This window comes from Nocardia sp. alder85J, from assembly GCF_020176955.2.
Classification (GTDB): Bacteria; Actinomycetota; Actinomycetes; order Mycobacteriales; family Mycobacteriaceae; genus Nocardia.
This window is the reverse complement of sequence record NZ_JAIUCZ020000001.1, coordinates 629,582-742,902: the sequence shown is the minus strand read 5'-3', so window position 1 is coordinate 742,902 and position 113,321 is coordinate 629,582. Positions and strand designations below refer to the sequence as shown.

At 69.8% G+C, this 113,321-nt stretch carries 115 protein-coding genes and 1 pseudogene (2 of these 116 running past the window's edge); 46 read left to right on the top strand and 70 right to left on the bottom strand.

Annotated elements, in window-relative coordinates; all coding sequences use genetic code 11:
* A protein-coding gene (locus tag LBW94_RS03475; protein WP_225056235.1) for an Ada metal-binding domain-containing protein crosses the window boundary here: on the top strand, positions 1-231 show its 3' portion. It extends 36 nt beyond the left edge of the window; only the last 231 of its 267 coding nucleotides appear in the window; its start codon lies beyond the left edge, outside the window; the stop codon is at positions 229-231.
* Between the two features lie 109 nt (positions 232-340).
* Here LBW94_RS03475 and LBW94_RS03470 read toward each other — a convergent pair whose 3' ends face one another.
* Positions 341-1,066, bottom strand: coding sequence for an SDR family NAD(P)-dependent oxidoreductase (locus LBW94_RS03470; RefSeq protein WP_225056236.1), 726 nt, complete (start codon positions 1,064-1,066; stop codon positions 341-343).
* 102 nt (positions 1,067-1,168) lie between these two features.
* Between LBW94_RS03470 and LBW94_RS03465 the strand changes: the two genes are divergently transcribed.
* Positions 1,169-2,005, top strand: coding sequence for a LysR family transcriptional regulator (locus LBW94_RS03465; protein ID WP_225056238.1), 837 nt, complete (start codon positions 1,169-1,171; stop codon positions 2,003-2,005).
* A 76-nt stretch (positions 2,006-2,081) separates the two neighbouring features.
* Here the strand turns inward: LBW94_RS03465 and LBW94_RS03460 are convergent, their stop codons facing one another.
* From LBW94_RS03460 to LBW94_RS03450, 3 genes are all read right to left on the bottom strand, one after another.
* Positions 2,082-2,318: a hypothetical protein gene (locus LBW94_RS03460; RefSeq protein WP_225056240.1), complete on the bottom strand. Its 237-nt coding sequence runs from the start codon at positions 2,316-2,318 to the stop codon at positions 2,082-2,084.
* A gap of 236 nt (positions 2,319-2,554) precedes the next feature.
* The gene (gene arfB / locus LBW94_RS03455; protein ID WP_225056241.1) at positions 2,555-2,983 is read right to left on the bottom strand and encodes an alternative ribosome rescue aminoacyl-tRNA hydrolase ArfB; all 429 of its coding nucleotides are present in this window, start codon (positions 2,981-2,983) and stop codon (positions 2,555-2,557) included.
* A 169-nt stretch (positions 2,984-3,152) separates the two neighbouring features.
* Positions 3,153-3,359, bottom strand: a complete 207-nt coding sequence (locus LBW94_RS03450) for a hypothetical protein (RefSeq protein ID WP_225056243.1) — start codon at positions 3,357-3,359, stop codon at positions 3,153-3,155.
* Here LBW94_RS03450 and LBW94_RS44175 point away from each other — a divergent pair.
* Positions 3,332-3,577 (top strand): annotated as a pseudogene (locus LBW94_RS44175) (WYL domain-containing protein); the annotation flags it as partial. The gene LBW94_RS03450 and the pseudogene LBW94_RS44175 overlap by 28 nt on opposite strands.
* Before the next feature lie 44 nt (positions 3,578-3,621).
* Here LBW94_RS44175 and LBW94_RS03440 read toward each other — a convergent pair.
* The gene (locus LBW94_RS03440; protein WP_225056244.1) at positions 3,622-4,362 is read right to left on the bottom strand and encodes an SDR family oxidoreductase; all 741 of its coding nucleotides are present in this window, start codon (positions 4,360-4,362) and stop codon (positions 3,622-3,624) included.
* Between the two features lie 119 nt (positions 4,363-4,481).
* Between LBW94_RS03440 and LBW94_RS03435 the strand changes: the two genes are divergently transcribed.
* On the top strand, positions 4,482-4,991 hold the full coding sequence (locus tag LBW94_RS03435) for a TetR/AcrR family transcriptional regulator (protein WP_225056246.1): 510 nt from the start codon (positions 4,482-4,484) through the stop codon (positions 4,989-4,991).
* 90 nt (positions 4,992-5,081) lie between these two features.
* Here the strand turns inward: LBW94_RS03435 and LBW94_RS03430 are convergent, their stop codons facing one another.
* The 4 genes from LBW94_RS03430 to LBW94_RS03415 all read right to left on the bottom strand — a co-directional run bounded on the left by LBW94_RS03430 (position 5,082) and on the right by LBW94_RS03415 (position 13,705).
* Complete coding sequence (locus LBW94_RS03430) at positions 5,082-7,901, bottom strand: hypothetical protein (protein ID WP_225056248.1); 2,820 nt, start codon at positions 7,899-7,901, stop codon at positions 5,082-5,084.
* A gap of 726 nt (positions 7,902-8,627) precedes the next feature.
* Complete coding sequence (locus tag LBW94_RS03425; protein ID WP_225056250.1) at positions 8,628-12,275, bottom strand: CHAT domain-containing protein; 3,648 nt, start codon at positions 12,273-12,275, stop codon at positions 8,628-8,630.
* A gap of 143 nt (positions 12,276-12,418) precedes the next feature.
* Positions 12,419-13,330 (bottom strand): hypothetical protein, encoded by a 912-nt coding sequence (locus LBW94_RS03420; RefSeq protein ID WP_225056252.1) that lies wholly within the window; start codon positions 13,328-13,330, stop codon positions 12,419-12,421.
* Positions 13,331-13,336: 6 nt separating this feature from the next.
* Entirely contained in the window at positions 13,337-13,705 is a 369-nt protein-coding gene (locus LBW94_RS03415) for a hypothetical protein (RefSeq protein WP_225056254.1), read from the bottom strand.
* A gap of 51 nt (positions 13,706-13,756) precedes the next feature.
* Between LBW94_RS03415 and LBW94_RS03410 the strand changes: the two genes are divergently transcribed.
* Both LBW94_RS03410 and LBW94_RS03405 read left to right on the top strand, forming a co-directional pair.
* Positions 13,757-13,951, top strand: coding sequence for a hypothetical protein (locus LBW94_RS03410; RefSeq protein WP_225056256.1), 195 nt, complete (start codon positions 13,757-13,759; stop codon positions 13,949-13,951).
* 138 nt (positions 13,952-14,089) lie between these two features.
* Entirely contained in the window at positions 14,090-15,265 is a 1,176-nt protein-coding gene (locus LBW94_RS03405) for an FAD-dependent monooxygenase (RefSeq protein ID WP_225056257.1), read from the top strand.
* Positions 15,266-15,268: 3 nt separating this feature from the next.
* On the opposite strand, the gene LBW94_RS03400 is transcribed toward LBW94_RS03405, so the two are convergent.
* Positions 15,269-15,661 carry a VOC family protein gene (locus LBW94_RS03400; protein WP_225056259.1) on the bottom strand — a complete coding sequence of 131 codons (393 nt, stop codon included), beginning with the start codon at positions 15,659-15,661 and terminating at the stop codon, positions 15,269-15,271.
* A gap of 55 nt (positions 15,662-15,716) precedes the next feature.
* On the opposite strand from LBW94_RS03400, the gene LBW94_RS03395 reads away from it, so the two are divergent.
* Positions 15,717-16,751: a hypothetical protein gene (locus LBW94_RS03395; protein WP_225056261.1), complete on the top strand. Its 1,035-nt coding sequence runs from the start codon at positions 15,717-15,719 to the stop codon at positions 16,749-16,751.
* A gap of 134 nt (positions 16,752-16,885) precedes the next feature.
* Here the strand turns inward: LBW94_RS03395 and LBW94_RS03390 are convergent, their stop codons facing one another.
* Positions 16,886-17,809: an MBL fold metallo-hydrolase gene (locus LBW94_RS03390; protein ID WP_225056263.1), complete on the bottom strand. Its 924-nt coding sequence runs from the start codon at positions 17,807-17,809 to the stop codon at positions 16,886-16,888.
* 102 nt (positions 17,810-17,911) lie between these two features.
* Here LBW94_RS03390 and LBW94_RS03385 point away from each other — a divergent pair, with 102 nt between their 5' ends.
* Complete coding sequence (locus LBW94_RS03385) at positions 17,912-18,832, top strand: AraC family transcriptional regulator (RefSeq protein ID WP_225056265.1); 921 nt, start codon at positions 17,912-17,914, stop codon at positions 18,830-18,832.
* A gap of 1 nt (position 18,833) precedes the next feature.
* Here the strand turns inward: LBW94_RS03385 and LBW94_RS03380 are convergent, their stop codons facing one another.
* The gene (locus LBW94_RS03380) at positions 18,834-18,977 is read right to left on the bottom strand and encodes a hypothetical protein (protein WP_225056267.1); all 144 of its coding nucleotides are present in this window, start codon (positions 18,975-18,977) and stop codon (positions 18,834-18,836) included.
* 173 nt (positions 18,978-19,150) lie between these two features.
* On the opposite strand from LBW94_RS03380, the gene LBW94_RS03375 reads away from it, so the two are divergent.
* Positions 19,151-19,750, top strand: a complete 600-nt coding sequence (locus tag LBW94_RS03375; RefSeq protein ID WP_225056268.1) for a DUF4126 domain-containing protein — start codon at positions 19,151-19,153, stop codon at positions 19,748-19,750.
* 62 nt (positions 19,751-19,812) lie between these two features.
* Here the strand turns inward: LBW94_RS03375 and LBW94_RS03370 are convergent, their stop codons facing one another.
* From LBW94_RS03370 to LBW94_RS03350, 5 genes are all read right to left on the bottom strand, one after another.
* On the bottom strand, positions 19,813-21,060 hold the full coding sequence (locus LBW94_RS03370; RefSeq protein ID WP_225056270.1) for a YCF48-related protein: 1,248 nt from the start codon (positions 21,058-21,060) through the stop codon (positions 19,813-19,815).
* Between the two features lie 162 nt (positions 21,061-21,222).
* Positions 21,223-21,816, bottom strand: coding sequence for a GTP-binding protein (locus tag LBW94_RS03365; protein ID WP_225056271.1), 594 nt, complete (start codon positions 21,814-21,816; stop codon positions 21,223-21,225).
* Positions 21,797-22,177, bottom strand: coding sequence for a DUF742 domain-containing protein (locus LBW94_RS03360; RefSeq protein WP_225056273.1), 381 nt, complete (start codon positions 22,175-22,177; stop codon positions 21,797-21,799). Before LBW94_RS03360 ends, LBW94_RS03365 begins: the two co-directional genes overlap by 20 nt.
* Positions 22,174-22,614 carry a roadblock/LC7 domain-containing protein gene (locus LBW94_RS03355; RefSeq protein ID WP_225056275.1) on the bottom strand — a complete coding sequence of 147 codons (441 nt, stop codon included), beginning with the start codon at positions 22,612-22,614 and terminating at the stop codon, positions 22,174-22,176. Before LBW94_RS03355 ends, LBW94_RS03360 begins: the two co-directional genes overlap by 4 nt.
* Entirely contained in the window at positions 22,604-24,883 is a 2,280-nt protein-coding gene (locus LBW94_RS03350) for a nitrate- and nitrite sensing domain-containing protein (RefSeq protein WP_225056277.1), read from the bottom strand. Before LBW94_RS03350 ends, LBW94_RS03355 begins: the two co-directional genes overlap by 11 nt.
* A gap of 404 nt (positions 24,884-25,287) precedes the next feature.
* Between LBW94_RS03350 and LBW94_RS03345 the strand changes: the two genes are divergently transcribed.
* The 3 genes from LBW94_RS03345 to LBW94_RS03335 all read left to right on the top strand — a co-directional run bounded on the left by LBW94_RS03345 (position 25,288) and on the right by LBW94_RS03335 (position 27,354).
* Positions 25,288-26,172, top strand: coding sequence for an aminoglycoside phosphotransferase family protein (locus LBW94_RS03345; RefSeq protein WP_225056278.1), 885 nt, complete (start codon positions 25,288-25,290; stop codon positions 26,170-26,172).
* 52 nt (positions 26,173-26,224) lie between these two features.
* Positions 26,225-26,716, top strand: a complete 492-nt coding sequence (locus LBW94_RS03340) for a hypothetical protein (protein ID WP_225056280.1) — start codon at positions 26,225-26,227, stop codon at positions 26,714-26,716.
* A gap of 176 nt (positions 26,717-26,892) precedes the next feature.
* Complete coding sequence (locus LBW94_RS03335; RefSeq protein ID WP_225056282.1) at positions 26,893-27,354, top strand: hypothetical protein; 462 nt, start codon at positions 26,893-26,895, stop codon at positions 27,352-27,354.
* A gap of 9 nt (positions 27,355-27,363) precedes the next feature.
* Here the strand turns inward: LBW94_RS03335 and LBW94_RS03330 are convergent, their stop codons facing one another.
* From LBW94_RS03330 to LBW94_RS03270, 13 genes are all read right to left on the bottom strand, one after another.
* Entirely contained in the window at positions 27,364-28,185 is an 822-nt protein-coding gene (locus LBW94_RS03330) for an IclR family transcriptional regulator domain-containing protein (protein ID WP_225056283.1), read from the bottom strand.
* Positions 28,154-28,591, bottom strand: coding sequence for a 4-carboxymuconolactone decarboxylase (pcaC, locus tag LBW94_RS03325; protein ID WP_225056285.1), 438 nt, complete (start codon positions 28,589-28,591; stop codon positions 28,154-28,156). The genes LBW94_RS03330 and pcaC overlap by 32 nt, the downstream gene beginning before the upstream one ends.
* Positions 28,588-29,364 (bottom strand): 3-oxoadipate enol-lactonase, encoded by a 777-nt coding sequence (gene pcaD, locus LBW94_RS03320; RefSeq protein WP_225056287.1) that lies wholly within the window; start codon positions 29,362-29,364, stop codon positions 28,588-28,590. The genes pcaC and pcaD overlap by 4 nt, the downstream gene beginning before the upstream one ends.
* A complete protein-coding gene (pcaB, locus tag LBW94_RS03315) occupies positions 29,364-30,755 on the bottom strand; it encodes a 3-carboxy-cis,cis-muconate cycloisomerase (protein ID WP_225056288.1) in 1,392 nt (463 codons plus the stop codon). The genes pcaD and pcaB overlap by 1 nt, the downstream gene beginning before the upstream one ends.
* Entirely contained in the window at positions 30,748-31,305 is a 558-nt protein-coding gene (pcaG, locus tag LBW94_RS03310; protein WP_225056289.1) for a protocatechuate 3,4-dioxygenase subunit alpha, read from the bottom strand. The genes pcaB and pcaG overlap by 8 nt, the downstream gene beginning before the upstream one ends.
* On the bottom strand, positions 31,298-32,008 hold the full coding sequence (gene pcaH, locus LBW94_RS03305; RefSeq protein WP_225056649.1) for a protocatechuate 3,4-dioxygenase subunit beta: 711 nt from the start codon (positions 32,006-32,008) through the stop codon (positions 31,298-31,300). Before pcaH ends, pcaG begins: the two co-directional genes overlap by 8 nt.
* A gap of 26 nt (positions 32,009-32,034) precedes the next feature.
* Positions 32,035-33,213 (bottom strand): thiolase family protein, encoded by a 1,179-nt coding sequence (locus LBW94_RS03300; protein WP_225056290.1) that lies wholly within the window; start codon positions 33,211-33,213, stop codon positions 32,035-32,037.
* Positions 33,210-33,935 carry a CoA-transferase subunit beta gene (locus LBW94_RS03295; protein ID WP_255633989.1) on the bottom strand — a complete coding sequence of 242 codons (726 nt, stop codon included), beginning with the start codon at positions 33,933-33,935 and terminating at the stop codon, positions 33,210-33,212. The genes LBW94_RS03300 and LBW94_RS03295 overlap by 4 nt, the downstream gene beginning before the upstream one ends.
* A 47-nt stretch (positions 33,936-33,982) precedes the next feature.
* The gene (locus LBW94_RS03290; RefSeq protein ID WP_255633972.1) at positions 33,983-34,810 is read right to left on the bottom strand and encodes a CoA transferase subunit A; all 828 of its coding nucleotides are present in this window, start codon (positions 34,808-34,810) and stop codon (positions 33,983-33,985) included.
* Positions 34,811-35,503: 693 nt separating this feature from the next.
* On the bottom strand, positions 35,504-35,953 hold the full coding sequence (locus LBW94_RS03285) for a MarR family winged helix-turn-helix transcriptional regulator (RefSeq protein ID WP_225056293.1): 450 nt from the start codon (positions 35,951-35,953) through the stop codon (positions 35,504-35,506).
* A gap of 219 nt (positions 35,954-36,172) precedes the next feature.
* On the bottom strand, positions 36,173-37,210 hold the full coding sequence (gene dmpG / locus LBW94_RS03280; protein WP_225056294.1) for a 4-hydroxy-2-oxovalerate aldolase: 1,038 nt from the start codon (positions 37,208-37,210) through the stop codon (positions 36,173-36,175).
* On the bottom strand, positions 37,207-38,160 hold the full coding sequence (locus tag LBW94_RS03275) for an acetaldehyde dehydrogenase (acetylating) (RefSeq protein WP_225056296.1): 954 nt from the start codon (positions 38,158-38,160) through the stop codon (positions 37,207-37,209). Before LBW94_RS03275 ends, dmpG begins: the two co-directional genes overlap by 4 nt.
* Positions 38,157-38,990, bottom strand: a complete 834-nt coding sequence (locus LBW94_RS03270; RefSeq protein WP_225056298.1) for a 2-keto-4-pentenoate hydratase — start codon at positions 38,988-38,990, stop codon at positions 38,157-38,159. Before LBW94_RS03270 ends, LBW94_RS03275 begins: the two co-directional genes overlap by 4 nt.
* Positions 38,991-39,094: 104 nt before the next feature.
* Between LBW94_RS03270 and LBW94_RS03265 the strand changes: the two genes are divergently transcribed.
* Positions 39,095-39,856: an IclR family transcriptional regulator gene (locus LBW94_RS03265; protein WP_225056300.1), complete on the top strand. Its 762-nt coding sequence runs from the start codon at positions 39,095-39,097 to the stop codon at positions 39,854-39,856.
* A 1,033-nt stretch (positions 39,857-40,889) separates the two neighbouring features.
* On the top strand, positions 40,890-41,384 hold the full coding sequence (locus LBW94_RS03260; protein WP_225056302.1) for a hypothetical protein: 495 nt from the start codon (positions 40,890-40,892) through the stop codon (positions 41,382-41,384).
* 17 nt (positions 41,385-41,401) lie between these two features.
* Here LBW94_RS03260 and LBW94_RS03255 read toward each other — a convergent pair whose 3' ends face one another.
* The gene (locus LBW94_RS03255) at positions 41,402-41,698 is read right to left on the bottom strand and encodes an aldo/keto reductase (RefSeq protein ID WP_323137789.1); all 297 of its coding nucleotides are present in this window, start codon (positions 41,696-41,698) and stop codon (positions 41,402-41,404) included.
* Entirely contained in the window at positions 41,656-41,958 is a 303-nt protein-coding gene (locus LBW94_RS03250) for a hypothetical protein (protein WP_266269718.1), read from the bottom strand. The genes LBW94_RS03255 and LBW94_RS03250 overlap by 43 nt, the downstream gene beginning before the upstream one ends.
* Positions 41,959-42,147: 189 nt before the next feature.
* Here LBW94_RS03250 and LBW94_RS03245 point away from each other — a divergent pair, with 189 nt between their 5' ends.
* Positions 42,148-43,272 carry an NADH:flavin oxidoreductase gene (locus LBW94_RS03245; protein WP_225056305.1) on the top strand — a complete coding sequence of 375 codons (1,125 nt, stop codon included), beginning with the start codon at positions 42,148-42,150 and terminating at the stop codon, positions 43,270-43,272.
* Positions 43,273-43,511: 239 nt separating this feature from the next.
* Here the strand turns inward: LBW94_RS03245 and LBW94_RS03240 are convergent, their stop codons facing one another.
* The gene (locus LBW94_RS03240) at positions 43,512-44,336 is read right to left on the bottom strand and encodes an SDR family oxidoreductase (RefSeq protein ID WP_225056307.1); all 825 of its coding nucleotides are present in this window, start codon (positions 44,334-44,336) and stop codon (positions 43,512-43,514) included.
* Positions 44,337-44,444: 108 nt separating this feature from the next.
* Here LBW94_RS03240 and LBW94_RS03235 point away from each other — a divergent pair, with 108 nt between their 5' ends.
* A complete protein-coding gene (locus LBW94_RS03235; RefSeq protein ID WP_225056315.1) occupies positions 44,445-45,038 on the top strand; it encodes a TetR/AcrR family transcriptional regulator in 594 nt (197 codons plus the stop codon).
* Between the two features lies 1 nt (position 45,039).
* On the opposite strand, the gene LBW94_RS03230 is transcribed toward LBW94_RS03235, so the two are convergent.
* Complete coding sequence (locus LBW94_RS03230; RefSeq protein WP_225056317.1) at positions 45,040-46,491, bottom strand: aldehyde dehydrogenase; 1,452 nt, start codon at positions 46,489-46,491, stop codon at positions 45,040-45,042.
* Positions 46,492-46,693: 202 nt separating this feature from the next.
* Here LBW94_RS03230 and LBW94_RS03225 point away from each other — a divergent pair, with 202 nt between their 5' ends.
* From LBW94_RS03225 to LBW94_RS03175, 11 genes are all read left to right on the top strand, one after another.
* Entirely contained in the window at positions 46,694-47,974 is a 1,281-nt protein-coding gene (locus tag LBW94_RS03225; protein WP_225056319.1) for an aromatic ring-hydroxylating oxygenase subunit alpha, read from the top strand.
* On the top strand, positions 47,971-48,303 hold the full coding sequence (locus LBW94_RS03220; protein ID WP_225056321.1) for a hypothetical protein: 333 nt from the start codon (positions 47,971-47,973) through the stop codon (positions 48,301-48,303). Before LBW94_RS03225 ends, LBW94_RS03220 begins: the two co-directional genes overlap by 4 nt.
* Positions 48,300-49,547: a metal-dependent hydrolase family protein gene (locus tag LBW94_RS03215; RefSeq protein ID WP_225056323.1), complete on the top strand. Its 1,248-nt coding sequence runs from the start codon at positions 48,300-48,302 to the stop codon at positions 49,545-49,547. The genes LBW94_RS03220 and LBW94_RS03215 overlap by 4 nt, the downstream gene beginning before the upstream one ends.
* A gap of 141 nt (positions 49,548-49,688) precedes the next feature.
* Positions 49,689-50,141 carry a MarR family winged helix-turn-helix transcriptional regulator gene (locus tag LBW94_RS03210; RefSeq protein ID WP_225056325.1) on the top strand — a complete coding sequence of 151 codons (453 nt, stop codon included), beginning with the start codon at positions 49,689-49,691 and terminating at the stop codon, positions 50,139-50,141.
* Between the two features lie 125 nt (positions 50,142-50,266).
* Positions 50,267-51,301 (top strand): ferredoxin--NADP reductase, encoded by a 1,035-nt coding sequence (locus tag LBW94_RS03205; protein ID WP_225056327.1) that lies wholly within the window; start codon positions 50,267-50,269, stop codon positions 51,299-51,301.
* A gap of 41 nt (positions 51,302-51,342) precedes the next feature.
* Entirely contained in the window at positions 51,343-52,086 is a 744-nt protein-coding gene (locus tag LBW94_RS03200; protein ID WP_225056329.1) for an SDR family NAD(P)-dependent oxidoreductase, read from the top strand.
* 37 nt (positions 52,087-52,123) lie between these two features.
* Positions 52,124-53,392, top strand: a complete 1,269-nt coding sequence (locus tag LBW94_RS03195) for an aromatic ring-hydroxylating oxygenase subunit alpha (RefSeq protein WP_225056331.1) — start codon at positions 52,124-52,126, stop codon at positions 53,390-53,392.
* Complete coding sequence (locus tag LBW94_RS03190; RefSeq protein ID WP_225056333.1) at positions 53,389-53,721, top strand: hypothetical protein; 333 nt, start codon at positions 53,389-53,391, stop codon at positions 53,719-53,721. Before LBW94_RS03195 ends, LBW94_RS03190 begins: the two co-directional genes overlap by 4 nt.
* Positions 53,722-53,752: 31 nt before the next feature.
* A complete protein-coding gene (locus LBW94_RS03185) occupies positions 53,753-54,598 on the top strand; it encodes a TauD/TfdA dioxygenase family protein (protein WP_225056336.1) in 846 nt (281 codons plus the stop codon).
* Positions 54,599-54,734: 136 nt separating this feature from the next.
* Positions 54,735-55,319 carry a TetR/AcrR family transcriptional regulator gene (locus LBW94_RS03180; protein ID WP_225056338.1) on the top strand — a complete coding sequence of 195 codons (585 nt, stop codon included), beginning with the start codon at positions 54,735-54,737 and terminating at the stop codon, positions 55,317-55,319.
* A gap of 131 nt (positions 55,320-55,450) precedes the next feature.
* The gene (locus LBW94_RS03175) at positions 55,451-57,076 is read left to right on the top strand and encodes an AMP-binding protein (RefSeq protein WP_225056340.1); all 1,626 of its coding nucleotides are present in this window, start codon (positions 55,451-55,453) and stop codon (positions 57,074-57,076) included.
* A gap of 155 nt (positions 57,077-57,231) precedes the next feature.
* Here LBW94_RS03175 and LBW94_RS03170 read toward each other — a convergent pair whose 3' ends face one another.
* From LBW94_RS03170 to LBW94_RS03155, 4 genes are all read right to left on the bottom strand, one after another.
* Complete coding sequence (locus LBW94_RS03170; RefSeq protein WP_225056342.1) at positions 57,232-58,839, bottom strand: AMP-binding protein; 1,608 nt, start codon at positions 58,837-58,839, stop codon at positions 57,232-57,234.
* Between the two features lie 57 nt (positions 58,840-58,896).
* Positions 58,897-60,336 carry an aldehyde dehydrogenase gene (locus LBW94_RS03165; protein ID WP_225056344.1) on the bottom strand — a complete coding sequence of 480 codons (1,440 nt, stop codon included), beginning with the start codon at positions 60,334-60,336 and terminating at the stop codon, positions 58,897-58,899.
* 176 nt (positions 60,337-60,512) lie between these two features.
* The gene (locus LBW94_RS03160; RefSeq protein ID WP_225056346.1) at positions 60,513-61,676 is read right to left on the bottom strand and encodes a PucR family transcriptional regulator; all 1,164 of its coding nucleotides are present in this window, start codon (positions 61,674-61,676) and stop codon (positions 60,513-60,515) included.
* A complete protein-coding gene (locus tag LBW94_RS03155) occupies positions 61,673-63,337 on the bottom strand; it encodes an acyl-CoA synthetase (protein ID WP_225056347.1) in 1,665 nt (554 codons plus the stop codon). The genes LBW94_RS03160 and LBW94_RS03155 overlap by 4 nt, the downstream gene beginning before the upstream one ends.
* Positions 63,338-63,552: 215 nt before the next feature.
* Here LBW94_RS03155 and LBW94_RS03150 point away from each other — a divergent pair, with 215 nt between their 5' ends.
* Positions 63,553-64,422 (top strand): oxygenase MpaB family protein, encoded by an 870-nt coding sequence (locus LBW94_RS03150; protein ID WP_225056349.1) that lies wholly within the window; start codon positions 63,553-63,555, stop codon positions 64,420-64,422.
* A gap of 55 nt (positions 64,423-64,477) precedes the next feature.
* On the top strand, positions 64,478-67,951 hold the full coding sequence (locus LBW94_RS03145; RefSeq protein ID WP_225056351.1) for a tetratricopeptide repeat protein: 3,474 nt from the start codon (positions 64,478-64,480) through the stop codon (positions 67,949-67,951).
* On the opposite strand, the gene LBW94_RS03140 is transcribed toward LBW94_RS03145, so the two are convergent.
* From LBW94_RS03140 to LBW94_RS03100, 9 genes are all read right to left on the bottom strand, one after another.
* The gene (locus tag LBW94_RS03140; RefSeq protein ID WP_225056352.1) at positions 67,938-69,377 is read right to left on the bottom strand and encodes an ABC1 kinase family protein; all 1,440 of its coding nucleotides are present in this window, start codon (positions 69,375-69,377) and stop codon (positions 67,938-67,940) included. The genes LBW94_RS03145 and LBW94_RS03140 overlap by 14 nt on opposite strands.
* Before the next feature lie 26 nt (positions 69,378-69,403).
* Positions 69,404-69,919: an Imm42 family immunity protein gene (locus tag LBW94_RS03135; protein ID WP_225056354.1), complete on the bottom strand. Its 516-nt coding sequence runs from the start codon at positions 69,917-69,919 to the stop codon at positions 69,404-69,406.
* A gap of 588 nt (positions 69,920-70,507) precedes the next feature.
* Entirely contained in the window at positions 70,508-70,903 is a 396-nt protein-coding gene (locus LBW94_RS03130; RefSeq protein ID WP_225056688.1) for a hypothetical protein, read from the bottom strand.
* 194 nt (positions 70,904-71,097) lie between these two features.
* Positions 71,098-72,039, bottom strand: a complete 942-nt coding sequence (locus LBW94_RS03125) for an oxidoreductase (RefSeq protein WP_225056356.1) — start codon at positions 72,037-72,039, stop codon at positions 71,098-71,100.
* Positions 72,040-72,187: 148 nt separating this feature from the next.
* Complete coding sequence (locus tag LBW94_RS03120; RefSeq protein WP_225056358.1) at positions 72,188-72,631, bottom strand: pyridoxamine 5'-phosphate oxidase; 444 nt, start codon at positions 72,629-72,631, stop codon at positions 72,188-72,190.
* 9 nt (positions 72,632-72,640) lie between these two features.
* Positions 72,641-73,288, bottom strand: a complete 648-nt coding sequence (locus LBW94_RS03115; RefSeq protein ID WP_225056651.1) for a nitroreductase family protein — start codon at positions 73,286-73,288, stop codon at positions 72,641-72,643.
* A 132-nt stretch (positions 73,289-73,420) separates the two neighbouring features.
* Positions 73,421-74,578: a DUF5925 domain-containing protein gene (locus LBW94_RS03110; protein ID WP_225056360.1), complete on the bottom strand. Its 1,158-nt coding sequence runs from the start codon at positions 74,576-74,578 to the stop codon at positions 73,421-73,423.
* 98 nt (positions 74,579-74,676) lie between these two features.
* Positions 74,677-74,883, bottom strand: coding sequence for a hypothetical protein (locus LBW94_RS03105; RefSeq protein WP_225056362.1), 207 nt, complete (start codon positions 74,881-74,883; stop codon positions 74,677-74,679).
* Between the two features lie 23 nt (positions 74,884-74,906).
* Complete coding sequence (locus tag LBW94_RS03100; protein ID WP_225056364.1) at positions 74,907-75,431, bottom strand: TetR/AcrR family transcriptional regulator; 525 nt, start codon at positions 75,429-75,431, stop codon at positions 74,907-74,909.
* A 92-nt stretch (positions 75,432-75,523) separates the two neighbouring features.
* On the opposite strand from LBW94_RS03100, the gene LBW94_RS03095 reads away from it, so the two are divergent.
* Positions 75,524-76,561: an LLM class flavin-dependent oxidoreductase gene (locus LBW94_RS03095; protein ID WP_225056366.1), complete on the top strand. Its 1,038-nt coding sequence runs from the start codon at positions 75,524-75,526 to the stop codon at positions 76,559-76,561.
* On the opposite strand, the gene LBW94_RS03090 is transcribed toward LBW94_RS03095, so the two are convergent.
* Together LBW94_RS03090 and LBW94_RS03085 are read right to left on the bottom strand one after the other, a co-directional pair.
* Complete coding sequence (locus LBW94_RS03090) at positions 76,508-77,287, bottom strand: PP2C family protein-serine/threonine phosphatase (RefSeq protein ID WP_225056368.1); 780 nt, start codon at positions 77,285-77,287, stop codon at positions 76,508-76,510. The two genes, LBW94_RS03095 and LBW94_RS03090, sit on opposite strands and share 54 nt — an antisense overlap.
* 140 nt (positions 77,288-77,427) lie before the next feature.
* Positions 77,428-78,303: a fumarylacetoacetate hydrolase family protein gene (locus LBW94_RS03085; RefSeq protein WP_225056376.1), complete on the bottom strand. Its 876-nt coding sequence runs from the start codon at positions 78,301-78,303 to the stop codon at positions 77,428-77,430.
* On the opposite strand from LBW94_RS03085, the gene LBW94_RS03080 reads away from it, so the two are divergent.
* Positions 78,302-79,300 (top strand): alpha/beta hydrolase, encoded by a 999-nt coding sequence (locus LBW94_RS03080; RefSeq protein ID WP_323137788.1) that lies wholly within the window; start codon positions 78,302-78,304, stop codon positions 79,298-79,300. The two genes, LBW94_RS03085 and LBW94_RS03080, sit on opposite strands and share 2 nt — an antisense overlap.
* 633 nt (positions 79,301-79,933) lie before the next feature.
* Here the strand turns inward: LBW94_RS03080 and LBW94_RS03075 are convergent.
* Positions 79,934-80,608 carry an endonuclease V gene (locus LBW94_RS03075; RefSeq protein WP_225056378.1) on the bottom strand — a complete coding sequence of 225 codons (675 nt, stop codon included), beginning with the start codon at positions 80,606-80,608 and terminating at the stop codon, positions 79,934-79,936.
* 69 nt (positions 80,609-80,677) lie between these two features.
* Here LBW94_RS03075 and LBW94_RS03070 point away from each other — a divergent pair, with 69 nt between their 5' ends.
* On the top strand, positions 80,678-81,673 hold the full coding sequence (locus LBW94_RS03070; protein WP_225056381.1) for a Ku protein: 996 nt from the start codon (positions 80,678-80,680) through the stop codon (positions 81,671-81,673).
* 14 nt (positions 81,674-81,687) lie between these two features.
* Here the strand turns inward: LBW94_RS03070 and LBW94_RS03065 are convergent, their stop codons facing one another.
* Positions 81,688-82,305, bottom strand: coding sequence for a hypothetical protein (locus LBW94_RS03065; protein ID WP_225056383.1), 618 nt, complete (start codon positions 82,303-82,305; stop codon positions 81,688-81,690).
* 218 nt (positions 82,306-82,523) lie between these two features.
* On the opposite strand from LBW94_RS03065, the gene LBW94_RS03060 reads away from it, so the two are divergent.
* The 4 genes from LBW94_RS03060 to LBW94_RS03045 all read left to right on the top strand — a co-directional run bounded on the left by LBW94_RS03060 (position 82,524) and on the right by LBW94_RS03045 (position 86,037).
* Positions 82,524-83,363 carry an RDD family protein gene (locus LBW94_RS03060; RefSeq protein ID WP_225056385.1) on the top strand — a complete coding sequence of 280 codons (840 nt, stop codon included), beginning with the start codon at positions 82,524-82,526 and terminating at the stop codon, positions 83,361-83,363.
* A gap of 105 nt (positions 83,364-83,468) precedes the next feature.
* Positions 83,469-84,341, top strand: coding sequence for a MetQ/NlpA family ABC transporter substrate-binding protein (locus LBW94_RS03055; RefSeq protein ID WP_225056387.1), 873 nt, complete (start codon positions 83,469-83,471; stop codon positions 84,339-84,341).
* Positions 84,338-85,363 carry a methionine ABC transporter ATP-binding protein gene (locus LBW94_RS03050; RefSeq protein ID WP_225056388.1) on the top strand — a complete coding sequence of 342 codons (1,026 nt, stop codon included), beginning with the start codon at positions 84,338-84,340 and terminating at the stop codon, positions 85,361-85,363. Before LBW94_RS03055 ends, LBW94_RS03050 begins: the two co-directional genes overlap by 4 nt.
* A gap of 11 nt (positions 85,364-85,374) precedes the next feature.
* Positions 85,375-86,037, top strand: a complete 663-nt coding sequence (locus LBW94_RS03045; protein ID WP_225056655.1) for a methionine ABC transporter permease — start codon at positions 85,375-85,377, stop codon at positions 86,035-86,037.
* Positions 86,038-86,105: 68 nt separating this feature from the next.
* Here LBW94_RS03045 and LBW94_RS03040 read toward each other — a convergent pair whose 3' ends face one another.
* From LBW94_RS03040 to LBW94_RS03020, 5 genes are all read right to left on the bottom strand, one after another.
* A complete protein-coding gene (locus tag LBW94_RS03040; RefSeq protein ID WP_225056389.1) occupies positions 86,106-86,591 on the bottom strand; it encodes a DUF2231 domain-containing protein in 486 nt (161 codons plus the stop codon).
* 91 nt (positions 86,592-86,682) lie between these two features.
* On the bottom strand, positions 86,683-87,324 hold the full coding sequence (locus LBW94_RS03035; protein WP_225056390.1) for a GAD-like domain-containing protein: 642 nt from the start codon (positions 87,322-87,324) through the stop codon (positions 86,683-86,685).
* A 2-nt stretch (positions 87,325-87,326) separates the two neighbouring features.
* The gene (locus LBW94_RS03030) at positions 87,327-88,280 is read right to left on the bottom strand and encodes a polymorphic toxin type 15 domain-containing protein (protein ID WP_225056391.1); all 954 of its coding nucleotides are present in this window, start codon (positions 88,278-88,280) and stop codon (positions 87,327-87,329) included.
* Positions 88,281-88,523: 243 nt separating this feature from the next.
* The gene (locus LBW94_RS03025) at positions 88,524-89,189 is read right to left on the bottom strand and encodes a response regulator (RefSeq protein ID WP_225056392.1); all 666 of its coding nucleotides are present in this window, start codon (positions 89,187-89,189) and stop codon (positions 88,524-88,526) included.
* Entirely contained in the window at positions 89,186-90,343 is a 1,158-nt protein-coding gene (locus tag LBW94_RS03020; protein ID WP_266269683.1) for a sensor histidine kinase, read from the bottom strand. The genes LBW94_RS03025 and LBW94_RS03020 overlap by 4 nt, the downstream gene beginning before the upstream one ends.
* Positions 90,344-90,542: 199 nt before the next feature.
* On the opposite strand from LBW94_RS03020, the gene LBW94_RS03015 reads away from it, so the two are divergent.
* Positions 90,543-91,517, top strand: coding sequence for a sterol desaturase family protein (locus tag LBW94_RS03015; RefSeq protein WP_225056393.1), 975 nt, complete (start codon positions 90,543-90,545; stop codon positions 91,515-91,517).
* Positions 91,518-92,243: 726 nt separating this feature from the next.
* On the opposite strand, the gene LBW94_RS03010 is transcribed toward LBW94_RS03015, so the two are convergent.
* The 7 genes from LBW94_RS03010 to LBW94_RS02980 all read right to left on the bottom strand — a co-directional run bounded on the left by LBW94_RS03010 (position 92,244) and on the right by LBW94_RS02980 (position 98,602).
* Positions 92,244-92,639, bottom strand: a complete 396-nt coding sequence (locus tag LBW94_RS03010; protein WP_225056395.1) for a metal-sulfur cluster assembly factor — start codon at positions 92,637-92,639, stop codon at positions 92,244-92,246.
* Positions 92,636-93,118, bottom strand: a complete 483-nt coding sequence (gene sufU / locus LBW94_RS03005; RefSeq protein ID WP_225056397.1) for a Fe-S cluster assembly sulfur transfer protein SufU — start codon at positions 93,116-93,118, stop codon at positions 92,636-92,638. The genes LBW94_RS03010 and sufU overlap by 4 nt, the downstream gene beginning before the upstream one ends.
* Positions 93,119-93,120: 2 nt before the next feature.
* Positions 93,121-94,383, bottom strand: a complete 1,263-nt coding sequence (locus LBW94_RS03000) for a cysteine desulfurase (protein WP_225056399.1) — start codon at positions 94,381-94,383, stop codon at positions 93,121-93,123.
* 2 nt (positions 94,384-94,385) lie between these two features.
* Complete coding sequence (gene sufC, locus LBW94_RS02995) at positions 94,386-95,159, bottom strand: Fe-S cluster assembly ATPase SufC (protein ID WP_225056401.1); 774 nt, start codon at positions 95,157-95,159, stop codon at positions 94,386-94,388.
* Between the two features lie 31 nt (positions 95,160-95,190).
* Positions 95,191-96,330 (bottom strand): Fe-S cluster assembly protein SufD, encoded by a 1,140-nt coding sequence (gene sufD, locus LBW94_RS02990; protein ID WP_225056658.1) that lies wholly within the window; start codon positions 96,328-96,330, stop codon positions 95,191-95,193.
* Positions 96,331-96,413: 83 nt separating this feature from the next.
* Positions 96,414-97,874, bottom strand: coding sequence for a Fe-S cluster assembly protein SufB (sufB, locus tag LBW94_RS02985; protein WP_225056404.1), 1,461 nt, complete (start codon positions 97,872-97,874; stop codon positions 96,414-96,416).
* Complete coding sequence (locus LBW94_RS02980) at positions 97,871-98,602, bottom strand: metalloregulator ArsR/SmtB family transcription factor (protein WP_323137786.1); 732 nt, start codon at positions 98,600-98,602, stop codon at positions 97,871-97,873. The genes sufB and LBW94_RS02980 overlap by 4 nt, the downstream gene beginning before the upstream one ends.
* 168 nt (positions 98,603-98,770) lie before the next feature.
* Here LBW94_RS02980 and mptB point away from each other — a divergent pair, with 168 nt between their 5' ends.
* From mptB to LBW94_RS02965, 3 genes are read left to right on the top strand one after another with little or no spacing between them, the layout of a single operon-like run.
* Complete coding sequence (gene mptB / locus LBW94_RS02975) at positions 98,771-100,459, top strand: polyprenol phosphomannose-dependent alpha 1,6 mannosyltransferase MptB (protein WP_225056408.1); 1,689 nt, start codon at positions 98,771-98,773, stop codon at positions 100,457-100,459.
* Positions 100,456-101,388 (top strand): ABC transporter ATP-binding protein, encoded by a 933-nt coding sequence (locus tag LBW94_RS02970; RefSeq protein WP_225056410.1) that lies wholly within the window; start codon positions 100,456-100,458, stop codon positions 101,386-101,388. The genes mptB and LBW94_RS02970 overlap by 4 nt, the downstream gene beginning before the upstream one ends.
* Entirely contained in the window at positions 101,385-102,173 is a 789-nt protein-coding gene (locus LBW94_RS02965) for an ABC transporter permease (RefSeq protein WP_225056412.1), read from the top strand. Before LBW94_RS02970 ends, LBW94_RS02965 begins: the two co-directional genes overlap by 4 nt.
* Before the next feature lie 3 nt (positions 102,174-102,176).
* Here LBW94_RS02965 and LBW94_RS02960 read toward each other — a convergent pair whose 3' ends face one another.
* Entirely contained in the window at positions 102,177-103,445 is a 1,269-nt protein-coding gene (locus LBW94_RS02960; protein ID WP_266269678.1) for an MFS transporter, read from the bottom strand.
* 426 nt (positions 103,446-103,871) lie between these two features.
* Here LBW94_RS02960 and mug point away from each other — a divergent pair, with 426 nt between their 5' ends.
* Together mug and LBW94_RS02950 are read left to right on the top strand one after the other, a co-directional pair.
* The gene (gene mug / locus LBW94_RS02955; protein WP_225056414.1) at positions 103,872-104,429 is read left to right on the top strand and encodes a G/U mismatch-specific DNA glycosylase; all 558 of its coding nucleotides are present in this window, start codon (positions 103,872-103,874) and stop codon (positions 104,427-104,429) included.
* A 230-nt stretch (positions 104,430-104,659) separates the two neighbouring features.
* A complete protein-coding gene (locus tag LBW94_RS02950; protein ID WP_225056660.1) occupies positions 104,660-105,634 on the top strand; it encodes a COX15/CtaA family protein in 975 nt (324 codons plus the stop codon).
* Between the two features lie 300 nt (positions 105,635-105,934).
* On the opposite strand, the gene LBW94_RS44360 is transcribed toward LBW94_RS02950, so the two are convergent.
* The 3 genes from LBW94_RS44360 to LBW94_RS02940 form a co-directional block, all read right to left on the bottom strand.
* Positions 105,935-106,420 (bottom strand): biotin transporter BioY, encoded by a 486-nt coding sequence (locus LBW94_RS44360; protein ID WP_416276852.1) that lies wholly within the window; start codon positions 106,418-106,420, stop codon positions 105,935-105,937.
* A 110-nt stretch (positions 106,421-106,530) separates the two neighbouring features.
* Positions 106,531-106,641, bottom strand: coding sequence for a hypothetical protein (locus LBW94_RS44355; protein ID WP_416276845.1), 111 nt, complete (start codon positions 106,639-106,641; stop codon positions 106,531-106,533).
* Positions 106,642-107,163: 522 nt separating this feature from the next.
* On the bottom strand, positions 107,164-107,838 hold the full coding sequence (locus LBW94_RS02940; protein WP_225056416.1) for an energy-coupling factor ABC transporter ATP-binding protein: 675 nt from the start codon (positions 107,836-107,838) through the stop codon (positions 107,164-107,166).
* A 340-nt stretch (positions 107,839-108,178) separates the two neighbouring features.
* Between LBW94_RS02940 and LBW94_RS02935 the strand changes: the two genes are divergently transcribed.
* Both LBW94_RS02935 and LBW94_RS02930 read left to right on the top strand, forming a co-directional pair.
* Positions 108,179-109,051 carry a putative hydro-lyase gene (locus tag LBW94_RS02935; RefSeq protein ID WP_225056417.1) on the top strand — a complete coding sequence of 291 codons (873 nt, stop codon included), beginning with the start codon at positions 108,179-108,181 and terminating at the stop codon, positions 109,049-109,051.
* A gap of 46 nt (positions 109,052-109,097) precedes the next feature.
* Positions 109,098-109,316: an FmdB family zinc ribbon protein gene (locus LBW94_RS02930; protein ID WP_225056419.1), complete on the top strand. Its 219-nt coding sequence runs from the start codon at positions 109,098-109,100 to the stop codon at positions 109,314-109,316.
* Between the two features lie 184 nt (positions 109,317-109,500).
* On the opposite strand, the gene LBW94_RS02925 is transcribed toward LBW94_RS02930, so the two are convergent.
* Entirely contained in the window at positions 109,501-110,376 is an 876-nt protein-coding gene (locus LBW94_RS02925) for a class I SAM-dependent methyltransferase (RefSeq protein WP_225056421.1), read from the bottom strand.
* Between the two features lie 38 nt (positions 110,377-110,414).
* Positions 110,415-110,765 (bottom strand): hypothetical protein, encoded by a 351-nt coding sequence (locus LBW94_RS02920; RefSeq protein ID WP_225056423.1) that lies wholly within the window; start codon positions 110,763-110,765, stop codon positions 110,415-110,417.
* Positions 110,766-110,851: 86 nt separating this feature from the next.
* Between LBW94_RS02920 and LBW94_RS02915 the strand changes: the two genes are divergently transcribed.
* A complete protein-coding gene (locus LBW94_RS02915; RefSeq protein WP_225056424.1) occupies positions 110,852-111,817 on the top strand; it encodes a quinone oxidoreductase family protein in 966 nt (321 codons plus the stop codon).
* Positions 111,818-111,822: 5 nt separating this feature from the next.
* Here LBW94_RS02915 and LBW94_RS02910 read toward each other — a convergent pair whose 3' ends face one another.
* Positions 111,823-112,458, bottom strand: a complete 636-nt coding sequence (locus tag LBW94_RS02910; protein WP_225056425.1) for a TetR/AcrR family transcriptional regulator — start codon at positions 112,456-112,458, stop codon at positions 111,823-111,825.
* 85 nt (positions 112,459-112,543) lie between these two features.
* On the opposite strand from LBW94_RS02910, the gene LBW94_RS02905 reads away from it, so the two are divergent.
* A protein-coding gene (locus LBW94_RS02905) for an FAD-dependent monooxygenase (protein ID WP_225056426.1) crosses the window boundary here: on the top strand, positions 112,544-113,321 show its 5' portion. It continues 695 nt past the right edge of the window; 778 of the gene's 1,473 nt are visible here — the first part of the coding sequence; the start codon lies at positions 112,544-112,546; the stop codon falls past the right edge of the window.

Below are 113,321 nucleotides of genomic sequence, written 5' to 3'. Positions count from 1 at the left end.
GACGGACGCCCGTACCGATCCGAGACGCCGGGACGATGGGGTGGGCACCGTCGCAACAAGATCTACGGTCGCCTGGACTGCCCCTCGGCCCTGCGCGCGACGACCGCCGGCGGCTACATCCGGCACCGCGTGTTCTTCGCCGACGAAACCACGGCGATCGCCGCCGGATACCGGCCCTGCGCGGTCTGCTGCCACGACCGGTACCTGATCTGGAAGAAGGGCATCCGGTGACCGCTCCCCCTTTCCGACAGCATGCCCGGAAAGCCAACGGCCCGAGACTGTCTCGCTCCGGAACATCGACACGGCAGGGATGTCGGACCCGCCTGCCGGTGTCGGAACGTCACCAGGGCACCGTTCCGTCGTCGTCGAAGAATCCGCCGGTCGGTCCGTCGTCGGGCAGCGTCGCGAGGTGGATCGCGATCGCCGCCCCCTGTTGTGGGGTGCGGACGCCTCGGAAGCCGTTGAGATCGGTGGCGGTGAAACCGGGGCAGCCGGAGTTGATCAGGATGCCGGTGCCGCGCAGTTCCTCGGCGTAGTGGAGGGTGACGGCGTTGAGAAAGGTCTTCGAGGCCGAATACACCGCCGGCACCGGACCCATGTCGACGCCGGGGGTGGTTCGCAGGGTGAGCGAGCCGACGCTGCTGGACATGTTGACGATTCGCGGTGAGGCCGAGCCGCGCAGCAGGGGCAGCATCGCGCCGGTGACCCGGATGACGCCGATCACGTTGGTCTCCACGACAACTCGCACGATCGCGGGATCGACCGTGCTGGGGGTCTGCGGTATACCACCGGTGATCGCGGCATTGTTGACCAGGACGTCGAGCCCGCCGGCCCGGTCGGCGATCAGTTCGGCCGCGGCGGCCACACTCGCGTCGTCGTCCACGTCGAGCGGCACCCCGAACGCATCGATTCCGGCCGCACACAGCTTCTCCACCGCGGTCTCGCGCCGCTGCCGGTCCCGCGCACCCACTCCGACCCGCCAGCCGAGGGCGCCCAGGCCCGCCGCGATCTCGTAGCCGATCCCTTTGTTCGCGCCGGTCACCAGCGCGATCGTCCGATCATTCATGCCGTCGATCATGCGGCGGACCCCGCTGGAGCTGCCAAGACCGATCGGGTGAGTACCGATACCGCACGGGTATCGGTCGTGGTGAGGGGATACGATGACACGGTGGAGACTCGGGAGTTGCGGTACTTCGTCGCGGTCGCCGAGGAGCTGCACTTCGGTCGTGCGGCACAACGGCTTTCGATGGCGCAACCACCGCTGTCGCGGGCCGTCCAGCAGTTGGAAAGACGACTCGGAGCCGTGCTGCTGCACCGCACCTCTCGCACAATCGCTTTGACCGAAGCCGGGTCGGTGCTGCTGCGGGAGGCCAGGATCGCCCTCGAAGCGGTCGAAGCCGCCGAGCGCCGCACCCGCCGCGCCGCCGCCGACCGTCCCGGCCTGGTGCTGGCCACCAAGGCCGGAGCGTCCAGCGAACTGTTGTCGAAGCTGCTGGACGCCTACGCCGCCGACCCCCGCGCGGTCGCGGTCGAGGTCATGCTGTGCGGGCCCGGTCAGCCGGAAGGCTTGCTGCGCAACGGAAGTGCCGACGTCGCTCTGCTCCAGCGGCCCTACGACACCACGGCCGGATTCGACACCGAGGACCTGCACACCGAACAGCAGGTCGTGGTCCTGCCCGCCGGCCATCCCCTAGGCGACCGGCCCCACGTGTCGATGGCCGAGGTCCATGCTCTGACAGACCTACCGCTGCCGCGCTGGCCCCGCCGGGACGGAAGCTATCCCGACGGCCCCGGCCCACAGGTTCGCGACCATACCCAGTTGACCCAGCTGATCAGGCTCGGCCGAGCCTGCGCGATCATGCCCGAGTCGCTGCGAGCCCAGCTCCGCGATCACACCATCGTCCCGGTGCCGGACGCGCCGGCCGTCACGACCGTCATCGCGTGGCCACCGGACAGCCGATCAAAACCCATCGCCGACCTCGTCCGCACGGCGACAAGCCTCTAGCCGGCAGAGCGGTTCTTCGGTCGGTGTCCACGCGCGAGTGGGTTACCACCGGCCCCGCAGTTGTCGTGTCGACCCGTCAGTCGACCGGCCCTCGGGCGGTCAGGACGATCCTGAGCACGTGCTCGACCGCCGATTCGAACAACGCTCCACGTAGCTCATTTCGTGCAGTCAGGTTGCGGGTGGCGAGGTCGAGCACCTGATCGGGAGTCAGCCGGCGCACTACCAGGGCGGCAATGTCTTCCAGATCGAGGTCGCGGTTCGAGTCATCCAGTCTGATCAGGGCGAACGAGACGACGATCTCCTCGTCGGTCATACTTCGCCTCCACCGTTCGCTCGCTCGGCCACCCCAGGGTAGCCAGGCACGATAGTACGGTGTCGGGCCTCGCCGGGCCCGGATGGCGGTCCCCTCGTCCGGCCCCGGACACCCGTCTCGAGTAGCCGATCAGCGGACCTTCCAGCGCCGAGACGACGCAGACGGATCTCGGGAGCACCGGCCCGATCGGCGACGACCGTGCCGCCGATGCCGCGACTTGTGGCGCTGTCCGTCGGCTAGTCGTCCGGAGCGGCGCGGCGGTTGCGTTTGGTGACGCCGCGCCGCTTCTTCGCGGCGATGCGACGTTCCTTCGCTCCGCGCGAGGGCTTGGTGGCGCGGCGAACAGGTGGCGGGGCAGCGGCGGCGTCACGCAGTAAGGAGGCCAGGCGCTCGCGGGCGGCCGCGCGGTTCTGCAACTGTGCGCGTTGCTCCGACGCGGCGATCGTGAGCACCCCGTCGACCAGGCGGGTGGCCAGGCGGTCGAGCATCCGGGTACGCAGCGATTCCGGCACCGACGGCGAATTGACCAGGTCGAAGGACAGCTCTACTCGGCTGTCGGTGGTGTTGACGTGCTGCCCTCCCGGACCGGACGACCGTGAGAACCGCTCGCGCAACTCGGAGGCGGGTATCACCAGCACTCCGGTCACGATCAGGTCCTCTGCCACGATCCGACGCCGCTCTTTCCCATCCGCGAGCCGACCAGGCCATGCCGGTCCGGTGACGACTACATGGTGACCTTGCCGTTCACGATAGCGACGACCTCGTCGCCGTGTAACAAGCAGGCCTTGCGCACAGTCCGCTGAGCGAGCGACGGACCCTCCCCCGTCCGATCCGTCACACCGCCTGAGTGAGCGCGCAGTCCTGTCCGCCCAGCAGGCGGCTGATCTCCTCGTCCGGGTACGGGGTGCTCCGGCTCTCCTGCTGGAACGCGCGCATGAACGTCGCCATCGCCGCGGTGACCGGCGCGTGCCGGGTGAGGATCGCGGCGGCCTGCTCCGGAATGCCTTCCGGCAGTGCGCCTCCGGCGATGGCACGCGCCATCGTGGCACGAACCTCCACCGGCCGGTTGCGATCGACTAAACCCACCGGAACCGGGCAGCTCAGCTCGCGGACCGTGCACCCGTGCGGGGCTCGTCGACCACGCCGGCCGGTGGTACGTGACAGGGCAGGACAGCAACAGCGGCGAACCGCGCCAGTTCCGGGTGGATCGCCTCACCGCGGTGGCCATACTGCCCGGGACATTCACTGCGCCGAGCGGATTCGAACCGGCTGCCGCACATGCCCGATCTCACACCAGGACCGCTCAGCCCTGGCGGGTCGGCCGGATGGTCAGGTCTCCGATTTCGACGTCGTCGGGCTGGTCGATCGCGAAGGCGATAGCCCGAGCCACTGCCGTGGGCTCGATTCCGAGATCCGCCATGTTCTGCTGGAGTTGTGCGCGCACGGACGGGTCGTCGATGGCGTGGCCGACCAGTTCGGTGCGGACATAGCCGGGCGATATCGAGGTCGTCCGCAGCACCCCGTCGGTGCTCTCCTGCCGCAGGCCCTCCATCAGGGTGCGTACCGCGTTCTTCGTTCCCGCGTACACGGCTTGGGTGGGGACGATCTTCAGGCCGGAGGTCGAGACGACGGTGACGAGGTGACCGCTGCCCTGACGGCGGAACACCGGCAGCGCCGCGGCGATCCCGTTCAGGATCCCCTTGATGTTCACGTCGACCATCGCGGACCAGCCCGCGACATCCAGATCGGCAACGGGACCGATCCTGCTGATCCCGGCATTGCCCACCCAGACGTCCAAGCGGCCGAAACGGTCGACGGCGACAGCGGCGAGCGATCGGAGGTCTGCGGGATCGGTGACGTCCACGCGTGCGGCCGCCGCGCGCCCGCCGGCGGCCTCGATCTCGATGACGAGCCGGTCCAGCCGGTCGGTGCGGCGAGCGCCGAGCACGACGGTCGCGCCGAGCGCGGCGAGGTGACGGGCTGTCGCTTCACCGATTCCGCTGCTGGCGCCGGTGATGGCGACAACCTTGCCCGCAATGGTCATGAGCAACCTCCGTCTAGAGTGGACACATGTCCGTTTACCCCGGCCACCTTAGCGGACACATGTCCGCTTCTGTCGAGAGTCGCGCATCACGTCGTGCGGACGCACAACGCAATCGCGAGTTGATCCTGCAAACGGCCCGCGAGCTCGTGCACGAGCCGGGCGAGTTGAAACTCCACGCCGTCGCGAAGGCCTGCGGCATCGGGCAGGGCACGCTGTACCGGCACTTCCCCACCCGCGAGGACCTGCTCGCCGAGGTGTACCGCCATGAGGTGGAGGCGCTCGTCGCCGCGGCTCCGACCCTGCTGACGACACACCAGCCGCTGGACGCGCTCGCGGCGTGGTTCGATCGGGTCGCCGCCTACGCGCGGGTCAAACGCGATGTGTTCGCCGCCGTCGAGGCAGCGACCTGGCGTGACCTCGCCGCCCACAGCCTCGGCCCGATCGGCGAGGCGATAGAACTGCTGCTGACCGCCGGACGCGCCGACGGCAGCATTCGCGCCGACGCCGAAGCCGGCGACATCATCGTGCTCATCAGCTGGCTGTCCCGACTGGACGACGCCGAACTGGACACGCGCGGACCACGATTGCTGTCGATCCTCGTCGACGGTCTTCGCGCACAGCGCCATTGACGCGGGGCCCGGTGCCGCCGACGGTGACGGCCACCTCGTCGCCGGGCAGGTCCGGCGCGTCGGCGAACAGTTCCGGCAAGCGTACGGGTGCTACCTCAGGTCGTCCCAGCCCCAAGGTGCGGCTGGGCTGCCGTCGGGTTCTCGGCCGAATCGGAAACGAGTCTTGTAGTCGGCGCTTGTCTTGTCGAATCGTCCGATCGCGGGGAGTCGTTGATCGAGGACGGCAAGGTGGCCATGGGCTTTCGCGTCGCGCAGCGCGGTCTGGAGCTTTCCGATGTTCAAAAAGCTGTCGAATACCAGGAATTCGAGCGGGTCGCGGTCGAGCAGCGTGAAGATTTGTTCCGTGGCACCCACCTGCTTGAATGCGTCCAATACTTCGCCGAGCCCGCAGGATCTGCCGAAACCGACCTGAGCGGCGGGATTGCGGGCCAGCAATATATCGATCTGGTCGGCCGCCCCAGCTTTCCACAATGCTTGCAGTAGATCGGCCACCCCGCAGGCGCTGTCCAGCGCGACGTGTTCAGCGGGGCTGCGGGCGAGCAGTGCGGCGGTTTCGGCGTCCCGATGCGCCGAGAGCAGCACGTGCAGCACGAACGCCACCCCCTCGGGATCTGTGAGAGTCGAGGCACGCGCGCCGACCCGGGTGAGCAGTGCCGAGGCTTGCGCATCGGCCCCGAGATCCTCCAGGATCCGTAGCAGCCGGACCGGACCGTAGGGAGCGAGTCCGAGGTTGCAGTGAACGGCCGGATTGCGGGCAAGCAGCGCAGCGACCTCGGCGTCGGCGCCCACACCGACCAGAGCTTCCAGCAGTTCCGCCACGTACCTGGCATCTGTGTCGAGGGCAACCAGTTCCGCAGGCCGGCGGGCAAGCAATTCGGCTGATGCGCTCGGCGCACCCAGTTCCGACAGCCGCTCCAGCAAGAACTGGACGTTATGGGCCGAGTCCAGGGGATCGTTCCCGACCACTCGGCGGGCCAACAACTCGAGGTGATCATCGGCGCCCATATCTCGCAGCTCCATCGCGAGAAACAGGAACATCCCGGTGGCCGGATCCGGATTCATATCCCGAACTCTGGCCAGCAGAATATCTGTCTGATCGTTCCATCCCATTCGGCGTAGCAGTCTGAGAAAGCTGGAAATCCCGAACAGGTCGTCCAAACCGACGTGTGCAGCCGGATCGCGGGCCCGCAGCGCGGCAAGCGCCTCGCCCATGTCATAGTTCTCCAGACAGGACATGAACGTGGCGACGAAACGTGGCTCGCTCAGGGAAACATACGCTTCGGATCGGTGCGCCAGCAGAGCCTTTGCCATTCTGAACGAACCGGCGCGTTCGAAGATCTGCACCAGTGCCACCGTGGCGACCACGTCGTCGAGTCGGCAATGTTCGACGGCCCAGCTGCTGCACAGGCTGTCGTGGGGGTCCACGGCACGCACGCCCTCGACCATGTCGACCGCTGCGGTCGAGTGTCCCTGGAGAACAGCGTGTTTGAACAGCTGGGCGGCATCTCTGAACAAACCGCACCCTCTGGCGCTGTTACCGAGCACCGCCAGATCGTCCGGGTGGGCGTATTGCGCGACGGCTTCCCAGAAGCCGACCGGCGGGACTCGCCCCAGCCGCTGTTTGCCGCCGTATTGGTCGAGATATGGGGCCAGTTGGTAGACCGGTCCGCCCACGGTTGCGTCTTCGCCCACCGAAGCCGAACGTACGTTTCGCCGACCTGCGCGCAGATGTGTCGAGCGGGGCCTGATCCGGGTGATCGGCCCGCGCGCGCCCTTGCAGGGGCGACCAGCATCCTCGAGCGCCCGATCGAACCAGTCGTCCTCACACTGATCCCAATCACCGTCGGTCATATATGCGGGTGCGGCTGCCTCCAGAAGTGCGCGGGGTAACGCGTTGCGATGACCTGCGCGGCGCGCATCCATCGCCGCCTCGATGACCGCCCGAGAAGCCGCGGTGGCCGCAAAGTGATAGCGGTCGAGCAGTTCCGGCCCTCCGGCCAGGTATTGGGTGATCTGACCGTCGTGGGCATACTCGTTCGCCGCAGCCAGCCTCGGATCCATCGGGGCGAGGCGACCGAGCGCAGTCAAATCCCTGTCGGTGAATCTCTCCGGCACCTCGATGACGTTGCCTTCCAACAGCAGTCGTGTCCGAGATCGCGATCGCTCACACAACTCGTTGTAGTGGCCGGGCCATACCGTGCCCAGCACCAGCACCGGCGCCCGAGAAGGGTCGAGCAGCAACTTCCGTAGCTCGGCAGCGACCGTTTCATCGCTGTCTGCCAGATATTCTCGAGCATCGTTCAACCACACCACCGTTCGCGGAGAAACGCGCTCCAGTGCCGCCACTGCCTGTCGTCGTGTGGGGGTGAGCGGGTGCCACACCCGCCAGCCTCCTGCCGAACGTAGCGGATCCAATGCCTCCCACAAGGCGCGGGTCTTGCCCACAGACGAGCCGCCCACCAGCATCACCAGGGCACTCGTACCGGACACTGCGCGCTGCACCGCAATCGACAACTGCACGTCGTGCCTGCGCCGGACATACCTCGGCAGCGGTGGAAGTTCGCCCGCGGACTCGATGGTGACCGGCCGATGCACCTCCAGTTCGAAAGGATCGGTAATCTCGGCCAGCATCGTGCCCAGCCGTGCATCGGAATCGTCGCGGCGTGCGCGTTCGCATGCCTGACGCCATGAGCTGAGCGAGGCCCCGGTGATGCCGCAGGCCCCGAGGACCAACCGCAGCGATGACCAGCGGGGAAAACTCTTGCCGTTGACCATGTCGTGCACGGTCGCAGGCGCCAGTTGAGCGTCGGTTGCCAGGGCGAGGTAGCTACGGTCGTCGCCGTCGAACAGATCCTTCAGCGCCGCATGCAGTTCGGCGCGAGTATCGATGCTGCTCGGATCGACCATCACTGCCCGCCTGCTTCGTGCTGCCATTCGGATTCTCGACAAAAACGACCCCCCAACCAGCATGCCTGTCCGCCTTGCCGAATCCGAATGATTCCGAATACGTTCTGCTCGACGGTGGACCTATGACTACAGATTCCCTCCTGACCTGGATCAGCGTCGTCGTTCTCGTCATTCGGGCTGCCGCTGGGGTACCCGCGGCGCTCACCGAACTGCTACGCGCATGCGAACGGATGCTTGCGGCGCTCCATGCATTGCGCGCCTCGCGCGAGCCGTCGAAGACCCTGTCGGCCGATCGATCCCGGCAGCGACGAGACACGCATCGGTAGCAGGACGAGCAGTGATCCGGTCCACACCGCCGACAGGATCGCATCATGACCCGATTCTCCAGCTGCCGCCCGGACCTGGAAGTCCGGGAACTGTCGCCGACCGTGGAGTTCCTGCGATCTATCCTGGGATTCGAGGTCGACATGGAGGAGCCCGAGATGGGTTTGGCGCTGCTGCATCGGATTCGGTGGAACTGGCCGTGGTGCGTACCCAGAATCCGGCCGTCGACGAGACAACCGCTGTGTACATCGGGTTCGGCGACGTCGGGGCGTTGCATGAACATTGTTCGGCGCTCGGCGCCACGATCGCTGTCGCGTAGACCGATCATCGCTGGGCTACGGGATTTCGTGGTCGAGATTCCGGGCGGACATCGTCTCGCGTTCGGTCGGCGGCTGGGCTGAGCGGTCACGGGCCGCTGTGGATGAGTCCGGCCCACAGGTCGGGGCGTGCCGGGTGCTGGGAGCGCAGGGTTCGGACGACGCGATGCAGGGCCGGTGCGGCCCGGTCCGCGGTCGGCGATGCCGGTAGGTGCTGGTAGAACGCGGTGGCCGCGGCCGCGGCCGCGAGGTCGGACAGCGGCCAGAGGCTGCCGACGACATGCCGGAATCCGGCCAATTGGAATGCGGAGGCAGGATGCAGAGATTCGTCGGAATGCAGGACGCTGCCGTGGGCGGTGGAGCAGGCCGAGAGGTAGGCCAGTTCGGCGTGCGCCAGTGGGAGTCGGCTGATCTGCGGTAACGACAGAGTCCCGTCGTGCAGGCGCAGTCCGCTTCGGGAGGGGGCGGCCAGATCCACGCCGGCGTGGCAGGCGAAGTGGGCCCAGGTGGCCTCCGGAAGGGCGGCCAGGACGCCGTCGATGGTCGCGATGTCGTCGGCGAGCAGCCGGGTTTCCGGGTGCTCGGCGTGCAGGTGGGTTGCTTCGGCGACGGTGCCGGGCAGGTCCGGCTGACCGGGGGTGTGGTGGAGAGCCACGGTGAGTTGGCGGCGCTCGGTAGCCGCGGGACGGGTGCGCGCGTGCGCCAGGGCGCGCAGGGTCGGGGTGTAGGAGCTGATCATCGCGTCGAGGGCACCGGGCCGGCCGGGGTGACCGGCGGCGTGCAGTGGAAACAGGCCGAGGGTGCCGGTCGGCATCCACCACACCCGTGGCAGCGACCCGCCGGTGCCGTGCAGGGCCGGCACGGCGTCCAGGATCGGGTGCACGATCGTGTCCCACAGCCACGCGAGGAGTTCGGGTAGTTCACGCTGCCACCGCAGGACACCGGCCAGGCTGTTGTCGGAGCCGGCGCGCAGTAGCGTAATGGCTTGCGAGACCACGTCGGTGTGCGTCAGATCCGGTAGCCGGACAGCGACGGGATCGGCGGCTCCGCCGAGGACGATCGCGTCACTGCGGTGCCGTGCCGCATTGACCACCACGACGGCGCCGCCGGTGAGGGCGGGCCGCAGATCGGTCAGGCGGGGTGGGCGGAGGAACCGTTCGAAGCGGGGATGTCTGCGGATCTCGGTGAGCAAACGGTCGTGCTCGCTCCACCAGCGTCGGCGGTCGTCAACGAGTTCTGTTGCCGCGCTGGGTGACTCGGCCGCGACACGGTTGCCGGCGAGCGGAACGAGCAGCGACTCGCGCACTGTTCGCAGCCGTCCGGCCAGGTCGGGAAGTACGCGTTCGAGTTCGACGAGGTCGGTCCGGGCGTCGAGTTGGGCTGTGAACAGCACACTGCGGCCCCACTCCGCGTTCTCCACCGCACCCACGGGGTCGTCGACCGCGCAATGCGCGGCGAACGTCTCCTCCACCAGGCCGCGGTCTTCGCCGAGCCGCAATTCCTGGTCTTCCCAATCGGATTCGCGTGGGACAACCGACGGCCACAGCGCCACCGCCGCATCCAGCAACTCCACCGCGAGTGAGGGCTCGTTCAGTGCGTTCGCCAGCATGCCCAGGATCCGCCCCGCTCGCGCACGGAACACCACCGGAGACGACACCGCCGACGCCAGGCCGTCCGCCAGGGTGCGGAGGGTGTGCCGATCGACACGCTGTCCCGTGGCCTCGAGGCGCTCGTAATACGCGATCGCGAGGTTCGACAGGAACATGGCATGGTTGAGATGGTTGGGCCGCGCCGCGGCAACTGCCTGCTCCAGCATGTCCACGGCCGCATCCGAATCCGCCGCCGACCCACCCCGCGCGAAGCGCTCGCGGTAGGCATTGCCGAGGTTGGACAGGTACTCCGGCCGATGGGGATGTTCCGGGGAGGCGGCGGCCACCGCCTGCTCCAACGTGCCGATGGCCTCGTCCAGATCGGCTGCCACCCGGGACCGCTCGTACCACGACTGATATGCCGCACCGAGATTCGACAGGTAGGTGGCGCGGCTCGGGTGGCCGGCGAGTGCGGCGACCAGGGCCTGCCGGTCTACTTCGATCGCCCGCTCCAGATCGGCCACCACCCGAAATCGCTCGAACCGCCGCAGGTAGGCGGCCCCGAGGTTCGACAGCAGCCCCGGCGGGCCGGAGCCGTCGGCGAGCGCCGCGGTCGAAGCTTGTTCACCGGCCTCGATCGCGCTGTCCAGATCCGCCGCCACCCCCGTCCGCTCGAATCGCATCCGATAGTAGTTGCCGAGATTCGACAGGTACCCGGCTCGGTCGGGGTGGTCCGGGGGAAACGCGGCTGCCGATCTCTTCGACAGGCTGATCGCCTCGCCGAGGTCCGCGACCGAGCCCGATCGCTCGTACCGTTTCAGGTGCGCGTCGGCCAGATTCGACAGGAACCGCATCCGCTCGGAGTGGCCGGACGGCATGGCCGTCACCGCGCGGCCGCCGATCTCGATCGCCTGATCCAGATCGACCGGCGCTCCCGTTTGTTCGAACCGTCTCCGATGGGCGTTCCCGAGGTTCGACAGATAGGCCGGGTAACCGGAGTGGCCGGGCGGCGTCGCCGCCACCGCCTGCGTCAGCACGTCGACGGCCCGATCCAGATCGACCGCCAGCCGGTCCCGGTCGAAGCGCGCACCGTATCCACCGCCGAGGTCCGACAGATACGAGGCTCGATCGGGGTCGCCGGGGGATGCAGTCGCTACCGCCTCCTTCAATGCTTCGATGGACCGGTCCAGATCGATCGCCGCAGCGTCGCGGTGGAAGCGCTCGCGGTACTCGGCACCGAGAATCGACAGCAGCCGCGGCCGGCCGGGATCGCGGAAGGGCGTGGCCCCCACCATCTGCTCGTCGGTCGCGATCATCCCGTTCAGATCCGTTGTCTCCCCGCTGCGTCGAAACCGCGCACGGTAGGCGCCGGCCAGGTTCGACAGGGCCGGCGCTCGGTCGGGATTACGGAGAGGGATCGCGGCCACCACCTGCCGGCCCAGTTCGATCGCCCGGTCCGCATCGGCCATCGCCCCGCCCGCATCGAACCGACGCAGGTAGGTGGCACCGAGATTCAGCAGATAGCCCATCCTGTTCGGGTGATTCGCGGGTGTGATGGCGACCGACTGCTCCAGGATCTCGATCGCCCGGTCCGCATCGGCGGGCGCCCCGGTCCGCTCGAACAGTCGCATGTGAGCGATGCCGAGGTTGGACAGGTACGCGGCGCGGTGCGGATGATCGCCGGGCAGCGCGGCCGAAGCGGCGCCGAACAGGATGACACCGGCCTGGAGCAGCGCCACGTGATCGGACCCGGCCCCGGCGCGCTGCAACATCCTCGCCGCGACGGTGACCTGATCGCCGGGCTGCGCGGAGGCGCCCAGAACCGCACGCAACGATTCGGGGATCATCCCGGGATCGTCCGCCGACGCTTCCAGGTAGATGACCGCTCGGGCCAGCTCCGACAGCCCGGCATCACCGGATGTCACGCTGAAGCGACAGGCGTACAGCCACCCCAATACTCGACGCGCCCGCAGCACTCGTCGCATGTCCTCGGGTGTGGGCCGATCGGGGACGAGCGGGCGCGCCGACTCCGCCAGGGCCGCGGCCTCGGCCAGCGCCGAGTCGTGCAGCACGAGTTCGGCACGTCCGTAGCGCTCGAAATCGAGCACGCGCTGCGCGACCTGATTCAACAACTGCTCGAACGACATTCCCGAACCCCCGTGCCGGCCAGCGAACGCCGACCTCCCCGCCCGCGTCCGCCACCAATCTTGCACAGCGGCAGCGTCTCCGGCGACAACATCCGGAAAACATTGCCGGAAACCTGATTCGAGGCCCGAATCCCGGGGCCGGTTCACCGTCCTTTGCGGAGGAGGGCGGTGAGTTGCCGGCCCTCGTCGAGGGTGAGCGGGCCGGCCCGGCCGGTCTCGGCGACGCCGAGAGCCGTGGCGAGACTGCGGCCGTGCAGGTCCACAGCGGCCTCGGACATGCTGGTCAGGTCGGCGACCGCGGCGCGGGCTCGAATCCACCCGGTGATACCGATCCCCACGCCGACGAACAGCGCAGGCCACCACACGGCCCCGAGCAGCAGGCAGGGCCAAGCCCAGGTGCCGGTGGCGGTCGCGGTGGCGAAAGCTGCGTTCGCCGCGGTGATCTCGGTACGCGTGGTGTCCGGCAGCACCAACCACAGCCGGGGCCAGGCGAATTCCAGATCGAGTCCGTAACGGTTCAGCGCGACGGCCTCCAGAGCGTGGACGCGGTCCCCCATCCAGGTGGGCCGTCCCGGCTCGGCGAGCGCGAACCGATTCACTCGCGCTGCGGCGGCATCGATCAGGTGTTGCTGCTCCGGAGTGCGATTCGCCGACGGGTGGGCGTGTTCCAGGGTTCGCCGCTGCCCCACCAGGGCGAGCCAGCGGCGGCGCCGGCTGTCGGCCCGCCGACGCCGCAGCGGCCCCAGCGGCCGGGGCCACAGACCCAGCCACACCGTCCGTGTCACGACGGCCGAGGCTTGCACCAGCAGTCCCGCTCCGGCCGCGGCCAGCAGCACCACCACCGCCGCCACGGCCTGACTTCCACTGGGCTGCCGCCCCATCCACCCCGTGGCATCGGTGAGGACCACCCGCAGACGGGCGTAGTCCAGGGCATGCGAGTGCCCCAGCCGGACCCCCACCGCGGTGATCGCCACGTACAGAACGCCCGGGATCACCAGCAGGGTGACCCAGCGTTCGGCGAGCTTCTTGGCCAGTTCCTGGAAGAAGGTGCTCAACGCCGACTACCGCCGTCGCATGTGAGCGCCGGTGAGCACACAGTTCGGCACCGGTCCGGCCGGCAACGGTGTCGTCACCAGATCACAAGCGCCGTCCGGGCAACCGAAGGACTCCTCGTCGGCATGCCCCGGCCCGAGTCCCGGCGGTCCACTCGCGATCATCCGCCGGGTCTCGTCCGGGCTCGCGTCCAGCAGTTCGGCGACCAACGCCAGCACCGGCCGGCGGGCCCGGGCCTCGCCCTCGATCCTGGCCAGCAGCTGCCGCCGGGGTTCGGGCCACAGCGCACACTCCGCCCGGAGCGCCTCGAGCCCCTCACACAGCACCGTCAGCACGGCGCGCTCGGCGTCCTCCACCCGATTCCCCCTGTCTCCCACGGCATTCCCGCCATCGCGGCGCCATTCCGTAACGCACGTCACACTCCCGCGATGATTCCACCGACGAGTGTGCACGGGAACAACAGCATGCACCACGCAGGGGGCCTCGACGTGACGTTCGACGAGTTGGTGACCCGGATGCGGGAACGCCTGGCGAGCTATCAGCGCTCGCACCATGCCGGCACCGTACTCGGTGACCCTGCGACGGCCGGTACCCGGACCACCCGTACCTGTCGGCCTCACTGATCCACAGCAGTCCTCAGCACACCTACTCCGGCCACGAGTCGCCACTGACCGGGCGGTTTCGGTTGCCGAGGTGGTCGTTCACTTTCCCCGGGGTTACCGTGAAAGGGGTTGCGGTCGGGGCACACTGGAGGCGATCGGGTGGACGGGAATCGAGTCGGGATCATCGGTGGGAGCATCGCCGGTTGCGCGGCGGCGATCGTGCTGCGGCAGGCGGGTTGTGACGTCACGGTATTCGAGCGCAGCTCAGGGGTGTTGCGCGATCGCGGCCACGGGGTGAGCCTGTCCGGCGAGACCCGCGCCGAACTGGTGGACGCGGATCTGATCGACGCCGACCTGCCCGCGCGGCCACTGTCGGAGCGGTCGTGGTTCGTCCGCGACGGTGACGCTCCGCTCGGCCGATTGGTGTGGCAGCAACCATTTTCCGGGATCGTGCACAACTGGGGCATGCTCTGGGCGAATCTGCGGGATCGGGTTCCCGGCACCGACTATCGCGACGGTGTCCCGGTGAACCGGATCGAGTCCGCCGACGACGGGGTCACCGTGTACCTCGACGGAGGCGAGGCCGAGCGTTTCGATCTCGTGATCGGCGCCGACGGTTACCGGTCGCTGGTCCGGGCCGCGGTGGATCCGGCCGCGGAACCCACCTCCTCCGGGTACGTGTTGTGGCGCGGTGGATATCCGATCACCGAACTCCCCCAGCCGATTCCCGAGGTGCTGTACGAGCAGAGCGTGACGATCGCCTTCCCGGGCGGGCACGCCATGGTGATGATCATCCCGGGCGACGGCGGGCCGCGGGTCTACTGGGCCGTCTATCACCAACCGGCCGAGCCGTTGCCACCCGAGGCCGACCATCTCGCTCCGGCGGACTTCCCCGGCCTGGATACGACACTGTCGCAGCACTTTCCGCCGTACTGGGCGGAGATGGTCGACCGGACCCGGCGCGACACCACGGTCATCCATCCGGTACTCGACATCCGGACCTCCCGCTACACCGCACCCCGCCTCGCGTTGCTGGGCGACGCGGCGACCATGACGCGGCCGCACACCGGCAGCGGGGCCGTCAAGGCCGTGCAGGATGCCCTGGCGCTGGGCCGGCTGCGCCGCGAACACGGTGACTGGGCAACGGTTCTGGCCGAATACGACGCGGTGCGCCGTCCGGCGGGCACCGCGCTCGTGGACCTCGGCCGCCGCATCGGTGAGGCGCAGGTGATCAGCACGCCGCCCTGGGATTCCATGACCCCGGACGATTTCACCGCATGGATACAGTCCGTACTCTCCGGCCGGCGCCTCTACCTCTACGACAACCTCCGCTGACGCTCACACGGGTCCGAGCAGATCCCACCGGTTTCCGGAGATGTCGAGGAACACGGCCACCCGGCCGTACGGCTCGGTGCGGGGTTCGCGGACGAAACGTACTCCGGCGCCGGTCATCCGGCGATAGCTGTCTTCGAAATCGGTGACCCGCAGGAAGAATCCGACCCGCCCGGCGATCTGATCGCCGATCGCGCGGCGCTGCCGATCCCCGTCCGCTCGCGCGAGCAGGATTCCGGTGGTCGCCGCCGGCGGCCGGACCACCACCCACCGTTTGGGCCGCCCGTCGTCGGTGCGCGACGGCGAGTCCTCCACCAGGTCGAAACCGAGTGTGCCGACGAAGAACTCGAGGGCGGAGTCGTAGTCCTCGACGATGATCGTGACCAGTTCCAGATGCACGCCGTCAGCGTGACATACCGAGAAAGTGAATGTCGATTCTTGTATGATGAGCGTCATGCGTTCGCGCGATGTGCATTTCGTGGGGAGTTTCCCGGCGGCGAGCACGGCGGACGCGATGGGGGCGATGGCCGACTGCGCCGGTCCGCTGTTGCGGACGCTGCCGACCGGTGAGGTGCGGCGTTACGAGTACTACATTCGGCCGATTCTGGAAGACCTGGTCGCTCAGGGTGCGCTCGAGGTCGCCAAGGCCGGAGAGTGGCGGACGCTCCGCGATCTGCCGAGATACCGGGTGCCGCAGGGGAAGACGCTCAGCGGTGAGGTGATGGACCTCGGTTACGGCCGGGAGGCCGCGGAGGCGATGCCGGTGTTCGCGGCGGTGCGTGACGCCCGGGATCTGCCGGAGCTCCGGTTGCAGGTCGGGATGCCGACCGATCTGAGTCTGGCGTTCATCGCGCTGGGTGTGCGCGGAGTGCGGTCCCAGCGGGCGGCTTTCGCCGCGGCCACCGGCCGTGAGATCGCCGCGATCGCGCAGTCGGCCGGGACGGAGGTCGTCGTTCAGCTGGAGGCCACCGCGGAATTGGTGTCGATGGCGCTGGCCCAGCCGTTCCAGCGTTCGCTGGATCGCCGGTTGGGCCTGGGCCGGGGGATCGCGGGGCTCGCGGCGGCGGCGCCGGAGGGCACTCGGTTCGGGGTGCACCTTTGTGTGGGGAGCCTGCACAACAAGGGGGTACCGCTGCGCAGTGCGCGTCCGTTGGTCGACCTCGCCAATTCCGTTGCGCGACAATGGCCGGCGGGGCGGACCCTGGAATATGTGCATGCCCCGTTCGCCGCGGGCGGCAGACCGCCGGCCACCGGGGAACGGTTCTACGCGCCGCTCGCGGATCTGGCCCTGCCCGCGGGAACCAGGTTCCACGCGGGCTTCGTGCACGACTCCCCCACCGAGGCGCAGCAGCGGAAGACGTTGCAGTCCATCGAGAACGCGCTCGGCCGCCGGGTCGACGGGGTCGCCTGCGCGTGCGGGCTCGGGCGCCGGTCCCGGCCGGTCGCGGATGCGCTCATGGCGCGAGCGGTGGCCTTGGCCGGCTGCTGACGCACGGCCGCCGCCGCTGCCCGGGTCTTGCCTTGACGCCGATGGCAACCATCGCGATGCTCGACCCCTCGATGCCGATCTGCGGCCACCAGCAGTCGGGCTGGGGCGGCGGCGGCGGGCTCGCCGCGCGGCGATCAGGGAGTGCGGCGGGGCTCACTCAACGGGGAGGGCCAGTCACCGAGTGTGAATTGTGTTCCGGCTCGGCGGATCTCGACCGCTCCCGCGCCGGCGAAATGGGCGGGAACCACCAATTCCCCGGTGTCGGCGGCTCGTTCGAGGATGCGGTGGCGGGTGGTGGCGGCTTGCTCCGGGTCCTGGCACAGGCAGCTGCTGCACGCGGGGTGCAACAGCTGGAGCGGGCTGTGGACCAGGTCGCCGACGAACACCGCGCGATCGGCGCCGGAGGCGAGGTGCACGACCGCGGAGCCCGGCGTGTGGCCGGGGGCGGATTCCAGGGTGAGGTTGTCGTCGACGCGGTAACTGTCGTCCCAGAGGATCGCGCGGCCGGCGCGGTGGACGGGGGCGATGCTGTCCTCGTAGAGGAGTTCGTCGTCGGGGCGGCGGCCGCGCGCGTAGCCGTTGGCGGGGCCGAACCACGCGTCGTCCACGGCGGGAATCAGGTAGTGCGCGTTGGGGAATGCCGGTACCCATTCGCCGTCGGCGTCGACGGTGTTCCAGCCGACGTGGTCGCCGTGCACGTGGGTGTTGACGACCAGATCGACGTCGCCGGGCCGTACGCCCGCCCGGGCCAGGCGGTCGAGGAAGTCCCCGGTGCGGCGGTGGAACAGCGGGCGGCTGGGCCGGTCCCGGCCGTTGCCGACACCGGTGTCGATCAGGATCGTGCGGCCGGCGCTGCGCAACACCCAGGTCTGCACCGTGGCGACCACCAGTCCGGTGCCCGGTTCCTGATGCTCGGGGACCAGCCAGTCCACGTTGCCGGACCAGATCTGCTCGGTGCTGCCGGGCAGCAGATCGGGTCCGGGCAGCAGGGGCCCCTGCCATTCGAGGACGCGGAAGATCTCGACATCCCCCAGCACGATGCTCTGTGAACTCTCCATGCCGACGAGCCTATGGAGACCACTTCGAGTCGATCAATGCATATTCTGCTCATCTGGATACTCGATCTGCTCATACATGAGAGTTCTCGGTATCCTGGGCCGATGGATGTGCTCAGTGACGCGATCGCCGCGATGCGTCTCGGGCAACCGACCACGAGCCGGCTGTGCACGGCGGACCGCGACTGGTGCACGCGGCTGAGCCCGTACGAGGGTGCCGGTTTCCACATCGTGCTGCGCGGCAGTTGCTGGGTGCTGCCCGACGAGGGCGAGCCGGTGCTACTGGGTACCGGTGACGCGGTCCTGCTGCCGCACGGGACCGGGCACCTGCTCTCCGACGGCCCCGCCGACACCCGGGCCGGGTCGCGGGCGATTCCGTTCGAGCAGTGGTATGCCCGCCGGGAGCCCGAAACCTCCTCGGGTACCGCACGATTCGAGGTGCTGTGCGGAAAGTACCGGCTGGACGAGCGCGGGCGGCATCCGATGATCGCGGAACTGCCGAACCTCATCCACCTCCCGGCCCGCGTCGGCGATCACGTCGAACTCCGTGCCGCCGTGGACCTGCTGGGCCGGGAGGTGGACCGGCGCGGCCCGGGCTCGTGCATCGCGGTGCCGAGCCTGCTGGACCTGTTGCTGGTCTACATGATTCGCGCCTGGATGGCCGAGAGCAGCACCGGTGTCTGGCCCGCGGTGCTCGGCGATCCGGTCACCGCCGCCGCCCTGCGGGCCCTGCACACCGATCCGGCCGCGCCGTGGAGCAACGAGTCGCTCGCCGCCGAGACCGGTGTCTCCCGCGCCACCCTGACCCGCCGGTTCACCGCCCTGGTGGGCAGGCCCCCGATGGGATACCTCACCTGGTGGCGCCTGACCCGGGCCGCCGCCCTGCTCCGCGACACCACCGACCCGCTGTCGGCCATCGCCGGTCGGGTCGGCTACGCCAACCCCTACGCGTTCTCGAACGCCTTCAAGAAAGAGTTCGGCGCCCCACCCGGTCGCTACCGCGAAAACCACCCAGGGGCGGCCTGATTCACACAACCGGCCGCGAGACCCGGGCCTCGCGCGGATGCCGGAAGACGCCGATACCGGCGGCCTCGTTGCGTTGCCGCCATTCGGCGCGCGGCAGCCGGGTGACGTCGACGTCCGCGGCCGCGGCGATTCCCGGGTGCGTCACGGTGTTCTACGATGACAGGCGAGCCGTCGCGATACGAGCATGGAACGACTACGTTCTATTCGCCAGAACAGCTGCGTCGAAATAAAGAACGCAAACGTACTTTTCGTCGCCGCTCGCACATCGCTCTCGTTCACAACCCCGTCGATGTCGGTGCGTACCGGCACACTTGGGGTATGGACATCTCTGCGGCCGTCGCCGCGGTTCTCGGCGCCTTCGTCCTGTCCGGCGCGGCCGGTCTCAATGCCTGGCTTCCCCTGCTGGTCGTCGCCGTCGGCGACCGGGCCGGGTGGATCGACCTGGGCCACTCCTACGGCTGGCTGTCGTCGACACCGGTCATCGCCGGCATAGCCATCCTCTGCGTGCTCGACTTCGTCGGCGACAAGATCCCGGCGCTGGATTCGGTGCTGCACGGCGTCGGCACCCTGGTGGCGCCGACCTCCGGGGCGATCCTGTTCGCCGCCGACACCAGCGTGTCCTCGCATCTGCCACCCGCGGTCGCCGCCGTCCTCGGCGCCGTCACCGCCGGCAGTGTGCACATCGGCCGCACGGTGGCGCGCCCGTTCGTCACGGGAACCACAGCGGGCGTGGGCAATCCGGTCGTCTCCACCGCCGAGGACGGCACAGCGCTCGTCCTCACCGTGCTGGCGCTGGTGGTGCCGGTAGTGGCCTTCATCGCGATCCTGCTCCTGCTGACGATGCTGGGCCTGATCGCGGTCCGGGCGGTCCGCTGGTTGCGCGATCGGCGTCGCCGCACCCAGCTGAAACCCGGTTAGGCGCGGCCGATCCCGGCGCGGGATGCCGGTCGGCGAATCCGGCCGCGTTCCGCCGCGGTGGTTCAGTCGGCGAATCCGGCCTCGGCCCAGGTGCGGCCGCCGTCGGCGGTGAGCAGCAGCCGGTTCGCGCCCAGCTCGTCCTGGAGGAGCACGTAACCGGCGGTCGGCGAGACGAATTCACCGCCGCCGATGCTGGTGCGGGGTGAGCCGGCGTAGACCGGCTGCCAGCTCCGGCTCGCATCGGCACTGAGCAGCAACCGGGCCCCGGCGGAGGTGTCGGACACGGCCGCCACGAGGTGGCCGGGGCCGGCGGACATCAGGTACACGTCGGCCACCTGTGGCCATAGTGTCGACGTTCCGGTGAAACTGTCGCCACCGTCGGTGGAGACGAAAACCTGTTCGCCGGTGCGGCTTTCCGCGGGACCGGGACGTCCGCACACCAGGTAGATCGGGCCGGCGGACGTCGCGTCGAGCGTGCCGACGCCGTTGCCGCCACAGTGGGGCGCGGTCCAGTCCTGCCAGTGACCGCCGACCGTTCGCATCGTCGCGATCGTGCCGCGGCCCTGGACGATCACCCAGGCGTGGCCGCCGCGTGCGGTCACGGACGGCAGCACCGGGCCACCCGCGGGAGCATGGCGGCCGAGATCGGCCACCGTCCAGTCGTCGGCGCCGATCGGGCTGGAGCTCACCCGGATCTCCGCGTCACCGTCGACGGTGGCGGTCCGGACCGTGGAGCCGTCCACCGCCACCGACCACCTCTCGCCCGGTATGTCGACCCGGCGCCAGGTCGTGCCGCCGTCGTGGGTGGACCACAGGTGCCGGGCGCCGGTGGCCCAGCCGTTGTCCCGGTCCGCGAAGGTGAACTGCCAGTAGGCGCCGGCGTTGTCGGGCAACGGCTTCGGCTGCCAGGTGATGCCCCCGTCGCGCGTCGACCACAGCCCGCCGCCGTAGACCCATCCGGCGCTCGGATCGGCGAAGGTGACCCCGGCCCACGTGCTGGGAACGCCGCCCGGTGCGGTCATGTCGGCATCCGGCGTCGGCATCGTCCGCCAGCTCCGGCCACCGTCGGCGGAATGTTCCAGCTGCGGGCACGAGGTTCCGGCCGCACACGGCCCGCGGGTGCCCAGCACCCACATCTGCTCGGGCGCGGGGGCGCTCACGGCGATCGGCGCGAACCAGGGCGCTCCCCCACCGGACGTCGAACTCGGTTCGGCCACAACTTGATTCGCGACGGCCGCCGGTGACCGGTGGCCGGCGAGACCGACCACGGTGACCGTCACCACGACGACGAGCGCGACGACCGCCGCCACACCGATCCTCCGGTCAGGACTGTGCCGCAGTCGATTCCACAGCCGACTGCGCACCGGGTCCTCCCCCTTCGCACCGGCAGCACGCGATCCCCTCGTGTCGCTCCGGATGCCACACTGTAGCAATCGCCGCCGGTGACGGAGAGCGGTATGCGGGAACGCCGCTCAGTTGCGGGCGGGCGGGTGCCCGGCCGAGGTTCGCTGGACGTGTTCGAGCAGGAGCACCAGCACGCTCTTCGCCGATTCCCGGTTGCGGGCGTCGCAGAGCTGGACCGGGATGGAGTCGGGAAGGTCGAGCGCGCCGCGGATCTCGTCCTCGGCGTAGATGTCGGCGCCGTCGAAGCAGTTCGCGGCGACGACGAACGGGATCCGGCGGGATTCGAAATAGTCCACCGCGGCGAAGGATTCCGTGATCCGGCGGGTGTCGGCGATGACCACCGCACCGAGCGCACCGACCGACAGTTCCTTCCAGACGAACCAGAACCGGTCCTGCCCGGGGGTGCCGAACAGATACACCACCACTTCCGGACTGATCGTGATGCGGCCGAAATCCAGTGCGACAGTGGTGGTTTTCTTACCGTCCAGACCGGTCACGTCGTCGACGGCAGTGCCGAGCTCCGACAGCCGCTCCTCGGTGCGCAGCGGGGCGATCTCGCTGACCGCACCGACCATCGTGGTCTTGCCGACCCCGAATCCGCCCGCGACCAACAGCTTGACGGCCTGCACCGAGTTCAGTCGATCAGAGTCTGCGTATGCCATCGAGTACCGCCTGCAATAGTTCCGGATCGGGGCCGCTCGCCGCCGGTGTCGGGGATCGGTAGATGACATGCCCGGAGTCGACCAGATCGCCGATCAGGACCTTGACCGCGGCCAGCAACAGGTTCAGGTGGGCGGCGAGTTCGGCGATCGATATCGGCCTGCCCTGGCAGAGCCGCACGATCTCCGCGTATTCCCGGTCCAGTGTCGCGGCCTCGGTCTCCGCCCGGACGGCGACGACGAGCGTGAGCATGTCGAGCGCGTTGACGTATTTCCCGGCACGACCCCGGGTCACGGCGAACGGGCGGACGAGTGGACCGGGGTCGTCGTCCGCCTCCCAGGGGTCACCCTGGTGATAGTTCACGATGCCGGTGACACCCGCGGAAACGCGGACGCACCCCGCGGCAGCGCGGTCAGCTGCTCACCGACCTGCCCGACGATGACGTTGATCTCGTACGCGATCAGGCCCAGATCGGCGTCGATCGCGGCGAGCAGGGCCAGGCAGGCGCCCTGTCCGGCCTCGGTCACCACCAGGTAGCCACCGGCGAGTTCGATCACCGTCTGCTGGACGTCGCCCTTGCTGAACCGGTCGCCGACACCGCGCGCGAGACTGTGCAACGCGGAGGCGATGGCGGCGAGATGCTCGGCATCCTCCCGGCCCAGCCGCTTCGACCGTGCCAGCGCCAGGCCGTCGGCCGAGAGGACCATCGCATGTTCGGACCCCGGCACTCGGCCGACCAGGCTGTCCAGCAGCCAGTCCAAAGCATTGCGGGCAGCCTGGCCCGTCACGTCATTGCTCACGTTCTGACCGTTCGTCGTCATGTTCGGTGGGTGGGGTGTTCGTCCGTGCCCGGTGGGTTCCGCGCTGGAAGGCGGCCATGGAGTGCCGGATCTGCTCGGGTGCACGGCGCTCGGGCGGGAGCAGATCCGGTGTGGTGTCGGGCTGATGCTCCTCGAGACGCAACTGCGGCGCGAGGTGACTCTGCCGCTCCCGCTTCGGCAGTGGGGTCCGGGAGCGACCGGTCGGCGCCAGCCGGGGCAGTCCGGGCGAACTGCCGTTACCCGAGGGTGCGACCGGGACGGAGCCCGGCCACGGCGGCAACTGCGACAGGTCGGACGCCGGCTGCGACGGCACCACATCCAGCACCGGCCGCGGCAGGTGCTCCGGCGGGGCCGGCGGCTTCACCTCGTCCGGCTCCGGACCGGCCTCGGGCGCAACGAGATCCAGGATCTCGCCGGGGACCAGCACCACCGCGTTCACGCCGCCGTAGGCGGATTGCTGGAGACCGACCGTGATGTCGTGGCGCCGGGCCAGCCGGCTGACCACGAACAGACCCAGGTGCCGGTGGCCCGCCAGCGTCATCTCCTGGAACTCCGGCGGATTGCGCAGCAACTCGTTGAGCCGCTCGCGTTCCTCGAAGCGGATACCGAGACCCTGATCCACGATCTCGATCACCAGGCCGCGGCTGACCAGGCTGCCGTGCACGGTCACCGGCGCCTCCGGCGGCGAGAACAGCGTCGCGTTGTCGATCAGCTCGGCCAGCAGGTGGATGAGGTCGGCCACGGCATTGCTGTGCACCCAGGCATCCGGCATGCGGATCGCGCTCACCCGCGCGAAATCCTGTGTCTCCGAGGCGGCGCTGCGCACGATCTGCTCGACCGCCACCGGCTCGCGCCACCGGCGGCCGGGCTGCGCACCACCGAGGATCAGCAGATTCTCGGCGTTGCGGCGGGCTCGAGTGGCGAGATGATCGAGCTGGAACAGCAATTCGAGATGTTCTGGATCGTGCTGCTTGGCCTGGGCGACGTCGAGGACGTCCATCTGCCGGCGCACGAGTACCTGACTGCGCCGGGCGATGTCGACGAAGACCTTGTTGAAGCCGTTGCGGGTTCGCGCCTCGGCGGTGGCGGCGGCCATGGCCGTGCGCTGCGCGCTGCTGAATGCCGCTGCCACCTGCGCGATTTCGTCACGGCCGCGGTCCGATGTCACCGCGGCCTCGGCCTCGGCGACATCGACCTGCTCACCGTCGTGCAACCGCTGGATGATCGCGGGCAGGGTCTCATCGGCCAGGTGCAACGTCCTGGACCGCAGCGAGCGCAACCGCCGGACCAGCCCGTTCGCCATCAGGAACGCGATCGTGAACGCGAGCAGGGTGATGAGCGCGACGCCGACCCCGGCGAGGATCGACCGGACCAGCAGCCGGTGGGCCGCATCGGCGACCAGCGAATTCGCATACTCCGCATGTGTCTTGAACAGCGTCAGCAGCTGATCCTGCACGGACACCACGACCACGCGGGCCTCGTCGTCGGACAGCGGCACCGCACCACGGCTCACCAGCTGATCCTCGGCGTCGAGGTCGCTGTGCCACTGCGGACTGTCGATCAGCTTCTGGTACACCGCCTGGTCGGCGGGGGTGAATTTCGAGGTCAGCGCGTCGAGATCGTTGCGAAAACCACCGACCAGCAGGGCGATCGCGCGTTTGTCGTCGTTGTTCAGCGGACCCGAGACCGTCGCCGCGGCGGCGATACCCACTGCGCGCGAGTGCAGATCGACCATCCGGGCGAACGCCCCGGTCGTCATCTCCTCGGCCGCGCTCGCCGGGCTCGGAGTGAAGGGCGCGATCCCCTCGAAGCCCATCGCCATGATGCCGACGAGCTGGGAGTAGTAGTTGTCCACATCGGCGAGGGTGGCGTGGTGCAGGTCGATGGCCTGCCGGATGACCGGCAGCTGGGCTCCGACCGCGCGGATGGCCGGTGACGACTTCGCCAGGCCCTTCGGATTGAGCGGCTGCATCTGGAGAGAGAGATCGATGATCGCCGCGAGCGCCTTGTCCAGCCGAGCACGATCCGCGGGCAGTTCGGCCGTGATCTGGGGATCTCCGGCCACCACCATGAGACTGATCGCGCGCTCGTCCTCCGTCGCCACCGCGAAGGTGGCCAACGGCTCGATCTGGCGACTCACCAGATCCGACCAGCGGGCCGCGGAACGCGCCTGACTGCTCAGGTTCACCACGAGGATCGAGCCCGTGACCAGCAGGGCGAGGCAGGGTATCAGGACGATTGCCAGCACTCGTGTGCGAATGCTCTGCGCTGTCCGAGATCTGGCCCACCCTTTCGAGGCGCGAGGTTGTGAGCTGCTCTCACTCGGCACTGTCGGCGAGTGTTCGGTCAATCCACTTTCCTTGGCCTCGATACCGGGCGACCGAAACACGGCCGCTCTCCAAACATTCCGCGATAGGTGTTACCAACGAACAACATCAACTGCCGAATAGGTCCTGCATTGGCGGGTTGTCACATTAACGACACGCTGCCGAGCTGTCAATGGGCTGTAGATATACCGGCACCAGCGCGGTTGCCGATTGCCCGCCGGATGCCGGACCGGAGGGGGCCGTGCGGGATCGAACGATGTCCCGACAGACCATAATCGGTAAGCGTGTACGTACTTTCCGGCCGCCACACGGGTGGCCGCGCCTGATGCAGACCGAATTGCTCACCTGGCTCACCGATGTCGCACCCGAGCACGAATGGCAGTGGGCCACCATCCACAAGGGCTGCTTCCACCATGTGGTGGTGACCGACTCCGCCGTCGCGCGGATCTCCTGCCACGGCCCGCAGCCACACCGCCTGGCCCGCGAACTCGCCACCCTGACCGCGGTGACCGCGTTACGACTACCCGTCGAACATCCGCGGCCGCTGTCCGGCGTGATCGACACCGCGAAACACTCGGCGATGCTGGTCACCCGGGTGCCCGGCGACGAGCGGCCGCAACCCGAATGGTCCACCGTCGCGGACGAATTGGGTGGGCTGCTGCGCGATCTGCACGCGATCCGCCCGGCGGCGTCCGAGACTCCCCTGCCACCCCCGCGCAGTTGGTGCGGCGGCGAGGACTGGCCCGGTATCGTCACCGATTCGGTGCTGCCCCACCTCCCGGCCGACAGCGCCGCCGCGGCCGACACGGTGATGCGGGACATCCTCGCGGTGGAGCGGGATGCGCCGATCGGCTTCGTGCACGGCGATTTCGGGCCGCACAACATCCTGTGGCGGAGCCGGGAGGTCCGCTCGCTGATCGACTTCGACCACAGTTGCCTCGGCGATCCGGCCATCGATGTCGCCGCGCTGATCAGCTTCTACGGCGCCGGCGCGGTATCCGCCGTCGCCCGGGAGGAGGGCCTGATCGAGCGCGCGCTGCGGCACCGCGCGGGCTTCACGCTCCAATTGGCCGCCGCCGCGGTGCTCGTCGGCGACCAGCGCCTGTTCCGGCACGCCGTCGGCAATTTCACCACCCGGTACCGGTCCGGCACCCTGTACGACCCGGACGGCGCCGTACCCGCGGTCGCGAACGGTGGTCGCCCGGTATGACGGGCCACGAAGTCAATGCTTTGCTCACACTTCGCGGTTTATCCTCGCCGGCATGGACCCTGATGCGGCCGGGAGACATTCACCCGGACGGCTCGCACCCGTAGCCGATCGGCGGGCCTGGCAGCCGGCCGGGCTCGTCGTGCAACTGCTCGCGGTGGTGATCGCCGCGATTCCGGTCGTCACGGAACTGTGGCACCTGAAGAATCGGGACGGGATCGCACACCTCACCACCGCGGTACTGCCGCTGGCCTGGCACGAGACCTCGCACACCACGTCGGCACTCGTGCTGCTGGGGGCCGGTGCGGTGCTGTTCGTGGCGGGCAGCGTCGTGCTCGCCCGCCCGCACGTCCGGAACCGGTGGCTGCTGGTGGTCGCGGTGCCCGTGGCAGCGGTGGCCGGGCCGCTGATCCTGGGCAGCCTGGTCGCGATCGTGGCGATCCTGCTCTACCTGTTCATCGACTCGCTCGACCCGTTCCCCGACAAGGATCGCAAGCGCAGGCGACGGCGGCAGCCACCGGATCTGTCCGCCTCCCAGCAGAACTGAGCCCGAGCGGAAATCGGCCGCGCCGGTCACCCGATGATGGGATGTCCGGTGTAGGACGGTGGCCGGCGGGGTAGCCTCCAGTCGGTCCCGGTCGACGGGACCTGACGAAACCGAAAGTGACAGAGGCTATTTCAGATTTTGCCGTCCGAGGTGGACGGTGCGGATCAGGAGGGTTCATGCGGGCACGAACCATGCTCGGGGCGGCGGTCGCGGCGGCGGGCCTGTCGGTGGCCGGTGGCGCGGTGGCCGGGGCGGCGCCGATGCGGGCGGCCGATCTTCAGGTCGATGTGGCGCCGTATCTGGTGGGCGACACCGTCTATTTCAGCGCCGGCGGCGCGAACTGCTCGATACACCCCGACGGCAGTGCGGGGTGCGACATCCCGGCGGGAATCGCCAAGTGGTACAACATTCTTCCCGTGACCGATCTGGTCATCGACATCCCGTTCCTGCCCGCGCACCCGGAGTGGGTCCAGCACGGGCAGCCGGGGAGTCTGTCGTTGCCCTCGGACGCCAACGGATACGACAGCACCATCTCCTATGCCGGAGCCAGTTGCTACGGCGGCGGGCGCGGCGCCATCGGGTGCACGTCGAAGGGGCACTCGTTCAGTTTCGGCTGGTCGGGCACGCAGACCAGCTGAGCCGCACGCTCAGCCGAGCCGGGTGACCCGCCGGGCCGCGGCCATGTCCGCTTCGATGCCCCGGGCGGCGATCCGCAGGTGCGGGAGCAGATCGCCGTGGATCTCCTCGAGGCCGCGGCGGGAGGCGTGGGTGGAGATGTTGATCGCGGCGACCACCGCGCCCGCGCTGTCGTGCACCGGGGCCGCCACCGAGCGCAGGCCGGCCTCCAACTCCTGATCGACCAGCGAATAGCCCTGGGCACGAACCTTTTCCAGTTCGCCGCGCAGCTGCGCCGGTTCGGTGACGGTGTTGGAGGTCAGGCCGATGAGGCGGGTATCCGCCAGGTAGTCGTCGAGTTGCCGCGGGGTCAGGCCCGCCAGCAGCACATGACCCATCGAGGTGGCGTAGGCCGGGAAGCGGGTGCCGATGTTGATGCTGACGGTCATGATCCGCGACACCGCCACCCGGGCCACATACACCACGTCGGGGCCGTCGAGCACCGAGACCGAACTCGATTCGCGGACCGCGGCCGACAGTCGTTCCAGATGTGGCTGGGCCACTTCCGGCAGGGTCATGCTCGACAGGTACGAATAGCCCAGTTCCAGCACCTTCGCGGTGAGCGAGAACCGTTTGCCGTCGGTGCGGACATAGCCGAGATCGGTGAGCGTCAACAGGAATCGGCGCGCGGCGGCGCGGGTGAGACCGGTCAGGCGGGCCACATCCGACAGGGTCAGGTCGGGGTGGTCGGCGTCGAACGCGCGGATGACGGCAAGGCCACGCTCGAGCGACTGCACGTAGTGCGCGCCGCGGCCGCCGTCGTCAATCGTGCTGTCCGGCTCGGTGCTGCTCATCCTCGTCCTCCTCGGCCGGACGTATGCGTGCGGCCTCGTCGCCCAGTTCGGCCAGCACCTGCTGGCCGATCGCGAACGCGGCGTTGGCCGCCGGCACGCCCGCGTAGGCCCCCGTGTGCAGCAGCACCTCGGCGATCTCCGCGGCGGTCAGTCCGTTGTGCACCGCCGCGCGCACGTGCATCCCGATCTCCTCGTGCCGCCCGAGAGCGGTGAGCACCGCCAGGGTAACGCAACTGCGGGTGCGGCGATCCAGGCCGTCCCGGGTCCAGATCGAACCCCACACCGATTCGGTGATGTACTCCTGGAACGGCCGGGTGAATTCGGTGGTACGGGCCACCGCCCGATCGACGTGCGCGCTGCCGAGCACCTCGCGCCGCACCCGCATGCCCTCGTCCGCGCTGCTCACGAATTCTCCTTCAGGTGGCCGATGATCAGGTCGCTGATGGCGTCCACCGCCTCGGCGGTGGCCAGATGCGCTCCCGGCGAGACGATGTCGAACCGCGCGCGCGGGATGTCCGCGGCGATCCGGCGGCCGTGCTCCGGCGGGGTGGCCGGATCCTCGGCGGCGGAGATCACCAGGGTGGGTGCGGTGATGCCGGGCAGGCCGCGCGCGATGTCCATGGCCGCGATCGCGGCGCAGCAGGCGGCATATCCCTCGGCGGGGGTCGCGGCCACCATCTGCTCGAACGCGGCGATGCGCTCCGGGTGGGCGGCCCGCCACGGCGCGGTGAACCAGCGCAGCACCACCGCCTCGGTGATCGCGGCCATGCCCTCGGCGCGCACGGTCGCCGCGCGGGCGGTCCAGCTCTCCGGCGGACCCAGCCGGGCGGAGGTGCAGCACAGGGTCAGGGTCCGGATCCGCTGCGGCGCATGCTCACCCAGCCACATGCCGACCATGCCGCCCAGTGACAGCCCGACCACGTGCGCGCTGTCCAGGCCCAGCTCGTCGAGCAGGGCGACCGCGTCGGCGCCGAGGTCGGCCAGCGTGTACGGCCCGGGCGGGACCGGCGAATTCCCGTGCCCCCGATGGTCGTAGCGCACCACCCGGTAGCCGGCGGCGGCCAGGGCCGCGACCTGCGGCTCCCACATCCGCAGATCGCTGCCCAGCGAACCCGACAACAGCACGGGCACACCGTCTTCCGGACCGTCCACCACATGGTTCACGGCAATACCGGTCATCACCCCACGTCCTCTCCCGCATCGCGGACCTCGTGCCACCGCAGCACCGTGCGGGTGACGAACTCCCGGGCCGAGCCGAGATAGCCGGCCGGGTCCAGCAGTTCGTCGATCCGGCTGCGGCTCAGATACTTTCCGATCGTGGCGTCCGCGGCCAGCAACTCTGCCAGTTCGCCGGCCCCGCTCAGCGCGGCGCGGCAGCACGCGGTGACCGCTGCTCCGGCCTGCTGCCGCCCGAGCGCGCCACCGGAGGCCGCCAGCAACTCGACGGACACGTTCTCCGCCAGCAGCAGGCCACCGGTGCGATCGAGGTTGGCGCGCATGCGAACCGGGTCGGCCCGCAGGCGATCCAGCGCGATGCGCAGCCAGTGAACGGCAGAACCGGTGGTGCGCAACAACTCCCGATACGGCCGCCACTCCGCGTGCCAGGATCCGGCGGCCCGCTGATGATCGTGGGCCGCGGCGGCGAGCAGATCCGCGACCAGGCCGGGCGCCTGCGCGGCCGCGGCCGCGGCGAGCACCGCCGCCACCGGATTGCGCTTGTGTGGCATGGTCGACGAGCCGCCGCTGCCCGGCGGCCCCTCCTCGGCGATCTCCGCCACCTCGGTCTGCGCCAGCAGGGTGAGGTCGCGGGCGATCTTCGCGACGGCGCCGCAGGTCTGCCCCAGCGCGGCGGCGACCTCGGTGATCCGGCTGCGCTCGGTGTGCCAGGGCAGCAGCGGCACGGCCAGGCCGAGCCCGCCCGCCAGCCGCTCCAGGACGTCGATTCCGTTGTCGCCCAGGGCCGCCAGCGTGCCGACCGCACCACCGAACTGCACGGCGAGGCGCTGCGCACGCACCGCGGCCAGCCGCTCCCGCGCGGCGAGCACACCGCCGAGCCAGCCGGCGGCGGCGAACCCGAAGGTGATCGGCGTGGCCTGTTGCAACAGGCTGCGCCCGGCCAGCACGGTATCGGTATGTGTTTCGGCCAGTTCGGCCAGTCGCGCGGCCACCGCCCGCAACTCGGCGTCGAGGGCGGCCAGCGCGCGGGCGGTCACCAGCATCGCGGCGGTGTCGACGACGTCCTGACTGGTGGCGCCGAGGTGCACGTAACCGGCGGCGTCCCCGGCCACGCGCGCGGTGAGCGCGCCGACCAGCGGTCCGGCGGGATTGCCGATCCCCACCGCCGCCGCGCCCAGTGCGGCCGGATCGTAATACGCTGCGCGGCATTCGCTTTCGATGGCCGTAGCGGCCCCGGCGGGGATCAGCCCGGTGTCGGCCTCGGCGCGGGCGAGTGCGCCCTCGAAGTCGAGCATGGCCTGCACCCAGGCCCGGTCGCCGACCATGGCGGCGACCGGCCCGGCGGCGAGGATGCCGTCGAACAGGCCCGGATCTCCCGCCGCGGGATCAGACATCGAAGAAGACCGTCTCGCCCTCGCCCTGGAGGTACACGTCGAACCGGTAGCCGCCCGGCTCGGCCGTCGCGACCAGTGTCGAACGCCGTTGCGCGGGAACCGCACTCAGCACCGGGTCGACCGCGTTGGCGGCGACGTTCTCAGGGAAGTACAGGCGGGTCACCACCCGGTGCAGCATACCCCGGGCGAACACCGAGACGTCCAGATGCGGCGCCTGCGCGCCCTGCGGGCCGGGCACCGGTCCCGGATGCACGGTGTGGATGGCGTATTCACCGAGCCGGGTGTCACTGCGGCCGAAACCCCGGAAGCCGTACACCCGGCCGCGCGGGTCGTCGGGATGGTCGAAACGCCCGTCCGGGCCGGCCTGCCAGGTTTCGATCATGGCATCCGGAATACGTTGTCCCGCACCGTCGAACACCTCACCACGGATCCAGAACGCACCGGGGGTGCCTGCGGGCACCACATGCCTGCCGTAGTCGGACCAGTCCAGGCCGATGTGCAGGTAGGGGCCGACGGTCTGCGACGGCGTCGTCGCCAACTGCTCAGTCATGGTGCGGCTCCTCGAACGGGGTGGCGGCACGGCCGCGCAGCACGATGTCGAATTCGAAGGCCAGGGCCCAGTTCGGTTTCGTGCGGTCCAGGCTGAACCGCGAGATCAGCCGGGGCCGGGCGGCCTCGGGGATCGAATTGAAGATCGGGTCCTGGGAGAACAGCGGATCGTCGGGGAAGTACATCTGGGTCACCAGCCGCTGCGGGAACGCGCGGCCGAAGACCGAGAAGTGGATGTGCGCCGGACGCCAGGCGTTGTGGTGGTTGCCCCACGGATAGGCGCCGGGCTTGATCGAGACGAATTCGTAGCGGCCCTGTTTGTCGGTGAGGGTGCGCCCGACACCGTCGAAGTTCGGGTCCAGCGGCGCGTCCCAGCGATCGCCGATGTGCCGGTAGCGGCCGGCGGCGTTGGCCTGCCAGATCTCGATCAGCGAGTCCGGGATCGGGCGGCCGTCGCTGTCGAGCAGCCGGCCGAACACGATGATCTTCTGCCCGATCGGGTCGCCGCGGTGCTGGAAGGTCAGGTCGTGGTCGTCCGGCCGGACCAGATCGCCGCCCAGCACCGGCCCGGTGATCTCGGTGAGGCCGGCCGGCAGCAGCCGCAGCGGTTGCTTCGGATGCCGCAGCGCCGTCGACTTGTAGCCCGGAAAGTCCAGCGGCGGATGGGTTTCCGGCGAATCCGGTCGGTATCCGGGGACGATCAGCTCGTCCGCCGCGATCAGGTTGTCGCTCACTGTGCCTCCAATACCACGGCAAGTCCCTGCCCGACGCCGATGCACAGCGCCGCCAGTCCCCACCGGCTGCCGCGCCGCCGCATCTCCCGGGCGAGCTGGTTGATCACGCGCGCGCCGGACGCACCGAGCGGATGCCCGAGGGCGATGGCGCCACCGTTGACGTTCACGATCTCCGGACCGAGGTCCTTCCAGTCGGCCAGGCAGGCCAGCGACTGGGCGGCGAACGCCTCGTTCAATTCCACGACACCCACATCGCCCCAGGCGATTCCGGCGCGTCGAAGGGCGAGTTCGGCGGCCCGCACCGGGCCGATGCCGAACACGTCGGGGTCGACCCCGGCCGCGCCGCGTCCGGCGATGCGGGCCAGCGGCGCCCGGCCGAGCCGGTCGGCGAGCGCCTCGTCACCGAGCAGCAGCGCCGAGGCGCCGTCGTTGAGCGGTGAGGCGTTGCCCGCGGTGACGGTGCCGTCCGGGCGGAACGACGGCCGCAGGGTCGCCAGTGTCTCGACCGTGGTCTCCGGTCGCAGCGATTCGTCGCGAACCAGGTCGGTGCCGGGCACCGGGATCACGTGGTCGTCGTAGAAGCCGTCGGCCCACGCCCGCGCGGTCAGCCGGTGGCTGCGGGCGGCGAAGGCGTCCTGTTCGGCGCGGCCGATTCCGTAACGGCCCGCGAGGATTTCGGTGCTCTCCCCCAGCGGGACGGTCCAGGCCGCGGGCATCGCCGGATTCACCAGCCGCCAGCCCAGGGTGGTCGAGTGCAGGGTCTCGTTGCCGGCCGGAAAACCCTTGGCGGGCTTCGGCATCACCCACGGGGCCCGGCTCATCGACTCCACGCCGCCGACGACGACGGTTGCGGCGTCCCCGGTTTCGATCAGCCGGGAGCCGGACATGGCGGCGTCCATACTCGATCCGCACAGCCGGTTGACGGTGGTGCCGGGCACCGAGGTCGGCCAGCCGGCCAGCAGCGCCGCCATCCGGGCCACGTTGCGGTTGTCCTCGCCGGCCTGGTTGGCGGCGCCGAACACCACCTCGTCGACCGTGCCCGGGTCGAGGTCGTTGCGCTCGGCGAGAGTCCGCAGCACGTGCGCGCCGAGATCGTCCGGCCGGATGCCGGACAGGCCGCCGGAGTAGCGGCCGAAGGGAGTGCGCAGCCCGTCGTAAAGATGAGCGGCCGTCATGATCTGGCCTTCAATGCGCGCAGGGTGGTCAGTTCGGCGGCGGTCGGGGCATCGCTGTCGGCCAGGTCGGCGGCGACCTTCAGCTCCCAGCCGGTGGCCGCGCGGACCTGGTCCACGGTGACGCCGGGGTGCACGGCGTGCAGGATGAGTTCACCGCGCTCGTCCGGCCGCATCACGCCGAGATCGGTGATGACCAGGGTCGGGCCCGCGCCGCGCAGACCCAGCCGGGCGCGCTCGCCGTTGCCGCGGCCGTGGCCCAGCGAGGTCACGAAGTCGACCCGGTCGACGAACGTCCGGTGCGACTGCCGGACCACGACGAACACCTCGCCGCAGGAGGCCGCGATCTCCGGCGCGCCGCCGGCGCCCGGCAGCCGCACCTTCGGATGCGCGTAATCGCCGCCGATGACGGTGGTGTTGATGTTGCCGAACATGTCGATCTGCGCGGCGCCGAGGAAGCCGACGTCGATGCGGCCGGGTTGCAACCAGTAGTTGAACACCTCCGGCACGCTGATCACGGCGTCGGCGGTCTCGGCCAGCACGCCGTCGCCGATGGAGGCGGGCAGCCGGTCCGGTTTCGAGCCGAGGGTGCCGGATTCGTAGATCAGCACCAGGTCCGGGGCGTGCGTGGTGCGGGCCAGATTGGCCGCGGTGGAAGGCAATCCGATGCCGACGAAGCAGCGCTGCCCGTCGCGCAGCGCGCGGGCGGCGGCGACGGTCATCATCTCGTCGGAGGTGTACTGCTGGTCGGTCACGGCGTTCTCCACGGTGGTCACGGCTGGACTCCGATCCGCTCGGCTGTGGTCTGCCCGGACGGAGCGTGGACGTGCTCGTCGAGCCAGCGGGTGAACTCCTCGCGGTCGCGGCCGATCGGATCCCAGGCGGAGTAGTAGGCGTTGTCGCGCTCGGAATAGCCCTGCGCGTAGGAGGGGTGCGCGCCACCGGATACCGCGGCCACGGCTGTGACCGCCCAGGACGGCAGCACGATGCCGCCGGGCACCGGTGTCAGTTCGTCCACGATCTCCTCGACGGTGACCAGGCTGCGCCGGGCGGCCAGCACGGCCTCCTTCTGCACCCCGAGCAGGCCCCAGAGCTGCACATTGCCCTTCCGGTCGGCACGCTGGGCGTGGATGATCGAGACGTCCGGATTCAGCGCCGGGACCGCCATGAGCTCCTCGCCGGTGAACGGGCAGGTGATCGGCTTGACGGTGTCGGTGACCGTGGGCAGATCGGTGCCGACGTACCCGCGCAGTACCGCGAACGGCAGCCCGGAGGCGCCGGCGACGTAGCGGTTGGCCATGCCGGCGTGGCTGTGCTCCTCGATCTCCAGCGGCGCCGGCCAGGCGTGCTGGACCGCGTCCCGGAACCGGTGCAGCGAGCCGACACCCGGGTTGCCGCCCCAGGAGAAGATCAGCTTGCGGGCGCATCCGGCGCCGATCATCTGGTCGTAGACGATGTCGGGGGTCATCCGCACCAGCGTCAGGTCCCGTCGGCGCTGCCGGATGATCTCCTGCCCGGCGGCCACCGGGATCAGATGGGTGAAACCCTCCAGCGCGACGGTGTCGCCGTCGTGCACCAGTTCGGCCACCGCCTTCGCCAAGGACGTAATCCTGGCCACGTCGTTCCCTCGTTCCTCACTCGAAATCCCTGCCCGCCGGATGCGGTGGCTGTCGAATCCGACTGCTTCCCAGTCGGATTCGGTGCCTCGAACCGGCGGCCGGGCCGGCGGTCGCGGACGACGCCCGCGGTCCGGAGCACGCGCCACGATCGCGGCCCGGATGTCCCGGACGGTCACGATCGGCGATGCGCGCAATATTGTGCGCTATGCGTACAAATGGTTGCTATACGAACATAGTAGGCCCGTGCGAGCGGTGACTCAAGTCGCTGCCGGCGATATCCCGCCTCACCACCCGCGGCGATGCCGTCCGATCGCGCCGCGGACCTGGATGTGCCATCTGCGGTCGCAGCCGTTGACAGTGACGGCCGTCACCTTCTAGCGTAATTGGCATATAATGCACAAGCGTGCGCAATCCGCACCGGACAGCACGCAGGCGTCATCGGCATCGAGGCCGAGCACGAGCAGGTTCGAGCGACCATCCACCGCGGCCCGGCCCGCACCGACGGCAGTAGGCCCGTGGGTGGCCGCGCTCCACGCCCGGCCGGCCACTCTCGTCCCACCGGTCCCGCCCGTGCTCCGGCCGCGCAGCGTCGCACGGCCGGTTCCGCCGCGAAAACCGTGGGGCGGCAAGGATCCCGCACTCGCCCCTCGGCGGGTGCGGGCCCTCGGCACGAATCAGGCCCGGGGGTCGTCCGAGATGGCGCGGCGGCCGGCCACCAGATAGTCCCGGAACCGGTCGCGATCCGCGGCGTCGAACCCGGCGAGCATGCGCTCCTCCAGTTCCTCGACCATGGGGTTGTACTGCGCCAGGAAGGCATGGCCCGCGGCGGTGAGGCTGATCAGCAACCGGCGCCGATTGGCCGGATCGGCGGACCGCTGGATGAGCCCGCGCCGCTCCAGCGCGCTCACCAGATCGGAGGTGGACTGGGCGCGCACGAACGAGGCCCGCGCCAGATCCGCGGCCGACATCGTCCGCTGGCGCTTCAGCACGGTCAGCGCGGTGTACTGCAACGCGGTCACTCCCGAGGGCCGCAGCACCGCGTCGAGTTGCGCGCGGGTGGCCAGCTCGAGCCGCTTGACGAGATACAGCAGCAACGCCGCGGAGGGCTCGGGAGACACGGTCACCGTGTCATTCAATCAAATCCGATTCGAACACCGGCTTTTCCCGACATCGCACCGGACCCCTCGACGTGAGTCAGCGCACAACGAACCCCGGACCGGCAGCCCGTCCCGGGGCATTGTGCACCACGGTCGATTCCGATCCCGGCGCGCCGCCGTTCCGGCGGGTACCGAAAGCGCCGGTCCCGGAACTGCTGCGGGACCGGCGCTTTCGCGGACGAGAGCTCAGCCCGCGGCGGGGACCGCGTTCGCCTCGCGCTCGGCGACCATGGTGAGGGCGATGTCGACGATCATGTCCTCCTGGCCGCCGACCAGGCCGCGGCGACCGGCCTCCATCAGCAGGCTGCGGACCTCGAGGCCGTACCGCTGTCCCGCCGCCTCGGCGTGCCGCAGGAAGCTCGAGTACACCCCGGCGTAGCCGAGGGTCAGCGTCTCCCGGTCGACGCGGACCGGGCGGTCCTGCAACGGGCGGACCAGATCGTCGGCGGCGTCCTGGAGGGCGAACACGTCGCAACCGTGCATCCACTCCAGCAGATCCGCGACGGCCACGAACGCCTCGATCGGGCAGTTGCCCGCACCGGCGCCGTGCCCGGCCAGCGACGCGTCCACGCGGTACACGCCGTTCTCCACCGCGACCACCGAATTCGCCACCGACAGCGACAGATTCTCGTGCGCGTGGATGCCGATCTCGGTGCCCGCGTCGAGCACGTCACGGTAGGCGCGCACCCGGTCGCGGATGCCGTCCATGGTGAGCCGGCCGCCCGAGTCGGTCACGTAGACACAGTGCGCGCCATAGGATTCCATCAGTTTCGCCTGCGCGGCCAGTTCGGCGGCCGGGGCCATGTGGCTCATCATGAGGAAGCCCGCGACGTCCATGCCCATCTCGCGGGCGGTGGCGATGTGCTGAGCGGACACGTCGGCCTCGGTGCAGTGCGTCGCCACCCGCACCGAGCGCACCCCCAGCGCGTACGCGCGCTTCAGGTCCTCGACCGTGCCGACACCGGGCAGCAGCAGCGTGGTCAGGCGCGCGTTGGTGACGTTCGCGGCGGCGGCCTCGATCCAGGCCCAGTCGCTGTGCGAACCGGGGCCGTAGTTCACCGAACCACCGGCCAGGCCGTCGCCGTGGGCCACCTCGATGGCATCCACTCCGGCGGCGTCGAGGGCGGCCACGATGCGGCCCACGTTCTCCGGCGTGATCCGGTGCCGGACGGCGTGCATGCCGTCGCGCAGCGTCACGTCCTGCACGAACACCGTGGTGGTCATCGGAGGGTCTCCTTCTCGTGCGCGATCCGTTCCGCGACGCGCAGTGCGGCCGAGGTCATGATGTCGAGGTTGCCCGCGTAGGCGGGCAGGTAGTGGGCGGCGCCCTCGACCTCGAGGAAGACCGACACCCGGTGCGTGGGCACGGTCGTGGCCCCCTCGGCCAGCAGGGTGTGCACCGGCTGGTCGGCCGGGATCGGGTCGATCTGGACGTCCTGCTTGAGCCGGTAGCCGGGCACGTAGGCGGCGACGTCGGCGACCATCTTGGTGATCGAGTCGCGAATCCGGTCGTGGGTGTCCGGGTCCGGCGCGTCGACCAGGCAGAACACGGTGTCGCGCATGATCAGTGGCGGCTCGGCCGGGTTCAGGATGATCACCGCCTTGCCGCGCTCGGCGCCGCCGACCGCCTCGATCGCGTGCGAGGTGGTCTCGGTGAACTCGTCGATATTGGCCCGGGTGCCCGGACCGGCCGACTTCGAGGCGATCGACGCCACGATCTCCGCGTACGCCACCGGCGCCACCCGCGAGGTCGCGGCCACGATCGGGATGGTGGCCTGGCCACCGCAGGTGACCATGTTGACATTCACCGCGGCCAGATGGTCGGCGATGTTGACCGCCGGGACCACGAACGGGCCGATGGCGGCGGGGGTCAGATCGATCAGCCGCTTGCCCAGCGGGGCGAGCCGCTCGTGGTTGCGCACATGGGCTTTCGCGGAGGTGGCGTCGAAGACGATCTCGATCTCGTCGAAGCCGGGCAACGCGAGCAGGCCCTCGACACCCTCGTGGGTGGTGGGCACCTTCAGCCGGGCCGCGCGGGCCAGGCCGTCGGAGTCGGGGTCGATGCCGACCATCGCACCCATCTCCAGCACCTGGGAGTGCCGCAGCACCTTGATCATCAGATCGGTGCCGATATTGCCCGAGCCGATGATCGCGACCTTGGTCCGGGGGCTCATCGGGTCTCCTCCTCGAGGGACGTGGTGAAGGACGCCGCCACCGAGCCGAGCGCGCCGATCTCGGCGACGACGGTCGCGCCCGGGAACAGCGGGCGCATCGGGCCCAGTGCGCCGGACAGGATGACCTGTCCCGCCCGCAGTGGCTCACCGAATTCGTGGGCGCGCCGGGCCAGCCAGGACAGCGCGTTCAGCGGGTCGCCCAGGCAGGCGGCGCCGTTGCCGGTGGAGACGGTCTCGCCGTCGATGCGCATGCTCATGGTGACCTCGACCGGCTCGAATTCGGCCAGGGTCAGCCGCTGGTCGCCGAGGACGAACAGGCCGCTGGAGGCGTTGTCGGCGACGGTGTCGGCGAAGGAGATGTCCCAGCCGGCGATGCGGCTGTCCACGATCTCCAGCGCCGCCACCGCGTAGTCCACCGCCGCGCGGCACTGCGCCACATCCAGCGGGCCGTCGGCCAGATCGGCGGCCAGCACGAACGCGACCTCCGCCTCCGCGCGCGGTTGCAGCAGCCGGTGCATCGGGATCTCGTCGCCGTCGCCGTAGGCCATATCGGCGAACAGCACGCCGAAGTCGGGCTGGTCCACCCCGAGTTGCTGCTGCACCGCCTGCGAGGTGGCGCCGATCTTGCGGCCCACGACGGTCACGCCGTCGCCCACCCGGGCCGCGTTGAACGCTTCCTGCACCCGATACGCCGTGGCGACATCCTCGGGGCCGATCAGATCGCGTACGGGGGCGCAGGGCACGCGGCTCGCGGCGGCGGTGGCCAGCCGACGAGCGGCGGCCTCGACGACCGAGCCCTGCACCGCGGCGGTGCCGGAACTGACAGACACAGTGACCTCCTTGTTCAGTGTGTGCTGACCCAGTGGACGCCCGGCGACCGCCGCCCGGCCAGTAGAATGGTCCACTCAACGAACCGAGGGCGGAAAAGAGCGTGGTGACGGACCGCAAGCTGGACGAGAAATCGGTGCTGGGCCGGGCGATGCTGATCCTGGAGTCGTTCGGTGTCGAGGACCGGGCCGTCGGCCTGTCCGAGCTGTCCCGCCGGACCGGACTGCCGAAGGCCACCGTGCACCGGATCAGCCAGGACCTGACCACCGCGCGCCTGCTGGCGGCGGGCCCCGACGGCTACCGCCTCGGCCGCGGCCTGTTCGAACTGGGCATGCGCGCCGCCGCGGAACGCACCCTCCTGGAGGTCGCGGTCCCGTTCCTCCAAGACCTCTACACCCGCACCGGCGAGACCGTGCACCTCGGCGTGCGCGACGGCGACGAGGTGGTCTACATCAGCAAACTCGGCGGCCACCGCCAGGCCCGCTCGCCGTCCCGGGTCGGCGGCCGAATGCCGTTGTACTGCACCGCGATCGGCAAAGCCCTACTCGCCCATTCGGATCCGGCCGGTATCGAACGCATCCTCGCCGGCCCCCTGCCCCGCCGCACCCCCCGCACGATCGTCGCCCCCGGCCTGCTGCGCACCCAACTCGAGCACATCCTCGACCAGGGCATCGCCTACGAATACGAGGAATCCGCCACCGGCATTGTCTGCCTGGCCGCCCCCATCCTCGACGGCGACCGTCCGGTCGCCGCGATCTCGGTGACGGGACCGGCGGGGCGTTTCCGGCCCGAATCCCACGCCAACCCGGTGCGGGCCGCGGCCGCGGGGGTCGCGTCGATTCTGGGGCGGCGGGCCAATCCGGGGTGAGCGAAGGGAAATTCGCGCAGCCCGCGACTGCGCCGACTCGCTTCGCGTGATCCCCTTCCGTCTCGATCGGTTCAGCGTTGTCCAGGATCGACCACACGACACCCGGCAGTCGACTGTAATTCCCCACTCGGGCAGTGCAATCGAGGACGCTGCGAACGTGTGCGGAATGCCGTGGTGGAGGAGCAAGAGTTCGACCGGGCCTTCGACCGCATCGGCGAGAACCTCGGCGGAACCGTCGAACGCGTGAGCCGGACCGTCGCCGAACAATTCCGGCGCTTCGGCGCACTCACACGCCGATCCGCCGAGGATCTCTCGGAGTCCGATGCGACCGCGGACGCGGACCTCCGCCGGGCCGGGTCGGCCGCGCGCCGTGAGACCACCACCGCGCCTTCGGAATTCGGCGCCGACGCGCGACGGTTCCGGGAGCTGCCCGACCCGACCGCCGAGGACGGCTTTCTCGATCTGCCGATCGAGGAACAGATTCGCCGGCTGGAACAGGCACACGGTATCCACACCGAGGCCGAGCGGATGCTCGAAGTCAGCCTGTACATGGAGGACAAATTCCGCGATATCGCGCTCATCGGCCGCCAGGTGCGGCCGGAAACGGTGTTCGACGGACCCGAAGGGTGGGCGAGCTGGCTGGATGCCCGGCTGTACGCACGACGGAACCTCGACCAGGACATGTCGGTGGACCTCATGCGAGAAGTCCACGTACGGCTGAGAATCCGGCACGATCCGGAGAACGCCGGGACGATGATCGGTCCGCTGCGCCTGGGTTCCGGTCAATTGAGCCGCCCGCTGACGGCGAACGAACTGGCCGCCATCGAGGAGAACCCGCTGTTGACCCATGTCCCGGGACCGCTGCGCTCCGAACCCTACGGAATCGTGGTGCACCCCAGTGCCGAAGGACAGCCCGGAGCCCGCGAACTCCGCCAGGTGACCGAGCCGCTGACGGGAAGAAGAACTGGCCGCCGTCCGGGCCGATCCCCTCCAGGCATACCTGGAGCCCGGACTGCAACTGCCGAGCAAGGACGTGATCGTCTACCCGACCTTCGGCAGTGTGGAGGGCACGCGGGAATTTCACGAGTCCCTCAGCGAGGGATACAACGACGCGAGAAGACAACCCGGATTCGACCCGTACCGGGGTGCGGCCGAATTGCAGAAGCGATTCATCAGCGCCCACGCCTGGCGAGGCGATTTCCACGGCAGGCACTCTCGAATCCTGATGAATTTCGCCCTGGAACAGGCGGGCGAATCTCCCAGCGCCGTCACCGAATTCGACAACGATCTGCTGGCGTCGTCAGCGCAGTGGACCGACGAGGTCCGGGCCGGCAGCCAACGATACGGGCGCTGGCAGCGGACGCTCGCGCGCTCCGGCGCGGACACCGACCCACTGGACCTGTTCGAGCTGAGGCCGATGGCGGCCCGATACGAGGAAATGGGCGGCCGACCGGCCCCGTTCGCACCCGGCTACCACGATTCGGAGGAGTACGCGCAACTGCATGCCCGGCTTCGGGCGCAGCCATGACCTTCGGCGCTGAGCGCTCAGGCGGCGCTGCGCGCGGCCACCGGGCGGCGGCGCAGGGCGGGGTCCGTCAGCGCGGGTGGTCGGTAGGTCTGGTCCAGGGTGCCGATGTCGGTGCCGGGTGGGACGATCTCGTCGATGCGATCGAGGATCTCGTCGGTCAGGGTGACGTCCAGGCCCGCGAGCACATCGTCGAGGTGCTCCATGGTGCGTGTGCCGAGCAGCGCGCTCGTCACCCCCGGGTGGGCGATGGTGAAGGCCATCGTGAGGTGGGTCAGCGGCAGCCCGGCGGCCGCGGCGACCGGGATGACCCCCACATGCCGTCGACCACCCCCGCCGCGCCCGTGGCGCGGCGCCGATCGTCGTCGGCCTCGAAGGACACCAGCTCCTCGGCCAGCCCGTGCACCCGCACCGGATCGCCGCGCAGCCACGCATCGGCGTCCCGACCGGACCACCAGCGCGGCAGCAGCCCCAGTACACACACGGCCACCACGATCCCCGCGACGACCGCGAACACCCGCCGCCGCCTCGCCACCGGCGCCTCCGCCCGGCCGAACTCCCCACGGCCCGAACGCATTTGCATACCTCACCGTACACCGCGCACCGAGGCGGCGACCCCACTCGGCGACCCGGCCGAGTACAACCGCGGAATGCGGTGGCGACCACACTTGGCAACCCACCCGGCCCACCCGGGAATGCGGTGGCGACCGGTGGTGTTGGGACGGTGGTTCGCCGTCGTATCGCCCTCCGGGAAGGAATGTGCTCCATGCCACAGCCGTCACACGAATCGACCGGTTCCGTGCCGGCCCTCGACGACCTGTTCGACGAGTTCCGGATGGGGTCGCTGCGGTTGCGGAACCGGTTCGCGATGGCGCCGATGACCCGGGCACAGTCGCCGGGCGGGGTTCCGAACGCCGAGAACGTCGAGCACTACCGGGCGCGGGCGGCCGGTGGCGTGGGCCTGATCATCACCGAGGGCACCTACGTGCGCGGTCCGGCCGCCGGGCCCGTCGCCGAGGTGCCGCGGTTCTACGGCGCGGACAGCGCCGCCGGGTGGCGCGCGGTGGCCGAGGCGGTGCATGCCGAGGGGGCCGCCATCGTGCCGCAGTTGTGGCACACCGGCGTGGCACGGGGCGGCGCCCCCGCCTTCGAGCCCGAGTCACCGACGGTCAGCCCCTCCGGCGTCGACCATGCGGGCCAGGTGGTGGGCCGGCCGTTGACCACCGCCGACCTGGATGCCGTGATCGCCTCCTTCGTGGAATCGGCGACCCTGGCCCGGCAGCTGGGTTTCGACGGCGTGGAACTGCACGGCGCGCACGGCTATCTGCTCGACCAGTTCTTCTGGGCCGCAACCAATCACCGCACCGACGAGTACAACGGCACGCTCGGCCGCCGGGCCTTCTTCCCGGCCCGGGTGGTGGCGGCCGTCCGGGCGGCCGTCGGCCCCGATTTCCCGATCATCTACCGTTTCTCGCAGTGGAAGGGCGCCGACTACACCGCCCGCATCGCCGAAACCCCCGGCGAACTCGAACAATTGCTGATCCCCCTCGCCGAGGCCGGTGTGGACATCTTCCACGCCTCGCTGCGCCGGCACTGGCTGCCCGAATTCACCGGCCACGCCGACGATCTCAGCCTGGCCGGCTGGACCAAGAAGATCACCGGCCGGCCCGTGATCACGGTGGGATCCGTCGGTGTGGACAGCGTCTTCCGCGGTGACCGCATCGACGAGGCCCAGGCCGACCGCTTCCGTATCCTGCGAGATCAGTTCGGCCGCGGCGAATTCGACATCGTCGCACTCGGCCGCGCCCTGCTGGCCGACCCGCAGTGGGTGAACAAGATGCACGCCGGTCAGCTGTCGGCCATCACCCCGTTCCGGGTCGACTCCCGGTAACCTGTCGCGGGTACCGGGGAGGGGATACTCGTGGGCGGTCGCTCGGTACCCGGAGGGGCGGCGTCACCGCCGAGGAGGGCCGTCCGGTCGTGACCGGCGAGCGATGCGTCGACGCGCAGTCGTCCACACTTCTTGCCGTTCAGCCGGATTCGCCATCGGCCCCGCGGTACACGCGGGGCCGATCGGGTTCCGGCCCTACCGAGATCGGCCGATGCCGGGTCGGACGCAGCCCCCGCCGGTTACGACGCCGGGACCAGTGAGCGGATGGTGGCCACCACGCCGCCGTCGACGAGCAGGTCGGTGCCGGTGATGAAGGCGGACTGGGAGTCGAGCAGGAATACGGCGGCGGCGGCGATGTCGTCGGGGGTGCCGAGGCGCTTGGTGGGGGACATGTCCACGAGTGCGCGCATGTGGGTGCCCGATTCGCCCTCGAGTTCCTGCTGGCCCATCGGGGTGGAGATGACGCCGGGGCTGATCGAGTTGATGCGGCCGCCCCGGGCGCCCCAGGCGCCGGCGGCGGCTTGGACGCGAAGGACGTTGGCGCGCTTGGCCAGTGAATACGCGTGGCCCGGATTGTCCACGCCGTCCAGGGCGGCCAGGGCCAGCAGTTCGGCGGCGGGGACCGTCGCGAGTTGCTTCTCCTGGTCGGCGGTCAGCAGGCCGGGGGCCATGTGGCCCGCCATGCTGGCGATGACGACGCCGGCGCCGCCGGGGGCGATCACCGGTGCGAACTCCTCCAGGACCACCGCGACGCCGAGCAGGTCCACGTGCAGGATGCGGTCGGCGGGGGCCTGGGTCGGGGACAGGCCGGCGGTGTGTGCGACGTGGGTGAGGCGGCCGAGTGCGGCGGCGGCCGCGGCCAGGGCGCGCACCGACACGGCGTCGGACACGTCGACCACCTCGGTGGTCACGTCGTGGCCCTCGCCGCGCAGTACGGTGGCCGCGGCGTCCAGGGTGTCGGCGTTGAAATCCGCCAGCACCAGTCGGCGCCCGCTGCCGATCCGGCGGGCGATCGCCAGGCCCATGCCGCCGACACCGATGACGACGGCAACGTCCTTGTCCATCGGAACTCCTGTCCTCGATCCGGAACATCCTCGAATAACGAGAATTTTTGTATCGTAATTGCGACCGTACACCGGTGGCGGGTGATCGGTGATTTAGGCTTCCGATCCGTGTCAGAGATCCGGCGCGGACGGCCGCGCAGCGCGCAGGCCCAGCGAGCCGTCCTCGAGGCCGTGCGCGAGTTGCTGGCCGCCGGGCAGTACGAGCAGATGACGATGGAGGCGATCGCGGCCCGCGCGGGGGTGGGCAGGCAGACGGTGTACCGGTGGTGGCGGTCGCGGGCCGAGGTGGTCGCCGAGGCCGCGCTCGGCGGTTATCTGGATCTGGTTCCCGAGGCCCGGCCACTGTCCGATTCCGGGGATCTGGCCGCCGACCTGAGCGACTGGGTCGGCACCCTGTTCCAGCAGCTGTCCGACCCCGCCAATCAGGCGATGATCCGGGGGCTGGCGGCCGCGGCGGCGGACAGCGACACCGACGCCGAGCGACTGTACGGGCAGCTCACCGGGCCCGTGCGGCAGCATCTGACGCGGCGGCTCACCGCCGGAGTCGCCGCGGGCGAGGTGCGCGCCGATGCCGACGTCGGGGCCGTGGCCGATGCGGTGATCGGCAGCCTGCTGTACCGGGTGCTGACGCGCACGACCACCACCCGGGCCGACGCCGGGACGTTGATCGACGTGCTGTTGCGCGGGGCGCGCGCCCGCTAGCTCACGCCGGTGCGGCTACCGAGATCGACTTGGGCTCGGTGAAACCGGCGAGGCCCTCGCGGCCGAGTTCGCGCCCGTAGCCACTGGCCTTGACACCGCCGAAGGGGGCCATCGGATCCATGGTGTAGCCCTCGTTCACCCCGACCGTGCCGGTGCGCAGGCGCGCGGCGAGCGCGGCGCCACGCTCGGCGTCCTCGGTCCAGATCGCCGCCGCCAGACCGTAATCGGAGTCGTTGGCGAGGGCGACGGCTTCGTCTTCCGTGCGGTAGGTCAGCACCGTCAGGACCGGGCCGAAGATCTCCTCCCGGGCGATCCGCATGGTGTTGGTGGCCTCGGCGAACAGCGTGGGCCGCACGTACCAGCCGCGGTCGACGCCGTCCGGCAGCCCGGGACCGCCGACGACCGCGCGGGCCCCCTGCTGCTGCCCGAGCGCGAGGTAGTCGGCGACCCGCTGCTGCTGCCGTCGCGAAACCAGCGGGCCGAGTTGGGTTTCCGGGTCGTTCGGATCGCCGACCCGCAGTGCGCGCATCCGTTCGGCCAGCGCTTCGACGAATTCGCCTGCGCGCGTGACGGGTAGCACCAGGCGGGTGAGTGCGTTGCAGAGCTGGCCGCTGTTGGACAGGCTCGCCGAGACGATGCCCGCGGCGAAGGTCGCGGGGTCGGCGTCGTCCAGCACCACGGCCGCGGATTTACCGCCGAGTTCCAGGGCGACCCGGGTCAGGTTGGCGGCGCAGGCGGTGGCCACGGCCCGGCCCGCGGCGGTGGAGCCGGTGAACGACACCTTGTCCACGCCGGGATGGCCGACCAGGTGCGCGCCGGTGTCGGCGCCGCCGGGCAGTACCGCGACCACGCCGGGCGGCAGTTCCGCCCGCGCGACCAACTCGGCGAGGAGCAGGGCGTCCAGCGGGGTTTCCGGGGCCGGTTTCAGGACCACCGCACAGCCGGCCAGCAGGGCGGGAATCAGTTTGGTGACGATGAGGAACTGCGGCATGTTCCAGGGCACGACCGCGGCGACCACGCCGACCGGCTCGCTGCGCACCCGGATGTCGCGGCCGTAGCGGCCGGGCCGGTCCTCCTGCCACGGATGGGCCGCGGCCAGATCGCAGAACGCGCCGATCATGCTGTGCGGCAACGCGACATGGGCCCGGCGCGCGAAAGTGACCGGCGCGCCCAGCTCCGCGGTGATGGAATCGGCCATCTCGGCGCGGGATTCGTCGTAGCGCGCGGCCAGCCGCCGCACCGCCGCGATCCGGTCGGCGGGATCCAGGCGCGGCCACGGCCCGTCCTCGAAGGCCGTGCGCGCGGCCCGCACCGCGGCGTCGACGTCGGCCGGGGCGGCGGCCGCGACGTGGGCGACGGTGGTTTCGGTGTGCGGGGACACGACATCGAGGGTGGCGGCGGAACTCGGCCGCGCCCACTCTCCCCCGATGAACAGCGCGTCGGATCGGTACATGCGACCTCCTCGGTGAACTCGGCCCGGCCAGAATATCAAGTACTTGCGATTATTGGGTGGGCCGGATACCGTCAGCTCGACCGGACCGTGAGCCTCCCCAAAGGGCAAGGGCGCGTGTGCTTTCGACTGCCCGCACCCGGCTCGATCCCGGCCGGCCGCGACGCCGGTGGCGCCGTGCGATCCGTATTCGATGGGAGTGGACATGGCCCGTTTCCCCAAACCGCCCGAAGGCAGCTGGACCCAGCACTATCCGGATCTGGGCACCGGCCCGGTCTCCTACGAGGATTCGATCTCGCCCGAGTTCCACGCGCTGGAGCGACCGGCTGTGTTCGAACGGGCATGGCTGAATGTGGGCCGGGTGGAACAACTTCCGCGCAAGGGCAGCTATTTCACCAAGGAGCTGGCGGTGGTCGGCACCTCGATCATCGTGGTGCGGGACACCGACGCCACGGTGCGCGCCTTCCACAACATCTGCCGCCACCGCGGCAACAAGCTGGTGTGGGACGACGATCCGCGGGCCGAGACCCACGGTTTCTGCCGGCAGTTCCGGTGCAAGTACCACGCGTGGCGCTACGACCTGGACGGGACGCTCGCGCACGTCCAGCAGGAGGGCGAGTTCTTCGATCTGGACAAGAGCCGCTACGGCCTGGTGCCGGTGCACTGCGAGGTGTGGGAGGGGTTCGTCTTCGTGAACTTCGCCGCCGTGCCCGAGCAGACGCTGCGAGAGTTCCTGGGCCCCATGGTGCTCGGGCTGGAGGGCTATCCGTTCGGGACGATGACCTCGCGGTGGACCTACCGCTCGGAGGTGAAGGCGAACTGGAAGCTGTACCTGGATGCCTTCCAGGAGTTCTATCACGCCCCCGTACTGCACGCGAACCAGTCGCCGGCGAAGTATTCGAAGGCCGCCGCGCAGGCCGGTTTCGAGGCGCCGCACTACCGCATCGACGGCCCGCACCGGCTGGTCAGTACCTCCGGCGTGCGGGCCTGGGAGATGGATGCGCAGATGCGCAAGCCGATCGAGGACATCTGCCGCAGTGGGCTTTTCGGCCCGTGGGAGAAGCCCGATCTGGGCCCGATGCCCGCCGGGCTGAATCCGGCCGGCTGTGATCCGTGGGGGCTGGACAGTTTCCAGCTGTTCCCGAATTTCGTGATCCTGATCTGGGGCCAGGGCTGGTATCTCACCTACCACTACTGGCCGACGGCGTTCAACAGCCACATCTTCGAGGGCACCCTGTATTTCCCGCAGCCGCGCAGTCCGCGCGAGCGGGTCGGCCAGGAGCTGGCCGCGGCGTCGTTCAAGGAGTTCGGGTTGCAGGACGCCAATACGCTGGAAGCCACCCAGAGCATGCTGGAATCCCGGGCCGTGCACAGCTTCCCGCTCAACGATCAGGAGGTGCTGCTGCGCCACCTGCACAAGGAGGTGGCCGCCTGGATCGGCGACCACCGGCAGCGCACCGCCGTACCGGCGGGAGGACAGCGATGACCACTGCCCTGCTGCCACCGGAATTCGCCGACCTGGAACGGTTCTCGGACTGGTGCCTGCCGACCGAGGCGCAGCGGTACGCCAAGCGACTGGCCGCCACCATGCCCCAGATGCAGGCGTTCTACGACGCCGTCACCGTGCGCGCGGAGGCGGCGCTGACCTACTGCGACCGCTTCTCGCTCGACGAGCTGCCCGACGAGGTACTGAACCTGATGCATCTGCTGTATTCCATGATCACGGTGTCGTTCCCGGTCGAATGCTGGAATCAGCCGCGCATTCCCGATTCCGGCGCCTCGACGCTGGACTGCCTGGCGGAGCCGATCCCGTGACCACGACGACCGTCCTGCGCGCCGCGCGGTGGCTGGACACCGACACCGGGCAGATCCACACGCCCGCCGTGCTGGTGATCGACGGCGACCGCATCACCGCCGTGAATCCCGTTGCACCACCGCCGGATACGGCGCTGGATATCGATCTCGGCGATGTCACACTGCTGCCGGGCCTGATGGACATGGAGCTGAACCTGCTCATCGGCGGGCCGGGCGGACCGGAGGGCCTGCCGCTGCCGATGCACGGGGTCCAGGACGATCCGGTCTACCGCACGCTGCGCGGCGCGGTGAACGCCCGGACCACCCTGGACGCCGGTTTCACCACCGTGCGCAACCTCGGCCTGATGGTCAAGACCGGCGGCTATCTGCTGGACGTGGCCTTGCAGCGAGCGATCGACCAGGGCTGGCATCCGGGACCGCGGATCGTGCCCGCGGGCCATGCGGTGACCCCGTACGGCGGGCATCTGGATCCGACGGTGTTCCAGCGGCTGGCGCCGGGGATCATGCCGCTCGGTGTCGCGGAGGGCATCGCCAACGGGGTGCCGGACGTGCGGGCCTGCGTGCGGTATCAGGTTCGCCACGGCGCCAAGGTGATCAAGGTGTCGGCCTCCGGCGGGGTGATGTCGCACAGCACTTCTCCGGGCTCGCAGCAGTACTCCGACGAGGAGTTCGTGGCGATCGCCGACGAGGCGCACCGGGCCGGGCTGCGGGTGGCCGCGCATGCGGTGGGCGACACCGCGATCCGCGCCTGCATCCGGGCCGGGATCGACTGCATCGAGCACGGCTTCCTGGCCTCCGACGAGACGTTGCAGATGATGGTGGACCACGGCACCTTCCTGGTCTCGACCACCTATCTCACCGAGGCGCTGGCCGTGGACCGGGTGGCCCCGGAACTGCGCCGCAAGGCGGCGGAGGTGTTCCCGCGCGCGCAGGAAATGCTGCCGAAGGCGATCGCGGCCGGAGTGCGGATCGCCTGCGGCACCGACGCCCCGGCGATCCCGCACGGCCGCAACGCGGACGAGCTGAGCGCGCTGGTGCGGCGCGGGATGACCCCGGCGCAGGCGGTGCGGGCCGCGACGGTGACCAGCGCCGAGCTGATCGCCGCCGAGGACGAACTCGGCCGGCTCGCGCCGGGATATCTCGCCGACATCATCGCCGTCCCCGGCGATCCGTCCCGCGACATCACCGTATTGCAGAACGTGCCGTTCGTGATGAAGGGCGGGCAGCTCCACAAACGACCCTGATTCGCGTGCACGTCGCCACCGGGAGTGTGATCACGCTCGCGGTGGTGACGTGCGCGTTGCTCCCGCCGCGTGCGCTAGCGTCGAAGCAGGAGTCCGGGAACGATCCGGCAACTCGGATCGGCCACCGGACAGGAGATGCGCATGGAGCTCACCGACAACATCCTGTGGCTGTTGAAGCAGGCGTTCCACTTCACGCTGCGCACGGTGAACGAGGGCATCAGCGAACACGGCGTCACCACGGCGCAGATCGGCCTGATGCGGCAGCTGGCGAACGAGCCGGGCCTGTCCGGCGCCGAGTTGTCCCGGCGGTTGCTGATCACCCCGCAGGGCGTGCAGATGGCCCTGACCGCCCTGGAGCGCCGCGGGCTGGTCGAGCGCAAGCCCGATCCGCAGCACGGCCGGATCATCCAGGCGTATCTGACCGACGAGGGCCGCAAGGTGACCTCGGCGGTGGTCACCGACGCGATCGCCGCGCACGAGAAGGTGTTCGGCGTGCTCACCGCCGAGGAGCAGCGCACGCTGCACGATCTGCTCAGCCGGGTGGTCGAACAGGGCACCGGGCACGACCTGTTCGTCGATCAGCCCGATTCCTGACGGGTACCCGGCGAAACCCGCACGCGCACATCCAATCCCGCAATCGACAGCAAATAGTGTCAAGTGCTTGATATAGATATCAAGTAGTTGATACTCTCCTGTCGAAGCGCACGAGCAGGAGCCACATGAGCGAATCGGCAACAGGCGCGGGGGATCCGGAATTCACGCCGCTGCGGGTGGGCCGGGTGGTGCCGGAGACCCACGACACCATCTCCCTGGTGCTGGACATCCCTGCGGCACAACGAGATCGGTTCCGATACCGGGCCGGCCAGTACCTCACCGTCCGGGTGCGGGTGGCCGGGCGGGAGCATCAGCGCTGCTATTCGATGTCCTCGTCGCCGGTATTGCACGAGGGGCTGCGGATCACCGTCAAACGCGAGCGCGACGGGCTGGTCTCCAATTGGCTGCACGACACGGTCGCCGTCGGCGACGCGGTGGAGGCGGCCGCCCCCCGCGGCCGGTTCGTGCTGGCCGAATCCGACCGGCCGCTGGTCGCCTTCGCCGGGGGCAGCGGCATCACGCCGGTGTTCTCGCTGCTGCGCACCGCGCTGGCCCGGACCGAGCGGCCGGTGCGGCTGTTCTACGCCAATCGCGACAGTCGCTCGGTGATCTTCGCCGAGCCGCTGGATCGGCTGGCGCAGCGGCACGGCGACCGGCTGCTGCTGCACCACCACCTCGACGCGGACGCGGGGCTGGTGGCGCCGTCACAGCTCGCGGCGTTCACCGTCGGGGCCGACGACGCCGACTACTACGTGTGCGGCCCCGCGCCGTTCATGGATGCGGTCGAGAACACCTTGATCGCCCTGGGAACCGCGCCGGAGCGAATCCGGTTGGAGCGCTTCCGCACCGAGCTGCCCGGCGATCCGGGGCCGACCGGCGACCCGGTCACCGAACAGGTCGTCGTCCAGGTCGGCCGCCGCCGGGCGACGGTCGGCTACCGGTCCGGTTCGACGCTGTTGCAGGTGGCGCGGGCGGCCGGGCTGAGACCACCGTCCTCGTGCGAAACCGGTTCCTGCGGAACGTGTATCGCACGCGTGACGGAGGGGCGGGTGCGCCTGCTGAACAACGACGTGCTCACCGACGAGGAACTCGCCGAGGGCCTCACCCTCACCTGTCAATCGCTGCCGATCGGGCCGACGGTTCGGGTGATCTGGGAATAGCCACGAACAGCCGTCACAGCCGACGGCGGAAAGCAGGACAGATGAGTCGTGTAGCAGTGATCACCGGCGGCGGATCGGGGATCGGAGCCGAGATAGCCCGCGAATTCGGCCGCGGCGGGCACCGGGTCGCGGTGCTCGACATCGACGCCGGCAGCGCGCGCCGGGTCGCCGAGGAGATCCAGGCCGCCGGGGGCCGGGCGCTCGCGATCGGCGTGGACGTCACCGACCGGCCGGCGCTCGAGGAGGCGTTCGCCAAGGTCCGCAGCGAATTCGGGCCGGTCGGCATCCTGGTTCCCAGCGCCGGGATCGTCGCGTTCGAGCCGTTCACCGAGATCTCGGCCGACTCCTGGAACCGGGTGGTCGACGTCAACCTCAACGGCACCTTCCACTGTTGCCAGCTGGCGATTCCGGACATGGTGGCGGCGGGCTGGGGGCGCATCGTCACCATCTCCTCCTCCAGCGCGCAGCGCGGGTCGCCGCGGATGACCCACTACGCGGCGGCCAAGGGCGCGGTCATCGCGCTGACGAAATCCCTTGCGCGCGAATACGCGACGGCGGGCATCACGGTGAACAACATCCCGCCGTCGGGGATCGAGACCGAGATGCAGCACCAGTCACAGCAACTCGGCGATCTGCCCTCGAACGAGGTGATGGCCGCGGCGATTCCGCTCGGCTACCTCGGGACCCCGGCCGACATCGCCACCGCGACCGCGTTCCTGGCCTCGGATCAGGCGCGGTACGTCACCGGTCAGGTGCTCGGCGTCAACGGCGGCTCGGTGCTCTGACCGGCCGCGCGAAATCCCCAGCACAGGAGGACGATTCATGGCACGCTGGACCAAACCCGCCGAAGGCAGCTGGACCGAGCACTATCCCGAACTCGGCACCGGCCCGATCTCACTGCGCGATTCGGTGTCGCCGGAATTCTACGAACTCGAACGCGAGGCGATCTTCCGCCGGACCTGGCTGAACGTGGCCCGGGTCGAGGAGTTGCCGCGCACCGGAAGCTATCTCACCCGCGAACTGGAGGTGGTCGGCACCTCGATCATCGTGGTGCGCGACGGTGCGGGGCAGATCCGCGCCTTCCACAATCTCTGTCGGCACCGCGGGAACAAGCTGGTGTGGAACGACTTTCCGGATCGGGAGACGCGCGGGGTCTGCCGGCAGTTCACCTGCAAGTATCACGGCTGGCGCTACGGGCTCGACGGCGCGCTGACCTTCGTGCAGCAGGAGGGCGAGTTCTTCGACATCGACAAGGACGGCCACGGCCTCGCTCCGGTGCACTGCGACGTGTGGAACGGCTTCGTGTTCGTGAACTTCGCCGCCGAGCCGCCGCAGGGCCTGCGGGAATTCCTGGGGCCGATGATCACCGGGCTCGACGGCTATCCCTTCGACCGCCTCACCGAGCGTTACGAATTCGTCGCGCACAACAACAGCAACTGGAAGATCTTCGCCGATGCCTTCCAGGAGTACTACCACGTGCCCGGCCTGCACCCGCAGCAGGTGCCGCCCGCGGTGCGCAATCCGGACGCCGGATTCGAGTGCGCGCATTTTCAATTGGACGGCCCGCACCGGGTGGTGTCCACCGCGGGGGCCCGGCGCTGGGATCTGCCACCGGAATACATGTATCCGATCGAGCGGCTCACCCGCAGCGGGCTGATCGGGCCCTGGGAGACACCGGATCTCGGCGAACTGCCGGCCGGGGTGAATCCCGGCGGCATCCAGCCGTGGGGTATCAGCAATTTCCAGATCTTCCCGAATCTGGAGATCCTGGTCTACGGCGGCTGGTACCTGCTGTATCGGTACTGGCCGACCTCGCACAATACCCACCGGTTCGAGGCCTACGCCGGTTTCCATCCGGCGCGCACGGTCCGGGAGCGGATCGAGCACGAGATCGCGGCGGTGGTGCTCAAGGATTTCGCGCTCCAGGACGCGGGCATGCTCGGCGGTACCCAGGTGGCGCTCGAGACCGGGGTGGTCGACGATTTCCCGCTCAGCGACCAGGAGATCCTGGTACGGCATCTGCACAAGGTGGTCGGCGACCGGGTCGCCGAATTCCAGCGGGTGCCGAGCCCGGCGGGGGTGGCGTCGTGACCGATCGCCTGCCCGGCGCCTTCGCCGAACTCGAACCGTACGCCGACCGCTGGTGCCTGCCCACCGAGGCGCAGCGGTACCGGCGCCGGCTGGACAGCTCCATGGCCGAACTGCTCGCCTTCTACGACGCCTTCTTCCCCCGCGCCGAGGAGGCCATCGAGTACTGCGACAAGTTCTCGCTCGACGAATTGCCCGAGGACGCGCTGAATCTGCTGTACCTCCTCTATTCGCTGATCACCGTCGCGATGGCGGTCGAGATCTTCCGGCAGCCGAAGGTGGTCGACGCGGCGAACGCGGTGCTCGACCGGGTCGGCGAACCGATTCCGTGACAACCGATTCCGTGACGGGAAGGACAGAGATATGACCACATTGACCGTCGAGAAACTCACCGGCAGCGTCGGGGCCGAGGTGACCGGGGTCGACGCCGGCCGCCTGACTCACGACGCCGGGCTGATCGACGCGATCCTGGCGGCGCTGGAGGACAACGGGGTGCTCGTCTTCCGCGGGCTGTACCTCGAACCGGCGGCCCAGGTGGCGTTCTGCGCGCGGCTCGGCGCGATCGATCACTCCAACGACGGGCGGCATCCGGTGTCGGGTATCTATCCGGTGACCTTGGACGCCTCGAAGAATTCCGGAGCCACCTATCTGCGCGCCACCTTCGACTGGCACATCGACGGCTGCACCCCGGTCGACGACGAATACCCTTTGAAGGCAACGATTCTCACCGCCAAGCAGGTGGCCGACAGCGGCGGGGAGACCGAGTTCGCCAATTCGTACGCGGCCTACGACGCACTGAGCGACGAGGAGAAGGACCGCTTCGGCCGGCTGCGGGTGGTGCATTCGCTGGAAGCCTCGCAGCGCCGCATCGAACCGGATCCCTCCCTCGCACAGCTGGCCCGCTGGCGCGCGCGGCGGACCTCGGAACACCCGCTGGTCTGGACCCATCGCAGCGGCCGCCGCTCGCTGGTGCTCGGCGCCTCCGCCGACCACGTGGTGGGGATGGATCTCGACGCCGGGCGCGCATTGCTGGAGCAGTTGCTCGACCGGGCGACCGTGCCCGAACGCGTGTACAGCCACGACTGGTCGATCGGCGACACCGTCGTCTGGGACAACAGCGGGGTGCTGCACCGCGCGGCGCCCTATCCGCTCGACTCGCCGCGAGAGATGTTGCGCACCACCGTGCTCGGCGAGGAACCCATCCGCTGACCGGGCGGCCGGCGGTCACCCTCTCGTAACCAACCACTTATTTGATAATGGGACGTAGCTAACACCACGACCACGACCGCCGGGGCAGTACGCGGACCTATGATGTTCGGAACATCATGTCAGTGGAAGGAGTCCCGTGCCCAGGCCGTCCCGGCGCGACGAAGTATATGCGACAGCCGCTCGAATCATCCGCGAGCAAGGCTACAGCGCGGCGACGATGGACGCCATCGCGGACCAGGTCGGGCTGAACAAGGGCACGCTCTACCACTACTACCCCTCCAAGAGCGCGATTCTGCACGAGTTGCTGTCGGTGCAGATCGACGCGACGCTGAAACTCGTCGGCCGGGTGCCGAAGGAGGGCACGGCGACCGATCGGCTGCGCGAGCTGATCGCGTTACAGGTCGACCATGTCGCCACCCGGCACGACGAGCTGGTGGTGTTCTTCCAGGAATTGCCCTGGATCGATCAGCATCTGCCCGAGGAGCAGGCCGCGGACATCCGCCGGGGCGTGGACAAGTACGAGCGGTTCACCAAGCAGCTGCTGCGCGCGGGCGTGCGCACCGGGGAGTTCCGTGAGATCGATGTCGACGCGGTGCTGTACTCGGTGATCGGCATCCTGGCCTATATGCCGAACTGGTTCCATCCCGCCACGGCCAAGGCGCAGGCCACCATGGTCGGCGAGCTGACCGACTTCATCATGAGCGGCATCATCGCGAAGTAACCCGGCCCGAAATCGCGTCCTCAACCAGTTAGTTGGTTATCAACCCCCGAGATTCGTCGATTCCACCCACAACCGACCACATGGTTGGCAAAATGGGGGCATCCACAGGTCTACCGACGAGGGTGTGCCGCATGTTCGAACCGAGCCACTGGAATTTCGCCGACTTCTGGGAGATGATCGCCGGCGCCCTACCCGCCGCGCCCGCCCAGCGGCAGCGCGAAAAGCTGTTCACCTGGGCCGAATTCGACCGCCGGGCCGACGGTATCGGCACCACCCTGCTCGACGAGCGGGCCTCCCGCGACGACCGGGTCGCACTGTGCCTGCGCAACGCGCCGGAATACCTCGAGGTCATGTTCGCCGCCGCCAAGATCGGCATCCCCGCGGTGAACACCAACTACCGGTACCGCCGCGACGAACTGCTGTACCTGTGGCGCGACGCCGACATCACCGCGGTGGTCTTCCACGGCTGTTTCACCGAGCAGGTCGCCGAGGTCCGCCCCGATCTGACCGGCATCCGCACCTGGTTGCACGTGGACGACGGCACCGCGCCGTGCCCGGACTGGGCGATCCCGTACGAGCAGGCCGCCGCGGCAGGCGGCGGTGAGCACACCCGCTCGCGCTGGGGCCGCAGCGGCGACGACCTGTTCCTGCTGTACACCGGCGGCACCACCGGCCTGCCCAAGGGCGTGATGTGGACCCAGTCCGACATCTTCCTCCAGCTCAATTCGGTCGGGCCGCCGTCGTATCCGATCGAGGACGGTATCCCGGGCATCCGGCCGCTGATCACCGAGCCGGGCCGCACCCACATCTCCGCGAGCCCGATGATGCACGGCACCGGCCTGTTCGGCGGGTACATGACGCTCAACGCCGGCGGCTGTGTGATCTCGCTGGGCGGCAACGGATTCGATCCGGTGGAACTGCTGGACACCATCCACGGGCTGCGGGTGCGCAGCCTCGCGATGGTCGGCGACGCGTTCGGCCGCCCGATCCTCGAGACCATGGCCCGCGAGCCCGGCCGCTGGGACATCTCCTGCCTGGACAACATCCTCTCCTCCGGGGCGTTCCTCAGCGATGCGGTGAAAGCCGGTCTGCTGGAACAGTGTCCGTCGCTGGTGATCGTGGACGGCTTCTCCTCCTCCGAGGGCTTCGGCATGGGCTGGTCCATCTCGACCAAGGAGAACGTCGCGACCACCGCGCGTTTCGAGTTCGGCCCGCACGCCGCGGTGCTGGACGACGAATTGCGGCCCGTCGCACCGGGTTCCGGCGTCATCGGCCGGCTCGCGGTCGGCAGCCGCGTCCCGCTCGGCTATTACAAGGACGTGGCGAAATCCGCCACCACCTTCGTGACCGTCGACGGCGTCCGGATGGCGATGCCCGGCGACCGCGCGCTGGTCGACGCCGACGGCCGTATCCGGCTGCTGGGCCGGGATTCGTTGTGTATCAACAGCGCCGGGGAGAAGATCTACACCGAGGAGGTGGAGGCGGTGCTGCTCGGTCACCCCGACGTCGCCGACGCCCTCGTGGTCGGTGTCCCCGATCCGCACTGGGGACAGGCGGTCTGCGCCGTCGTCGCCCCGGTCGAGGGCACTCACCCCGCCGTGCCCGACCTCATCGCCCACGTCAAGGCCCGGCTGGCCGGATACAAGGCACCCAAGTCGATCGCCCTGGTCGAGACCGTCCCCCGCTCCCCCAACGGCAAGGCCGACTACCCCCGCGCGCGGGAACTGGCCGAGGCGGCCCACCACCCGGCGAACTGAATTCGGCGGACCGGGCCGGATCCACCGGCCCGGTCGGCACGCCGAGATCGTGGCCCTGAGCGAGTTCGGCCACCCGCCGGGCGAACAGTGCCAGGCGGTCGGTCGAATTCTACTGCGGGACAGGCGGATCGGGAGTGGCGGTCGCGTCCGGCCGGTCAGCTCACCCGGTCGCGGGCCGGGCCGCGGCGTTCGTCGCGGGGCACCACCAGGCCCAGGGCTTCCAGGTCCGCGACGTCCGGGCCCACGCCCTCGTCGCGCAGGACGTGTTTCATGACCCGGCCGAGTGCGTTCACCGGGAGTTCGGTGCGCAGTTGCAGGTAGCGCGGAATCGCGAAGTACGGCACCCGGTCGCGCAGGAATTCGAAAAGGTCGGCGGGAGTGAAGGTTCGGTCCGGTTCGAGGACGACGCACGCCTTGATGTCGTCGTCGCCGAGGGGGGCCGGGACCGCGCAGACGGCGATGTCGGCGACGGCGGGGTGGGTGCGGATGACCTGTTCCAGTTGCAGTGAGGACACGTTCTCGCCGCGGCGGCGGAGCACGTCCTTCTTGCGGTCCACGAAGTGCAGGTAGCCGTCGGCGTCCAGGAGACCGAAATCGCCGGTGTGGTGCCACAGGTCGCGCCAGGTGGCGACCGTTTCGGCCGGCTTGTTCCAGTAACCGTGGAAGGTGGCATCGGGGACCCGGGGGCGGACCACGATCTCGCCGGAGCGGCCGGTGGGCACCTCGTCGTCGTGCTCGTCGACGATGCGGACGTCGATCAGCGGGGCGGTGAGTCCGGAGGAGGTGCGCACGCGGCGGCCGTCGACGGCGCTCGCCGAGATCGGCACGCATTCGGTCTGGCCGTAGCCCTCCGACATCACCGGGGTGGCGAAGCGGGCCTCGAACTCCTCCTGCCGGTCGGCGGGGAGCGGGACCCAGGAGGCCAGGCGGAACCGGGAGGTGGCGTCGTCGGGATGCGGGGGCTGCTCCAGGATGGCCTGGGCCATCACGCCGACGCCGACCAGCATGGTGGCGCCGGCCGCGCGGGCATCGGCCATGAAGGTGGCGGCGTGGAATTCCGGTGCGACGACGATATCGGCATCGTTGACCAGGGCCGACATGAAAGCCACCATCTGGCCGCTGGAATGGAACAGCGGGAACGCGGTGTACACCCGGTCGCCGGGGCGGACCCAGCCGCGTTCGCCGTAGGAGCGGCCCACCGTGACGTAGTAGCCGGTGCTGAGCATGCAGCCTTTCGGCAGCGCGGTGGTTCCCGAGGTGTAGAGGATGGCCAGCAGATCGGACGGATTTGCTTGTCGCGGCGTCCATTCCGCGTCGGTGGCGAGCAGGTCGGCGTAGCGGACGCGGTCCGGCGCCGGCTCACCGGGCGGTGGATCCAGCAGCACCACCTGCTCGATCTCGGTCTCGCCGAGCAGCGGGGCCGCCGAGGCGTAGCCGAGGTCGTCGGCGATCAGCAGCCGGGCCCCGCAGTCCGCGAGCTGGTAGCGCAGGAATTCCCCGCGCAGCCAGTAGTTCAGCGGGACCTGCACCGCACCGCATTTCGCGGTCGCGATGAGCAGTTCGATCATCTCAGCGCGGTTCGGCACGATCAGCGCGATCCGGTCGCCGGGCCGCACCCCGAGGGCGGTGAGACCGGCCGCGAGCCGGTCGGTTCGCGCGTCCAGTTCGGCGAATGTCACCGGGCCCCTGCCACAGTCGGCGACCGGGGCGTCCGGCGTCCGCCGCACCCGATCCCGGAACACCTCGTCGACGGTCGAGAACATGACGCAATTCCGATCTCGCTGCGGGGCCTCGTCGCCCCGGATCCCGAATGACAGTACTCAGCCCAGGTACACGGACTGGGTGTGCCGGTAGGAGGTCAGCGCCTCCGGGCCCAGTTCGCGGCCGAGGCCGCTGTCCTTCACGCCACCGAACGGGCTGTGGTGGTCGATCTGGTAGAAGTTCACGCCGACGGTGCCGGTGCGGACCCGGGTGGCGACCGCGCGGGCGCGCTCGGCGTCGGCGCTCCACACGCTGCCGCCCAGTCCGTAGGCGGAGTCGTTGGCGATGCGGACCGCGTCGTCGTCACCGTCGTAGGGGATCACGGCCAGCACCGGGCCGAAGATCTCCTCGCGGGCGATGACGGCGTCGTTGTCGACGTCGGCGAAGACGGTCGGCGCGACGAACCAGCCCTTGTCCAGGCCCGCCGGGCGGGTGCCGCCGGCCACCAGCCGGGCCTCGTCGCGGCCCTTGGCGATGTACGCCTCCACCCGATCACGCTGCCGCTCGCTGACCAGCGGGCCGAGGATGACGCCCGGATCGAACGGGTCACCGACGGGGAGCATGCCGACCAGTCCAGCGAAGGCGTCGACCACCTCGGCGTACCGGCTGCGCGGGGCGAGGATCCGGGTGCCGAGCATGCAGGTCTGCCCGCTGTTGACCAGGGTGCAGGTGAACATCTTGCCGACCTCGGTGGCCAGATCGACGTCGTCGAGGATGATGGTGGCCGATTTGCCACCCAGCTCCAGGGTCACCGGGCGCAGCAACCGGCCGCACGTCTCGGCGATGCCGCGGCCGGCGCGAGTCGAGCCGGTGAAGGCCACCTTGTCCACACCCGGATGTTCGACCAGCGCCGCACCGGTGTCCGGGCCGCCGCTGACGATGTTGAGCACACCCGGCGGAATCCCGGCCGCCGTGGCGGCGTCGGCGACCACGAAGGCGTCCAGCGTCGTCTCCGGGGCCGGTTTGACCACGACGGTGTTACCGGCCGCGAGCGCCGGGGCCAGTTTGTAGAAGGTCAGGGTCTGCGGGAAGTTCCACGGCACGATCGCGGCGATCACCCCGATCGGCACCTGCCGGACCACCGTGGTGCCGCCGGTCGCCGACGGGCGTTCGGTCTCGGTGGGGGTCTCCCGCAGCAGCGTCGCGTAGTAGCGCAACAACGTTCCGGGGATCACCGCCTCCGATACCGAGGAGATCGTGATCGGCATACCGTTCTGGCCGGTGACCAGGCGGGCGATCTCGGGGCCGCGCTCGTCGAGCACCTCGGCGAACCGCTCCAGTGCCGCCGCGCGCCGCGCCGGCTCCCAGTTCGCCCAGCCCGACGGATCGTCGAAGGCCCGCCGGGCGGCCGCGACCGCCGCGTCGACATCCTCCGCGGAGCCGACCGGGGCGGTCGCGATCGTCTCCTCGGTCGAGGCCGAGACGATGTCGTACCGCGCCGAACCGCGCGCGCGGACCCACTCGCCGTCGATGAAGACCGTGTCGCTGTGCCGATCCATGTCCATCCCTGTGTCGAATCCTGCCCGGCCGAGGCGCCGCCGGACTGTGTCCCGGCCTCCACCGTAGTCAACCAGTTCGTTGGTTTTCAACGAAATGTGTCGTTCCGACCGAAACTATAGCCGACCAAACAGTTGGGATTGGGAGAATTCGCGAGGCGCGGGCGGCGTGGTCGCGATCAGGGCTGCCGGGCCGGATTCGGGGGCGTGGTCAGGAAGCGGTGCACGAGCAGGCCCGAGGCCAGCAGCCACAGGCCCGAGACGTCGGCCGGATCCACGCCGGTGACGGACTGGATGCGCTTGAGGCGGTAGTCGATCGTGTTGGGGTGGATGTGCAGCTGGTCCGCGGTGCGACGGCGGTTGAGATTGTGATGCAGGTAGCCGGCCAGCGTTTCCAGCAGTTCCGGGTGCGCGGCCAGCGGGGTGATCAGGCCGGCCAGGTGGTCGCGGGCCGGACCGGGCCGGGTGAGCTGGTATTCCAGCGCCAGATCGGTCAGCCGGTACAGGCGGGCGGGGCGGTCCAGCCGCAGCGCGATGTCCAGCAGTTCGTCGACGTGTCCGGCGGCGGGGCCCACCTCCTCGAACGGGGCCTCGACCACCGCGGCGGTGAGGCCGGCCGCGGCCGCCAGGGTGAGTTCGCCGAGCAGGTCGGTAACGCCCTCGGCGGTGATCGCGGAGGCCGGCAGCAGCAGCGTGCCGCCGTCCGGGCCGAGCAGCGACAGGGGTTCCGCGGCACAGCTTTTCGTGAGCGTCAGGTGCAGCAGCCGCAGCCGGGCGCGGGCGGACCGGCGGTCGTGCTGGAACGGGATGTCCACGGCCAGGACGTGATAGGCCGAATCGAGGCGGATGCCGCGCTCACGGGCGACCGCCGCCGGACGGTCGCCGTCGATCAGCGCGGCGGCCAGCAGCCGGGCGTCGCGCTGCCCGTCGGCGTCGGGCCCCTCGGCCAGGTAGGCGCCGGACACCACCCGGGTCACCCGGCACAGCAGATCCAGATCGGCGGCCGCGCGGCCGAACGACGGTTCACCCGGATATGTTGGAGCGCAGAGCAGTTCGGCGAAGACGCCGTGCACGGCATGGTGCACGGCATCGATCGGGACACCGGCGCGCGCCCAGCGCTCGACGGTGTCGTGCAGCCTGCCGATCCGCCGATCCGTCTCGTGCGGCGAGGTCGCGGCGGCGAGGTCGGTGCACAACTGCGCCACCGACGCCTGCAACGCCACCGGCGAGCGCGGCAGCCGGGGCCGCGCGGGCGTGGCCGGATACGGCCGGGTCACCGGCGCTTCCGGATGCGGGCGGGCCGCGGTGACCGCCGACTGGGCCATCGTCGCTTCGAGGGTCATCTACGTTCTCCCGAGGGTGTTTCGTGGGGTACGTCGGCCTCCTGCAACCGGCGGCGCAGCAGCTTCCCGGTGGCGTTGCGGGGCAGTTCGTCGAGGAAGACCACGTCGCGGGGCACTTTGTGCCGGGCGAGGTGGGACTTCACGTGATCGCGGATCTGCTGCGCGTCGAGGGCCGCCCCCGCGGCCGGCACCACGAAAGCGCGCAGCCGCGTGCCGAATTCGCGGTCGTCGACGCCGACGACGGCCGCCTCCAGGACATCCGGGCGCTCCACCAGCAGGTTCTCCACCTCCAGCGGGTAGACGTTCTCGCCGCCGGAGACGATCATGTCGTCGTCGCGGCCGTCGATGAAAAGCCTGCCCGCGGTGTCGAAGTGACCGACGTCGCCGCTGCACAGCAGCCCGTCGACAATCTCCTTGTGGCCGCCGTCGGTGTACCCGGCGAAGCTCAGGCCGCTGGACACGAAGATGGTGCCGACCCGGCCGGGTTCGGTGATCGGCCGCCGCTGCTCGTCGTACAGCGCCACCCGGCAGCCGACCGGCGGGCGGCCCACGGTGCCGGGGGCGGTGCGCAGATCCTCGGGGGTGGCCACCGCCGCGACCGCGACCTCGGTGGAGGCGTACAGGTTGTAGAGCACGTCACCGAACGCCTCGGCGGCGCGGCGGCCCAGATCCGGCGACAACGACGATCCGGCGGCGAAGATCACCCGCAGCGAGGACGTGTCGTAACCGGCCAGCACCTCGTCGCCGAGATCGACGATCCGCTGCAACATCGTCGGCACCAGGACCACCGTCGCCGCGCGGTGTTTCGCGATATCGGCCAGCACCCGCCGGGGGTCGAACCGCCCCTGCTGGAACACGATCGCGTTGCCCAGCGCCCAGCCCAGCATGAACTGGGACAGCCCGGTGCCGTGGAAGATCGGGGCCGCCATGACGACGGTGTCGGACTCCGGGAACGGGATGCGGTCCAGGAACTGCGCCGAGACCAGTGGCGAGACCTTGTCCCGGGGAGCGCCTTTCGGCATGCCGGTGGTGCCGCTGGTGAGGATCACGATGCCGCCGGGCCGCTGCGGTGCGGGCAGGTCGCCGTCGGGGTGCGCGGCGATCAGGCCGTCGACGGTCGGCAGCGGCGACGCCACCGGATCGGCGGCCCAGGTGAGCACGCGCGGTACCGAATCCGGCACCGCCGCCGCGGCTTCCAGGAACTCCTCGTCCAGCAGCAGCACGTCGGCGCGCTCGCGCTCGGCGACCGCGGCCAGTTGCGGCGCGGCGAATCCGGTGTTCATCAGCACCGCGCGGGCGCCGAGTTTGCCCGCCGCCAGCAGGGTCAGCACCATGCCGCGGTGGTCGCGGCACAGCGCGGCGACGACCGAGCCGGGACCGATGCCACGGGTGGCCAGGCCGTGCGCCAGCGCGTTCGACTGCGCGTCCAACCGGTCGAAGCTCAGCGGGCCGCGCTGGTCGATGATCGCGATCGCCGCGCCGCCGCGGCGGCGGGCCTGCCGCAGCACCGTGACGAACGGGCCGTAGGCGGCGGCGTCCCGCATGGTGCGGAGCAGATCGCCGGGGCGCAGCGGGTTCACCATGCCGCGGCGGCGCAGCACCCCGACGGCCGACAGCGACTCGGTGACCGAGCGCGCGGTGGACGACAATTTCTTCTTCACATGCACCCCTGGGTCGAACTCGACGGTGAGCGGACCGGCGCCACCTGGCACCGGTCCATCACCCAGATCTCCGCAACGGCACCAGCGTATCCCAGGAGAAGAATTTCCGTTAACTTATTGCCGGATCGGGCCATTGCGTCCGGAGCGACACTTTGAGAATATGAGGCGATAATCTTCTCAACCGCTCGCAACTCCCGACAGCTCGCGGAGGACCCATGCCAGACCGCGCACCCACCGCGCCGCCGCCCGGCGCCACCGATGTCACCGACGCCGCCCTGCAACGCCGCCGCCGCTACATGTCCGGACCCGCGGCCCTGCTCGGTGGCCCGGCCAACGTGATCATGCAGCTCGGCCTCCCGCCGGTCGGCCGCGGCGTCGTCGAAAGCACCGTCACCAGTGGACGTTTCGATCTGAATCCGCGTAAACGGGGCAAGACGACGCTGACCTACCTGGCCGTGGCGATGCTCGGCACCGACGACGACCGCGCCGCCTACCGGGAGGCGGTCGACACCTCGCACCGCCACGTCCGGTCCACCGCGGACAGTCCGGTGCGCTACAACGCCTTCGACCCGCGCCTGCAACTGTGGGTGGCGGCCTGCATCTACCGCGGCACCGCCGATTCGCTGGCACTGCTGCACGGCGGCGTCGACGACGACATCGCCGAGGAGCTGTACCGGGAGTCCGCCCGTTTCGGCACCACACTCCAGGTGCGCCCGGAGATGTGGCCGGCCGATCGCGCTGCGTTCCAGCAGTATTGGGACTCGATGCTGGGCGAGATCGCCTTCGACGACGAGGTGCGCCGCTACCTGCTCGACCAGGTGGTCGGTCTCGGCCCCTACCATCCGATCCAGCGGGTGCTGTTCCGCGACACCAACCGCTTCTTCACCACCGGCTATCTGCCGCAACAGTTCCGGGATCAGCTGGACCTGGACTGGGGGCCGCGGCGGCAGCGCGTGTTCGAGCTGACCATGCGGGCCATCGGCCGCACCTCCGCGCTGCTGCCCCTGCGCTGGCGACTGTATCCGTTCGAGGGCTACCTCGCCGATATGCGCAAACCCCGCGCGCAAGGCAAGAGCCTGGTCTGACCACGCGCCCGGACCCGACGTGGACGCCCGGCGCGCCCGGTTCTAACCTGGCACCGTGACAGTATCCGCGGACGGTAGCGCGACCGGCAAGTTGGTCTCGGCGCGAACGCATTTCGCGGAGTCGCTGATCGAGTTGTTCGACGCCGCGGGCAATCCCACGCTGGATCAGGTCTTCCGCGCCACCCGTTCCCGGTTCCCGGCCGCGCGGCGACTACCCCCGGTGCAGCGGATCAGCGACTGGCGGTCCGGGCGCGCGGTCCCGGCCCGGTTCGCCTCCTTCGAACCGGTGCTGGAGACGCTGACGACGCTGGCCCGGCAGCACGGCGCCGCGGCCAATTCCCGTCTGGTGAACCGCATCGCGTGGCAGCGATGGTGGAACGAGGCCAATGCCGAGGCCCGCAGCGACCGCGGCCCGGAACCGCTGAACACCCCTTCAGCGTTGCCGCTGCCCCGGCCCGCGGTCACCGACACCCTCCCCCGCGACATCGACACGCTGATCGGGCGCGAACCCGAACTGCGGCGCATCCTGGAACTGACCGACAGCGGACCGGCGGTGTCGATCTACACCATCGACGGGATGCCCGGCGTCGGCAAGACCGCGCTGGCCACCCGGGCGGCGCACCGGCTGGCCGAGCGCTTCCCCGACGGCCGTTTCTTCGTGAACCTGCACGCCCACACCGCCGGGCACACCGCCGCCACCCCGACCGAGGTGCTCGCCGGACTGCTCACCGATCTCGGCGTCGACCCGCGCAATGTGCCCGACACCCTGGACAGTCGCCGCAACATGTGGCGAAATCAGGTGGCGGGCAAGCGAATTCTGCTGGTCCTGGACGATGCCCGGGACCACGACCAGGTGGAGCCACTGCTGCCCAACGGCCCCGGCTGCCTGACCCTGATCACCAGCCGGCGCCGGCTGGTCGCCCTCGACGGCTCGCTGCCGCTGGCCCTGGACACCCTCGATCCCGAGAAGGCCGCCGAACTGTTCCGCACGCTCGCCCACCGGCCCGCCGCCGACGGCGACGCGGCCGCGATGGCCGATATCGCCCGGCTGTGCGGCTATCTGCCGCTGGCGATCGTGCTGCTGGCCGGGCGGCTGGCCCACCACACCACCTGGACCATCCGCGAGGCGGCCGCCGATTTCACCGCCGCCCAGGACCGGCTGTCCGAACTCGAGGCCGGGGAGCGCGCGGTCCGGGCCGCGTTCACGATGTCCTACCGCGACCTGCCGCCGCATCGGCAGCGGCTGTTCCGGCTGCTGAGTGTGCATCCGGGCCCGGACATCGACAGCTACGCGGCCGCGGTGCTGGCCGGCAGCACCGAGACCGAGGCCCGCCGCGAACTGGAAGTACTGTTCACCGACCACCTCATCGAGGAACCCGCGCGCGGCCGCTACCGGATGCACGATCTGCTGCGCGAATACGCCCGCGCGCTGCCCGGCGGCGCCGACGACGAGCACCGGGCCGCGGTCGACCGGCTGCTGGACCACTACCAGCGCACCGGCGAACGGGCCAACTGGTTCCTCGTCGGCGGCCCGCGCCCGGGGCCGCCCGCGGACGGCCCCGGGCCCGAGGTCGCGCCGCGCTTCGACACCGCCGCCGCGGCACTGACCTGGATGCGGGCCGAGCGCGGCAATCTGCTGTCCGGCCTGGAATACGGTGCGTCCCACCATCAACCGGCCCGGGTGATCGGGCTGACCAGCGCGCTGGCCGGACTGCTGCGGCTGGACGGCCCGTGGCCGCTGGCCATCCGGTTGCACCGGCGCGCGGCCACCCACGCCGAGCACAGCGACGACCGGGTCGGGCTCGCCGCCGCCCTGCTGGATCTGGGCACGGTCCGCTACGCCACCGGCGACTATCCCGGCACCGAGAGTCTGGCCCGGCAGGCGCTGACGGTGTACCGGGAGCTGGGCGACCGGGCCGGCGAGGCGCGCTGCCTCAGCATCCTCGGCCGACTGGGTTACGCCACCGGCGACTATCCCGGCACCGCCGATCTGATGCGCCGGGCGCTGGCCATCTACCAGGAGGTCGGCGACGGGCTCGGCGAGGCGTACGCGCTGATCGGACTCGGTGTCGTGCGCTACGCCACCGGCGACTATCCCGGCACCGTGGACCTGGTGGAACAGGCGCTGGCGGTGTTCCAGGAGATCGACGACCGCTCCGGCGAGGCGTACGCGCTCAACGAACTCGGGGTCGTGCGCTACGCGACCGGCGACTACGCCGGCGCGGCCGCGGCGGTCGAACAGGCGCTGGCGCTGGCCCGGGAGATCGACGATCGGTTCGGAATCGCCTACGCCCTCAACGATCTGATCGCGGTACGGTTCGCGATCGGGGATTATCCCGGCGCGGCGGACCTGACCACGGTGGCGTTGCAGAACTACCGCGAGGTCGGCGACCGCTGGGGCGAGGCGTACGCCCTGAGCAATCTGGGCCGGGTCAGCTTCGCCACCGGCGACTGCACCGACGCCTCCGAGCAGATGAGCCGATCGCTGGCGATGTTCGAGGAGATCGGCGACCGGGTCGGGCAGGCCTACGTCCTCAGCGATCTGGGCCTGGTGCGGTACTCCACCGGCGACTATTCCGGCGCGGTCGACCGGATGGAGCAGGCATTGGCGATCTTCCTGCACATCGGCGATCGGGTGGGCCAGGCGTACACGCTGATCGAACTGGGACTGCTCGCGTACGCCAACGGCGAGTATCCGCGCGCGGGCGAGCGAATCCAGCGGGCACTGGACATCTTCCGCGAGATCGGTGACCGGGTGGGCCAGGCCTACGCCCTCAGCAGCCTCGGCCGATTGCACTATGTCACCGACGATTTCCCGAGCGGGATCGATCGCCTGCACCAGGCGCTGGGCATCTTCCGGGAGATCGGCGACCGGGTGGGCCAGGCGTACGCGCTCAGCAGCCTCGGCCGATTGCGTTACGCCAGTGGCGATCTCGCGGGAACCGACATGCTGGTGCAGCAGGCCGTGACGATCTTCGAGGAGGTCGGCGACCGGTTCGGGCACGCGTTCTCCCTCGCGGGCATGTCGCTGTTGCGCGGCGCCACCGACGATTTCGTCGCCGCCACCGAGTACGCGCAGCGCGCGCTGGCGATCTTCCGCGACATCGGTGACCGGGTCAGTCAGGGCTACACGTTCATCGGGCTCGGGCTGCTGCGCTACCAGGCCGGCGACTACGCCGGCGCGGCCGAACTGGTCCAGCAGGCGCCGGTGATCTTCCGGGAGATCGGCGACCGGCTCGGCGAGGCGTACGCGTTCATGGGCCTCGGGCTCGTGCGCTACAAGGTCGGCGACTATTCCGGTGGCACCGATCTGGTCCAGCAGGCGTTGGCGATCTTCCGGGACGTCGGAGAACGCCCCGGACAGACCGAGATGCTCGACCGGATCAGCAATCTGTGGGACGAGTACCGCCCGCCGCAGAACCCGGTCTCCTCCTACATCGACACCCTGCGCCTGGTCCGGGAGATCCAGATCCGCTGGAAGCGACGCCGCGTGTGGCGGGACCTGCCGGTACCCGTCACCCCGCGCTGACGCCGGCATCCGCCCGCCGCTGCCGCCACTGCCGGTGCTGCTCACCCAGTTCCGTGACCGGCGCCTCGTCGTAGAGCCATTCCCGGGCGATGCGATGCCAATTCGCGGTCGCGTGCAACTGGCCGAGGGTGCCGAAGGTCATGAAATCGGCGCGGCGGGAGAACAAGTGCTCCGCCGGCAGGTTCTGCCGCCGCATCCCCGAGAACTCGGCCAGCCGGGGGTCGATCGCCATCAGGAAAGCGCCGGAAGCCAATTCGGGGGTGATCGGCAGCGGTTCGTCGACCAGGCACCACTCCGAGGCCGCCAGCACGTAGTCGTAGCACTCCTCGGGGGTGACCCCGGCGGCTTCGTCGATCACGCCGCGCTCGACCATCAGCCGGTACAGCTCCTCGGGCCGGTCCTCGGTGACGGCCCGTAGACAGGTGGCCTCGAAGGCCATGTGCCCCTTGTCCATTCGCTTGTACAGGCCGAAATCCAGGAAGCCCAGCCGGCCGTCGGGACGCAGCAGCAGATTGCCCGGATGCGGATCGCCGCAGAACTCGCCGAGTTCGAACAGCGAGCCGACGTAGAAGCGGTAGACGATCTCGCCGATCCGGTCGCGCTCGGCGTCCGGCAGCGCCCGCATGGTCGAAAATCCCTCGCCGGGACAGAATTCGGTGACCAGCACATGGGCGCTGCCGAGTTCGGGGAACGCGTTCGGGACCGCGATGAACGGATGATCGGTGAACAACTCGGCCACCTGACGCTGGGTGCGCGCCTCGGCCGTGTAGTCCAGTTCGCCGAGCACCGTGGACCGGAACTCGTCGAGCACCGCGACACTGAACCCGGGCAGGAACTGCGAGATCAGGAAGCGCAGGATGCCGATGTTGCGCAGATCCGCGCGCACGGCCGCGTCGACGCCCGGGTACTGCACCTTCACCGCGACCTCGGTGCCGTCGTGCAACCGGGCCCGGTAGACCTGGCCGATCGAGGCCGCGGCCACCGGTTCCGGATCGAAATCCGCGAACAGGTCCTCCAGCGGGGCGCCCTTCTCCTCCTCCACGACCCGGCGCATCGTCTCGAACTCGACGGCCGGGGCCTGATCGCGCAGCACCGCCAGCCGGGTCTGGAACGCCTCGCGCTGATCCGGGGGCACCAGATCCAGATCCAGCATCGACAGGAACTGGCCGAGCTTCATGGCCAGGCCCTTCATGTCGCCGAGCACGACCACCAGCTGTTCGGCCATCTTCACCGTCGACTCGTCGGCGAGCCGGGCGCGGGCGGCCTCGGAACGGCCGATCATCGACAACCGGGTGCGGCGCTTGCGCACGGCCTGGGCCGCCACCACCGCGCCGAGCCGGGAGCCCCGCACCAGCCGGGACGTGGCCACCGATCTGGCCGCGGCCGCCGGACCGTCGGACCCTCCGGGCACATCGAGCCGGTCCATCACGCGCACCTCCCCGAGAGAACCTATCATCGACCGTGGAACAGCAAGCCGTCGAGGAACATTCGCAGCACGTCGTCGAACTCGCCGCGCCGCAACCGGAATTCGCGCACCTCGGGATGGCCGATCCGGCACCAGATCAGCCGGGCCGCGGCTTGGTCCTCGACGACGAAAACATCCCAGGGATCGAAGGATTCCGTGCGCGGGCCCACGAAGAACGGCCAGTAGAGCCGGCCGTCCGCATCGATCTGCTCCTCGGTGCGCTCGTTGTCGGTGAACAGGGCGTCGGTGACGACCCGGACCAGTTCCGCGGCGGGCAGGTCCATCAGGTCCGCGTGCAGCCGGCCGTCGGCGCGCGCCGCGATCCGGCCGACCGCGACCGCGACATCCTCGATCGAGGTGGCCAGGTGATAGTGGCCCACCGATTCCCCGCCGCACCACCACCGGATGTGACCGGACATCCGGCGTGGCCCGGCCGGCGCCTCCGGTTCGACCGCATCCAGCTCGTACTCGATTCCGAACCGGCCCCGGTCCCCGACCAGCATTCCGCGTCCTCCCTGCCAGCTCTACCGGCTCACCGTACGAGTCCGGCGCCGGCGGTGTCGGCCCGCGCGGGCGAGGGGCCTGGCGTATCCGCACGTCGGAACATTTCCGGTCCGGAAAATCCGGCTCCGTTCCGGAACAGCGCCTTTCCCGAGGTGGGCGGGCCGGTGCGGCGCCAGTGGGATCCGGTTCGTCCGCCGCGGTCCGGGATGTTCCGGACCGGATCACCGGATCGACGTCCTGACCAGGACATTCACCCCGAACCGGCGGAAGGGCACTGTCGGGGTGCGGGGTACGCGGCTTACGGTCGACATGTCGATGGCCACGGAGGGGAGTCATCGACAACGGAACTCGGTGGCGCCGGAGGGGACGTCATCGAGGGAATCCCGTCCCGGACATCCGTTGTCCGGGGCGGGATTCTTCGTTTCACCCCCCGGATTCCTCCCCGGACACGGAAAAGCCGTGCCCAGACCCGTCGGTCTGAGCACGGCTGTCCCCGGAATCCGGTCCCGCCCGGGATCAGGGAGGAGGGGGCGGGCGGCCCGGACATCCGGGTCCGGGGTGCGGCGGGGGCATCGCCGGGCCCGGAGCTAACGGGGCGGCGGGCCGTCGTGCCGGTCGCCCGCCGGGCCGCCGCGCTGGTCGCCGGGCGGACCGTCGTGCCGGTCACCGGCCGGGCCGCCGTGCCAGTCGCGGTCGTGGTCGTCGTGCCAGCCGTTGTCGGGACCGTCGTGCCAGTCGCCGTCATGGCCGTCGTGCCAGCCGTCGTCGTGCCAGCCGTCGTCGTGCCAGCCGTCGTCGTGCCAATCGCCCGGCGGTGGCGGCAGGAACCAGGGGTCCGGTGGCGGTGGCGGTGGGAACCACGGCCCCGGAGGTGGGGGCGGCTGTGCCGCAGCGGTCGGGATCGCGGACAGGACGGGGGTCACGGCGAATATCGCAGCCACCAGGATCGCCCTCCGGCGCGCGCGACGGTCCAGCGTTTTCACGATTCTCCTCTCGGGGCCGCACCGAGAGCGGCCGCCCGATCGATCATCTGACCTGAGGGGCCTCGCTGTCGCTGGAAGTTAGCCAACCGTGACGAGCGGATACGGTCGAACGGTCACCGGCAGGCCGCGTCGCCGACCGGAACTGGTCGGCGACGCGGTGGCTGGACTGCCGGGTGTCCGGGCCGCGACAGTGTTCAGGCTCCGAACGAGTACTCGACGCCCGTGTATTGCTCGCAGGCCGCCCACAACCGGGCACCGACCTCCGCATCCCCGGCCACCGGCCCCGGATCGATACGCGTGGGCCAGCCCCGGAAACCTTTGACCCGATCCGGTCCGTAGAAATCGCCGCCGCGGACCTCGGGATCCACCGCCGCCCGCATGGTCGTCAGCGCGCCCTGCGCAGCGGGTATGGCCAGTGACCCGGTCAGCCACCGCAGCGGCTTCGAACCCAGGAATCCGACCAGGCCGCCGGTGTTGCTACCGAAGCTGGTGTCGGCGCCACCCGGGTGGGCCGCGGCCGCAATGGTTTTGGCGTCGGCCGCGGTCAGCCGCCGCTGAAGTTCCAGGGCGAAGACCAGATTCGCCAGCTTCGACTGCGAATAGGCGTGCCAGCGCCCGTAGGCGCGCCGGGTGTAGGCCAGATCGTCCAGCTCGAGTTCGGTCAAGCCCTGGAACGGAACGTTGCTGCTGACCGTCACGACGCGGCCGGCCGGGGCGGCCAGTACCCGATCCAGCAGCAGCCCGGTGAAGGCGAAGGGGCCCAGCTGATTCGTGACGAAGGTGCGGTCGATGCCGTCCACCAGCGAGAGTTCGCCGAAGGCCGCCCCGGCATTGTTGATCAGCAGGTCGATCCGGGCCAGCCGCTCCCGGAGTTCCCCCGCCGCAGCGCGGATCGACTGCGCGTCGGCCAGATCCAGCTGTACCGAACTCAGTTCGGCGTCGGGCGCCGTGACCCTGATGGCCTCGGCCGCCGCGGTGGCACGCTCCGGATTGCGGCAGGCCAGCACCACGTGCGCGCCCCGCTCGGCCAGCATCCGGGCGGTCTCGAACCCGAGCCCGGAATTGGCTCCCGTCACCACCACGGACCGGCCCCGCTGATCCGGAATCTCGGTCGTCGTCCATCTCGCCCTGGCCATACCACTCCCTCCGAACACCGTGCCGCACAAGTATTTCCAGTGACCTGCGACACTGCAAGAGGTAGCGGCGAATCCGTGCGATCCGGATCACGCACTCAGGTCCGAGCGGACTTCACATCGGTCCGGCCGGGAGATCGGCCGTGGTGGCTCAGCTGTTGCCGTACACCCGTTCCGGGGTGACGAGCAGGACCGTACGCCGCTCGGCGGCCATCACACGGTCGTACTCGTCCCAATCGTCGTGGGTGCCACCGGCGGCGGCGAACACCTCGCGCAGCAGCAGCCGCAACCGCTCCGGATCCACCCCGGCCGCCGGATCGTCCGGACCGGCGATCCAGACCGGGCCCTCGACCGCGGCCCAGTTCCAGCTTGCCCGCGCGAGGACGGTCATCCGCGGGTGGGCGCGCAGGTTGACGAGCTTGCGGCTGGCGCCGAAGACCACGGTCCCCACCACGTCCGCGCCGGTGAGCGGATGTTTCAGCACACCGGCGTTGACGAGGGTGGACTGGATCGTGCCGTCGCCGCGCAGGGTCGAGACCGTGCAGAGGTTGCGATCACGGTCGGCGAGGCGGGTGAAATCCGCGAGATCGGTCACGCCCGGAGTCTACGTGCCGGACGTCCCGGCGATCGGCGACGCCGACTCGACCAGTGCGTCGGCCCGCTGCTCCCAGCGGTCGAGGAACACCACCTCCGACAGCGGGCGGCGGCGCACCGGACCGCTGCCGCCGCGCGGCCATCCGACCACCACGTGCCCGGCGACCAGCCAGTCCGCGGGGACGCCGACCGCCTCGCGCAGCAGCGCCTCACCGCCGTAGGAGGCCCAGCTGGTCAGGCAGGCACCCAGGCCCGAGGCCCGCGCCGCCAGCAGGAAGTTCTGCACCGCCGGGAAGATCGAACCGCCCAGCAGCAGGTCCGAGGCCGTCGTGAAGCGTTCCTGGGTGAACAGCACCGACGTGAATTCGCCTGCGCGGTCGTGCAATTCGTAGACCGCGCGGTCGGCGCGGGCACGGCGGCCGTGATCGCCGGGATCGGGCCGGGTCATCCCGTACACCGGCTCGATGACCTCGAGCGCGTGCGCCGCGGCCCGCGCCACCACCGCGCGCAGTTCCGGCGAGCGCAGCACCACGAAGCGCCGGGCCTGCGCGTTCGCCCCGGAGGGGGCCCAGGTCGCCGCCTCCAGGCAGCGGGCCAGCGTGGCGTCGTCGACCGGTTCGGTGGTGAATCGGCGCACGGTCCGGGCGGTGGCCATCACCTCCCACACGTTCGTCTGTTCTGCCGCGGCCACCGCGCCGCGTTCGTTCGAAACCGTCACCGGTGTCACCTTCTCCCGTCCCCGCAACCCGCACGCCGACATTACCTCCCGGCGTGCGGGCGCCGCACCGGCCTACAGGTATCCCCCGACCGCGGGGGCCGGCGGCAGCGACTGGATGCGGGCGTGGTCGTCGCGGGCCTCGATGAGTTCGGCCAGCGTCATGCCGTCGGGGCCGACGGCGGGCCGGGGGCGGTCGCCGAGTTCGCGGTCCAGCCAGGCCACGGATTCCGCGGCCGAGAGCCGGCCCACCTCGAGCTGGGCGAGGCAGCGGCCGGGCCGGATGACCGCGGGGTGCAGCCGGGACAGGTTCTCGTTGGTGGTGATCGCCACCAGCACGTCGCGACCCTGGCCCAGCATGCCGTCGGTGAGGTTCAGCAGGCGCGAGAGACCCTGGCCGGTGGACTCTTTCGCCGAGCCGCGGATCAGCTCGTCGCAGTCCTCCAGGACCAGCAGCCGCCAGCGGCGCTTCTCCTCGTCGTAGGTGTCGACGCCGATGGCGACCTCCATGAGGTAACCGGTGTCGGCGAACAGCGACTCGGGGTCGAGCACGCAATCGACCTGGCACCAGTCCGACCATTCACGGGCCAGGGCGCGCAGCGCGGAGGTCTTGCCGGTGCCGGGCGGACCGTGCAGCAGGAGCAGCCGCGCGCTGATGTCGGTGGGGCGCAACGTCATCAGCTGATGCATGGCCGCGGCGACCTCGGTGCCGTAGTTGCCGGTGATCTCGGCCCACGCGGCGGCGGTGATGATGCGCTCGCGGCGGTTCGGGCCGCGCTGCCCGGAATGCCAGAAGCCCATGCTCACCTGGCTGTCGTCGGATTCCGGCACGGCCGTGGCATCCGCGGAACAGGCCGCGACGACCTCGCGGGCCAGCGCCTCGGTGACGGCGCAGACGTTCAGCACGGCGTCGCCGTTGGCGCGGCGCAGCACGCGCAGCGTCCAGCCGTCGCCGGCGGCCAGGGTGGTGCGGCTGCCGCTGTCCTCGCTGGTGCGCAGGATGCGGGCGCCCTCGGGGCACAGCGGCGCATCCGGCTTGACGTGCTCGAGTTCGGCCGAGCGGGCGTGCGGCTGCTCACCGCTGACGTACGGCGCCAGACCGAGCGCGTCGATGAGGTCGCGCGGGGAGTCGCTGTCGTCCACGTGCATCACCCACGACAGCGGCCCGGCCGCGGCGGCCTCGGGCTCGTCGCGGCCGACCAGCCGGAGGCGGTCCTGCGGATTCGTCGTCACCACTCGATGATCGACGTGAAATCGGCTCGGGTCCACCGAATTTCGGCCGGACCGGTCGGCACGTCCGATTCAATTGGTATTACTCAGCATATGCTGGGTCAATCGAGCAGGATCGGCACGAGCAACGCCGCGTCCGCGACCTCGCCGTCCATGCGTTCGGAGCGGAATCGGCTTACTCGCCGCCGAACGCTCACCGGCACCCGGACCTGCTGAACCCGCGGGACCGCGCCGACGACCACTACCGACGTGCGGGCACGGCCCGGCGTGAGCTTCTCGCGGCGCGCGAGCACGGCCGGTCCGAGCATCTCGCGAGCCTGCCGGGCGCAGCTCAGCCCGGGTCGAGGATCCGGGCGGTCAGGGTCAGGACGCCGGTGCGGTGGCGGGCGGGGGTGAGGGCGCCGGTGATCTCGGGGCGCATGGTGGCGAAGATCGCGAGGGTGAGGAATTCGGCGTCGGATTCCGGGGCGGCCTCGGCGATCAAATCCGCCAGGACGGTGTGCCAGGGGGCCCAGGTGCGGGTGTGGCAGCCTTCGGGGAGGGCGCGCAGCAAGGGTTGCAGGCCGGCGCAGAGGTCGAAGACGGTGGCTACGAAGCCGAGGATGCGGTCGGTCACCGGGACGGTGGGGTCGGCGGCCAGGGCCCGGGCGTGGGCCCACGCTCGCTCGGTGCGGTCGGCGAACAGGGCGCGGATCAGGCCCTCGCGGTCGGTGAAGCGGCGGAACAGGGTGCCCTTGCCGACGGCGGCGGCCGCCGCGATCTCGTCCATGGAGACGTTGACCAGCTGATCCTCACAGATCAAACGACCGGCCACCGCGAGGATCGCGGCCCGGTTGCGTTCGGCGTCGGCGCGCATCCGGCCTCCTCGGGACAACCCGACCAACACAAGCGGACTGATGGTCCGTATCATAGCGGGTGCACGTCTCTCCTGCTGGAAGGCCGTTCCCTATGTCCATCGCCCTGTCCATCCTCGATCTCGCGTCGATCGCGCCCGGGGAGACCGCGCGCGACAGTTTCGACAACAGCGTCGCGCTCGCGCGGGCCGCCGAGCGCAGCGGTCATCGCCGCGTCTGGTACGCCGAGCACCACAACATGAGCACCATCGCCTCGAGCGCCACCAGCGTGCTCATCGGTCATGTCGCCGCCAACACCGGCACCATCCGGCTCGGCGCCGGCGGGGTGATGCTGCCGAACCACTCGCCGCTGGTGATCGCGGAGCAGTTCGGCACGCTGGAGACGCTGTTCCCGGGACGGATCGACCTCGGGCTGGGCCGCGCGCCGGGCAGCGACCAGAAGACCATGCTGGCGATGCGGCGGGATCCGTCGTCGGCGGATTCGTTCCCGCGCGACGTGCTCGAATTGCAGGGCTATCTGAGCGGTCGGTCGCGGGTGCCGGGGGTGCGGGCGGTGCCGCAGGCGCCGGCTCCGGTGCCGCTGTACATCCTCGGCTCCTCGCTGTTCGGCGCGCAACTGGCCGCCCAGCTGGGGCTGCCGTACGCCTTCGCCTCGCATTTCGCGCCGGATGCGCTGCATCAGGCGATCGAGATCTACCGCGAGCGGTTCCAGCCCTCCGAGCAGCTCGCGGCACCCTATGTGATGGCCGCGGCCAATGTGTTCGCCGCCGACGATGCCGAGGACGCGCAGCGGCAGCGGGCCGTCGCCTATCGCGCGCGGGCGCGCGGCATGATCTCCCGCGGCGGCGGCGACGCGCAGTTCACCGATGCCGAGATCGACGCGTTCCTGGCCTCGCCGAACGGCCGGCACCTCGCGGCGATGATGCGGTACACCGCCGCCGGCACCCCCGCGGAGGTGCGGGAATTCCTGACCGGATTCGCAGCCGGTATCGGGGCCGACGAGCTCATCCTCGCCCACCACGCCTCGCGGATCGAGGACCGGGTGCGCTCGGTGGAACTGGTCGGCGCGGCGTTCGAGCTAACCGCGGTCGACCACGAGCGCGGTGGTGTTGTCGGTACCTCCGGCGCGTAAGGCGCTGTCCACCAACGCTTCCGCGGCGGCCGCGGGGCTGACCGAGTCGGCCAGCGCGGCCTTCACGGTCGCGATGTCGAGGGGCTTGTGCACGCCGTCGGTGCACAGCAGCAACCGTCCGGCGCTGGAGCCGGTGGCCGCGTGACCGACGGCCCCGGGCCGGACGGTCCGGGCCGAGGTCGTCACCAGGTGATCCATCCGGGCCGCGGGCGCGTGCCCGTAGCTGCGGAGGTATTCGCCGACGGTGTGATCGGTGGTGATCTGGTGCAGCACCCGGCCGTTCCACCGATAGGCCCGGCAGTCGCCGACCCAGGCGATATCGATGCGGTCGTCGGCGCGGCCCGGCGCCGGCAGCACCGCCACCACCAGCACCGCGTCGGCCTCGTCCTGTGGATACTGCCGGCGCAGCTCCTGTTGTGCCGCAAGCAGACCCGCTCGCGCGCCGCGCCGGGCGCCGGCCTGCGCCGCCACGGTGGCCACCGTCCGCGCCGCCCGCACGGCCAGCAGATGATTGCCGACCCCGTCGGCGACCACGAATGCGCTGCGGCCCATCGCGACATCGGTGAACGCGGCCACCGCGTCCGCGTTCAGCGACCGTCCGCCACGGCGGCTGACCGACTCTCCGGTGATCCCGACCACCCGCATCAGCTCGCGGCGGGTGATGGCGATCGTCATGTCGTCGTGTTCCGGTTCGGCCCCCGGCTCCTGCCCCACGCTGTTCAGCACGCCCTCCAGTTCACCTCAGCACCGGCGCTTTTCGAGTCGGAGCCAGCCGTGCAGTTGCTGTGAATACTGACACGAAAACATCACGGAACGGTCGGGAATCGATGCTGCCGCTCGGCGCGGAAGAGCGGGGAAACGGGCGGCTAACGCCCGGCGACGAAGGTCTGGCGCAGGGTGCCGATGCCCTCGATCCAGCTGTCCAGCGTCTCGCCGGGTTGCAGGAATCGCTGCGGGTCACGGCCCATGCCGACCCCGGCGGGAGTGCCGGTGAAGATCACGTCGCCGGGTTGCAGCACCACCGTGTGCGACAGCCGCGAGAGCAGTTGTGGCACCGGGAAGATCAGGTCGCCGGTGCGGGCCTTCTGCACCTCCTGGCCGTCGATCGCGCAGCCCAGTTCCAGGTCGTCGCGGTCGGCCAGTTCGTCGGGGGTGACCAGCCAGGGGCCCTGCGGGGCGAAACCGGGGAAGGATTTACCGAGGCCGAATTGCGCTGCCGGGCCGCGAAACTGCTGTAACCGCTCGGACAGGTCCTGGCCGACGGTCACGCCCGCGACGGCCGGCCAGATCTGCTCGGGGTCGGCGCGGTGCAGTTCGCGGCCGATGATCACGACCAACTCGACCTCCCAGTCGACGTGACCGCCGACCGGCAGCACGACGGTGCTGTCCGGGCCGCTGAAGCTGGACAGGTACTTGGTGAACACCGGCGGCAATTGTTCGGGCATCGCGAAACCGGTCTCCGCGACGTGCTCACGATAGTTGAGGCCGACCGCGAACACCTGGCGCGGCGCCGGCGAGGGTGCGCCGAGCAGCGCCCGGTTCAGCGGAAAGGCATGCGTGTGCATCGAATCCGGGGTCAGTGTCGCCGCCCAGCTGCGGAAACGATCCCAGTGCTGGTAGATCTGGCCGAGATCGGGGCCGAACCGGCCGCCGGACACCGCCGCGATCTCCGCGGCCTGGAGGTCGGCGTCCTCCCCGCCGAGTACGAACACACCCCGGCCGGCCAGATTGGCAATACGCATGAAATCGGTTCTCCTCGGACTGAACAAGATGCTCCATGCTACAGGCGAATATGGGACAATCCACACGCTGTCCAGCGAACGGATCACCATGGTGCGCAACGATGCCTTTCACCCCGACCTCCGCGGAACGGCCCGGTGGCTGCCTCGCAGCCCGGTGAGCCGGTGGTCGCTTCCGGTGATCCGGGGTCTCACCGGGCTGGGCGCGCGCCGGGTTCCGGCGGATGTCCGGGTGGAGCAGGTGGGGGACATCACGGTGCGGGTGATCACGCCGCCGACCGCTGGTCCTTTGTCGGCCGCGCTGTTGTGGATCCACGGCGGGGGGTATGTGATCGGGAGCGCGGCGCAGGACGACTGGATGTGCCGGCATTTCGCGCGGGAGCTGGGGGTCGTGGTGGCCTCGGTCGACTATCGGCTGGCGCCGGAGCATCCGTTTCCCACGCCGCTGCACGACTGTCACGATGCGCTGGTCTGGTTGGCCGGTCAGGCCGGGGTCGACGCCGATCGGATCGCGATCGGCGGGGCCAGTGCGGGGGGTGGGCTGGCGGCGGCATTGGCGCTGCTTGCCCGTGAGCGTGGGGAGGTGCGGCCGGTTTTCCAGTTGCTGACATATCCGATGTTGGATGATCGGACCGCGTTGCGGACCGATCTGGACGAGTCGCATTTCCGGTTGTGGAACAACAAGGCCAATGCGCTGGGGTGGCAGTGGTATACGGGATTGCCTGCGGGGGCGCCGACGGTCAGTGGGCTGGCCGCGCCGGGACGGTATGAGGATCTGTCCGGGCTGCCGCCGGCCTGGGTGGGTGTGGGAAGCTTGGATTTGTTTCACGATGAGGATCTGGTTTATGCGAAACGGTTGGCCGACAGTGGAGTAGCTTGCGACACACTGGTGGTCGAGGGGGCGTTTCACGGGTTCGATGAAGTGTTGGCCAAAACTGGTGTTGCGCAGGCATTCCGGGCTGCGCAGGTTGCTGCGTTGGCGGGGGCTCTGGGGGGATGATCGGGGGGTTCGGGCTTTGGCGGTGGTTCGGGGGGTGTTGGGTTGTGGGCACGGGGGTGGGGTTGTGGATCGGTGGTTTGGGGTTGCGTGTGGTTGCGGATGAGGGTTTGGCCTTCTCGGTGGTGACCGGCTGTGTTTTTGGCCTCCGCTTCGCTCCGGCGGGTTCTCGGCCCCTCAGTCTCGATTCTTCCCTCCTCCGCTCCTCCGCTTCGCTCCCCCGCTCCGTCAGTCCAGAATCGAGACGGGCCGAGAACATTAACGTTGGGCCTACTTGGTGGTGACCGGGCCCTCAGCGGGCGGGCCGAATGCCGGGGCTGCTTGGGGGTGACCGCGTTGGAGAGCTGGGGCGGGAAAAGAAACTCGAGGGTCCGGGGCTGCTTGGGGGTGACCGCGTTGGAGGGTGCGGTGGGAAAAGGACTCGGGGGTGCCGGGCCGCTCGGGGGTGACCGCGTTGGAGGGTGCGGTGGGAAAAGGACTCGGGGGTGCCGGGCCGCTCGGGGGTGACCGAGTTGAAGGGTGCGGTGGGAAGAGGACTCGGGGGTGCCGGGGCTGCTTGGGGGTGACCGGGGTGGAGGGTGCGGCGGGAAAGGGCTCGAGGGTGCCTTGCCTGCGGACTGGTGACCGGGGGTGGGTTCAGCCTCTCAGTAGCGTTCGGCAGAGGTGGTCGGCTCGGCGGGTGGTTTCCGGCTGACGGTATCGCGGCGTCAGGGCCAAGGTGGCCGTGCAGGCGGTGTCCAGGGTGATGCGGTGGCCTGTCGAGACGTAGACGGGCTTCACGTCGGTGCGGGTGCGCACTGCTCGGCCCACGATCTCGTCGTCGATGGTGATGTCGGTGGTCGATCCGCGCTCGGGGCCGAGATGTCCGCATCGGCCCCAGAGGGTTTTCGCGACGCCGATGGTCGGTAGTCCGGTCAGCAGGCCGAGGTGGCAGGCGAGGCCGAAGCGTCGTGGGTGGGCTAGGCCTTGGCCGTCGCAGATCAGCAGGTCGGGGGTGGTGTCTAGGCGACGCAATGCTTCCAAGGTGGTGGGTAGTTCGCGGAATGCGAGCAGGCCGGGTACGTAGGGGAAGTCGGTGTGGCCCTGGGCCGTCGCGGTATCGACCGGTTCCAGGGTCTTCGCGTCCAGCACCACGATTGCGGCGACCACATGTCCCTCGTCGTCGTAGGCGGAGTCCAGGCCTGCCACGGTCTCGAAGCCGGGTGGGCGGGGGTCGGCCGGATCCACTCGCGAGCGCAGCCGAAGTTGTAGTGCCACTGCGGCATCCGGGTCGGCGGGGAGTTCGGCGGCCAGTTCTTCGTCGATCAGCATCGTTTCGCAAGGTTACAATCGGGGTCGAGCCCTCCTCTGGGGACACCGGTCGAAAGTACGATCGAATGTGTGAGATCCATCTGGAAGGGCTCCATCGCATTCGGGTTGGTGAACGTCCCGGTGAAGGTGTACACCGCCACCGAGGATCACGACATCCGGTTTCATCAGGTGCACGCCAAGGACGGCGGGCGGATCAAGTACGACCGGGTGTGCACCGTGTGCGGGCAGACCGTGCAGTACGCCGACATCGACAAGGCGTACGAGTCGCCCGAGGGTGACAAGGTGGTGCTCACCGACGAGGATTTCGCGAAGCTGCCCGTCGCGGAGAAACACGAAATTCCGGTTCTACAATTCGTGCCCTCGGATCAGATCGATCCGATTCTGTTCGACAAGAGTTATTACCTGGAACCCGACTCCAACACGCCGAAGGCGTATGTGCTGCTGGCGACGACGCTGGCGCAGGTGGACCGGGTGGCGCTGGTGAATTTCACGTTGCGGCAGAAGACCCGGCTGGCGGCGTTACGCGTCCGCGACGGTGTGCTGGTACTCCAGACGCTGCTGTGGCCCGACGAGGTGCGGGCGGCGGATTTCGAATCGCTGGACGGGGTCGCCGCGCCGCGGCCCCAGGAAATCTCGATGGCGGAAACACTCGTCGACAGCATGTCCGACGATTTCGATCCGAGCCTGTACACCGACGAATACCAGATCGAGCTGAAGAAGCTGCTGGACGAGGCGATCGAATCCGGTTCCGGCACGGTGATCGCGCACGCACCGGCCGCCGCCCCGGAAATGGATGCCGAGGTGGTCGACCTGGTCGCGGCGCTGCAACGCAGCCTGGAGGCCACCGGGCGCCGCGCCGCCGCGCCGGCCGCCGCACCGGCGAAGAAGGCCGCCAAGGCGAAAGCCGCCGAGAAGAGCGCGGCCGAACCGGCGGCGGCCGAGTCGGGGGCGGCCAAATCGGGGGCAGCCAAATCGGGGGCGGCCAAGTCGGGGGCAGCGAAGGCCACTGCCAAGAAGGCCGCGACCAAGTCGACCACCCGGCATCCCACCCGTAAGGGCGCCTGAAGCCGCGGTGCGGGTCAGCCCGCCGCCCGCGCCTGGCCCTCCCGGAAGAATTCCAGCAGGCTCGCCACCGTCGGCACCGCCGAGCGCGGCCGCATCGCGCCGAAGGGCGCGTTCCAGAACTCGCCAGTTCGCGGCGTCCACGGGCCGACGTAGGCGTATGGTTCCGGATTGTTCGAATCACCCGGTGACACACCGTAATTCACCTGGTCCACCGCCGCCGCCAGATCGAAGTGCTCCGGCCACAGGGTCGGCGGCTCCTCGGCGAAACGCCGTAGCGCGGTGTCCCCGACGGCGAACCAGTCGTGTATCGAGGTCGCGGCGGCCGGGTCGACGACCAGCGGCTCCGCCGGTTCCAGCCCGGTGCCGTCGCTGTACACCCCCGGCGGCGGCGCCAGCGCCTCGAAGCCGGCCTGCCGGGCGACCTCCGCGTAATTGCCGGTCAGCGGTATCCGGCCGTCCTGCCACACCAGATCGGAGCCGATCACGGACATCGGCCATTTCGTGCCGGCGAAACCGCCGAGCACGACCCGCATCCGGATGGTGCCGAACCGCCGGTACTGCGGTCCCGCGACGAGCAACTCCGCCGCCGCGTGCAGCCCGAACCGGGTTTCCCCGTATGTGATGTCGTCCACGCGACCATCATCGCGGCAGAATCGAATACCCGGAAATCGAATACCCGGATCCGCCGATTCAGCTGAATACGGCAATACGGCCGCTTCGACCGTCCCGGCGGCGGGAAGTCGGACATACTGGGCAACGAGTTCACACCTGCCGCACGGTTGCGTCACGACGTCGGACTCCGATAGATGCGCTGACCGTCGTCGCCCCATGACCTTCGGAGGAATCACAGATGAGCAACCCGTCCGACCCGAACGATCCGAACGCGGCAGCACCGCAATACGGGCAGCAGCCGCCCCCCGGATACGGCTACCCGCCACCGCCCCCGCCGGGGTACGGCAATTCCGGCGGATGGAGTCAGCCCGGTTACCCCACCGCGCAGCCGCCGTACGGCTCGCCGCAGGACAGCGGCGCCCAGCCGATCCAGCCGCCGCCGTACGGCGGGCAGCCCTATCCGGGGCAGCAACCGTACGGCGGCCAGCCCGGCTACGGCGGCACGCCGGGCTACGGCGCCGCCCCACAGCCCGGCTACCCGACGCCCCCGCCGACCTACGGCTATCCGCCGAGCGGCGGTGGCTACACGCCGTACGGGGCGCCGGCCCTGCCGTATGCCAGCTGGTTGCAGCGGGTGGGCGCCCGCCTGATCGACGGACTGGCCGCCTTCGTCCCGGCCGCCGTCCTGTACGGCATCGGTTTCGGGATCGGCAGCAGTTCGATGAGCTGTAGCACCGACTCCGACGGGGTCTACCAGTGCAGCGGCGGCGGCCTGTCCGCGATCGGGCTGATCTTCGTGCTGCTGGGCTGGCTCACCGCGCTCGGTATCGGTATCTACCTGATCTACAAGGAGGGGACGACCGGGCAGACCTGGGGTAAGCGGGTGCTCGGCATCAGCCTGATCCGGGAGGCCGACGGGCAGTTCCTCGGCTTCGGCATGGCCTTCGTCCGGCAGCTCGCCCACTTCCTCGACGGAATCGCCTGCTACATCGGCTATCTCTGGCCGCTGTGGGACGAGAAGCGCCAGACCTTCGCCGACAAGGTGTGCAGCACGCTGGTCGTCAAAACCAATCCGTAAGGCGGCGACCGGATTTCGCTCACGGTAAGCAGAATTCTTGCCGGGGCTCGCGCGCTCCCGTGTGATGGTCGGGTTCATCATTCGACACGTCACGCGGGAGCACGAGTGAATTTCCGACGGGTACCGGCGATCCCGGTCCTGATCCTGACCACCGTCCTCGCCCTGGCCGGATGCGGCAGCGGCGGCTCGTCGCAGTCCGGATCCGTGGTCCGGATCGGCACCACCGACCGGAACTCGGCCTGGGACACCTTCGAACGGGTCGCGAAGCGCGACGGCATCACCTTGCAGACCACCAACTTCACCGACTACAAGACGCCGAATCTCGCACTGGCGCAGCAGCAGATCGACGTCAACCTGTTCCAGCACCTCCAGTTCCTGGGCCAGTACGACGTGTCGAACAACGACACCCTGACCCCGATCGGGTCCACGTACATCGTTCCGCTGGCGCTGTATTCGAAGAAACACAAGTCGCTGGCCGAGATCCCGGCCGGTGGTGAGATCGCGGTCCCCAACGATCCGACCAACCTGGCCCGTGCGCTGAACGTCCTGGCCGCAGCGGGTCTGGTGAAGTTCACCGGCGCCCCGGCCCAGCCGACCGCCGCCGACGTCGACAAGGGCGCCAGCAAGGTGAAGGTGACCACGGTCGACGCCACCCAGACGGCGTTGTCGCTGAACTCCGTCGACGGCTCGGTGATCAACAACACCTTCCTGGAACGGGCCGGTATCGACCCGCATTCGGCGCTGTACGCCGACGATCCGAACAATCCCGCGGCCGCGCCCTACATCAACGTGCTCGCGGTACGCGCGGCCGACAAGAGCAACCCCACCCTGCTGAAACTGGTCGACATCTTCCACGATCCGGAGGTGCAGCAGGCCTGGGCCGTGGCGACCAAGGGCAGTTCGGTCGAGGTGAAGCGCCCGCAGGCCGATCTGGAGCAGATTCTGGCCGGGGTCGAGCAGGGCCTGCGGGCCAGGTGAGCGCCGAGCCCCCGGCCGTCGAATTCCGTTCCGTCACCAAGACGTTCACCGTCGGCCGGATCGTCACCACGGCGCTGGACGGGATCGATCTGCGCATCGAACGCGGGGAGATCTTCGGCATCATCGGCTATTCCGGTGCGGGCAAGAGCACCCTGGTGCGGTTGATCAACGGGCTGGAACAGCCGACCGGCGGCACGGTGCTGGTGGCGGGGCAGCCGATCACCGGCCTGTCCGAGCGGCGGATCCGGCGGTTGCGGCTCGACATCGGCATGGTGTTCCAGCAGTTCAACCTCTTTCGCTCCCGCACCGCCGCGGGCAACATCGAATATCCGCTGCGGGTGGCGGGCCGGCCGCGCGCTGAACGCAAGGCGCGGGTGGCGGAACTGCTGGAGTTCGTCGGGCTGTCGGACAAGGCCCGCAACTATCCGGATCAGCTGTCCGGCGGGCAGAAACAGCGGGTGGGCATCGCCCGCGCACTGGCCACCTCGCCGGCCCTGTTGCTCGCGGACGAGGCCACCTCGGCCCTGGATCCGGAGACCACCGCCGAGGTACTGCGGCTGTTGCGCAAGGTCAATCGCGAACTCGGCGTCACCATCGTGGTGATCACCCACGAGATGGACGTGATCCGCGCGGTCGCCGATCGGGTGGCGGTGCTGGCCGACGGCCAGATCGTCGAATTGGCCGGTACCTTCGACGTTTTCGCGCATCCGCAGGCGGCGCCCACCCGGTCGTTCGTGGATTCCGTACTGCACGACCGGCCCTCGGCCGACGAACTGGATCGGTTGCGTGCCACGCATTCCGGGCGGCTGGTCACCGTCGAGATCGCGGACGGCCGCGGGGTCGGCGCGGCGCTGGCCGCGGCGGTCGCGGCCGGGGTGCGGTTCGAGGTGGTGTACGGCGGGGTCAGTTCGTTGCAGGACCGCACCTTCGGCAGTCTCACCCTCGCCCTGGACGGCCCGCAGGCGGCCGTGGACCGGGTGGCCGCCGAGCTGACCACGGGCAGTGTATCGATCGAGGCGTGAGAGAGGCTGTCGTGCAGACGAATTGGACCCAGCTGCGGCCGGTGCTCTGGGAGGCGATCGGCACCAGCATCTACCTGGTGCTGCTCACCTTCGTGGTGGGCGGGGTGCTGGGGCTGATCCTCGGCACGGCCCTGCATGCCACCCGCCGCGGCGGCCTGCTGGCCAACGCTCCGCTGCACCTGCTGCTCAACGTGGTGGTGAACGTGGTGCGGCCGATCCCGTTCGTGATCCTGCTGGCCGCGCTGGGGCCGGTGACACTACAGGTCATCGGCACCACCATCGGCACCGACGCGGCCGCGTTCGTGATGATCGTGGCCGCCTCGTTCGGGATCGCCCGCATCGTCGAGCAGAATCTGGTGACCGTCGATCCGGGCGTGATCGAGGCGGCCCGGTCCATGGGGGCCGGGCCGCTGCGCATCATCGCGACGCTGCTCATCCCGGAGGCGTTGGGGCCCTTGGTACTCGGCTACACCTTCGTGGTGATCGCCATCGTCGACATGTCGGCGATGGCGGGCACCGTCGGCGGTGGCGGCCTCGGCGATTTCGCGCTCGTCTACGGATATCAGCGTTTCGACTGGCAGGTCACGCTGGTGGCCACGCTCATCATCGTGGCGGGCGTGCAGGGGGTTCAGTTCGCGGGCAACTACCTGGCGCGGAAGTTCCTGCGCCGCTGAGTGTCTCGCATCACTGTGGCCCCGAGTGTCACTGCGGCCCCACCGGGATCACTGCCGCGGCGTCGAGATCACTGCGGTGGTGTCGAGGCGGGCTGCACGGCGCTGACGCCACCCCACACCGTGCGCGCTCCAGAATCGCCCACCCGGTACACCTGCACCACGGCCGCCACGCTCGCCGCGATGGTCAGCACCGCGATCACCCCGGCCAGGGCGCGGCCGACCGGCTGCCGCCCCTCGCGCACGTGCAGGACGACCAGCAGAACGGCCACGATCGCCAGGGCCGCCGTGAAATAGATCATGGCGTCGCCGCGGTCGGTATGCGTGCGCAGCCCCGGCGTCGGGCCGACGCGCTGCTCCAGCCACTCCCCCGCCGAGGTCGTCAGCGGTGTCACGGCCAGCGTCAGCACACCCAGCACGGCCACCAGCCACACCAGCCGCCGCCGCGCCGCCGGCCACACCGCGCAGAGCACGGCCAGCACGGCCGTCAGCGGGACGAGTACGACAATCACGTGCACCAGCAGCACATGTGCGGGCAAGCCGTCGATCGTGGACATTCGGCACTTCCTCCTCACCTGCGGGCCGGAGCGTCGGCACCGCTTGCGTCACACACGAATTCGGGAGCCGGACGGTTCGATCGGCAGCGGATCAGGCCGCGCGTTCCATCACCTGCCGCGGGGTCAGATCGCTGAGCAGCTGCATGTGCACATCGGCCTCGAAGATCTCGACGTGGTCGGCGGCGAGCGGGCCACCGAGCGCGGGAGCGGGGACGAAGCCGTACATGGTGTCGGCGGCGACCGGGCCCAGTCGCCCGAGCACCTGTGGGAAGAGGTTGTCGCCGTCCTCGTCCGGAACGTCGAGATTGTCCTTGGTCTGCCCCAGGAATCCGACGTACATCGCCTTCTCGGTGGCGGTCTCGTCGACGACCTGCCGGGGACTGGCCCGGTACATCAGCCAGCCGAGATAAGGCAGCACGGTGAGGCTGAGCCCGGTGCTGGCGCTCCAGAGTTTCATGCGGCCGAAGGCCGAGCGGGTCACCGCGATCCACGAATCGGGACCGCCGGGCAGCTCCAGGCCCGCCGTCCATGCGTCGACCGCCGGTTGCCACACGACCGGATCGCAGATCCACCAGCGGCCGTCGTCGAATCCGGAGAAGCCGAATTCGCTCCAGACATCCAGCAGGGCCGGGGGGAGGACGCCCCGGAACTGGGCGAACCGCTCCGCGGGCGGCTCGACCAGGAAGGTGGGCCGACCCCAATTTCGCAGCACTGCCTGAGTAATACGCGACATGATCAGGCGTAACTCCATCTCACGTTCAGTAGCTTGTCTCCGTCGCCGGCGTCCCGCAATTGTTCGGCATAGGCCCGCAGCGGGGCCCGCAGGCGTTTCCACTGACTGCCCAGCGAGGAGTTTACATTCGCGTCCCCCATACTCCACGATCCGTCGCGTTCCACGCCGATCCAGTCCCGGCCGCCGCCGGCGAGGTCCGGTTCGTGCAGGGCGCGGACCGCGTCCATGTGTTCCCGCGTCCGGGCCCGCGCGTATTCCTCCGGGGTGGCGCGGCCCAGTTCGGCCGAATCCCGATCCAGCGCTTTCGCGAGTTCGTCGGCGTACACGCCCGATTCGTCCTCGCGCCGGGCGACATCCTGTGCGGTGCCGCCGCGCTCGACGGTGTCCCAGTTGCCCAGGATCTCGTCGGGCGTCATCCGATTCACGCCGTCGATCTGCCGGTCGATCTGGCGGCGATACTCGGCGTCCTTGCCCTGGGTCCCGGTGGTCTTCCCGCGGTTGAAGTGCAGCTCCAGCGGGTTTCCGTCGGCGCGGGCCCGCTGCACGTCCTGGTTGTCCCACCCCACCGCCACATTGTTCCGGTCGTCGGCCCAGGCCGAGCCGGAGCCGTTGTGCACGGCCTCCCATTTGTTGCCGTCGGCCGTGTTGACCGGATAATCGTGGCTGCCCTTGGTGATGGGATCCCGATGGGCGTATTGCGGATACGGGTCCGGTGCCTCGGCGGCGCCCGCCGCCGACTGCCGGGCGACCGCCGTCTTCCGTGCCGCCGCATCGGCAGGCAACTCGGAGACCGCGTCACCGAGCCCCCGCTCCTCGGCCAGCACCACTCGCTCGGTGGCGACACTCAGATCGGCGGCAGGTCCCCCGACCAGCCGCGCGGCACCCTCGCCCGCTCTGCTGACGACCTGCGACAGCCGCTTCTGCAGAGCGGCGTACATGTCGGCCCAGGCGCTCATCCGCTACGACGGCGACCGACCACGCAGAACCGTGTCGTGATGCGGGATTCCCCGGCCCGGATCGGAGTACGGCCCCGCACGCTGTCGCCCCCGAAATCCATTTCCCCACTGTAACAACGGCAACCGGAACCCGAGGCCGGTCCCGCACGCACCCGGCGGGAATACCGTTGTGGCCGAACCGTTCACTCCGGGCCAGCGGCATACCTCCGAATTCCCGCCGCTGGGAACAGCATCGGAGCAGGCTCAGCGCCCGGGCCCCGGACCGACCAATCCGTGCTGGTGGGCGTACACCACGGCGTGGATCCGGTCGCGCACGCCGAGCTTCGACAGGATGCGGGAGACATGGGTTTTCACCGTCTCCTCGCCGACGCGCAGGATCGCCGCGATCTCGGCATTGCTGCGCGCCTCGGCCAGCAGGAGCAGCACCTCGCGCTCGCGGGTGGTGAGCGCGGCCAGTTCGGCGGGCGGGGCGGGCGGGGCCAGCACCCCCGCGAACCGGGCCGCCAGGCGACGGGTCATGGACGGGTCGATGACGGCATCGCCGCGGGCCGCGACCCGGATCGCCGCGACCAGTTCCTCCGGCGGCAGCGTCTTCAGCAGGAAGCCGCTGGCCCCGGCGGCCAGCGCACGGGCCAGGCTCTCCTCGCTGTCGTAGGTGGTCAGCACCAGTACCCGGGTGCCGCCGGCGGCGACGATGGCGGTGGTCGCGGCCAGCCCGTCGAGTTTGGGCATGCGCACGTCGAGCACCGCGACATCCGGTCGCAGCCGGGCGGTTTCGGCGACGGCGGAGCGGCCGTCGCCGACATCGGCGACACATTCCAGGTCCGGATGCGCGTCGACGACCGCGCGCAGCCCGGAACGGAACATCGCGTGATCGTCGGCGACGAGCACCCGGATCGGCGTGGTCATGCGGCTCCGATCGGCAGGGAAACGGTGATGTGCCAACGGTTCTCGTCGTCGACACGGTGATCGACGGTGCCCTCGAACAGGTCCGCGCGGCGGCGAATTCCGGCGAGGCCGCGATGCGGCGAATCCGGATCCGGCGCAGCGTCACCCACCGGATTCGACTCCGTCACCACCACCCGGTGCCGGTCGATCGCGACCTCGAGCCGCGCGGTGCCGTCGCCGTGACGCAGCGCGTTGGTGAGCAGTTCCTGCACGATCCGGAAGACGATCACGTCGAGGGATTCCGGCAACCGCACCTCGGCGCCGGAGGTGACGACCTCGACGTCGAGACCGGCCTCGCGCACAGTCGTGACCAACTGCTCGATATCGGCGAGTCCGGGCTGGCGGTCACCGGCGGCGGCGCGGCCGTGCAGCAGATCCAGTTGCCGGCGCAGGTCCACCATCGCGGACCGGCTCGACGCCTCCACCGCGGCCAGCGAACGGGTCGCCGCGGCCGGATCGCTCGCCACCGCCAGCCGCGCGGCTCCGGCGTGGATGCCGATCGCACTCACATGGTGAGCGATCACGTCGTGCAGATCGCAGGCGATGGCCTCACGCTCGTCGGCCAGCGCGCGGTCCAGCGCGGCCCGCTGTTCCTGCCGCCGCAGCCGTTCGCGCTGTTCCAGGTCGGCGATGTAGGCCCCGCGCGCGGCCGTCGATCGGCCGACCAGCCAGGGCACCACCCCGATGGCGATGGTCTGCGCCGCCAGCAGCCGGGGATCGCGCGTGGCGGGACCGGCCCCGAGCAGATCCGCCACCACCGCGCCGAGCGCCAGCGCCGAGACCGACACCACCGACGAGCGGCCCGACAGCCACGCCCCGGCCCGATATCCGGCCGCCAGGAACCCCACGTCGGCGACCCGCACCGTCAGCCCGTGCCCGCGCAGCAGCGCCACCGCGACCAGCCTCAGCGCCACCTGCGCCAACGCCACCACCCCCGCGGTGCGCGGCGCGGCCGCCAGCGCCAGGTCCGCCACCACGATCGCGGCCACCACCACAGCGGCCACCACCGGCGCCACCCCGAACGCACCGCACACCGCGAAGGTCGTGCCGTCCACCGCCGCGGCCGCACCCGCGACCAGCAGCGACTGCCGGGTCAGCGCCGTGTCGGAATCCACCGTTCGCCACCACCTCACTCGCGCGCGGGAAGGGTCTGTCAGATTACCCGCCGCCGACCGTACCCCGAGGTCACAGGCATTCCGTCCCCCACACGGGGGACCACCGCTCCCCCACCGGCGCGACGACACGGGCAGGCCGGCGACCGTAGCGTAGGTGCCACATCGACCAGCCGCGCACACGTCTTCGAAGGGAGCAGGCATGACACATCAGGAGCTGGCACTGTACGCGGTGCCCGCATTCGTATTGCTCATGCTCGTGGAATGGATCGGCAACCGCCGCGATCCACAGCGGGCGGCGAACGGCTTCAGCGGCCGCGACACGGCAAGCAACTGGACCACCTACCTGCTGGGTCAACTGACCAAGCCCATCGGCCAGCTGATAGTCCCGTTCTCGGCGATCGTCCTGGCAGCCGGAGCAACCCCCCTGCACCTCCCGGCGAACCGCTGGTGGGCCTGGCTACTCGGCCTGGTCGTCACCGACTTCTGCTACTACTGGGCCCACCGCGCCGACCACCGCATCCGCCTGCAATGGACCGCACACAACGTGCACCACTCCAGCACCTACTTCAACCTGTCCACCGCGATCCGCCTGTCCTGGCTCAACCCGATCGCCGCCACCGTCCGCAGCCTCTTCTGGGTCCCCGCTGCCCTCCTGGGCTTCCCCGCCTGGATGATCTTCCTCCTGATCAGCATCGGCCTCCTCTACCAGTTCCCCCTGCACACCCAGCGCATCGGAACCCTCTGGAACCCAATAGAATTCATCTTCAACACCCCGGCCCACCACCGCATCCACCACGGCTCCAACCAACCGTACCTGGACCGCAACTACGGCGGCATCCTGATCATCTGGGACCGCATGTTCGGCAGCTTCGCCCCCCTCACCGAACCGATCACATACGGCATCACCCACGACATCGGCACCGACAACCCCCTCCGCGTCAACTACCACGAATTCGCCGCCATGCTCCGCGACATCCGCCACGCCGACACCTGGCGCGGCCGCCTGGGCTACATCTTCGCCCCACCCGGCTGGACCGAATCTTCTACCGCCGCATCTTCTGCCTCCGCATCTTCTGCCTCCGCTCCGCTCCGGCGGGTTCACGGCCCCCATGGCCCAGTCCTTCCCTCCTCCGCTCAGTCGCTGCGCTCCCTCGCTCCGTCAGTCCAGGACTGAGCCGGGCCGCGAACTCGGACGGACCCACAACGCAAAGACCCGGCCCCAGTGGCCGGACCCACTCCCCTAACACACCGCCCCACGTGCCCGGCCCATCCACGGCCGGGCACGAGCACATACACACGCCGATCCGCGGCCCAGCCATCCAGCCGGTCACCATCCCGAAGGCCCCACCCCAGAAGTCTTTTCACGGCCCAACCCCCAACAACGGTCACCACCAAGCAGGCCCACCCCACCTATGCGTTGCCCGCCTCACCCCCAGCCCCGGTCACCAGTCCGCAGGCAAGGCACCCTCGAGCCCTTTCCCGCCGCACCCTCCACCCCGGTCACCCCCAAGCAGCCCCGGCACCCCCGAGCTCTTTTCCCACCTCACCCTCCAACGCGGTCACCCCCGAGCAGGCCCGGACCCTCAAGTTCTCTTCCCGCCCCAGCTCTCCAACGCGGTCACCCCCAAGCAGCCCCGACATCCGGCCCGCCCGCTGAGGGCCCGGTCACCACCGAGAAGGCATACCCCGAATGTTCTCGGCCCGTCTCGATTCTGGACTGACGGAGCGGGGGAGCGAAGCGGAGGAGCGGAGGAGGGAAGAATCGAGACTCAGGGGCCGAGAACCCGCCGCAGCGAAGCGGAGGCCAAAAACACAGCCGGTCACCACCGAGAAGGCCAAACCCTCATCCGCAACCACACGCAACCCCAACCCCCCCATCCACCGTTCCACTACCCCCGACCTAAACAGTGAACCCCAAAGCCCGCAACTGCTCCCGCCCATCCTCCGTGATCTTGTCCGGCCCCCACGGCGGAATCCACACCCAGTTGATCTTCAAATCCTCGACCAACCCACTGCGCACCAACGCATTACGCGACTGATCCTCGATCACATCGGTCAGCGGACAAGCCGCGGAAGTCAGCGTCATATCCAGCAACGCCACATTCCCCTCGACCCGCAGATCGTAAACCAACCCGAGATCGACCACATTGATACCGAGCTCGGGATCGACGACATCACGCATCGCCTCCTCGAGATCGTCCAACTGCCGCTGCTCCTCGGCCGACAACTGCACCGGCTCGGCCGGCACACCGGCCTCCACGTCCCCGGCAGCCCCCGGCGTATCCGTCTCGCTCATGCCCGCTTCTCCCCGTCATTGTTCATCGGCGTCTTCGCCTCGTCGTCGGTCACCCGGATCACCGCGTCCTTGAACGCCATCCAGCCCAGCAGCGCACATTTCACCCGAGCCGGATATTTCGCCACCCCGGCGAAGGCAACGCCGTCACCGAGCACGTCCTCGTCACCCTCGACGGTCCCGCGACTCGAGATCATCTCGCTGAACGCGTCCACGGTCTTCAACGCCTGCTGCACCGGCAACCCCACCACCTGGTCCACCAGCACCGAAGTAGCCGCCTGACTGATCGAACACCCCTGCCCGTCATAAGAGATGTCCGCGACATCCCCATGAGAGTCGATGTGCACCCGTAGTGTCACCTCGTCCCCACAGGTCGGGTTGACGTGGTGCACCTCGGCCTCGAACGGTTCCCGCAGCCCCCGTCCGTGCGGGTGCTTGTAGTGATCCAGGATCACTTCTTGATACATCTGCTCCAAGCGCATATCTACACAACCCCGAAGAACTCTTGCGCCTTCCGCACCGCGGCGACCAACTGGTCCACTTCCCCGAGCGTGTTGTACACCGCGAACGAGGCGCGAGCGGTAGCGGCGATCCCGAAGTACCGATGCAGCGGCCAGGCGCAATGATGCCCGACCCGGATCGCGACACCCTGATCGTCGAGCACCTGCCCGACATCGTGCGCGTGCACCCCGTCGACCACGAACGACACCGCGCCACCGCGGTCCACATTCTCGGTGGGCCCGATGATCCGAACCCCGGGCAACGCGGACAGCCCCTCCAGCGCCGCACCCGTCAGCAAATGCTCGTGCGCCGCAACCGCTTCCATCCCGAGATCGGTGAGATACCGCACGGCGGCGCCCAATCCGACCACCTGCGAGATCATCTGCGACCCGGCCTCGAACCGCTGCGGCGGCGGCGCGTAGGTGCTGTGATCCATGTACACGGTCTCGATCATCGAACCACCGGTGATGAACGGCGGAGTGTCCTCCAGCAGCGCCCGCCGCCCGTACAGGATGCCGACCCCGGACGGCCCGAGCATCTTGTGCCCGGAGAAGGCCGCGAAATCGACCCCCAGCGCCTTCAGATCCACCGGCTGATGCGGCACCGACTGGCAGGCGTCGAGCACCACGATCGCGCCGACTTCCTTTGCCCGCCGCACCAATTCGGCCACGTCCGCCACCGCCCCGGTGACATTGGACTGATGACTGAACGCGACCACCTTGGTCCGCGGCGACAACTCCAGCGAATCCAGATCGATGCGCCCGTCGTCGGTCACCTTGTACCACTTCAGCGTGGCCCCGGTCCGCCGCGCGGTCTCCTGCCAGGGCACCAGATTGGCGTGGTGCTCCAGCTCGGTGATCACGATCTCGTCCCCGGGCCCGACCCGATGCGGGAACCGGTCGTCGGAGAACGCGTACGCCACCAGGTTCAGCGATTCGGTCGCGTTCTTGGTGTACACGATCTCGTCCGCGCCGACCCCCACGAAGCCGGCGATGTCGGCCCGCGCCGCCTCGTATGCCTCGTTGGCCTCCTCGGCCAGCTGATGCGCACTGCGATGCACGGCCGCGTTGTGCTCCAGCAGGAAGGCCCGCTCCGCGTCGAGCACCTGCAACGGCCGCTGCGCCGTCGCGCCGGAATCCAGGTACGCCAACGGTTTCCCGTCGCGCACGGTGCGACCCAGGATCGGGAAGTCGGCGCGGATCGCGGCGACGTCGAGCGTGTGCCGAGATTCCGACACAGCGGTCATGATCAGGCTCCTACCGCAGAAGAAGTGAAGCGCACATAGCCGTTGGCGTCGAGTTCCTCGGCCAGTTCGGCCCCGCCCTCGGCGACGATGCGGCCGCCGACGAACACGTGCACGAACTCCGGCTGGATGTAGCGCAGAATACGGGTGTAGTGCGTGATGAGCAGGATGCCGCCGTTCTCCCGCTCCCGGTAGCGGTTGACGCCCTCGGAGACGATGCGCAGCGCATCGACGTCCAGGCCGGAGTCGGTCTCGTCCAGGATCGCGATCTTCGGCTTCAGCAGGCCCAGTTGCAGCACCTCGTGCCGCTTCTTCTCGCCGCCGGAGAAGCCCTCGTTGACGCTGCGCTCGGCGAAGGCCGGGTCGATTTCCAGTTCGGACATCGACTCCTTGACCTCCTTGACCCAGTGCCGCAGCTTCGGCGCCTCGCCGCGCACGGCGGTGACGGCGGTGCGCAGGAAGTTCGACGTCGAGACGCCGGGCACCTCGACCGGATACTGCATGGCGAGGAACAGCCCGGCCCGGGCCCGCTCGTCCACCGACATCGCCAGCACGTCCTCACCGTCCAGGGTGATCGTGCCCTGGGTGACGGTGTACTTGGGATGGCCGGCGATGGCGTAGGACAGCGTGGACTTACCGGAGCCGTTGGGACCCATGATGGCGTGCGTCTCACCGGATTTCACGGTGAGGTTGACGCCGTTGAGGATCCGGATCGGCTCGGCGGCCTCGTCCGGGTTGGCGACCTCGACGTGCAGGTCCTTGATTTCGAGGGTGGTCATGAAGTTCCTTCGGGGGCTGTGGGTTTCGGAATCAGGCGCCGACCGCGGCGAGCTCGGCCTCGACGGCCGCCTCCAGCCGCTCCCGCACCTCGGGGACCGCGATCTTCTGGATGATCTCGTGGAAGAAGCCGCGCACCACCAGGCGGCGCGCCACCTCCTCCGGAATGCCGCGGGCCCGCAGGTAGAACAACTGCTCGTCGTCGAAACGGCCGGTGGCCGAGGCGTGTCCGGCGCCGACGATCTCGCCGGTCTCGATCTCCAGGTTCGGCACCGAATCGGCGCGCGCGCCGTCGGTGAGGACCAGGTTCCGGTTGGCCTCGTAGGTGTCGGTGCCCTCGGCGGCCGCGCGGATGAGCACGTCACCCACCCACACCGTGTGCGCATCCGGCTTGTCCGAATGCGGATCGCCTTGCAGCGCACCCTTGTACAGCACGTTCGACTTGCAGTTCGGCACCGCGTGGTCGATCAGCAGCCGCTGCTCGAAGTGCTGGCCGTCGTCGGCGAAGTACAGCCCGAGCAGTTCGGCGTCGCCGCCGGGACCGGCGTAGCGCACGGTCGCGGTGAGGCGCACCAGCTCGCCACCCAGGGTGACATCGGTGTGCCGCAGTACGGCGTCGCGGCCCAGCACGGCGTGGTGGGCGGTGACGTGCACCGCGTCGTCGGCCCAGTCCTGGATCGCCACCACGGTCAGCTTCGCGCTGTCGCCGAGCACGAATTCCAGGTTCTCCGCGTAGGTTCCGCTGCCGCGCTCGTCGATCACGACGGTGGCGACGGCGAAGTTGCCGAGCCGGATCTGGGTGTGGCCGTAGGCCGTCCGGTCCACGCCGGGGCCGGTGACGGTGATCGTGACCGGTCCGGCCACCTCCACCTCCGTGCCGACGGACACGATCGTCGCCTGCTCGAAGCCCGAATATGCCTGGGCGGCAACACGATCGGTGGGAGCACCGGCCGCGCCGAGGCGGGTGTCGGTGCGCGCCACCGTCTCCACGGTCACGCCCGCGGCGGCCGTCACCTCGACGCTCGCGGCGCCGTCCACGACGGCGCTGCCGTCGTGCAGGCCGCGCAGCCGGCGCAGCGGGGTGAACCGCCACGCCTCGTCGTGCGACACGGGTACCTCGAAGGCGTTCACGTCGAACGAGGCGAACAGCTCACCCTTGTTGAGCACCGGCATCCGGGCCTCCCCGGCGGCGGTGATCCGGTCGGCCGCTGCCGCGATCTCGTCGACTCCCGCCGATACGCTCGCAAGCTCGCTCACTAGCCGACCGCTCCTTCCATCTGCAGCTCGATCAGGCGGTTCAGCTCGAGCGCGTATTCCATCGGCAGTTCCTTGGCGATCGGCTCGACGAAGCCGCGCACCACCATCGCCATCGCCTCGTCCTCGGTGAGGCCGCGGCTCATCAGGTAGAACAGCTGGTCGTCGGAGATCTTCGAGACCGTGGCCTCGTGGCCCATCGTGACGTCGTCCTCGCGGATGTCGACGTACGGGTAGGTGTCCGAGCGGCTGATCGTATCCACCAGCAGCGCATCGCATTTCACGGTGGACCGGGAACCGTAGGCGCCCTTGTTCACCTGGACCAGGCCGCGGTAGGAGGCCCGGCCGCCGCCGCGCGCCACCGACTTCGACACGATGGTCGAGGAGGTGTGCGGCGCCAGGTGCAGCATCTTCGCGCCGGTGTCCTGGTGCTGACCCTCGCCGGCGAACGCCACCGACAGCACCGCGCCCTTGGCGTGCTCGCCGGTCATCCAGACCGCCGGGTACTTCATGGTGACCTTGGAACCGATGTTGCCGTCGATCCACTCCATGGTCGCGCCCGCGCCCGCCTTGGCCCGCTTGGTGACCAGGTTGTAGACGTTGTTCGACCAGTTCTGGATGGTGGTGTAGCGGCAGCGGCCGCCGTCCTTGACGACGATCTCGACCACCGCGGAGTGCAGCGAGTCCGACTTGTAGATCGGCGCGGTGCAGCCCTCGACGTAGTGCACGTAGGCACCCTCGTCGACGATGATCAGCGTCCGCTCGAACTGGCCCATGTTCTCGGTGTTGATCCGGAAGTAGGCCTGCAACGGGATGTCGACGCGCACGCCCGGCGGCACGTAGATGAACGAGCCACCCGACCACACCGCGGTGTTCAGCGCGGAGAACTTGTTGTCGCCCGCGGGGATCACCGAGCCGAAGTACTGCTGAAAGATCTCCGGATGCTCCTTGAGACCGGTGTCGGTGTCGAGGAAGATCACGCCCTGCTGCTCCAGATCCTCGCGGATCTGGTGGTAGACGACCTCCGACTCGTACTGCGCCGCGACACCGGCGATCAGCCGCTGCTTCTCCGCCTCCGGGATGCCCAGCCGGTCGTAGGTGTTCTTGATGTCCTCGGGGAGGTCTTCCCAGCTCTCGGCCTGCTTCTCGGTGGAGCGCACGAAGTACTTGATGTTGTCGAAGTCGATGCCCTCGAGGTTGGAACCCCAGGACGGCATCGGCTTGCGATCGAAGATGCGCAGCGCCTTCAGCCGGATGTCGAGCATCCAGGACGGCTCGTTCTTCTTCGCCGAGATGTCACGGACGACGTCCTCGGACAGGCCGCGCTTGGCCGCGGCGCCGGCGGCATCGGAATCCGCCCAGCCGTAGCCGTAGGTGCCCAGGGAGGCGATGGTCTCGTCCTGGGTCAAGGGAGCAACCTGAGTTGCCCCCGGGTCGTGGCCTGCCGTGGTCGTGGTCGTCATTCGGCACTCCTTCCGGAGTCGAGTGGAGACGCCACCGCGGGCTGAGCGGTGGCTTTCTTGCGGGTGCTCGTGGGTATGCCGGGATCCGGCATGAGCAAGGGGACATGCGTGGTGCAGACGCAGTCACCGTTGGCGATGGTCGCCAGGCGCTGCACGTGGGTGCCGAGCAGTTCGCGGAACGCCTCCAGCTCGGCGGTGCACAGCTCCGGGAATTCCTCGGCGACGTGCGAGACCGGGCAGTGGTGCTGGCAGATCTGCACGCCCGCGCCGACGACGCGGGTGGAGGCGGCGAAACCGGCGTCGCTGAACGCCTCGGCGATCTCGTCGGCCTTGTCCCGGGTGGCGTCGGGAGTGTGCCGGGCCAGCTTGTCGATCCCGGCGACGATGGTGCCCACCCGTTTCCGGGCGAAATCCATGATCGCCGAATCGCCGCCGAGCTCGCGCAGTTGCCGCATGGCGGCCCCGGCGAGATCGTCGTAGGCGTGCCCCAACCGGCCGCGCCCGGCGGCGGTGAGCTGATACTGCTTGGCGGGACGGCCACGGCCCTTCTGCTGCCAGGACGCGGACCTTCCGGCGCGCGCTTCACCGGACTCGATGAGCGCGTCCAGATGGCGTCGCACCCCGGCCGGGGCCAGGCCCAGCCGCTCGCCGATCGCCGTCGCGGTGATGGGGCCCTGCTCCAGCAGCACCCGGATGATCGCCGCCCGGGTATGCCCTTCGCTGGGCACGGCAGCGGACCGGGCACCCTCATGGCGCCCGGCGTCTACCTGCTCATTCGGCAAACCCACGGTTTTCACAACACCAGTGTGGCGGAATTCCTTCCCGCAATCCAGTAAGGGTGACCTGACCCGCTCCCGATGGGGATATCGGTCACCCGCGGCCATTAGTCTGCGGGGGTGGCATTCGAGGGCGCGCGGCGCAGACTCATCGATGGCGGGCGGCGGGTACTCGGCCTGGACGCCGCGACCGCCGACCACAACACCCTCGCCTCCTTACATCACGTCGAGGCCGACGTACCCGAACTCGATCCACTCGAACTGGCCCAGTTCCGCCGGATCCGGCTGCTCGGCGCCACCGGAACGGTGCTGATCGCGATCAGCGCGCTGGGGGTGGCCGCCCAGCCGGTGTTGCAGAATCCGGTGTCCGGGGTGCGGGTGATCGGTGTCTTCGCGCGCTGGCAGACCTCCTCGCTGGCGCTGTCGATGATCGGGACGGTGCTGGTGGTGATGGCCTGGCTGCTGCTGGGCCGGTTCGCCGTCGGCGGGTTCGGCGCCACGGCGCCGCTGCACCGGCTGACCCGGTCGCAGCTGGACCGCACACTGCTGCTGTGGATCCTGCCGCTGTCGGTGGCGCCGCCGCTGTACTCCACCGACGTGTATTCGTATCTGGCACAGAGCGAGATCGCCCGGCGCGGCATGGATCCGTATGTGGTGGGCCCGGCCAGCGGTCTGGGCGTGGGCAACATCCTCACCATGAACGTGCCGAACATCTGGCGCGAGACCCCGGCGCCCTACGGGCCGCTGATCCTCTGGATCGGCCGCGGGATCGCCCAGATCACCGGCGACAACATCATTTTCGGCGTCTGGGCGCATCGGACGCTGGCCCTCGGCGGCGTCGCGCTGATCGTGTGGGCGCTGCCGCGGCTGTCGCGGCGCTGCGGGGTGGCGCCGGTGAGCGCGCTGTGGCTCGGCGCGGCCAATCCGCTGGTGCTGTTCCACTTGGTCGCGGGTGTGCACAACGACGCGCTGATGCTGGGCCTGATGCTGACGGGCATCGAATTCTGCCTGCGCGGGCTCGACGGCCGCGGCAAGCCCTTCGACAAACGGGCCTGGGCGCTGCTGACCTTCGGCGTGGTGGTCATCACCCTGTCCTCGACGGTCAAGTTCACCTCGATCATCGCGCTCGGCTTCGTGGGTATGGCGCTGGCCCGGCGCTGGGGTCCGGGCCTGCGGCCGTTGCTGGCCGCGGCCGCCACCCTGCTCGGGATCGCCGTGGTGACGACGTTGTTCGTCAGCTTCGCCAGCGGGCTCGGCTTCGGCTGGATCTACACCCTGAACACCGCCGGCGCGGTGCGCAGCTGGATGTCGCTGCCGACGGCGATCGGCATCATCACCGGCTTCGGCGGGGTGCTGCTGGGCCTCGGCGACCACACCACCGCGCTGTTGTTCATCACCCGGCCGATCGCCGGCGCGGTCGCGGGCTTCGTGACGCTGCGGATGCTGCTGGCCACCTGGACCGGGCGGCTGCCCGCGGTGGGCGCCCTCGGCGTCTCGCTGGCGGCGATCGTGCTGCTGTTCCCGGTGGTGCAGCCGTGGTATCTGCTGTGGGCGATCGTGCCGCTGGCCGCCTGGGCCACCACCCGCGCGTTCCGGGTGCCGGCGGTGGCGTTCTCGGCGGTGGTCAGCGTGATGCTGATGCCGCGCGGCGCCGACTACGGCGTCTTCCAGATCATCGAGGCGGCCGTGGCGGTGGTGCTGGTGTCGGTGCTGTTCATCGTGTGGACGCGCAACCGGCTGCCGTGGCGGGCGTCGCCGGGGGTGTCTGCTCCGTCACAGGAGCCCGCGGCATACGGTGTGAGCTCGTGATCGCTGCCCCGCAACCGGCCGTCCGCGTCGACGCCGTCGTGAAACGCTTCGGCGACACCACCGCGGTCGACGGCATCAGCTTCGAGGTGCAGCGGGCCGAGGTGCTGGCGCTGCTGGGCCCCAACGGCGCGGGCAAGACCACCACCGTCGAGATGTGCGAGGGGTTCCTCGCGCCCGATGCGGGCGAGGTCCGGGTGCTGGGCCTGGATCCGATCGCCGACTCGGACCGGCTGCGGCCGCGGATCGGCGTGATGTTGCAGGGCGGCGGCGCCTATCCGGGCTCGCGGGCCGGGGAGATGCTCGATCTGGTCGCGGCGTATGCCGCCGATCCGCTGGATCCGGACTGGCTGCTGGCCACCCTCGGCCTCCAGGATGCCCGCAGCACCCCCTACCGCCGGTTGTCCGGCGGTCAGCAGCAGCGGCTGGCGCTGGCGTGCGCGCTGGTCGGGCGCCCGGAGCTGGTCTTCCTCGACGAGCCGACCGCCGGGATGGACGCCCAGGCCCGGCACCTGGTGTGGGAGCTGATCGACGCGCTGCGCCGCGACGGGGTGAGCGTGCTGCTCACCACCCATCTGATGGACGAGGCCGAACAGCTGGCCGACCGGCTGGTCATCATCGACCACGGCAGGGTGGTCGCGGCCGGCACCCCGGCCGAGGTCACCTCGGCCGGCGCCGAGGGCCAGCTGCGTTTCACCGCCCCACCCAAACTGACCCTGGACCTCCTGGAAGCGGCTCTGCCCGAAGGGTTCTCGCCGCGCGAGACCTCGCCGGGGGCCTACCTGCTGGAGGGTGACATCACCCCGCAGGTGCTCGCCACGGTGACCGCCTGGTGTGCGCGAATCGACGTGCTGCCCAGCGATATCCGCATCGACCAGCGCCGCCTCGAGGACGTCTTCCTGGAACTCACCGGACGGGAGTTGCGGAGTTGACCGACGCCGCCGCACGTTTCGCACCCGGCACCTTCCGTCCCGATCCGCGTCCGGCGACGCGGGCGGCGATGCTGGCCGCACAGACCCGGATGGAGCTGATCCTGTTGCTGCGCAACGGGGAACAGCTGCTGCTGACCATGTTCATCCCGATCACGCTGCTGATCGGGCTCACCCTGCTGCCGCTGAGCGGCAGCCTCGGCTCACATCACCGGGTGGACCGGATCGTGCCCGCGGTGATGATGCTGGCGATCATGTCGACCGGCTTCACCGGGCAGGCCATCGCGGTCGGCTTCGATCGCCGCTACGGCGCTCTGAAACGCTTGGGCGCCACGGCATTACCGCGCTGGGGCATCGTCGGCGGCAAGTGCGCGGCGGTGCTGATCGTGGTGGTGCTGCAATCGGTGCTGCTGGGCCTGATCGGGGTCGCACTGGGCTGGCGGCCGTCGATCACCGGGCTGCTGTTCGGCGCCGTGGTGATCGCGCTGGGCACAGCCACGTTCACGGCGCTGGGACTGCTGCTCGGCGGCACGCTGAAGGCCGAGATCGTGCTGGCGCTGGCCAACATCCTGTGGTTCGTGCTGCTCGGCGTCGGCAGCCTGGTGGTGACCGCGGACAACATGCCGACCGCGGTCACCGTCGTCGCCCGGCTCATCCCCTCCGGCGCACTGGCCCAGGCCCTCGACTCCGCCCTGCACACCAGCGTGGACTGGTACGGACTGGTGGTGCTGGTGGTGTGGGGTGCGGGCGCCGGCTGTCTGGCGACCCGCTGGTTCCGCTTCGACTGATCGTCACCCCTGCTGCGGTACCGTGCCCGGCGGCACCAGCACCCGGGTCTCGGCGGGTTCCAGTCCGGCCGCCCAGCGGGTGGTGGCCACGGTGATCGACAGCAATATCACGAGGTAGCCGGTGAACAGCACCGGATGTTCGGTGGTCAGCTGTTTCAGCATCGGCATGGTGCCGCCGAAGAGGGTGACGGTGGTGGTGTACGGCAGCGCCTCGGCCGTCACCCGATACCGGGCCGGCACCAGCCCGGCCAGCACCGCAGGCATGGTGGCGACCATCGCCGCCATGATCAGGTGCCCGACCACCACGACCACCCAGTACCCCGGCACGCCGCCGTGGTCCAGGCAGAACAGCAGCGGCCCGACCGCGACCGCCATCACCACCGCCGAACCCGACAGCAGCCGCGGGCAGCCGATCCGATCCCCGAGCCGCCCGAACAGCGGCAACGCGACCACGTTCACCAGCGAGGAGGCCGTGGTCGCCAGCAACACCATGGTGTCGTCGAGCCCCAGGATGCTGATCGCATACGCGGTCGGCACGGCCGCCCACAGGTGGAACGAGGCCGCGGCCCCGACGGTGACCCCGGCGACCGACAGCATCGGCACCGCCAGTTCCCGCCGCGCGGCCCACCACGAATACGCCTGGTCCCGCCGCGACTCGAACTCACCGGATTCGGTCAGCCCGCCGCGCAGGGCCGCGAACAGCATCGACGCCAGCGCCCCCACCAGGAACGGGATCCGCCAGCCACCGGCGGCCATCCCGTCCGCACCCAGTCCCAGTACCAGCCCGAGGACCAGCAGGTTCGCGAAGATCGCGCCGACGCACGCGGCGGTCGGCAGCAGGCTGGCGCCGGCGCCGCGGCGACCCTCCGGGGTCATCTCGTACATGTAGCTGTGCCCGAGCGGCGCCTCACCACCGAACGAGAAGCCCAGCAGGGTCCGCCAGAGCAGCACCAGCATCGGGGCCACCACCCCGACGGTCGTCCCGGACGGGGTCAGTCCCATGCCGAGCGCGGCCAGCCCGGCGCCGGCCAGGCACAGCCGCATCGCGGGCCTGCGGCCGCGGGTGTCGGCGTAGCGGCCCAGCACCAGGCCGCCCAGCGGCCGGGTGACGAATCCGGCCGCGAACACCGCGAATCCGAAGAACAGCGCCTGCCGCAGGTCGCCGCCGAAGAACGACGGGCCGAAATAGCAGAGCAGGAGCGGATACAACCCCCAGTCGTAGGCCTCCAGACCGAAACCGGCACATACGGCGAGCAGTCGAATCCGAGACATCGGGCCACCCTTCTACGAGGGGCGCCACCTTCCGCTCGCGGCGCCGGACGAGGGAACAGGGTCGGGCGGCTGCGTGGACGAACGCGCAGCGGAAATGACATCGGAGGGGGTGGAATGCGGGCCCGGTGGCCATCCGGATGCTCCGGTCGCGAGCGAGAACTCGGTCACCGATTCCGTTACGTTAGCGAAGGACACGACAGCTACCACTCGGCAATACACCTAAGTTCATCCACCCGTGACCAACTCGATACGATCCATCGATCTATTACCGGCAAATATTCGAATTATCCACGCAATTCAGACAATTCGACAGCGCAGGCAATCCCGACCCATTCCCGGACATCGGTTCAAAACAGCAATCCTTCAGCGATCACACCGCGAATACCCGCGCCGCCGACCGGAATTCCGGCTCGGCACACTGATCGAATGCCTTCCGCCCGACCCAGCGCGGCCCAGCTCGCCGCCGCGACCTCGGCGACCATCACCGATGTGATCGCCCCGGACCTGCGAGTGCTGTTCTGCGGCATCAACCCCGGCCTGTGGTCCGGCGCCACCGGCCACCACTTCGCCCGGCCCGGCAACCGCTTCTGGCCCGCGCTGTACCGCTCCGGCTTCACCCCGCGTCAGCTCGGCCCGGACGAGCAGGAGGAACTGCTGACCTACGGCCTCGGCGTCACCAACGTCGCGTCGCGGACGACGGCCAAGGCCGACGAGCTCACCAGGGAGGAACTGCGCGCCGGGGGCCGAGCCCTGGTCGAGCGTGTCACCCACTACCGCCCGCGCACCCTCGCCGTCCTCGGTCTCGGCGCCTACCGCACCGCTTTCGGCCGCCCGCGCACCACGGTCGGCCGCCAAGGCGAGCCCCTCGGTGACACCGAGGTCTGGGTGCTGCCCAACCCCAGCGGACTCAACGCCCACTACACCCTCGACGCCCTCGCCGCCGAATTCCGCACCCTCCGCGAGGCCGTCGGCCTTCCGGACTGAGCGCGACGAGACTGTCATTTCTGCACGGGATGCCACCGTGCCCGGACTGCCGTCGTGTGGAGACGCACGGCCACTCACCTGCCTTCGCCAGTCGGAATCACACCCCGCACCGGGTCGGACGCGGGACCAGGGGTGGTGGCGTGCGGCGCGAGATGGCATCCGGTGCAGCGAACGACGGTGTGTAGTAGCCCCTGCGAGGTGGTGTCGGGGTGCTCGATTACCATCGTGACGTGCTGTCACGCGCCCTCTTGCGAATCGTCGACCTGCTGCCGCTGCCGTCGCTGCGGGTGCAGCGGATCCTCGCCGCGCTCGCGCTGCTGACCCAGGGCGGGATCGCCGTGACGGGGGCGATCGTGCGGGTCACCTCGTCGGGGCTCGGGTGCCCGACCTGGCCGCAGTGCTTTCCGGGCAGTTTCACGCCGGTGCCGCATGCGGAGGTGCCGTTCTGGCATCAGGCCGTGGAATTCTCCAACCGGCTGCTCACCTTCGCGGTGACGTTGTGCGCGGCGCTGATCGTGCTCGCGGTGATCCGGGCCCGGCGGCGGCGCGAGGTGGTCGGGTACGCGTGGTTGATGCCGGGCGGGACCGTGTTGCAGGCGGTGATCGGCGGCATCACCGTGCGCACCGGCCTGCTGTGGTGGACGGTGTCGATCCATCTGCTGGCCTCGATGCTGATGGTGTGGCTGGCGACCCTGCTGTTCACGAAGGTCGGCGAGCCCGACGACGGGGTGGAGGTGCCGCAGGTGCCCAATCCGCTGCGCTGGCTGACCGTGCTCAGCGCGGTCGCGCTGACGGGTGTGCTGGTGGCGGGCACCCTGGTCACCGGGGCCGGTCCGCATGCCGGGGACAAGAGCGCGGAGAAGCCGGTGGCCAGGCTCCAGGTGGAGATCGTGACGCTGGTCCACACGCACGCCGAACTGCTGGTCGCCTACCTGTGCCTGCTGATCGGGCTGGGCTTCGGCCTCGCCGCCGTCGGTACCACGCGGGTGATCCGCACCCGGTTGACCGTGCTGGTGATCCTGGTGTGCGCGCAGGGTCTGATCGGCATCGTCCAGTACTTCACGCACGTTCCCGCGGCGCTGGTGGCGTTCCACGTCGGCGGCGCCGCGGCCTGCACCGCCGCCACCGCCGCGGTCTGGGCGGCGATGCGCACCCGCGAACGCGTCACCGCTCCCGCACCCAGCCCGGTCCCCCACCCGGCCTGATTCACAGGCTCCTCCGCACACCCGACCATCGGGTCACGGAATGCTCGTGCCAATCGGCGTCGGTCCACGCTCGTTGCCGGACGCTGCTGTTCGCCGCGCGCGATGACCGAAGCGGCCACCGCTGCCGTCGAACCCGCCGCGGCCGAACACGACCGCGTGCCGATGCCGTTCGAACGGTCCCGAACCCACTGCCGGTGAGCCGGCTACAGAGACGCCGGCCGACTGCGGGTCCTCGTGCCGGTGGGCTGTCCGAAATCGGCCGGGCCCGCGGGCTGCCGGTCCGGCAAGGCCGGGTGCGGATCAGCGCGCGGCGGCGCGGGGACGAGTGGGCAGGACGCGGTAGGAGCGGAGGACGCCGTCGGCGACGAGGGCGACGATCGCGGCCTTGAGCAGGTCGCCGGGGACGAAGACCATGCCGGACGAGAACGCCTTGTGCAGCGGGATGCCGGTGTTGGCGGACAGCCACGGGATGCCGACCGCGTAGACCACGGCGATGCCGCCGACGACGGCCGCGATGAACAGTGCGACGATCCGCAGCCGGCGCAGGGTGAGTCGCCAGGCCCAGAACTGGGCGATCAGGCCGGTCACCAACGCGCCCGGCATCCAGCCGACCAGGTAGCCCGCGGTCGGGCCGGCGAAGACGCCGAGACCGCCGCGGCCGCCGGACAGCACCGGGAGGCCGGCGGCGGTCAGCAGGACGACCAGTGCGCAGGCGAGCATGCCGCGCACCGAACCGAGGACGGCCCCGGCCAGCATCACGCCGAGAGTCTGCATGGTGATCGGCACCGCGATGAAACCGACGTTGAGCGGCGGGATCAGGCCCAGGGCGATGATGATCGCCGCGAACAGCGCGACGAGCACGACATCTCGGGTGGCGACTCGGTTGTCCGGACGACTCACAGATACTTCTCCTCGGAACGGGCCGCCCGGGACGGCGGATAACAGCGTGCGTCGATGGCCGCGGCCACGTCGTCGGCGGATTTCAGGGTGCGGACGATCAGCGGCACCAGCAGGGCGACCGGGTTGGCGTGCAGCCCGCGCGCCCGCTGCGCCTCCCGGATGTTCGAGGAAGTGCCGGTGCACCTCGGGCACGAAACGCAGCACCAGCGCGATGCTCAGGCCGATCCGCTCGGTGTCGCGGACGCCGAGGTAGCGCAGGCCGCCGGCCAGGCGCTCGAACAGGTCCAGTACCTGGGCGGGCGGGGTGGTCATGGTGACCGCCAGCGCCAGCAGCAGCACCGCCAGCAGTCGCAGCAGCGACAGTTCCGCGGTGTGCGGGTTCTGCAAGACGGCAGTGAGTGCGAAGAAGCAGCCGAGCATCCAGACCAGCGGGGTCAGGCGGGCGCGGAGTGTCCGCCAGGGCAGTCGGCAGGACAGCAGCACCAGCAGCGCCAGGGCCGTCGCCGCCGCGGAGGCCGCCGTCGAGTCGAGGACGAACAGGATGATGCCGATCACGAACAGCGCCCCGAATTTCGGGCCGGGTGGCAGCCGGTGCACGATCGTCGTCCCGGACACGTACAGGCCGGTGGTCACGAACAGTGCTCCAGGTACCAGCCGATCGCCGTGGCGGGCGGGCCGTCGCAGGCGATCGCGCCCTCGTGCACGACCAGCACGCGGTCGTATGCGGCGAGCAGTTCGAGATCGTGGGTCACCACCACCGCGGGCTGTGGCATCGCGTCGATGGCCGCGCGCAGGCGGTTGCGGTTGCGCAGGTCCAGCATGGTGGTGGGCTCATCGAAGACCACCAGTTCGGGACGCATCACCAGCACCGAGGCCAGCGCGACCAACTGCTTCTCGCCGCCACTGAGCGAATGGCTCTGCCGCTGTGCCAGTCCGGCGATGCCGTACTCGTCCAGCGCCGATCGGACCCGGCCGGGGATCTCCTTGCGGGGCAGGCCCAGATTCTTCAGGCCGAACGCCATGTCCTCGGCGACGATCGGGAAGACGATCTGGTTGTCCGGATTCTGGAAGACGAAGCCGACCTTGCGCCGCACCCGGCGGCCGTCGGTCCGGGTGTCCAGGCCATCCACCCGCACGGAACCGGTATCCGGCAGCACCAGCCCGTTGAGCAGGCGGGCCAGGGTGCTCTTGCCCGAGCCGTTCTGGCCGATGACACCGATGCGCCGCTCGCTCAGCCGGAGGTCGACGCCGGTCAGCACCCGGCGGCCGTCGAATTCGACGGCCACGTCCGCCAATTCGATCACCGCGGCGCACCGCTGGGGACGGCGCCGGAGCGGCGGACGGACAGGGACATTCGTGCAATTTCCTTCGGGGCGGATCGGCCGATGCGCCACCCTGCGGATCATGGTGTGGCACAGCGCCATTCGGCGCTCGGCCCGATGATCATACCCGGAGTCCCGCAACAACTCCGCAACCACCCCCCTGGATCGCGCGGCCTCGTAGCTCTCGCTTCATGTGAAGGATTGTCGTATCGTTGAACGATAAATCACGCGTCCCGGGGAGACTGCGATGCACGAGAGCACCCGATCCGATACCGGCCACCGGACCGACACCAGCCGGCCGACCGGCACCGACCAACCGAGCGTGACCGCTCGGCCGAGCGATACCGAACGGCCGAGCGATACCGAACGGCAGGGCCACCTCGACCGGCAGGGCACTGCCGACGACCCGAGCGACTGGACACCGGCCGCCGCCCGCGCCCGGATCCGCGCCGGGGCCGACGCGCCGACCGCGGGCTGGGCGCGCGGCTACACCCAGACGAATCTGATCGCGGTACCGGCCGACTGGGCCTACGACATGCTGTTGTTCGCCCAGCGCAACCCGAAACCGTGCCCGGTGCTGGATGTCGGCGACCCTGGCAACCCGGCCACCGTGCTCGCACCCGGGGCCGATCTGCGCACGGACCTCCCTCGCTATCGGGTGTGGCGCGACGGCCGATTGATCGATGAGCCGACCGATGTCCTCGGCTATTGGCGCGAGGATCTGGTGGCCTTCCACATCGGCTGTTCGTTCACCTTCGAATGGGAACTGGCCGCCGCCGGTATCCCACTGCGGCACGTCGAGCAGCATCGCAACGTCCCGATGTATCGGACGAACCGGCCCTGCCGCGCGGCTGGGCGGCTGCACGGCCCGCTGGTGGTGTCGATGCGCCCGATCCCGGCCGCGCTGGTCCCCGCCGCCGTCGCGGTGTCGGCCCGGATGCCCGCGGTGCACGGCGCCCCGGTCCAGGTCGGGGCCCCGCAGACGCTGTTGACCGGCGACATCGGCGAACCCGATTTCGGCGACCCGGTCGACTTCCGGCCCGGCGACGTCCCGGTCTTCTGGGCGTGCGGGGTCACGCCGCAGGCCGCGGTGGTGGCCTCGCGGGTGCCGTTCGCGATCACCCACTCCCCCGGGCATCTGCTCATCACCGACGTCCCGGAGAGCGCCTACCACGAGGGAACGCAATCGATCTGATCGGCCGCCTTCCGCCGCCGGCCCCGCACCGGAGATAATTCCCGGCATGCCGACCTATGCCTACCGCTGCCGCGAGTGCACCGACACCTTCGAACTCCAGCGGCCGATGAGCGAATCCGCCGCACCGGCATCCTGCCCCGACGGCCACACCGACACGGTGAAACTGCTTACCACCATCGCCTTCACCGGATCGGCGAGCGCCCCGGCGGCCGCACCCGCACCCAGCGCGGGCGGCGGCTGTTGCGGTGGCGGCTGCTGCGCCTGAGACCGAGCAGATCCGGCTGGGCGATCCGCGTATCGGCGACCCATGCCCACTGCGGTCGGGCGCGGGACCGCTACACCGCCCGATATCGCGGCGCTGATCACCGGTCGCGACGCCGAGCCGTTCCACGACCGCCACACCGCTCGGCGCTGCGGCACGCTCGAAGGTCGCGGTCGTCGCGCGGGTCTCAGCCGCGGTCGGCGACCACGGCCCGGCTGTCGCCGACGAAGCGCGATCGGGAGGCGGGCACCGCGAGCCGCTCGGCGACATCGGCCAGTGCGTGATCGGCCGTCACTGTCCAGCCGTGGCCGGTCACGATCTCGGCCATCTCGCCGACGGTCCAGGTGGAGATGTGCGGCTCGTTCCGGAGTGGGTCACGCTGGCTGGACAGGGCGCTGTACACGCGCATACCCAGCCGGCCGACCGCGGCCAGCCGCGAGGGCACCGGATAGGTGGCGATCAGGCGACTGCCCGCCGCGGAACAGGCCGACATCGCCACCAGTGTCGAATCCACTTGCGCCGCCGTGAGATACGGGAGCACGCCCTCCCAGATCCAGGTGGTGGGGAGATCGGCGCGGTGCCCGGCGGCGGCCAGCGCGGGGACCAGCTCGTCGCGGCCGAATTCGACCGGCACCCAGCGCAATTCCTTCGCGACCGGGGGCAGGTCACCGGCGCGTTCGCGCTTGTCCTGCTGGGAGGCGGGCTGATCCACCTCGTAGACGATCACGTCGTCGAGGTCCGGCAGCCGCCAGGCGCGACCGTCCAGCCCGGCGCCGAGCACGACCAGTTGTGGCGCATGCCGTTCCCCGATCGCCTCGTCGATCACGACCGTGCGGGTGGCCAGCACCGCCGCGGTGGCGTTGAGCATCTCGTATTCCATCCGGGGGCGCATCCCCTGCGGGGCCGCCCCCGTGCGCACCCGTTCCACCGCCGCCCGCTCGTCGTCGTGCAGGAATCGCACGGCCACCGGATCACCGAAGCGACCCACCGCCAATCGGCCATCCGCCACCGCACGCCCCTGGCACACCAGTACCGCGGTCCGGCTCGCTTGCTTCTCCGCCATGTTCACCCATTATGGTCGGCGATCCGGCACGGAGTGGATCAGCGCTCGTTGCGCGCCTTGGGGAATCGGCTCTGCCGGGCGACCCAGCCGGCCATCTTGGCCCAGTGCCCGCGGGTCGGGGTGGCCTTCGCGCTCAGCTCGCGGCCCCACTCCTCGGTCTCCGTCAGGTTCGGCACCGCGGCGACCAAGGCCTTCGCCTCGGCCAGATCGGCGGCGAACCGGTCGCCGAGGATGCCGTCGGCGCCGACCAGGGTGACCCGGACACCGATCCGGCCGGTCTGCTGGAGGACGGCCGTGGCCGACCCGCCGTGCTCGGCGACGAACTTGCGCACCGATGCGACGGTGGCGGACGACGGCTTCGCGGGAGCCTCGGTGGCGGTAGCAGTCATGGGCCGAAGTTTACCAACGGGTAATCGGCGGCCGTCCCGCGCGGGCGCGACGCCGTCCGGAGTGTCCTGATGTAGAAATAGGATTCATGCGCGCCATCCAGGTTTCCGAGCACGGCGGTCCCGAGGTCCTGCAGTTCGTCGACGTGGCCGATCCGCGGCCGGGCGAAGGTCAGTTGCTCGTCGAGCTCGAGGCCGCCGGTGTCAACTACATCGACACCTACATCCGGACCGGGACTTATCCGACACCGGTGCCCTACATCCCGGGTATGGAGGGCACCGGCGTGATCGCCGAGATCGGTTCCGGCGTAACCGGATTCGCGGTCGGCGACCGGGTGGCGTGGGCATCGGCGCCGGGCAGTTACGCGCAGCGCGTGGTGGTGCCCGCGGCGGTCGCGATCCCGGTGCCCGCCGGCGTCGAGGCCCCCGTGGCCGCGTCGGCTCTGTTGCAGGGCATGACGGCGCACTATCTGTGCGAGACGATCTACCGGCCGGAGCCGGGTGAGAGCGTGCTGGTGCACGCCGGCGCCGGTGGCGTGGGCCTGATCCTCACCCAGTTGCTGTCCGTGCGCGGCGTGCGGGTGCTCACCACCGTCTCCACCGACGACAAGGAGACGCTGTCGCGGCACGCCGGCGCGGCCGAGGTGCTGCGCTACGGCGACGATCTGGCCCAGCGGGTGCGCGCGCTGACCGGCGGCGAGGGCGTCGCGGCGGTCTACGACGGGGTGGGCGCCACCACCTTCGACGCCAGCCTGGCGTCGCTGCGGGTGCGCGGCATGCTGGCGTTGTTCGGCGCGGCCAGCGGCCCGGTGCCGCCGGTCGATCCGCAGCGGCTCAACAGCGGCGGATCGTTGTTCCTGACCCGCCCGACCCTGGTTCATTACACCCGCACCCGGGACGAATTGCTGTGGCGCGCAGGCGATATCTTCGACGCGCTGGCCGCGGGCGGGTTGCGGATCCGGGTCGGCGCGGAATATCCGCTGGCCGAGGCCGCACAGGCGCACCGCGATCTGGAGGCCCGCAAGACCACGGGCTCGATCGTGTTGCTGCCCTGACTGTTTCAGTAGTCGCGGCCGGTGAGGCCGCGGTAGAGGAATCGGGTGAGGTCCTCGACGGCCTGTTCGTCGGTGATCTCCAGCGTGCCCTCGCGGGCCGCCTGGAGCAGGCCCTCGACGGCGGCGAACATCATGGTCAGCCCGGCCTCGGGCGAGGTCGGCAGTCGTAATCCTGCCGCGGGCACATAGGCCATGTGGTCGAGGATGTCGTCGCGCTGGCCGACGGCGAACTGCCGCATTATCGCCGCGAACTCGTCGTTCACCAGCGCCGCCTGGCTCATCGCGCGGAGCACCGGCCAGTTGCGGCGGGAGAACCGCCAGTACGCCTCGACGTGGTAGCGGATCGCGTCCGGATCGGTGAAATCCGCCTTGTGCTCGGGCCGTGCGGCGTCCAGGTCCCCTTCGGCGGCGAGGTCGTCCAGCAGCGCACGCAGGAGGTCCTCTTTGCTCGCGAAGTGGTTGTAGAACGACCCGGCGGCCCGGCCCGCCGCGGCGGTGATATCCGTGATCTTGGTGTTCAGATAGCCGCGTTCGGCGAACACCGCGCGCGCGGCATCCTTCAGCGCCTGCTCGGTCTCCGCCGATCGCTCCTTGCGGCGCCCGCGTCGGTCGCCACCCGCCTGTGCATCCGCGTGGGTCATCACCACCTCCTTGACAGCGCAGATTAGCAATCCACACAATGAATTCACATTCACTGAATATAAATTCATTACTGGAGGCACGGCTATGTCACCCCAGGTCCTCATCGCCGGCGGCGGTCCCACCGGTGTCACGCTCGCCATCGACCTCGCCCGCCGGGGCGTCGCGGTCCGCATCGTGGATCGCGCCGATACGTTCTTCCACGGCTCCCGCGGCGACGGGATCCAGCCCCGCACCCTCGAGGTGTTCGACGACCTGGGCGTGCTCGACGCGGTACTCGCCGCCGGTTCGAACCAGGCGCCGATGCGGGCCTATCTGGGCGGGCAGTTCGCCGGGGAGCAGCGGATGAGCGAGCTGCGCGAGCCCACTCCGGCTGTGCCGTACCCGAATCCCTGGGTGCTCGGCCAGTCCGAGACCGAACGGATCCTGCGCGACCGGCTCGGCCAATTCGGCGTCGTGGTCGAATTGTCCACCGCGGTCGCCGGTTTCACCCAGGACCTGGACGGGGTGACGGTCGAGCTGCGCGGGCCGGACGGACCGGCCACCGTACGCGCCGACTACCTCGTCGGTGCCGACGGCGGCGGCAGCACCGTTCGCAAGACACTCGGCATCCCGTTCGAGGGCGAGACCGACGAATCCCTGCGCATCCTGCTCGGCGACGTCACCGCCGACGGGCTGGATCACGACTACGGCTACTGGTTCGCCGAACCGGACGCCATGACGGCGGGCATCGGCATGAGCCCGCTGCCGGGCGGACAATTGTTCCAATTCTTCGCTCCCCTGGCCGATTCCGTCGAACCGACCCGGGAAGGGCTGCAGCAGTTCCTGAATCGACTCTCGCACCGCGACGACATCGTGCTCGGCG

Bases quoted from the DNA above. Each gene is read 5' to 3' on its own strand.
- LBW94_RS03100 (WP_225056364.1), bottom strand. From the start codon at position 75,431: ATGCGCGCCGACGCCGAACGCAACCGGGCCGCGATCCTCGCGGTGGCC.
- LBW94_RS03395 (WP_225056261.1), top strand. From the start codon at position 15,717: ATGCGTTCGCGCGATGTGCATTTCGTGGGGAGTTTCCCGGCGGCGAGC.
- LBW94_RS02960 (WP_266269678.1), bottom strand. From the start codon at position 103,445: ATGTCTCGGATTCGACTGCTCGCCGTATGTGCCGGTTTCGGTCTGGAG.
- LBW94_RS03015 (WP_225056393.1), top strand. From the start codon at position 90,543: ATGACACATCAGGAGCTGGCACTGTACGCGGTGCCCGCATTCGTATTG.
- LBW94_RS02920 (WP_225056423.1), bottom strand. From the start codon at position 110,765: ATGACTGCTACCGCCACCGAGGCTCCCGCGAAGCCGTCGTCCGCCACC.
- LBW94_RS03175 (WP_225056340.1), top strand. From the start codon at position 55,451: ATGTTCGAACCGAGCCACTGGAATTTCGCCGACTTCTGGGAGATGATC.
- LBW94_RS03340 (WP_225056280.1), top strand. From the start codon at position 26,225: ATGGACCCTGATGCGGCCGGGAGACATTCACCCGGACGGCTCGCACCC.
- LBW94_RS03250 (WP_266269718.1), bottom strand. From the start codon at position 41,958: ATGCGTTCGGGCCGTGGGGAGTTCGGCCGGGCGGAGGCGCCGGTGGCG.
- LBW94_RS03125 (WP_225056356.1), bottom strand. From the start codon at position 72,039: ATGGCCAGGGCGAGATGGACGACGACCGAGATTCCGGATCAGCGGGGC.
- LBW94_RS03170 (WP_225056342.1), bottom strand. From the start codon at position 58,839: ATGTTCTCGACCGTCGACGAGGTGTTCCGGGATCGGGTGCGGCGGACG.
- LBW94_RS02925 (WP_225056421.1), bottom strand. From the start codon at position 110,376: ATGGCGGAGAAGCAAGCGAGCCGGACCGCGGTACTGGTGTGCCAGGGG.
- LBW94_RS03205 (WP_225056327.1), top strand. From the start codon at position 50,267: ATGAGCGAATCGGCAACAGGCGCGGGGGATCCGGAATTCACGCCGCTG.
- LBW94_RS03210 (WP_225056325.1), top strand. From the start codon at position 49,689: ATGGAGCTCACCGACAACATCCTGTGGCTGTTGAAGCAGGCGTTCCAC.
- LBW94_RS03105 (WP_225056362.1), bottom strand. From the start codon at position 74,883: ATGCTCGGACCGGCCGTGCTCGCGCGCCGCGAGAAGCTCACGCCGGGC.
- LBW94_RS03060 (WP_225056385.1), top strand. From the start codon at position 82,524: ATGAGCAACCCGTCCGACCCGAACGATCCGAACGCGGCAGCACCGCAA.
- LBW94_RS03220 (WP_225056321.1), top strand. From the start codon at position 47,971: ATGACCACTGCCCTGCTGCCACCGGAATTCGCCGACCTGGAACGGTTC.
- LBW94_RS03140 (WP_225056352.1), bottom strand. From the start codon at position 69,377: ATGGACCGGCTCGATGTGCCCGGAGGGTCCGACGGTCCGGCGGCCGCG.
- LBW94_RS03035 (WP_225056390.1), bottom strand. From the start codon at position 87,324: ATGTCGCGTATTACTCAGGCAGTGCTGCGAAATTGGGGTCGGCCCACC.
- LBW94_RS03330 (WP_225056283.1), bottom strand. From the start codon at position 28,185: ATGAGCAGCACCGAGCCGGACAGCACGATTGACGACGGCGGCCGCGGC.
- LBW94_RS03425 (WP_225056250.1), bottom strand. From the start codon at position 12,275: ATGTCGTTCGAGCAGTTGTTGAATCAGGTCGCGCAGCGCGTGCTCGAT.
- LBW94_RS03410 (WP_225056256.1), top strand. From the start codon at position 13,757: ATGATTCCACCGACGAGTGTGCACGGGAACAACAGCATGCACCACGCA.
- LBW94_RS03030 (WP_225056391.1), bottom strand. From the start codon at position 88,280: ATGAGCGCCTGGGCCGACATGTACGCCGCTCTGCAGAAGCGGCTGTCG.
- LBW94_RS03025 (WP_225056392.1), bottom strand. From the start codon at position 89,189: ATGACCACGCCGATCCGGGTGCTCGTCGCCGACGATCACGCGATGTTC.
- LBW94_RS03200 (WP_225056329.1), top strand. From the start codon at position 51,343: ATGAGTCGTGTAGCAGTGATCACCGGCGGCGGATCGGGGATCGGAGCC.
- LBW94_RS03300 (WP_225056290.1), bottom strand. From the start codon at position 33,213: ATGACGGCCGCTCATCTTTACGACGGGCTGCGCACTCCCTTCGGCCGC.
- LBW94_RS03375 (WP_225056268.1), top strand. From the start codon at position 19,151: ATGGACATCTCTGCGGCCGTCGCCGCGGTTCTCGGCGCCTTCGTCCTG.
- LBW94_RS03245 (WP_225056305.1), top strand. From the start codon at position 42,148: ATGCCACAGCCGTCACACGAATCGACCGGTTCCGTGCCGGCCCTCGAC.
- LBW94_RS03195 (WP_225056331.1), top strand. From the start codon at position 52,124: ATGGCACGCTGGACCAAACCCGCCGAAGGCAGCTGGACCGAGCACTAT.
- sufC (WP_225056401.1), bottom strand. From the start codon at position 95,159: ATGACCACCCTCGAAATCAAGGACCTGCACGTCGAGGTCGCCAACCCG.
- LBW94_RS03165 (WP_225056344.1), bottom strand. From the start codon at position 60,336: ATGGATCGGCACAGCGACACGGTCTTCATCGACGGCGAGTGGGTCCGC.
- LBW94_RS03095 (WP_225056366.1), top strand. From the start codon at position 75,524: ATGTCCATCGCCCTGTCCATCCTCGATCTCGCGTCGATCGCGCCCGGG.
- LBW94_RS03040 (WP_225056389.1), bottom strand. From the start codon at position 86,591: ATGTCCACGATCGACGGCTTGCCCGCACATGTGCTGCTGGTGCACGTG.
- LBW94_RS02930 (WP_225056419.1), top strand. From the start codon at position 109,098: ATGCCGACCTATGCCTACCGCTGCCGCGAGTGCACCGACACCTTCGAA.
- LBW94_RS03135 (WP_225056354.1), bottom strand. From the start codon at position 69,919: ATGCTGGTCGGGGACCGGGGCCGGTTCGGAATCGAGTACGAGCTGGAT.
- LBW94_RS03085 (WP_225056376.1), bottom strand. From the start codon at position 78,303: ATGCGTATTGCCAATCTGGCCGGCCGGGGTGTGTTCGTACTCGGCGGG.
- LBW94_RS03185 (WP_225056336.1), top strand. From the start codon at position 53,753: ATGACCACATTGACCGTCGAGAAACTCACCGGCAGCGTCGGGGCCGAG.
- LBW94_RS02910 (WP_225056425.1), bottom strand. From the start codon at position 112,458: ATGACCCACGCGGATGCACAGGCGGGTGGCGACCGACGCGGGCGCCGC.
- LBW94_RS03450 (WP_225056243.1), bottom strand. From the start codon at position 3,359: ATGGCGCGTGCCATCGCCGGAGGCGCACTGCCGGAAGGCATTCCGGAG.
- LBW94_RS03440 (WP_225056244.1), bottom strand. From the start codon at position 4,362: ATGACCATTGCGGGCAAGGTTGTCGCCATCACCGGCGCCAGCAGCGGA.
- pcaG (WP_225056289.1), bottom strand. From the start codon at position 31,305: ATGACTGAGCAGTTGGCGACGACGCCGTCGCAGACCGTCGGCCCCTAC.
- LBW94_RS03470 (WP_225056236.1), bottom strand. From the start codon at position 1,066: ATGAATGATCGGACGATCGCGCTGGTGACCGGCGCGAACAAAGGGATC.
- LBW94_RS03275 (WP_225056296.1), bottom strand. From the start codon at position 38,160: ATGAGCCCCCGGACCAAGGTCGCGATCATCGGCTCGGGCAATATCGGC.
- sufU (WP_225056397.1), bottom strand. From the start codon at position 93,118: ATGCGCTTGGAGCAGATGTATCAAGAAGTGATCCTGGATCACTACAAG.
- LBW94_RS03080 (WP_323137788.1), top strand. From the start codon at position 78,302: ATGAAATCGGTTCTCCTCGGACTGAACAAGATGCTCCATGCTACAGGC.
- LBW94_RS03385 (WP_225056265.1), top strand. From the start codon at position 17,912: ATGGATGTGCTCAGTGACGCGATCGCCGCGATGCGTCTCGGGCAACCG.
- sufB (WP_225056404.1), bottom strand. From the start codon at position 97,874: ATGACGACCACGACCACGGCAGGCCACGACCCGGGGGCAACTCAGGTT.
- LBW94_RS03000 (WP_225056399.1), bottom strand. From the start codon at position 94,383: ATGACCGCTGTGTCGGAATCTCGGCACACGCTCGACGTCGCCGCGATC.
- LBW94_RS03460 (WP_225056240.1), bottom strand. From the start codon at position 2,318: ATGACCGACGAGGAGATCGTCGTCTCGTTCGCCCTGATCAGACTGGAT.
- LBW94_RS03230 (WP_225056317.1), bottom strand. From the start codon at position 46,491: ATGTACCGATCCGACGCGCTGTTCATCGGGGGAGAGTGGGCGCGGCCG.
- LBW94_RS02915 (WP_225056424.1), top strand. From the start codon at position 110,852: ATGCGCGCCATCCAGGTTTCCGAGCACGGCGGTCCCGAGGTCCTGCAG.
- LBW94_RS03345 (WP_225056278.1), top strand. From the start codon at position 25,288: ATGCAGACCGAATTGCTCACCTGGCTCACCGATGTCGCACCCGAGCAC.
- LBW94_RS03240 (WP_225056307.1), bottom strand. From the start codon at position 44,336: ATGGACAAGGACGTTGCCGTCGTCATCGGTGTCGGCGGCATGGGCCTG.
- sufD (WP_225056658.1), bottom strand. From the start codon at position 96,330: ATGCCGGTGCTCAACAAGGGTGAGCTGTTCGCCTCGTTCGACGTGAAC.
- LBW94_RS03075 (WP_225056378.1), bottom strand. From the start codon at position 80,608: ATGCTGATCGACGAAGAACTGGCCGCCGAACTCCCCGCCGACCCGGAT.
- LBW94_RS03390 (WP_225056263.1), bottom strand. From the start codon at position 17,809: ATGGAGAGTTCACAGAGCATCGTGCTGGGGGATGTCGAGATCTTCCGC.
- LBW94_RS03335 (WP_225056282.1), top strand. From the start codon at position 26,893: ATGCGGGCACGAACCATGCTCGGGGCGGCGGTCGCGGCGGCGGGCCTG.
- dmpG (WP_225056294.1), bottom strand. From the start codon at position 37,210: ATGACCACCACGGTGTTCGTGCAGGACGTGACGCTGCGCGACGGCATG.
- LBW94_RS03150 (WP_225056349.1), top strand. From the start codon at position 63,553: ATGCCAGACCGCGCACCCACCGCGCCGCCGCCCGGCGCCACCGATGTC.
- LBW94_RS03160 (WP_225056346.1), bottom strand. From the start codon at position 61,676: ATGACCCTCGAAGCGACGATGGCCCAGTCGGCGGTCACCGCGGCCCGC.
- pcaB (WP_225056288.1), bottom strand. From the start codon at position 30,755: ATGTCTGATCCCGCGGCGGGAGATCCGGGCCTGTTCGACGGCATCCTC.
- pcaD (WP_225056287.1), bottom strand. From the start codon at position 29,364: ATGACCGGTATTGCCGTGAACCATGTGGTGGACGGTCCGGAAGACGGT.
- LBW94_RS03365 (WP_225056271.1), bottom strand. From the start codon at position 21,816: ATGGCATACGCAGACTCTGATCGACTGAACTCGGTGCAGGCCGTCAAG.
- LBW94_RS03010 (WP_225056395.1), bottom strand. From the start codon at position 92,639: ATGAGCGAGACGGATACGCCGGGGGCTGCCGGGGACGTGGAGGCCGGT.
- LBW94_RS03295 (WP_255633989.1), bottom strand. From the start codon at position 33,935: ATGATGACCGTCGCCGCCGCCCGCGCGCTGCGCGACGGGCAGCGCTGC.
- mug (WP_225056414.1), top strand. From the start codon at position 103,872: ATGCCTTCCGCCCGACCCAGCGCGGCCCAGCTCGCCGCCGCGACCTCG.
- LBW94_RS03225 (WP_225056319.1), top strand. From the start codon at position 46,694: ATGGCCCGTTTCCCCAAACCGCCCGAAGGCAGCTGGACCCAGCACTAT.